The following is a 115,343-nucleotide window of genomic DNA, read 5'->3' as shown; positions in this document are numbered from 1 at the left end:
AGTAGAAGTATCAATGTAAAACTGTCTGAAGTAGAGCTCTCGGCGCGTGAGCAACAACCTCTAAAATGCCATAGAACGGTAAGCAAGGCTCTTAGAGCCTATGCACAGAGTGTAAGTTCGGCAGATAAGGGAGGCGTCAGGATTATTGATTAAACCAATGTTTCAGTTAATTATGGCTGCAAACCGTGGGAATATATGGGTGAACAAGTGTAAATATGAATTAAAACAATGGAGCCCCGGTACTAAAGCACTGTGCGTCTTTTTTATGTAAGAGATGAGGGGAAAGAAGTTTATGAGCAAGGAAATGATTACTGGATCGGAAGCACTCATGCGTTCGCTTGAGGCAGAAGGTGTAAAAACAATATTCGGTTACCCGGGTGGAGCCATTATGCCGGTCTTCGATTCTATTTATACATATACGAAAGGAGAAACAAAAAAGTTTGACCACATACTCGTGCGTCATGAGCAGGCGGCAGCTCATGCGGCCGAAGGTTATGCAAGAGTAAGCGGCAAGGTGGGCGTGTGTATCGTTACCAGCGGTCCGGGAGCAACGAATACGCTAACGGGTGTTGCCGATGCCATGATGGACTCTACACCCATTGTAGTGATTGCAGGACAGGTAGCTGTTGGGGCTCTTGGCTCTGATGCCTTTCAGGAAGTCGATCTTGTGGGTGTTTCGCAGCCGATATGCAAGTGGAGTTACCAAATCCAGCGGCCCGAAGATGTGGCGTGGGCAGTGAGTAGAGCATTCTATATTGCTCGGAGTGGTCGCCCCGGACCGGTGGTTCTCGACTTTCCAAAGAATGCTCAAATTCATAAATGCGAATGGAAACCGGTGCATGTAGATCATGTACGTTCGTATATTCCATATCCTATATTAAATGCAGATGCCGTAAAAGAGGCAGCTGAAATTATCAATGGTGCTGAACGTCCGTTTGCTCTTATTGGACAAGGTGTAGAACTCGGGGGGGCTCAAAACGAACTTGTTGAGTTTCTTGAAAAAGCTGATATCCCTGCAGCACGTACGCTTATGGGGTTGTCGGCATTACCTACCGGGCATCCACTCAATATGGGCATTTTGGGAATGCATGGCAACTATGGGCCGAACAAGCAAACACAAGCTTGCGATGTGCTTATTGCTATTGGCATGAGATTTAGCGATAGGGTTACCGGATTGCCTTCTACTTATGCCAAACAGGCCAAGATAATTCATTTAGATATCGATAAGGTTGAGATTGATAAGAACATCAGAACCGACGTTGCTGTAGTGGCAGATTGTAAACAATCGCTACCTTTGATTACAAGATTGCTCAAAAAAAGTATGCATAGGGAATGGATAGAAAGTTTCAAACCATATGATAATGAAGAAAATGTGAAAGTCATTCGGCCTAGCATACATCCGACAAAAGGCCCGTTGCTTATGGGAGAAGTTGTAAATGCCGTAGCCGAAGCTACGCAGGGCGATGCTGTATTGGTAAATGATGTAGGGCAGAACCAGATGTTCTCTTGTCGTTATTTCAAGTTTAACAAACAGCGTTCCATCGTTACAAGCGGCGGATTAGGCACAATGGGCTTCGGTTTACCGGCAGCAGTTGGTGCCACTTTCGGTGCTCCGGACCGCACCATCTGTCTTTTCATCGGTGATGGTGGACTGCAAATGAGCATTCAGGAGCTCGGTACGATTATGGAACAGCAGGCTCCGGTGAAGATGATACTTCTGAATAACAATTATTTAGGCAATGTAAGGCAGTGGCAGGATATGTTTTGGAACGGTCGTCGATCGTTTACAAAAATGCTAAATCCTCGTTACGAAGATATCTGCAAAGGATATGCCATACCGTATGATGTGGCCGTAGATCGTGAAGAATTACAGATAAAAATAGGAAAGATGCTTGCTACCGATGGCCCTTATCTGCTGGAATGTGCAGTGAAAGAAGAAGACAATGTGCTTCCGATGACTCCTCCCGGGCACAGTGTGGACGAAATGCTGCTTGAAATAAATATTTGAGAAATGGAAAAGAGGTTTTATACATTGTTGGTCTATTCTGAGAATGTGGCGGGTATCTTAAATCAGATCACGGCCGTATTCACCCGTAGGCAGATGAACATAGAGAGCTTAAATGTATCGGCATCGAGTATAAAAGGTATTCATAAATATACGATTACCGTATGGTGTGCTCCTGAAGAGATAATTAAGATAACGAAACAGATAGAGAAAAAGATTGATGTTGTAAAGGCAGATTATTATACGGATGATGAAATATTCATTCATGAGGTAGGACTTTACAAGATTTCTACTCCGATATTGCTCAATAATCCGGAGGTTTCGCGCACGATACGTAAGCATGATGCCCGCATGATGGAGGTTAATCCCACTTATAGTACCGTGCTTTTGGCCGGATTAACGGAAGATGTAACCGACTTATATCGCTGTTTGGATTCTTTCGGATGCCTGCTCCAATATACACGTTCGGGACGCATTGCAGTGACACGGAGTTTTGAAGAGCCGATCAGTGAATATTTAAACGAACAAAACCAGCGCAATGAATCAGTTGTTGAGTAAGGTAGGAAGGTACGAATTTTTGGCAGAACCCTTTCATTGTGATATTACCTATCGCCTGTTTATCGGCCATTTAGGTAATCACATGCTAAATGCAGCGGACTTTCACTCTAATGATCGCGGGTATGGAATGAGCTATTTGAACCCTATCCATAAAACGTGGGTACTGTCGCGTTTAGCTATAGAGATGGAAGAGATGCCCATGGCTTACGACAAGTTCTTTGTAGAAACATGGATAGAAGATGCTATGAAGTATTTTACCGGTAGAAACTTCTCTATTCTGGGGACTGACGAACGAGTTTATGGATACGGTAGAAGCGTATGGGCAATGATAGATACCGAAACAAGGCAGCCTACTGACATTCTCTCTGTACGCGATGGATTGATAAAAGAATATATCGAAACAGAGAAAGACTGCCCTATTCGGAAGTCTTCGAGGGTGAAAATAAGCGAACACACACCCTTGATAAGAACGATAAGTACCGGCTATAGTGACGTAGACATCAACGGGCACATCAACAGTGTGAAATATATCGAGCATATACTTGATTTGTGGGACATCGACTGGTATCGAGAGTATCGGCCGCAGCGTTTTGAAATAGCTTATGTGGCTGAAGCTCATTGTAGTGACAGATTATGTTTCTACCGCGAGCAGGAGCAGCAAAATGAATATAACATTCGCATCACAAAACTCGTGCAGGATGAGGAGAAAGAAGAAGTAGAAGTTTGCAGAAGCAAGATTAAATTCATAAGGAATTGAAATTCGAGAGAAGATTTTACTTATAATATCGAATATTTATCTTATTGATAGAATGGCTTGAAAATGATAACCGCGGCAAACTGTTTGTCGCATAAAAATAAATGATATGGCAGAATTAAATTTCGGTGGCGTAATAGAAACAGTAGTCACAAGTAAAGAATTTTCGTTGGAAAAGGCTCGTGAAGTTCTGAAAAACGAGACGATTGCAGTAATCGGATATGGTATACAAGGGCCGGGACAGGCGTGTAACTTGCGCGATAACGGCTTCAATGTAATTGTAGGACAGCGCGAGGGCAAAACCTATGACAAGGCTATAGCCGACGGCTGGGTGCCGGGAAAGACTCTTTTTTCTATAGAAGAAGCTGCAGAGAAAGGGACAATTGTCTGCATGTTGCTTTCCGATGCGGGGCAGATAGCCGTGTGGCCCAAGATAAAGAAGCATCTTACAGCAGGCAAATCTCTTTATTACTCCCATGGTTTTGCCATCAATTGGAACGATCGTACGGGCGTTGTTCCGCCGAATGATATTGATGTTATAATGGTTGCACCGAAAGGTTCGGGCACTTCTTTACGCACAATGTTTAAAGAAGGACGTGGTCTGAATTGCTCTTATGCCGTTTATCAGGATGCCAGCGGCAAGGCAGAAGAAAAGACTATCGCATTTGGTATAGGCATCGGTGCCGGTTATTTATTCAAGACAACTTTCCAAAGAGAGGCTACATCCGACTTAACTGGTGAGCGTGGCTCTCTTATGGGGGCTATCGAAGGCTTATTCGAGGCTCAATATGACGTGTTGCGTGAACATGGACACTCTCCGTCGGAGGCATTTAACGAAACTGTAGAGGAACTTACGCAGAGTTTGATGCCGTTGTTTGGCGAGAAAGGAATGGATTGGATGTATGCTAACTGCTCTACCACAGCCCAACGGGGGGCACTTGATTGGGCACCACGCTTCCGCGATGCCATAAAACCAGTGATGGAATGGCTCTATCTTTCTGTAAAGACAGGGAATGAAGCGCAGGTTTCTATCGACTCTAATTCGAAGGTCGACTACCGCGAAGGATTGAATAAAGAGCTTGAGGCTATGCGTAATAAGGAGATGTGGCGTGCCGGAGAAACCGTTCGCAAACTTCGTCCGGAGAATAATTAAATAGCCTTTAAGATAATCGCAAACGGAATGTATCGGTAAAAACGGTGCATTCCGTTTCTTTTTTATGCATGATATTTTAGTTTTCCATTAAGAGAAAACTGCCTTCCATTGTTATTTCTTCTTCGCTAATGAGTTCTGCCAATGCGCCGTGCAGTTGGCGTTCGGGGATGTTAAGTTGATGCAGTTCTGTGATATGATGTTTCTTTCCATCGTGAAGGAATGCAGTGATAATGGCTTTTGCAGGTTCTATTCGGTCTTCTGACAGTTGGTTCGTGTAGTGCTCGAGGCACACATCGCATAGCATACAATCTCCGGATTTCTCTTCTCCGAAGTATCGTATGAGTTGCCGGCTGCGGCATACATCATCGTTTTCTGCATAATGTATCATCGATTGAATGCGCAACACATATTGTTCTTTCCGCATTTCGTACACCTCTTTCGGTATGATAATTTTGTTCATCTCCTCGCGCCGTTGAGTATAGGTGATATAAGGAGTCTTGCGTTGTGGTATGAAATGGAGTATTCGGCGTTGGCTTAATCCTTTTAATAGCAGGTAAACTTGCTGTTGACTAAGCCCTGTTTGTTGCGCAATAAGTCCTTCGTCTATATATACATAATCGGTGAAGAGCCCGCCGTAGTTTCTTAGAAGTGCGGTAATCACGAGTTCTTCGTGGGCTGTTGTACTCTCCAATTTGTATAATTCGTTTCTGTTAAGCATGAACATCAGCCTTGCACTCGCATCCGGATCTGTTTCGTAATCTAAATAGCCTGCGCGTTCGAGAATTTTAAGTGCAGAGTCTGTCTGAATTGGAAAGTGCTTGTAAGTTCGACAGAACTTATCTATATCGAAGCTAAATATATGGCCTGATCCGCTTCCCAAGCCTACCTGATAAAAATAGGCAAGGTGTTCGTAAATCTGCTTTATAAATTCTTTCTCCGGAAAAGTATCGGTTATACGCTTATGGAGCTTCCTTTGGTCGCTGTTGTTATATAGTAAAACGGCGTAAGATCTATTGCCATCTCGGCCTGCACGGCCCGCTTCTTGGAAGTAGGCCTCCAAAGAATCGGGGCAATCGAAGTGCACTACGAGTCTTACTTCGGGCTTGTCGATGCCCATTCCGAAAGCATTAGTGGCAACAATCACACGTATTCGATCTTGTTGCCAGTCTTTTTGTCGCTCATCTTTTTGTGAATATTCCAGACCGGCATGATAGAACGTGGACGGAATTTGGTGCTTGTTAAGCATTTCGGAAATCTCTTTAGAGCGTTTACGGCTTCTGACGTAAACGATAGCACTGCCTTGTACCGAGCTTAATATGTGTATGAGCTCGCCGTATTTGTCGGTTGTATTTCTTACAACGTATGCGAGGTTTTTGCGTTCGAAGCTCATCCGAAACACGTTCCTATGTTCGAAATTCAATTTATCCTGAATGTCTTCGACCACTTGAGGGGTTGCTGTTGCCGTAAGTGCAAGTATCGGAACATGGGGAAGGAGCCTTCTTATATCGGCCACATGCAGATAGGAAGGGCGGAAATCGTATCCCCATTGACTGATGCAGTGGGCCTCGTCTACGGTTATGAAGCTCACCTTCATGCGCCGTAGCTTATTTTGGAACAAATCGGAACCTATCCTTTCCGGAGATACATAGAGCAATTTGATACCCCCGAATATACAGTTTTCGAGTGCTACAACGATCTCTTTACGCGACATACCCGCATGGATGGCAGTGGCGCTGATACCTTTATCGCGCAGATGTTGCACCTGATCTTTCATCAAGGCAATCAAGGGAGTAATCACAATGCACACGCCTTCTTTGGCAAGAGCAGGTACTTGGAAGGTGATAGACTTACCTCCACCGGTGGGCATAAGCCCGAGTGTGTCGTGTCCGGAGCCTATACTTTCAATGATTTCACGCTGAATACCTCGGAAATCACGATACCCCCAATATTGTTGCAATATCGACAAGTAGCAATCTTGCGCCATCTTTCCTCCTTTATTCCGCGTCTTCGTCTTCGGTAGGGCGTATGTCTTCTATCTGAAGTTGTACGGCATTGCGCTTAAAGATGTTATTCTCGATGGTATAGGCAATATCGAAACTGCGTTTAGATTTAATGTATCGTGCCGATGCACTTTGCCCGAAAGCAATGCCATTGACAACATTACTCGATTTAGAATCTACGAGTTCCAGTTTTATATGTTCTTGTATTCTCCCTACCACCTTACTCGTACCATAGTCGTAAACGTCGGTCGTGCAGAATATGGGTTTGGTATTGCACGGTCCGAACGGCGAAAATTTCTTTAATTCATTATGCAGTCGTTTGGTTATATCCTTAAAATCGATCTGCGCATCGATATTTAGATTTGCTTCAATCTGTTCGGGTTGGATGTGTTCTTCTACGTACTTTTGGAACCGTTTTCTAAATTCGGGAACGTCGTTCCATCGCAGCGTGAGGCCCGTTGCATAGGTATGTCCTCCGAAGTTGATCAATATATCTCTGCAACTCTTAATGGCTGCATACAAATCAAAGCCCGTTACGCTGCGCGCAGAACCCGTGGCAAAGTCGCCGTCACGTGTGAGTACCACTGTCGGACGGAAGTATATTTCGGTCAATCTTGATGCTACAATGCCGATAACTCCCTTTTTCCAGTTCTCATCATATAGCACAATAGACGAGTGATGCTTCTGACTTTCGAGCTTGGCCACTATCTGATTTGCCTCTTCTGTCATCTGCTTGTCTATATCCTTGCGCTGTTCGTTGTATTCATTAATATGCTTTGCTTGTGTCAGTGCACTCGAGAAATCTTTCTCTACCAACAGGTCAACGCTTTCTTTCCCATTCTCCATGCGGCCGGAAGCATTGATACGCGGCCCGATTTTGAAGACGATATCGCTCATGGATATATCGCGTCCGTTGAGTCCGCATATATCGATGATGGCTTTCAGGCCTATGCTTGGGTTCTGATTGAGTTGTTTCAGTCCGTGAAAAGCCAGTATACGGTTCTCGTCTGTTACCGGAACAATATCGGCAGCAATACTTACTGCACAGAAATCGAGTAGGGGAATGAGCCTTGAAAACGGTATTCCGTTATTCTTCGCAAATGCCTGCATCAGCTTGAAACCTACCCCGCAACCGCAGAGATGCTTAAAAGGATAGCTGTCGTCGGGGCGTTTCGGGTTTAATATTGCCACGGCACAGGGCATCACTTCATCGGGAACATGATGATCGCAGATAATGAAATCTATGCCAAGGCTTTTGGCATAAGCAATTTCTTCGATTGCCTTAATGCCGCAATCGAGAATAACAATTAGTTTTACTCCTGTATCCTTCGCATAATCTATTCCCTTTTTGCTCACTCCATACCCCTCATCATAGCGGTCCGGAATGTAGTAATCGACGTTCGAATAGAACTGTTGAAGGAACTTATACACTAATGCTACGGCCGTACAACCGTCAACATCGTAGTCTCCATACACCAGTATACGCTCCTTACGCCCCATGGCATCGTTCAGTCTGTCTACGGCAATATCCATATCTTTCATTAGAAATGGATTGATAAGGTCTGCCAGTTGTGGACGGAAGAAACGCTTGGCAGCCGATTCAGTAGTGATACCTCGCCGAATTAAAAGCAATGCCAATATCTGATTGATGTTCAGTTTTTCGCCAAGTTCTTTAGCTGCCTGTTCTTCTTGTGGTGTAGGTGGTTCGTAATTCCATTTGAAATGCATTTATATAGTTTTTATTTTCTTATTATTATGAAACCGCAATAAAGGGCGGAAATACGGAACGAATATCGTACATAAAATGTTCCGCGTGTAAAGTTACAAATAAAAAACAACAAATCTATTCTATTTATTGTAATTTTTTAAATTGCCCTTTTAACGCAAAAAGATATAGCTTTTAATTGTCATAGGGGTATGTTCTAACAATGATAAAGGGTATCTTTTTCGTATATACTTGGTAGTATTTTTATTATGAGGACATTAAACTTTTTGCTATCAGAGGCTGGTTTTCATAGATTTTCCTATCGCTTCGTGAACGATAAAGCCATGGGCGGGTGAAATTTTTCTCGATAAAAAGCGTAGTTGTGCGTATCGTATTGTGGTTTCGAGAGAACCGTTTTAATACATAAGGAGCAAAAAGTATTGATGTAATGACTATCGTATAACCGCTAAAACTCGTCTTTCCGACTTGCCATTCAATACTTTTTGCTCCTTATTTTCTTTCTCTTGAAAATGAGAATTTTAGATACCTATCTTCTTGCGAATGTCTTTCGGAACGGCATTCTTATTGACGATAAAATCCATAGTCTTATAGGCGATGAATGCTTTTGTCATATACCAAATGCCTTTATAGTCGCCTGTTTCGCCCCAAGAGTTCTTTACCATGTAATATTCTCTGTCGTTCTGATCCTTGGCGATGCCATAGATTTGCATGCCATGATCGTCGGTTGTCTCCCAATTGTCGTATGCCTCTTGTCGCATCTTTTGCGTAGGAACGATTTCAGGAACACTGATTCCCAGCGAATCTAATTTGCTTTTCTTCGATACTTTCGACATTTTAAGCCAACGATCGGCATCGGTTCCTGTAAGATCGCGTGCCTTTTTCAGGTCGTATGCTATACCGAGACCGCTTCTTGTGAACCCTTCTTCAGAGACATCTCCGCCCCATGCGACGGTATAACCGTTCATAATAGCGTTATCAATGATCTTACAAAGATCATCAATAGGTACATTCCAGCTTAACGGCCAGCGCCAATTGTCCTGCACTTCTACGGCAAATGCTGTCCAAAACGGATGGTGTGTGTAGCTTGTGAAGCTCACATAATCCTTCATATCGAGCCCTAAACTTGCAGCAAACGATTTCGGTGTGTAAGTTTTACCTTCGTAGGTAAAGCTTTCGGGGCACTTCCCGAGATACGCGTCAAGTATGCCTTGGAGGCCAGTCTTCCATGCCGGAGTGAGTTTGGTCTGCTTTCCTTTGGCAATAGCCTCGACGTATGGCGTCAGCACAGCGAAGAATTCGTTGAAGTTGGCAAGCGAATCACCGTATAAAGTTCCCGGGAGTGGCATTGCTGTTTCGGGCACCATGCCATAATGTTCCCAACAATAAATGGGATCGTATGCACTGCCTCCCTGTGCAAAACTTACGTCACCGTGCATACGGATGGCCATCGTGGCACGATCCATATAAGTTTTATTGGCAACAAACATTTCGGATAAGTCGTAAGTCTTGCCGCTCTTCTTGAGTATTTCACTCTCTAAGAAGCTCAGTGTAGAGTATGCCCAACACGTTCCGCTGCGGTTCTGATCCTTGATACTTGTTATAGGATTTTGCTTTACTACCGTGAATATCGGTTTATTGTCTTTCTTTTCTTCTTTCTTGTCTTGTGCGCCTACGCTCGCTGCAAACACTGCAAGAAGCGCGAAAATTACGATTTTTCTCATAAAATCAAATATGTTATTCTTTGTTTAAATCATTATTAATTCTTACTCATAAACTCTTCTATCTCTGCCGGATGGTATGGAATGCGGTCTTTGCCTATAAACCTACAGCCGTCTTTTGTAATGAGCAAGTCGTCTTCAATACGTATGCCGCCGAAATCTTTATAGGTTTCAAGAAGGTCGAAATTAATAAATTCCTTGTAATGTCCACTCGCTTTCCAGTCGTCTATGAGTGCGGGAATGAAGTAAATCCCCGGCTCATCCGTCACTACGAAGCCTTCTTGCAGGCGTCGTCCTAACCGCAGAGCGTTGGTGCCGAACTGATCTGACGGCTGTATTTCCTCATCGTAACCCACATAACGCTGGTCAAGGGCTTCCATATCGTGTACATCCATGCCCATCATGTGACCGAGTCCGTGGGGCAAGAACATAGCATGCGCACCCGCTTTCACGGCCTCTTCCGTGTCACCTTTCATCAGTCCGAGTTCTTTAAGCCTATCTGTCATCAGCCTACAAACGGACATGTGTACGTCGTACCACTTAATTCCGGGCTTGGCAATTTGCAATGCGTGGTCATGACAAGCCTCTACTATGCTGTATATCTCAAGTTGTCGTTGTGAGAATTTGCCGTTTACAGGATAGGTTCTTGTGTTGTCTGAGCAATAATTATTGATGGTTTCAGCGCCTGCATCGCACAAAGCAAGGCGACCGGATTGCAAAACAGTCATCGTAGGATTGCCATGCATGATCTCTCCATGTTGCGAAAAGATGGTCGGGAAGCTAACCATAGCGCCGTAAGAATTAGCTATGCCGTCGATTTGCCCGCCGATGAATTTCTCCGTAACGCCCGGCTTAGTGAGTCGCATAGCCGTGGTATGCATCTTGTAACCGATTACTGCGGCACGTTCCAGTTCTTCTATTTCCTGCTGTTCCTTGCATGAACGCATCTTGATAACCGCCATAATCAGTTCCATAGAGGCCGACTCTTTCTGCTGAACGGGATGGATACCCAACAAATCCAGTATTTGTAACTTGATGTCATAGCGATAGGGAGGCAGAAAATGTATCTTCCGATGCTGGCGTAGTGCCTCGTTGCAGATGGTCTTCAGTGTTTTCATCGGTTCCGAATGGGCCACACCGACCTGCTCTGCAAGGTCTTTTACGCTGTCGACCGAGCCATACCACACGATATCTTCTATATCAATATCGTTACCGACAAGCGTTTCAGTATCGTTATCCACATCGATAACGCCCACAAGACCGTCTCTGTTTTGCCCGAAATAATATAGGAATGAGGAGTCTTGACGGAAAGGATAATAACCGTTGTTTGGGAAATTGCAAGGCGATTCGTTATTTCCAAACAATATGATAAGGCCGTTTTTCACGAGCTTCTTCAGCTCCGAACGGCGACGGATATAGGTTTCTTTGTCAAACATAGCCGTATATATTTATTTAAATTATTATTCGCAAAGTTAATAAAATTACTTGGAAATGTGTAACTTTGTCGTGAATTTAAACAGTTTTTATGCTAATTGACAGGAATACGGGATTGGTATTAGAGGGCGGAGGCATGCGTGGCGTGTTCACAAGTGGCGTGCTCGACGGCTTTATGAAGCACGATTTGTATTTTCCATACGTGGTGGCTGTGTCGGCCGGAGCCTGCAACGGCATGTCGTACATCAGCCGTCAACCGCGCAGGGCACGGCTGTCTAACATCGATTTCTTGGCCCGTTACGACTATATAGGTCTGCGCCATTTGGTTACGCAAGGGTGTATATTCGACCAGAAACTGTTATATGACAAGTTCCCAAACGAGTTTATTCCTTTCGATTTCGATACTTTCTTCCGCTATTCCGATAACTTCGAAATGGTAACGACCAATTGTCTTACCGGTCGTACCATGTACCTTACAGAGAGCGAAAACAAGCAAAGAGCGCTCGATATTGTACGGGCTTCGAGCAGTCTGCCCTATGTAAGCAAGACCGTTTTTGTAGATGGAATACCCATGCTCGATGGAGGTATTGTGGATTCTATACCCGTGTTGCGGGCACAGGAACGTGGGTATAAGAAGAATGTACTTGTGCTTACGCGCAACAAAGGGTATCGGAGTATGGATAAAGACCGTAAGATACCTTATTTTGTTTATAAGAATTATCCTCGTTTGCGGGTGGCTTTAAGCCGACGCATTGCCGCTTATAACGAACAACTCGAACTGGTTGATCGCCTTGAAGAGCGCGGAGAAATCGTTTGTATACGTCCGCAACGGCCGATGGAGGTAGGGCGTATCGAGAAAGATACTGCGAAACTCGAGCGGCTTTACGAGGAAGGATTTGCATTAGGGGAGGCCTTTTGCAAGCAATTGGGTAAGTAATATTGCGTATAAAACAGTAAGACTGACGACACACATTATTTATATAGGTGTGCCGTCAGTCTTGTTTTTATAGTTTTTGCAGTAGCTTTACTGCAAACAGAAAGGCCTAAATCTCTTGATCGTTAGTCGGTTCTTCTGCGTTATCTTTCACTTCTTCGGCCGGTTCGCTTGCCGGTTCTTCTACTTCTGCAGCCGTTGTTTCGGGCGCAGTTGCAACCTCTTCTTCTTCTTTTGCCAATACATATTTGGGCGATTCGCCATATTTATTGGGCTCAGGTTTGCTGTCTAAGCAGCAGAAAATGAGTATTGCGACGAACGTAACAAGGTTTACAAGCCCGATAAGTATCAATCCGGGATCGGTAAATACCTTCATTGCGGCTTGCGGATTGGCATTAACGGAAGCCAAAGTGTCTGTAAGACCGCTGAAATACATATAGAGTGTGGAGGCAAAAGTGGCTGCCCAGCTTACGATTACCCACCATTTGCTCTTGCCGGTATCTTGAAGTCGGCGCACTGTAACGCCATAAACGTAGAACCAACATGCAGCAGTAATGAGAGAGGCCAGTACATCCGGCAGAAACGCAGAAAGCGCCTTGCTGATTAAGAAGACGCAGATGAGGAACGAAAGCATGGTCCACCAGTACTCCGAACGGCGCGAACGTCCGTTGAAATCGGTCAGTCTACTTGCAACAAGTTGGTTTGCTTCGGTAAATCCTAATTGGGGTTTTGCGATTAATTTTTCCATAATATATAAATTAATTAGTAAATGTTTTACTCATGTTTCGTCGATTTTCGGCTCTTGTTCATTTCTTTTTCAGCAGATCGGGGCGCAGCCTTTTGGTACGTTCATAGCTCTGTTCCATCTCCCAATCCTTTATCTTGGCCTCGTTTCCGCTAAGCAGAATGTCGGGAACCCGCCAACCTTTATAGTCTGCAGGGCGTGTGTAGATGGGTGCAGACAGCATGTTGTCTTGGAAAGAATCGCTAAGTGCGCTCTGTTCATCGCTGATAACGCCCGGCAAAAGGCGCACTATAGCATCGGCCATTGCTGCGGCTGCCAGCTCTCCACCCGTAAGAACGAAGTCTCCGATAGATATTTCACGTGTGATAAGATGGTCTCTTATGCGTTGGTCTATGCCCTTGTAATGCCCGCAAAGGAAGATCAGATTGCCTTTCATCGACAGTTCGTTGGCCATACTTTGGTCGAATTGCTCCCCGTCGGGTGTGGTAAAAATCACTTCATCGTAATCTCTTTCGGCTTTAAGTGCCGCAATGCAGCGGTCTATAGGTTCGCACTGCATCACCATTCCGGCAAATCCACCGTAGGGATAATCGTCTACTCGTCGCCATTTATCGAGCGTATAATCGCGCAAGTTATGCAGATAAATTTCTGCAAGTCCTTTCTTTTGAGCGCGTGCGAGGATAGATTCGTTGACGAACCCTGCAAGCATATCAGGCAAAACCGTAATAATATCTATTCTCATTTGATTACAAAAATACAAAATAAAGGTTGATGTTTGTCGATTAAATATTTAAAGAATGTGAAATATGGCAGGCGCCTGATAAAAATATACAATTCTGACGACTCTGATAGCTGGTATTTCTATCCATCATAGGGCTATACTCTTTCTGCCATAGGTGGCCTGTCTATGCCGGGCAGGGGCATGATGCGTCGCCGCTAAGATTGGCGGCCGTGAACGGCGGGCGGTGCGTGCGTTCTTAATAAAGTTGGTGATTTGTGATAGAACATGGCCCGTAAATCTTAACAATTTCGTACCTTTGTACACGTAATAATCAATTGCTACAAGTTTAATTTTTTATGAAAACAAAACTCATTCTTACTTTTCTTACGGCCGTGAGCATGTCGGTAAGTGCACAAAACATTCAGTTGCATTACGATTTAGGCCATTCCTTGAACAGCGATCTTACCAACAGACCGTCGGTAACAACCACATTCGAGATGTTTAAACCCGACAAATGGGGCAATACTTATACCTTTACAGACATTGATTATCAACGAGACGGCGTGGCAGGAGCTTATTGGGAGATTGCCAGAGAGTTCAATTTATCGCGCAATAAGCAATGGGCAGCGCACATAGAATATAATGGCGGGCTCTCTTCTGATGAGGACAATTGGAACGCAACGCGCTTTCAGCATGCCGTACTTGTCGGAGGTGCGTGGAATTGGCATAGCGCCGACTTCTCGAAAACCTTCTCCGTGCAGGCGATGTACAAATATTATTTCAAGAACAGGCACTACAACGCACGCCCCTTTAGCGGCTTTCAGCTGACCGAGGTGTGGGGTGTAACGTTCGCAAACAAGCTGTGTACCTTCAGCGGGTTTTGCGATTTGTGGTACGATCCTAACGTTAATGGTAAGCTAATCGTTATCAGCGAGCCGCAATTTTGGTTCAACTTAAACGTGTTGAAGGGCATGCAAGGGGTAAATCTCAGCCTTGGTTCCGAGGTTGAACTGTCTAACAACTTCGTTTGGAACAGCCGTGGAGAGCACAATCGCTTCTATGCTATCCCCACTGTTGCGGCTAAGTGGACGTTCTAAACAGCCGTTCTACTGCGGAGAGTTAAAGGAGGTGGCGCAATAAAAGGCCGTCTCCTTATCGTAAAAAGACCACCTCCTTACAGTAAGGAGGCTATCTCCAACTCGTCAACCTCCGTGGTTCATCGTGTCAACCTCCGTGCTTCATCTTGTCAACCTCCGTGGTTCATCTTGTCAACCTCCGTGGTTCACAGTGTCAATTTCCGTGGTTCACAGTGTCAACCTCTGTGGTTCATCGTGTCAACCTCCGTGGTTCTTGCCGTAAAGAAGCCGTCTCCTTACAAATTACAAGTCGGCTTTTACGCGGTTAAAGGAGTTGAAGAGCGGCGTTATATTGCACGAACAGAAACGATAGTCGGCAATACATACGGCCTTAACTCCTTTAATCTCTTCAATTCCTTTAGTCTCTTAAAATAACTATTCTATCATTTTAAGGAAATCGTCTTCGCTTACAATGGGCACTCCGAGGCGTTCCGCCTTCTCTAATTTAGACGGTCCCATGTTGTCGCCCGCAAGAACAAAGCTCGTTTTCCCCGATATGCTTCCCACGTTTTTGCCGCCGTTTTGCTCGATAAGTGCCTTGTATTCGTCGCGACTGTGGTGCGTAAACACGCCGCTGATTACGATGCTTTTGCCGGTAAGTTTATCGGATGAGCCTGCTTGTTGCTCTTCCGAGAGCGCCATTTGCAGCCCGTAATTGCGCAAACGTGCCACGATTTCTTTGTTTATGGGGTTGCTGAAGTAAGCGATAACGCTCTTGGCAATAACCTCGCCCACACCTTCTACCTCTGTCAGGTCTTGCAGCGAAGCCTCCATCAGGGCATCTATATTCTTGAAATGTCGCGCTATAAGCCGCGCAGAGGTCTCTCCTACAAAGCGTATCCCTAAGGCAAAGACCACACGTTCGAAAGGTACTTGCTTAGAAGATGCTATGCCTCGCACGATTTTAAGTGCCGACTTCTCGCGGTTTCCGGCTCCATTGATGTCTTGAACGGTAATGTTGTAAAGGTCGGCAGCGTTGTGTATCAGTCCTCTGCGGTAGTAATCGTCTACCGTTTCGGGGCCTATAGAGTCGATGTTCATGGCTTTTCGGGCTATGAAGTGCTCTATGCGTCCCTTGATTTGGGGCGGACAAGCCGTGTCGTTCGGGCAATAATAGGCCGCTTCGCCCTCGTAACGTGCCAGCGGGGTGCCGCATTCGGGGCAATGAGTAATAAAGGATATCGGCTTTGCATCGGCCGGCCGTTTGTCTAAGGCCACGCCTACAATCTTGGGAATTATCTCTCCTCCTTTCTCTACATATACGTAGTCGCCCACGTGGAGGTCGAAACTTTTAATGAAATCTGCATTGTTCAGCGTTGCTCTTTTTACGGTTGTGCCCGCGAGTTTTACCGGTTCCATGTTGGCAACCGGTGTAACTGCGCCCGTTCTTCCTACCTGATAAGTTACTTCAACGAGCTTTGTACAGGCTCGTTCTGCCTTGAATTTATACGCAATAGCCCAACGTGGGCTCTTTGCAGTGTAGCCCAAAGCCCGCTGTTGGCGCAGTGAATTTACTTTAAGCACTATGCCGTCTGTGGCTATGGGCAGGTTTTTGCGCTCCGTGTCCCAATGTTTGATGAAGTCGTAGATTTGCTGTAACGATTTTACTTTGCGCATTCCCGCGCTGATTTTGAACCCCCAATGCTTGGCTTTCATCATGTTTTCGTAATGTCCGTCGGTAGGGAGTTGCTCTCCGAGCATATAATAAAGGTAGGAATCGAGATGGCGCGACGCCACAAGACGCGAGTTCAGGCTCTTCAAGGTGCCGCTTGCAGCGTTGCGAGGATTAGCGAACAACGGCTCTTCGTTGGCCTCGCGTTCGGCATTGAGCTGCTCGAAAACTTTCCAAGGCATCAGTATTTCGCCGCGCATCTCGAACTCGTGCGGGTAATCGTTGCCCGAGAGAACGAGCGGAATGGCACGTATTGTCTTCACATTTTCGGTAACATCGTCGCCGTGAATGCCGTCGCCGCGGGTGACGCCCTGCACGAGTTGTCCGTCTACATACGTCAGGGAAATAGACAGCCCGTCGTATTTAAGTTCGCAACACACCTCGAATTCCTCGCCCATAAGTCCACGCGCCACCTGTTCGAACCACTCCTCAACGTCTTGTTCGTTATAGGTGTTGGCCAAAGACAGCATGGGATATTTGTGTGCAACCTGCTTGAATTCGCTGTTCAGGTCGGAACCGACGCGCTTGGTCGGCGAGTTCGGATCGTCCATTTCGGGGTACTTGGCTTCCAAGTCCTGCAATTCGTGCATCATAAAGTCGAAGGCTTGGTCGCTTATTGTCGGTGCATTCAGCACGTAGTATTTATAGTTATGCTCGTGAAGCTGTTGCCTCAGTTCCGAAATACGTTGTTTCTCGTCCATAAAAAATAAGTGTGTGTGTAAAGAATACCGTACGCAAAAATAGGCAATTCTTTCTGAACGTGCAAATTATTTGCATGCTTTATGGGCGACAGATGTACGGTGTAAAGGCGGAAAACAGTACTTCTGTTTTTGATATATGGATAATATTTTGTACGTTTGCAGGCAAAACAAGGAATATGCAGATTATTGTTTCGAGCGAAATAGAACGCGTTTGCCCATCTTTTGTGGGGGCTTGCGTAGAGGCAGACGTAGTGAATACGCCCTTTTCGGAAGGGCTGTGGGGCGAGATAAAGGCAATGGAAACGCACTTCAGGCGCACGCTTACCACCGAAACATTGAAAGATATCGGCGGTATAGCTGCCACACGGCGGGTGTATAAGGCCTGCGGAAAGGATCCGTCGCGCTATCGTCCGGCGTCCGAAGCACTCATCCGTCGGATGCTTCAGGGCAAAGAACTGTATCAAATCAATACGCTTGTCGACCTTATCAATCTCGCCAGCATTGCCTATGGGTACAGCATAGGCGGCTTCGATGCCGATAAATTCGCGGGTGATACGCTGACATTGGGCATCGGAAAGGAAGGAGAACCCTACGAAGGCATAGGGCGCGGCATGATCAACATAGCCGGATTGCCGGTTTATCGCGATGCACAAGGTGGGGTGGGAACGCCCACGAGCGATAACGAACGTACCAAAATAGAGTTGCAGACCGCTCGCCTTGCGGTGCTCATCAACGGGTACGACGGTAACGAAACGAACGTGAGGGCCAACGCCGAGTTCATTTTAAGTTTGTTGCGCAAATACTGCAACAGCACCGAAGGCCGTTACCATATATACAAATAGGTGTAAATTCGCTGCTTGTTTGCAACAGGAAATACGCACAAGCGGTGTTTTTACAGCACTTTCTCTATCAGCATACGGTCGGCATCCGTCCATTTCAAGGTGCCTAGTTCTCCTTTTACGAGCCATTTATAGTTCAGGTGTTCAAGCAATTTGAATGCTTCGTCGCCACCTTTACATAGGTATGCCGTAAGTGTAACCGTGAAGTCGGGGTATTCATAGTCTACGCTACCGAGCTTGCGCCCCACGAATATGTCCCAATCCATTTCCTCCTTAATCTCACGCACAAGGGCTTCATGGTCGCTCTCTCCGTCTTTTACTTTCCCTCCGGGGAACTCCCATCGCTCCGAGATGTAATCGTAATGCGACCTACAACGCTGCATACAGAGGTATTTCCCGTCTTTTATCATCACTGCAGCTACTACTTTAGAATGCTTTTTTGCCATAATTCCGGTAATTGTATTTGTGGCTAATTTACGAAAATATGTTGAATATTCCTCCTGCAATAGCCGTTTTTTTGTAAATTTGTACCCAAAACGATTGAATACATGGGAATTGTAATAGGAATAGATGTAGGTATCAGCACCACCAAAATAGTAGGTATCAACGAAGAGAGGGGCGTTATGTCGCCCATACGTATCAAGGCAACCGATCCTGTAACCTCTCTTTACGGTGCTTTCGGCAAGTATTTGTACGACAATAACATAAGTCTGGCCGACGTAGAGCAGGTAATGATTACCGGTGTAGGTTCGGCCTATATCGATTCGCCCATCTACGGACTGCCTACAAAGAAGGCGGAAGAGTTTATTGCAGATGGGCTCGGGGCACGTTATGAAACCGAACTCGACCGCATGATCGTGGTAAGTATGGGCACCGGAACCAGTCTTGTGCAGTGCTGTGGCGACGATATACGCCATATTGGTGGCGTAGGTATCGGCGGCGGAACGCTTATGGGCCTCTCGCGCATTATGCTGAAATCGGACGATATCAAGCAGGTTGCCACGCTTGCCATGCAGGGAGAAATCAAGAACGTGGATGTTCTGATCGGCGATATCAGCCCGAATGCGTTACCCGGATTGCCCAAGAATGCCACCGCGAGCCTATTCGGAAATGCGAAAACCAATGCCACTCGCGAAGATATAGCATTGGGTATCATCACCACGGTATTGCAAACAATAGGCAGTTGTACCATACTTTCATCTCTTGGCAGTGGCATCAAGGAGTATGTTCTGATAGGAAATCTTACGCTGTTGCCGCAGTGTAAGGATGTTTTTCATGCCATGGAAAAGCTTTATCATGTACATTTCATCATCCCGAAGTATAGCGAGTTTTGCACTGCAATAGGCGCCGCGCTGTATTATATCGATAAAAAACGAAGGTAAGAGATTGCGGATAGCAACCTCCCCCCGCCCCTCTGAAGGGAAGAGGGGCTGCTTCCCCCGCCTTTGGCGAGGCAGAGGGAGGTTCTCATTCGTAGCTTCTGTGCATTATCCCAAGAAGTGGCTTTCGCCAACAAAGAACAATACAACGTAGCCGATAATCATACTTATGACGCCTACAATAAGGCCCGCTTTAAGCATATCGTTCTGTTTAATGAGGCCGGTAGAGTAGGCTATGGCATTCGGAGGTGTGGAAATGGGCAGACACATGGCCGATGAAGCAGCTAAAGCAATGCCAATCAAGATGGTTGAAGTGCCGCCGATAGCGTTGAGACTGTTTCCCATACCTGTGCAAACTACGGCAAGTATTGGTACCAACAATGCTGCCGTAGCCGTATTGGAGATAAAGTTGCTGAGGAAATAGCATATAAATCCCGATATGATAAGTATGGCAATCGGCGACCAAGAGCCGAACGGAATGCTCTCGATAGCACGGTCTGCCAGTCCTGAACCGTTCATTCCCAAGCCCAAGGCAAAACCTCCGGCCACCATCCAGATAACACTCCAGTTGATTGCCTGCAGGTCTTTCGCCGTAATAACGCCCGTTATGGCAAAGATACCCATCGGGATCATGGCAACCGTATTAGAGTCTATGCCAGTGATTTTGCTTGGGATAAGCCACAGAAGTATAGTAAGTATGAAAGTTCCGCTTACCACCCACATGCGCCATCCGTGGTGAATTTCGCCTTCGATCTCGAGGTGTATCGTCTTTTGAGTGAACGGGAAAAACCTTAGAATGAGCCTCCACGAGATGAAAAGCAATAATATAACGAGCGGAAACATAAAAGCCATCCACTCTCCGAAGTCTATTCCCATGTTCAATCCTGCCGGATCGTTGAGCGCTTGCAGGGCAATTGCGTTGGGTGGAGTGCCTATCGGTGTGGCCATACCGCCAAGGTTAGCCGCGATAGGAATACTCATTGTAAGTGCCGTGCGGCCCTTTCCGTTGGCCGGAAGTGCCGCAAAAACGGGGGTAAGAAAGGTAAGCATCATGGCTGCTGTGGCGGTATTGCTTACAAACATGGAGAATATGCCGGTGATAAGCAGGAAACCAAGGAGCACGTTTTCGCTCTTTTGGCCGAACGGACGTATCAAATTCTTGGCCAACAACACATCTAATCCCGACTTAGTTGCCGCGATTGCAAGGATAAAACCGCCTAAAAATAGCATGATAACCGGATTGGCAAAGGTTGCCATAATGTCCTTACTGCTTAATAATTTGCCGAATATATCGTCCTCGTCTCCCTTGAAAAACGAGATACTATTATTGGAGACCGTGAGACACATCACCGTGATAATGGCCAAAGAAGTGGCCCATGCCGGTATCGCCTCGGTAAGCCATGTAAGCGTGGCGAATACAAAAATGGCGATAATTCGTTGTTGTACAACTGTCAGACCATCGATATCGAACACACTGGTAGGCAGGTTCCATACGATAGCTGTTACGATGATGATGCACACAAGCTCGATAAGTTTCTTCATTTCGAAATGGTTAGTCAATACATTTCCTCTTTCTTCAGTCATAGTATTCAATGTATGTTAAAAGTTATTAGTTAATAGATCAATGCTGGCAAAGGTAAATTAAAAAAGAATAACGGGCAAAAAGTTTTGACATTTTTTTGGGTAAAAGGATGCATCTCGATAGAATATGTGAAATAAAACCTCGTTTTTTGCCATACATTGTTGCTAAAAAGTATTATCTTTGCATAGACAATCGGTTCATAAACGCAATTGATTAAAAAGGGAAACAGGTGAAACTCCTGTACAGTCCCGCTGCTGTAAGCGATCCTTTTCTATGAATATGAACACGTAGCCACTGGCAATTTGTCGGGAAGGCGTTCATGTTTGGGTTGCAAGTCAGAAGACCTGCCGTTGTTTTTTGGTGTGCTTGGCTGTTTCGAGGAAGGCGGCGAAGTCTTAATTCTAAATGGTTTATGGGCAGACGTCGGTGTCTGTCTCGTTCGTGAAATGCGGGTACGATTATTATATCCGGTGCTGTTGATGGCGGTGTTTCCCCTTTCGGGGGCGGCACAAGCCCTGCATGAGACCGATACGGCGGGCACTCGTGCGACGGTGCTCGATAATGTAGAGGTGGTGGCACGCAATATTCCGAGCAACATGTTGTCGGGGAGTCCGGTGCAGGCAATGACTCATGCTGACATGCAGCGCATGGGTGTGACCGATATAAGCGATGCCTTGAAGCATTTCTCGGGCATTCAAGTGCGAGATTATGGCGGTGTAGGTGGGTTGAAGACCGTGAGTATCCGCGGTTTGGGTGCCCAGCATACGGGCGTGAGCTACGATGGAGTGCAGATAGGCGATGCGCAATCTGGCCAAGTAGATATCTCTCGTTTCACGTTGGATAACGTTTCGTTGCTCTATCTCACCATAGGTCAGCAAGACGATATATTCCTCAGCGCCCGACAGTATGCCTCTGCGGGAACGATCAACATAGAGACCATGCGGCCCGAATGGGATGGAAAGGCGAGCGAGGCGAACGCTCACTTGAAGACAGGCAGTTATGGTATGGTTAATCCGTCGCTGCTCTATGCCCGACGTTTGGGGAAGAAGCTCACGTTGAGTGCCTATCTAAGCTACTTGCATGCCGATGGTGCGTACAAATTCCATATGATGAATGGCAATAAGAGTATCGACGAGAAGCGGAACAACAGCGATATAGCTACGTGGCGTGGTGAGTTTAACCTCGCTTGGCATATCACCGATCGCCAGCGTTTGGTGATGAAAGCCTATTTGTTCGACTCTAAACGAGGGCTGCCGGGCGGTGTTATCTACGACAACACGTACTCCGCAGAGCGTCTGACCGACCGTAATTACTTCGTACAGATGGCTTATGAGAACGATATCTCGGCCAAACTGAAGCTGAAAACGGCCGTCAAATACAATTACTCATGGCAAAGAGACTTCGATATCCCTGCAAGCGGACCGACAGAAGACCGCTTCCGACAGAACGAGGTCTATGCTACGACCACGGTAATGGCGCAGCCTGTCAGACACGTAAGCGTGTCGTTAGCAGAAGACTTCCAGCATAATTACCTGTCGACTACGCTTTCCAATTGTCCTTATCCCACGCGTAACAGTTCTTTCACCGCACTTGCAGCCCGTTATAAGCTGCAGAATTTCACGGCTACGGCTTCGCTTCTTTATACCCACATCTGCGAAACAGTTAAGACAGGCGATGCAAGTAAGGGCTTTCATCGGCTAAGTCCGGCGTTCAGCATGCTGTGGCAACCGTTCAAAGAGAACCTTCGGTTACGGCTGTCTTATAAAGATATTTTCCGCACGCCCACGCTCAACGACCTTTATTATCTGCTGATAGGCAACACGAACCTGCGCCCCGAGAAGACCAGACAGTGGAATATCGGAGCTACATGGAACCGTAGACTGTCGACAACCATCAGTTATGTGGCGCTTACGGTAGACGGGTATCTCGGCAATGTTACCGATAAGATAGTAGCTGTTCCTACCATGTTTATCTGGAAGATGATGAATGTAGGAACGGTGCATACCCTTGGCGTAGACGTTACGGCGAGCACCAATCTGCAATGGACGGCCGATTGGAGCACGAACATCGTATTTACATATAATTATATGCGTGCGGAAGACAAGACTACACCCAACGGATCTACCTACAATCACCAAATTGCATACACGCCGAAGAATGCAGGTAGCGCCGCCGTGATGCTGCGCTGTCCGCAGGAAATAGACCTTTCGTATAACTTATTATACACGGGAACGCGCTATACAACGGGCTATAACAGCCGCGATCATCATATGCCTGCGTTCCTCGACCACAGCATCTCCGTGGGCAAGATGTTCAGGATAGGGCGCACGGAACTGACGGTTCGGGCATCTGCGCTGAACCTTTACGGCCGGAATTACGAGATCATACGCTTCTATCCCATGCCCGGTCGCAATTACAGGGTGTCTATACATTACAAATTTTAATTCTAAATAATAATAACAGATGAAACAGAAACTATTTAAACTCGCACTGCTTTTCACGGCAGTTTTGGCCTTTTCGGCTTGTAGCAACGATGATAATTCGCCGATAATAGAGCCGCCTTATTACGGTTACCACTATGCCTATGTGGTGAATAACGGCAATTGGAACAAGAACGACGGCACTGTAGCCTCATTAGACAGTGTGAACAAGACTTGGACAGTGAACGACCTCTACAAGCAGGCCAACGGTTCGGGCATCGGAGATGCACAGGATTTGGTGCTTGTAGACGGCAAGATCTTCGTTACGAGCACCACCTCATCGAAGATAGAAGTGCTCGATAAAGACGGTAAACTGCTCTCGAGAGTCGCTATGCCTAATAAATCGCCCCGCTATATCGCCCAATACGGCGGCAATGTGTACTTTACGGCTTACAGCGGTTATGTGTATAAGATGAACGTAAACAGCTATCAGCTTACCGACAGCGTACAAGTAGGCGACCATCCCGAGGCATTGGCCGTTGCCGCCGGCAAGATTTATGTGGCCATCTCGGGCTATGGAAAAGGAAAATCGCTGGCAGTCGTAGACATTAAAACCTTCAAAAAGACCAAAGAGATAGAGACTGCACTCAACCCATACAACCAGATGATTGCAACTGCAGACGGCAGCAAGGTTTACTTTGTGGCATGCCTTGACCACTCAGACCATCTGTTGCAGTGCGTCGATACCAAGACCGATGCCGTGAAGACGGTAGAACATGCTTCGTCGATTGCGCAGGATAAGAACGTTAACAGCCTTGTTTGTATCTATGCACCCTATGGTAAGAACGGGAACGTACCGGCCAAGAAGTATTTCCGTTTCAATATGGAAAACAACTCGACAACCGAAATTAAAGGCCTTGCAGACGTGCCCAATCCCGGACAGGTGAGCGTAGATTGGAAGACAGGCAATATCTATGTGGTAAACAACGACTATAGCGGACCGTGCCAATTGTATGTGTTCGACAGCACCGGAAAGCAGCTCCGTAAGCTCACTTCGGGCGCCGGAACGATGCAAGTGGTGTTTGCTAAGGAATAAATTTGTATCGATATGATGAAAAAGATCATATTGTTTTTCGTTATATCGGCGGCAGTATCGCTTTCTTATTGTACCGTCAACGGCAGCGTTGCAGGCAGGGTAGAGGGCGATACCGTTTCGTTTAAGTACGCTCGGCATATCACCGTAGTGAAATACAAAGGCTACTCGGTGGTTTCGCTGGTTGATCCTTGGAAGCAAGGAAAGGTGTTGCACGCCTATGTGTTGGTGCCCCGAGAGGCGCCGTTGCCCCCGTCTTTGCCCGAAGGAACCGTGGTGCGCACGCCTTTAACGCGCAGTGTGGTGTTCACGACTGCCCACTGCCAACTGCTCGAATACCTCGGCAAGGCTCGGCAAATCAAAGGTGTGGCCGATCTGAAATATATACTTATCCCCGATATACAGCAGCGGGTGCGACAGAAGAAGATAGCGGATTGCGGCGAAAGCATGTCGCCCGTCATCGAAAGGATCATCGACTTGAAGCCCGACGGCATCATCCTATCGCCGTTCGAGAATAGTGGTGGTTACGGTAGATTGGAAAACATCGGCGTTCCCCTTATAGAAGCGGCCGATTACATGGAAACTTCGGCACTCGGGAGAGCCGAGTGGATGAGGTTTTACGGCATGCTCTACGGCTGCGAAACGAGGGCCGATTCGCTCTTCCGAGTGGTAGACAGTACTTATACGGCACTGAAGCGGGCGGCCGGCAAGTTGCCTGTAGGGCGCTCGATACTTACGGAACGCAAGACCGGAAGCGTGTGGTATTGCCCCGCGGGCGGCAGTACGATAGGGCAGATGATACGGGATGCGAACGGAAGGTATGCCTTTTCGCACGACCGCCGCAGCGGAAGTCTGGCGTTATCTTTCGAGCTGGTGCTCGATAAAGCGGGCGACAGTGATGTGTGGGCATTCAAGTTTAATGGCGAAAAGCCTATGAGTAAGGCCGATCTGTTGGCCGAATTTCAGGGATATAACGAGCTCCGTGCCTTCAAGACGGGTAATATATACCAGTGCAATGCCTCGAAGAGACCTTATTTCGAGGAGGTTCCGTTCCGTCCGGATTACCTTCTGCGCGACATGATCCTGCTGCTTCATCCCGATAGAAAGCAGTTCGGCAGTCTTAGGTATTACGAACGTTACTGACAGGGGGTATATCTAAGGCGGCTACACTCCCTGTTTAATGCCATTAGACAGGGGGTGTGGGGATGATGGATTAGTGATTAGTGAGGAGTGATTATTGGTTGTTATTTATAAGGAGACGGTCTTTGTATCATAAGGAGATGGTCTTTGTATCATAAGGAGGTGGTCTTTGTATCGTAAGGAGACGGTCTTTTTATCGTAAAGAGATGGTCTTTGTACTGTGAATTTGGTTTGTTTAAATTTCTTCATGATGGTATTCGTATCTCCGACTCCCTATTTTTGAGGGTTGTGGAGGATTTGAACAAGCTAAATTCATGTAAATTCTGTTTCTTGTTTCTCATGGGTATATCTTCTCTCTTTCAGAGGGGTAGAGGTGGGGTTTGTGTTAGATATGCATTTTATTCTAACCTGAAAGGATATACGATAACCACTTCCGTGAAGTCTGCTTTTGTAAGATGGGCCTTTACGTTGGCACCGATGGTCAGTCCGCGCAAGGCAGGTATGGTGTAATGGATGCCTATGCGTTCGTAGTAAGGCTTTTCTATGATTTCGGCATTCTGCCCCATGTGTCGGTACAGATACCATCCCAATGCCATTGCCATAGACCAGTTATGGTAATAAACCTGATGCTTTGCGGCTATTCCGACCGACCACGGACTGTGCTTCGTGCGGTATCCGTCGGCCTTGTCCAGCGCCTCTACCCGCGCCGCATACGAACCGTAGAACAAGTCGATGCCCATGCCGCTTGCCCATCTTCGGGCATAACGGCGCATTATATCGACTTGTACCGAATACGCATTGTAGAAATGAAAGCGACCGGTGCGGTAGTCAGCCGAGTCGGGTGGTGTGCCGTATTGCGTTTTCAGCCAGTCCTCGTTCAGCACTTTGCCCCCTATACCGAGCGCAACCGCGGCATACCAGTAAGGAATAAACGACTTCTGTGAGGCATGTTTGGCGAAACGTTCGCCGTATTCTGCCGTTGGAAAGTACTCGATGCCTACGGTCGGGCCCCAAATGTTTGCCCCCTTGTTGGGACGGTTCAGCGCTCCGTTGCTGTGATGGTAGTAGTCTATGCCTGCTCGCAGCCCCCAACGGCCGGACAAACGGTAATGGGCATGGATGCCGGCCCCGAAGTATATGAGGAACCGACTGCCTATCAGTTCGTTGTCTACGTTGTTGTAAGGATCGTACTTCTTATGTGCATAGCTCATGCCAGCCGCGAGCGTGTAGTCTGCCGACCATCTGTGCCGGCGCAAGAAGGTGCGGTTGAAGGCGGCATACAGACTGACGATGTTTCCTAAGCGCGAGTCGTAATCTACCGTTTTTGCCTGTCCTAAGGGGAAATCCGGCCCTCTGTGCATGGTTACATTGTTGATGCTGTAGCGCAATCCGAGGCTGATAACGGGATAATCGTAGTCTTCTGCAAAGGCATCGCTGTCTGTCGGAAGAGTATGGAAGTTCAGTTGAGCGGCGATAGAGAAAGATTGTTTCTTTTGTTGATACATCCTCTGATACATATCCATGCTGATGATGCGGCCCGCATGGGTGTCTGCCGAGAAGCCGATACGCCGGACAGAGTCGCGGCAGACGGCCGATGCGGGCATTGCACTGCCCGTACACAGCAGGCACAGAGATAGTATTTTCGGGATGTTTCGCATGCAAATAGCGGTGATAAAAACGCACGAGGGCAGCATAAAACATGCTGCCCTCGTGCGGAAAACGGGTTAGTTAGCGGCTTCGAATTCCTTGAGGAAGCGCATATCATTCTCTGAGAACATGCGCAAGTCGCTCACTCTGTATTTCAAATTCGTTATGCGTTCTACGCCCATACCGAAGGCATAGCCCGTGTACACCTTGCTGTCGATGCCGCAAGCCTCTAATACATTCGGATCTACCATGCCGCATCCAAGTATCTCAACCCAACCGGTGTGCTTGCAAAAACCGCACCCCTCGCCGCCGCAGATGAAGCATGAAATATCCATCTCTGCACTGGGTTCCGTAAATGGAAAGTAGCTCGGACGCAGACGTATCTTCGTTTCGGCGCCGAACATCTCGCGTGCAAAGGTGAGAAGCACCTGCTTCAGGTCGGTAAACGATACGTTCTTGTCAATGTAGAGGCCCTCTACCTGATGGAAAAAGCAATGGGCACGCGCCGATATGGCCTCGTTGCGATAGACGCGGCCCGGGCATATAATGCGGATGGGCGGTTGGTGCGTTTCCATATAATGGGCCTGATCGCCCGACGTATGCGAGCGCAGAAGCACGTTCTTCGTAACATCATTGGCGCTTTGTTCGATAAAGAACGTGTCTTGCATATCGCGTGCAGGATGATCGGCAGCAAAGTTCAGCTTCGTAAAAACGTGCAAATCGTCGTCTATTTCGGGCCCGTCAGCCAGCGTAAATCCCATTCTTCGGAAGATATCTATAATCTCGTTCTTCACTATAGTGAGCGGATGACGCGTGCCGAGCGGTATGGGATAAGCCGTGCGGGTAAGGTCTATGTCGTCTTTTTGGCTTTCTACGGTTTCTGTTTGTTGCTTCAACTCGTTGATCTTGTCGATGGCAAGTTGCTTAAGCTCGTTGATTTTCACGCCTACCGTCTTCTTCTGATCGGCCGCCACGTGGCGGAAATCGGCCATAAGCGCATTGATTTCGCCCTTTTTACTAAGGTATTTCAGCCTTAATTGCTCTATTTCGTCTGCATTGGAAGCCGTAAGCGTGCTTACTTCTTTGAGCAGAGATTCTATCTTTTCTAATAACATAACGTGTTTGAAATTTCGAATTTACCTGCAAAGATAGTGCAAATAAGAGACAATACAAAATAAAACGATGTTTTTATTCCGTACATCTGTCTGCGCTGTGCGGTACTTCTATCGGTCTTGCATGGCATGCCTGCAGGGGGTACAGAGTACATGTATCTGCAGCATCTGTATTTTATGTGTTCTGCAGATGTAAAAAGTTATCCGAAAATTTTGGTACTTTATCGAAATAATGTTGTAATTTTGCAAAGAAAATACGGGGCCCTTATCGAGGGCAGAAAATAAGAGTATGATGAGAAAAGGACTTTTCTTCGTTTTGTTGTTGGCGGCTATTGCTGCCATAAGTTTTTCTACATCCGGCTGTACCGATAAGAAACCGGCGGCCGACACCTTGTCTGTAGACACGACGGCAACCGATACTACCGCCGTCGACACGATGGAAAATCTCATTTCGGAAACACCTATGCCAAAGGCAGCCGATGAACTTTTCGACGATTTCATATTCAACTTCGCAGCCAATAAGAAGCTCCAGATGCAACGTATCTTATTTCCATTGAAGGTAACACAGGGAAAGAGCACGAGTACCATTCAGAAGAAGCAGTGGAAAAGGGAATATTTTTTTATGCATCAGGACTTTTATACGCTTATTTTCGATAACGTGAAGCAGATGAATGTGGTGAAAGATACGACGATAGACCATGTGATTATCGAAAAGATTTACTTCGACCAAAAAAACGTGAAGCAGTATCTGTTCGACCGAATTAACGGGCGATGGATGCTTACCTCTATCAATTATAAGCCGATGTTCCAGAACCTGAATGCCTCGTTCCTGAAGTTTTACCACCATTTTGTTACCGACTCGGCGTTTCAGGTGCAAAGCATAAACAATCCGCTTACATTTATCGGTCCCGATCCCGATGACGATTTCAGCACGATGACAGGCTCTGTTGCACCGGAACAGTGGTCGTCTTTTGCTCCCGAACTGCCCAAAGGGCTGATATACAATATACTTTACGGGCAGAAATACACCGAGAGCAATATGAAAATATTCGTTATCAGAGGCATTGCCAACGGGCTTGAAACGGAGCTTACCTTTAAGCGTATGGGCGGAAAATGGAAGCTGGTAAAATTGCGTACATAAGATGAAAGACGTACGGAATTACGATCTGTTGCGCCACAACACGTTCGGTATCGCTGCCAAATGCAGCAGGTTTGTGGAATTTTCAACGGTAGAAGAGTTACAAGATGTGCTCCGCAGGCTTACCGATGACGATATGCCGCTGCTCTTGTTGGGCGGCGGAAGTAATTTGTTGCTTACGGGCGATTATCACGGCACGGTGCTCCATTCTGCCATTATGGGGCACGAGGCAGTCGAAAAGGGCGATGACGTCATGCTTAAATGCGGTTCGGGCGAGACGTGGGACGATATTGTAGCACTCTGTGTTGCCCGAGGTTGGTACGGTACAGAGAACCTCTCGTTCATTCCGGGAGAGGTTGGAGCGTCGGCAGTTCAGAATATTGGCGCCTATGGAGCCGAGGTTAAAGACATTATAACATCTGTTGAAGCCGTGGAGATAGCAACTCAACGGCCGGTAAGCTTTACCAACGCGCAGTGCGAATATGCCTACCGGCAGAGCAAATTCAAGGGTGAATGGCGCGACAAATATGTGATTACCTATGTTACTTATCGGTTGTCTAAGACTTTCAAGCCCCGTCTTGACTACGGAAACATACGCTCTTGCCTTGCTGAACAGCAAATTGCCAGTCCTACACCGCAGCAGTTGCGCGATACGATCATACGTATACGGCGCGAAAAACTGCCCGATCCTGCCCTTGAGGGCAATGCCGGCAGTTTCTTTATGAACCCTATCGTAGGTAAAGACAAGTTCGACGAGATTGCCGGACATTATCCCGAAGTGCCTCATTATACGGTAGATGCAGAGCATGAGAAGATACCTGCCGGCTGGATGATAGACAAATGTGGCTGGAAAGGGCGCTCCTTAGGAGCTGCAGGTGTGCACGATAAGCAGGCTCTTGTGCTCGTAAACCGTGGCGGGGCCACGGGTGAAGACATCGTAAAGCTCTGCCATAAGATACAAAAGGATGTATACGACCGCTTCGGTATAGCAATTCATCCCGAAGTAAACATTAGATAGACTCAACTTAGGGGATATGAAATTTACATTTCTCGGTACGGGTACGTCGGGCGGTGTGCCCTCTTTAGGCTGCGCGTGTGCGGTATGCAGGAGCACCGATAGGCACGACAAGCGACTGCGTTCGGCGGCACTGATCGAAACGGATACCACACGTATCTTAATCGATAGCGGGCCCGATATACGACAGCAGCTCATGCCTTTGCCGTTTAAAAAGATAGATGGTGTGCTGCTTACCCATATTCATTACGACCATGTGGCAGGTATCGACGACTTGCGCCCGTTTTGCGTGTTCGGCGACATTAATATCTATGCCGACGAAAGTACGGTAAAAGCGTTGAAACAAACCATGCCTTATTGCTTTACAGAGAAACTTTACCCGGGTGTTCCGTTGCTCCGACTTCATCAGATAGTACCTCATCTTAGACGAAAGATTGGAGATATAGAATTTACTCCGGTACAAGTGATGCACGATCGGTTGCCTATATTGGGCTATCGTTTTGGGAATTTCGCCTATATCACCGATATGAAGACCATCGAGGCTACGGAATATAAATATTTGCGCGGGGTAAATACACTTGTTGTAAACGCGCTGCGATGGGAGAAACCCCACCACTCGCACATGCTGGTAGACGAGGCTGTGGAGTTTTCGCGTAGGGTAGGGGCGCGACAAACCTATTTCATACACATGAATCATCAGATAGGTTTCCACGATGAAGCCAACCGCCGATTGCCCGAGGGCTTCTGTTTAGCGTACGACGGGTTACAGATAAATGTGTGAATTTGCAGCCTCTATATTGCACAATATCAATGAATTGTGCCTAAAAATAGTTGGTTTCGGTTAAATAAAGTTATATACTATTGAATTATATCCAAAAACCTTGCAATCATAAATATTATTTGTAATTTTGCAATGTGTTTTTCATAGTATTAGATTTAAGGTTAACAAGGTTGGAGTACAGCGGTACTCCTTTTTTATTGGTTATAAGCCTATGCCTCGTAATGTTTTCATGTTGATGTCGTAAGGGCGGAAAGAACGATCGCAGTTTCTTATTTCCGTATCGGTAATTGCGGTGATAAAACACAGCGTGGTATGCTGATTTTGTTCGATAGTTTTCACTTCTTTATAGGGTATACGGTATTCCTGTCCGGCATAAGTATAGCGGAAATATTTGTATATCCGGCAATTTTCCTGCAGTATCGCGGCATAAGAACTCTTCGAAAGATAAAACCTATTCTTTTAAGAAAGGGGGAAAGGCAGACGTAGAGACAAGAAAAAAGAAAGATACCCGTAAGATATCTTTCTTTTGTAATTTGAATGAAAGGGTGCCAGAAGTGCTTTACCGCCGCCTTCTGCCGAACAGACGGTCGATGTTGAACCTGCGGTAAAGCTTCCAACCCAGCAATGCACCGTCGATAACGCTTGCCCCTGTGGACAGCAGGCCCGCAATGCGTTTGGAAGGTGTTGCCCCCCAAATGTCGTCGGATTTGCGGAACAGATCGCTCCAAAGGCTTTTTATCTGCTCTTCATCTTTCTGAATGTCGCTTCGTAATGTATCTTTTCGCATCCTTAATTCTTCGAGCGAGTTGACTGTATATGGGGTGTGCGATGACGAATGGTCGTTTATCATTTTTTTATTTATCCAATAAAATACTTGCAAGGAACTTGACTACCGGCCGTTCCAACCACTGTTTGTGGAAAAGAATGAACAGTATAAGTAGCGCGAAATAGCAACCTGCCACGATTGCGAATGCCAATGATGTGCCTACGGAGGGAGCTAAAGCGTACACGGCAGCAAAAGATATGTAGATAAGGGCCAATATAAGGAGCAGCGACAGCACGAGCGTAAGAGCGATGGCCGTTATCAGGCGCACCACTTTTTCTATTACATCGAGCTTTGCAAACTCCGTTTGAAGCCCGATGTAATGCTTGAGCACCTCTGCAAGTTGCCCTATTGTTTCTATGTTTTTATCGTTAGAAAACATGCCGATATCTTATTCTACCGTATCTGTAGCTGCATCTTTGATGTCGTCTACCAAGTCATCTACTTGCTTTCTTGATAGTTTGATGTCGTGTTTTTTGCAGAAGTCGTCTACCGCATCGGCAATTTTATTACGTGTGTCAGCACCTTTTTCGGGTGCAACAAGCAAACCTAAAGCAGCTCCGGCGATAGCTCCGCCGATGAAAGCTCCGATATAACCTAATGTTTTCATAAATGTGATATTTAAAAAATTATACGTTCTATATACATTATATATACGGGACAAATATAACAAAAGATTTGTTATTCGTGACAAGAAGTGCTGCCATTTTTTGTTAAAATATGCGTATTTCCTTGATTTAACAAACTTTATGTGCGGTTTTTCAGTGTCTTTGTGAGATATTTTGTAATTTCGCCAAGGAAGTAAACAAATGGTTTAATCTATAAATAACTGAGTAGAATATGAAAAAAAGTATTGTTTTATGTGCAGGATTGTGCATGGTATTGACTTTCACCGGTTGTAAATCAAGCGAAAGTGCTTATCGTAAAATGTATGAAAAGGCACAGGCTCAGGAGAACGCACACGCACAGGAACAGCCTCAAACCGAAGCTCCAGTCGTTGCTCCGCTGACAGAAAAGCCGGCTACACAGACTACCGTTGTCGACAATTTAGATAATGTTTCTGTTCGTTCAGAGAATGTTCAGCTCGTTAATGGTTCCGGATTGCAGGACTTCAGTGTAGTTGTAGGCTCTTTCTCGTTGAAGGCTAATGCCGAAGGACTCCAGAGTACGTTGAAGTCGGAAGGCTATGATGCGCAGATTGCCTATAATCCCGGTAACAATATGTACCGTGTGATTTCCGCTACTTTTGCATCTAAAGCCGATGCAGTAACGTCTCGTAACCAGTTCCGCAGTAAGTATCCCGATGCTTGGTTGCTATTCAAAAAGTAAGTATCGAAAGGAAATATCAGGCAGGAATGCCGCATTTGTCTGACATGTTAGTGCGGCAGACGCCTGCCGGTACTATATGACACGTATACTTTCTATAGATTACGGGCGGAAGCGTACGGGGGTAGCAGTCACCGATCCATTGCAGTTAATTGCGGGTGGATTGGCGACTGTTGCTACATCAGAGCTACTCAACTATCTTATGCAGTATGTGCAACATGAGGAGGTGGAGCGTATAGTGATAGGAAAGCCCATGCAGACCAACGGACAACCGAGCGAGAACCTGCAACGGGTAGAGCAGTTTGTGAACAGGTGGCGTAAGGCAATGCCGCAAATACCTATTGAATACTACGACGAGAGGTTTACTTCGGTGATAGCACAACGGGTTGTTATCGATAGCGGACTAAAAAAGAAAGCGCGGCAAAACAAGGCGCTGGTAGATGAAATCAGTGCAACGATCATTCTTGAAGACTGGATGGCTTCAAGAAAATGATTAGTATTACTATGGTTGGAAGAGAGAAATGTCGACAATAACTGCATTCTCTATGATTTTGAAATAATATTTTAATAACGAATGATATTACCTATTTATATATATGGACAACCGGTGTTGCGCAAGGTGGCGAAAGATATAACGCCGGATTATCCGGACTTGGAAGAACTTATTAAAGATATGTTTGAGACGCTAACGGCGTCGGATGGCGTGGGATTAGCTGCCCCTCAAATTGGGAAAAGTATCAGAGTTGCTGTGATAGACCTTGATGTGTTGAGCGGCGACTTGCCCGAATATAAGGATTTCAGGAAGGCATACATTAACCCGCACATCATAGAAATCGACGATAGTAGCAAGAAAGAAACCATGGAGGAGGGTTGCCTGTCTATTCCGGGAATTCATGAAAACGTTACAAGACCGTCGCGTATCCATGTGCAGTATATGGATACAGCCTTTGTACAGCATGATGAATGGGTGGATGGATATTTGGCTCGTGTGATGCAACATGAGTTCGATCATCTGGATGGAACTATGTTTGTGGATCGTTTATCTCCTTTCCGCAAACAGATGGTCAATAGTAAACTCAAGGCTTTGATACAAGGCAAGTATCGTTGTTCTTACCGTACGAAGCCGATACACAAATAGAATTATTCCCGAAATATGTATCGAAAGCTCATCGTTTGGGTATTTTTATGTCTGTCATTGAATGTATATGGGCAGTTCAATACCGACAGATTACTCACGAGTGGACAGATTGCACTTCACTATGAGGACTATGTTCTTTCGATTCAATACTTCAATCAAGTTATTTCTTTGAAACCTTTTCTGTATCAACCTTGGCAGTATAGAGGTATTGCCAAGTTCTATCTCGACGATTATGTGGGGGCAGAAGCTGATGCAACCGAGGCAATTAAATTAAATCCGTATATCCACGGACTCTACGATTTGCGGGCTATTTCGCGCATACGTCAGGAGAAATACGAGGATGCCATTGCAGATTATACTCAAGCCATACGTATTGATCCGCAGATACAGAACTATTGGTTCAACCGTGCCATCTGTATGTTGAATACGAAAGAATACGATCGAGCGTTGCTGCAGACGGATACCATCGTTTCTAAATGGGCGAAATTTGCCAATGCTTATACTTTGAAAGCAGAGATATATCTGCAAAAGAAAGATACTACGCAGGCTGCCAAATGGCTCGATAAGAGTTTGGAACTCGATCCGTATGACGGTAATTCGTGGACTACGCGCGCTTATATCAGTCTTTCGAGGCATAAGTGGCGCGACGCAGATCAGGAACTTTCCAAAGCTATACACCTGAAACCGAATACGGTGAACAACTATGTGAACCGTGCACTTGCACGATTGAATTATAATAATCTGCGCGGAGCGATGGCCGATTATGACAAGGCATTGGAGTTGGACGACAGGAATTTCCTTGCTCATTATAACCGCGGACTGCTTCGCATGCAGCTTGGAGATGATAATCGTGCCATCTCCGATTTCGATTATGTTATCAAATTAGAGCCTAAGAACTTTTTAGCAATATTCAATCGAGCACTGCTGAACGACCGTACAGGTAATTTGCAGGCGGCTATCCGCGACTATTCACTTGTAATAGACCAATTCCCTAACTTCTGGACAGGGCTTTCTCATCGTGCCAGCTGTTATCGCCGATTGGGACAGGTGGCAAAAGCCGAGCTCGATGAGTTTCGCATTCTTAAGGCCCAAATGGATAAACGGCTTGGCGTACAGCAACGGTGGAGCAAGAGTAAATTGCACCAAATGCGCAAACGAAGCGAGATAGATCCCGAGAAATACAATGAAATTGTTGTCGAAGATGAGAACAAAGTAGAACACGAATATAAGAGCGAATATCGCGGACAGATACAAAATAGAGCCGTAGACGTGGCGTTTATGCCTATGTATGAGCTTTCTTATTTGCCTTATAAGAATGGTGTAAAGGCGTATCAAGCCTATGAACGCGAGGTAGAGGCCTTTAATACCCAAGCTAAACCGGCCCACCACGTGTATGTAACGTGCAATGCCAGTCAGTTGAGCGAACGGCAATCGAAGGCTTATTTTGCCATGATCGACTCTCTTTCGGCACATATCATGGCAGTGCACCATATTGACGACACTCGTAATTTGCTGTTCGAGAGAGCCGTAGCCTACGGACTATTGCAGAATTACGATGCTGCAATCAGCGATCTCACCGTATATTTACAGATCGACAGCACCTCTTCGATGGGGTATTGGCAACGTGCAGTATGCCAAACAATGATGAATAATTTCGATGCTTCCAAGGGAGTGGATACACAACTGAAAGTGGCAAAAGCAATGGAAGACTTCAACAAAGCCATTGAACTCAATTCCCGAAACGCGTACATATACTACGATCGTGGCAATTTGCATGCTATGAAAAAAGAATATACCCAAGCTGCAGACGACTATACCATGGCTCTTAAATACGATCCGCGACTAGCCGAAGCCTATTATAACCGCGGCTTGGTACGAATATTCAGTAACAACAGGGCCGAAGGGATTGCCGATTTAAGCAAATCGGGAGAGCTCGGACTTTATGATGCCTACAGTGTTATCAAGCGTTATTCGGTTAATAAGAGCAAATAAGATATAGTACATCTAATGCTATTTTTAAATGAAAACATTGCTTGTTCTCGAAAGAAAGCATTACTTTTGTGCCCGATAAAAGATTAAATACTAATTTGTTATGGTAAAAATCACATTTCCGGATGGCTCTGTACGTGAGTACGAACAGGGCGTGACGGGGTTACAAATCGCCGAGAGTATATCACCTGCTCTCGCTCGCAACGTTGTATCTTGCGGTGTTAATGGTGAGACAGTAGAGCTGAACCGTCCGATCAACGAAGACGCAACCATTGCTCTTTATAAGTTTGAGGACGAAGAAGGCAAGCATACCTTTTGGCATACTTCTGCCCATTTATTGGCCGAGGCGCTACAAGAGCTATATCCGGGCATACAATTTGGCTTTGGACCGGCCATAGAGAACGGGTTCTTCTATGATGTTATGCCCAAGAAAGGCGACGTGATATCAGAGAGCGACTTTCCAAAGATAGAGGCTAAGATGATGGAACTTGCTAAAAAAGATGAACAGGTGGTTCGTAAATCTTTGTCTAAAGCGGATGCTTTGAAGGAATTTAAGGCCGACGGACAGGAATATAAGTGCGAACATATCGATCAAGACCTCGAAGACGGCACGATTACAACATATACACAAGGCGCGTTTACCGACCTTTGTCGCGGTCCGCACCTGATGTCTACCGGTCTTATCAAGGCCGTTAAGATAACCAGTGTGGCCGGTGCATTCTGGCGAGGTGATGCAAAACGTGAGCAATTGACACGCATCTACGGCATCACTTTCCCCAAGAAGAAGATGCTTGACGAGTATCTCGTGATGCTCGAAGAGGCCAAGAAGCGCGACCATCGCAAGATAGGAAAAGAGATGGAACTGTTTACTTTCTCCGAAAGAGTAGGCAAAGGATTGCCTATCTGGTTGCCGAAAGGAACGGAATTACGCCTGCGTTTGCAGGATATGCTGCGCAAGATACAGAAACGTTTCGGCTATCAAGAAGTAATAACTCCACATATCGGTTCCAAGAATTTGTACGTAACATCGGGCCATTATGCACATTACGGCAAAGATAGTTTCCAACCCATCCACACGCCGGAAGAAGATGAAGAGTACATGCTAAAGCCGATGAACTGCCCTCACCATTGCGAAGTGTTTGCATGGAAGCCGCGTTCTTACAAAGATCTGCCGTTGCGTATCGCCGAATTCGGTACGGTGTATCGCTACGAAAAGAGCGGAGAGTTGCACGGACTCACCCGTGTACGTTCGTTCACCCAAGACGATGCGCATATTTTCTGCCGTCCCGATCAGGTGAAGAGCGAGTTCCTGCGTGTGATGGATATCATACAGACCGTGTTCAAGATATTCAACTTCGATAACTTCGAAGCACAGATATCGCTCCGCGATCCTAAGGATCGTGAGAAATATATCGGCGCCGATGAGGTTTGGGAAGAAAGCGAACAGGCGATAAAAGAAGCATGTGCCGAGAAAGGACTCGATGCAAAGATAGCTTACGGAGAGGCTGCATTCTATGGACCGAAGCTCGATTTCATGGTAAAAGATGCCATCGGTCGCCGTTGGCAGTTGGGAACAATTCAGGTAGATTATAATCTTCCGCAGCGTTTCAAGTTGGAATATACCGACGAGGATAACGTGAAGAAGACGCCTGTAATGATACACCGTGCTCCGTTCGGCAGTCTTGAACGTTTCACAGCCGTACTTATCGAGCACACCGCAGGTCATTTCCCGTTGTGGCTCACGCCCGACCAAGTGGCCATACTGCCCATTTCTGAAAAGTATAACGACTATGCCAAGAAAGTGTCTAAATACTTTGATGCACAGGGAGTACGTGCAACAATCGATGATAGAAACGAAAAAATCGGCCGGAAAATCCGTGATAATGAATTGATGCGTGTGCCCTACATGGTGATCGTAGGCGAAAAAGAAACTGCCGACGGCCTTGTTTCGATGCGGAAACAAGGAGGAGGCGAACAGGCTACCATGACTATGGAAGAATTTGCCAAGCGCATTAATGGCGAGGTTGCCGAGATGCTTAAGGTAACCGACATACATCCGAAAGACTGATACATCTTGCATTGTACAGGGGCAGAGGGGTAAAACAGCCGTTCTGCCCCTGCTTTGTTTATAACCACAGGTGCCACTGTATTTTCCGTATATTTAGAGTTGTATAAAAATAGAAGTGCAATCTTTGCTTGATAGAAATGACCTCTATCAAACAAAGACCATAAGTGTTGCGAGAATAGATAATACTTTTGTCGGGAACTGTCGATAAAGGTGTAGATGGCATAGAGATGAAACGTAAACAGAAAGTGCTGAACATCACACGTTCATGTAGTATAGCTGTCTTTCGAAAGTTTAATAAAATAATATTAAAAGTTTTGCTAATTGGTGGAAAAAACGTAACTTTGCAGCCGTTTAGCAGAATAAACACAATTAAAATAGTTGAATGAAGAATGACAAAATGAATAATCAGTACCGCGTGAATGAGCAAATTCGCGTAAGGGAAGTACGTATTGTAGGTGACGACGGCTCTACTGTAATGCCAACACGGCAAGCCTTGGATATGGCACGTCAGCAAGGTGTTGATCTTGTAGAGATATCTCCTAATGCCCAGCCACCCGTTTGTCGTCTCATCGACTATTCCAAGTTTCTTTACCAACAGAAGAAGCGTCAGAAAGAAATGAAGGCCAAACAGGTAAAGGTGGAAGTAAAAGAAATACGCTTCGGACCGCAGACCGATGAGCATGATTACCAGTTCAAGTTGAAACATGCTAAGGAATTTCTTAACGAAGGGAATAAGGTTAGGGCATACGTCTTCTTCCGTGGGCGCTCCATTTTGTTCAAAGAACAGGGCGAAGTTCTACTGCTTCGTTTCGCAAACGACCTCGAAGAGCTGGGGAAGGTAGAGCAAATGCCGAAGCTCGAAGGCAAAAAGATGTTTCTTTATCTTGCACCGAAAAAGGTCGGGGTGGCAAAGAAAAGTCAGCAGAAAATGGATCGCGAGAAACATGAAGCCGAGGCCAAAGAGCAGAAAGGTGCCAAAGCAGAAGACGAGACTGCAGCAGTTAATCCCAATGCAGGTCTGTTTGCCAACGCCAAAAATGGCGAAGACGCGCTGAAGAAACTCAGTCAAGAGTAAACGAAATGAAAGAATGTGCGTAACGTCTTGGTATATACGTTGCCACAGAAGTAAATAAATAACAATTTAAAATTAACAAAAAATGCCAAAAGTAAAGACAAATTCCGGTGCGAAGAAGAGATTCCGTTTTACCGGTACTGGTAAGATTAAACGTAATCATGCTTACCATAGTCATATTCTGACTAAGAAAACAAAGAAGCAGAAGAGGAATTTAGTTCATCAAACTCTTGTTGATCGAAGCAACATGAAACAGGTACGCGACCTGCTTCGCCTGCGTTAATTCATTTTTAGTCGAACAATTAAAGGAAAAGAAACTATGCCAAGATCAGTAAATCATGTTGCTTCAAAAGCAAAAAGAAAAAGAATTCTGAAGCTCACCAAGGGTTACTATGGAGCGAGAAAGAATGTTTGGACAGTAGCAAAGAATACTTGGGAGAAAGGTCTGACTTATGCTTATCGCGACCGTCGTAATAAGAAACGTACTTTCCGTGCATTGTGGATACAGCGTATCAATGCTGCCGCACGTCTTCAGGATATGAGTTATTCGCAGTTGATGGGAGCTCTTCATAAGGCTGGCATTGAGATCAATCGCAAGGTTCTTGCAGATTTAGCTGTTAATAACCCAGAAGCTTTCAAGGCTATTGTTGATAAAGTGAAGTAAAATCGTTTAAATCAATAATACAAAGAGATGTATCAAGCTGATGCTTGGTACATCTCTTTTTTGTTTTATCTCGATGGTGTGAGTATGCTTCTTAAATGCCATAAACACACGTTAAAAAACTCTTTTTATCGCTATTTTTATGTTTAAACAATCCTAATCCGGTGGTATGGCCGTTATTTTTTCCGTATCTTTGGCAATGATAGCGTAAATCGAATGTAATCAAACATGTTTGATATTATTGGGATGATGCCTATCTTATGCAAAAATAGTGTAAGCAGAGCGCAAAAGAAATTGCTTGGAATTACTGATATGTAATTTGTTTTAGGCAATACAATATTCGAGTATGAAAGGTTTAAAAATAAGAAAATACGGCTTTGTACTTTTATTTATTTTCTGTTGTCTGCCGTTAATGGCGCAACAGATCGATAAAGGTGATTTTAAAACTGTAAGCGATTTGGCTCCTAACGGTTATCGTTTTTGGATATATACGCCGGCTGATTATGAGCAAGGGGGACATCCTCTTCCACTTGTCATCTTCCTTCATGGTGCCAGTCTTTGTGGAAATAATCTGCAAAAGGTAAGGCGTTACGGCGTATTGGATGCCATCGACAGAGGGAAAATAATCCCCACGTTGGTGGTAGCACCGCAAAATACGGGTGGTGCATGGAATGCACATAAGATCAATGACTTATTGGAATGGACGAAAAATCATTATGCTGTAGACACTACCCGTGTGTATGTTCTGGGCATGAGTTTGGGAGGTTACGGCACAATGGACTTCGTTGGAACCTATCCTGATAAGGTTGCAGCAGCCATGGCTCTATGCGGCGGTTGCTCTTTAAGCGATGTCGGCGGACTCGGAAAGGTGCCTTTGTGGATTATGCACGGTACGGGCGACCGCGCCGTATCGGTGAAACAATCGCAGAATGTGGTTAGTAAATTACAGCAAATGGGGCTCGACAAACTGTTACGCTACGACTGGCTGAAAGGCGCATCTCATGGGTTTTTAGCCCGATTGTTTTACTTGCAGAAAACCTACGATTGGCTCTTTTCGCATTCATTGCAGGACAGTCCCCGAACAATAGATAAGCATTTCGACATCACTTCGGCAGATATTCAGCAGACGTATCAAGAGCTTCGCGTCGTTCCTTCTATGTACGACAACGATTAGAATGCCATATCTCTACAATTTCATCGTCAAACTTATTCGCCTGCGCTGCATATCTACCGCCAAAACCTTTACCTGCACATGCTCGTGCAGATGTACCACGGTAGCCGGATCGCTTACGAATTTGTTCGCCAGTTGCGATATATGTACGAGTCCGTCTTGATGAACGCCGATGTCGACAAAGGCACCGAACTTGGTAATATTAGTCACAATGCCGGGCAAGAGCATCCCTTCGTGCAGGTCGTCTATGGTCTTTACGTTCGGATCGAACTCGAACAATTCGATTTCTGCACGCGGATCACGCCCGGGTTTTTCCAGTTCTTTCATGATATCATTGAGCGTCGGAAGCCCCACTTCCTTAGTTACATACCTGTTCAAATCTATGCCTTTCTGCTTTGTTTTATCTTTTATCAGCTCGTCTACGCTGCATCCGCAATCGTCGGCCATCCGCTCTACGATGCCGTAACTCTCCGGATGAACCGCACTGTTGTCCAATGGATTTTCGGCATTCGGAATGCGGAGGAAGCCTGCACATTGCTCATAAGCCACGGGCCCTAATCGGGGAACCATTTTCAATTGCGTGCGCGAGACAAACGCACCGTTCTGTTTTCTGTATTCCACGATATTCTTGGCAAGCGTAGGACCGAGTCCGCTCACGTATGTAAGCAGGTGCTGACTGGCCGTATTCAGGTTTACACCCACCGAGTTCACGCAACTTGCCACCGTTATATCAAGGCTCTTTTTCAGTTTCGCTTGGTCTACGTCGTGTTGATATTGCCCTACACCGATGCTTTTTGGATCGATTTTCACGAGTTCAGCAAGCGGATCCATCAATCGTCTGCCTATTGAAACTGCGCCACGCACGGTAACATCTTCATTCGGAAACTCCTCGCGTGCCGTCTTCGAGGCCGAATAAACGGAAGCGCCGTCTTCGCTTACCACAAATACATGTATGCCCTCTTTCCGGTAATGAGCCTCCCGAAGAATGTCAGAGGTTTCTCTGCTCGCCGTTCCGTTGCCCACTGCAATGGCCTCGATGTCGTATTCGTCGACGATTTCCGCAAAGTGTCGCATGGCTGCTTTCCTGTTTCCTTTGGGCGGAAAAGGGTAGGCAACGTCGTTATAAAGTAGGTTTCCCTGCGCATCGAGGCATACCACCTTGCATCCGGTGCGTATTCCGGGATCGACACCCATCACGCGTTTCTGTCCTAAAGGGGCTGCCAACAGCAGCTGACGAAGGTTTTCGGCAAACACACCGATAGCTTCTTCGTCGGCTTTTTGCTTATATAAGGCGGCTATTTCGGTCTCTATAGAGGGTTCGAGCAGCCGTTTATAAGCATCCTCTGCCGCTTCTTTCACCAATAGAGCGCAATCTCCGTACCCTCTGACGAACTGTCGCTGCAGTTGAGAAACGGCTCTTTCGTTGTCAACCGAGATATTAATGCGCAGAATACCCTCGTTCTCGCCGCGACGCATGGCCAGCAGACGATTGCCGGAGCAACGGCGCAACGGTTCCGAAAAGTCGAAATAATCGCGATATTTAGCTGCTTCGTCGGTATCTTTTTGGGTTTTAACAACCTTAGACGTAATTACCGCTCCGTGCAGAAAGGCATTACGCAGGCGTTGTCGGGCCTGTTCGTTCTCGCAGATATTCTCTGCAATGATGTCTTTCGCACCGTCTATGGCTGCCGAAACGCTGTCTACACCCTCTTTAACGAACCTCTGTGCCGCCTGCATCACGTTTCGTTCGCGTTGCTGCATAATGATATCGGCCAAAGGTGCCAATCCCAATTCGCGTGCCACCTGTGCCCGTGTGCGACGTTTGGGCTTGTAAGGCAGATAGATGTCTTCCAATTCGGTGCTGTCCCAACAGTCGTCTATGCGTTTTTGCAGTTCCGGCGTCATCTTTTCCTGCTCCTCTATAGTGTTGCAGATGGTCTGTTTACGTTTTACGAGTTCGTTCAGCCGGTCGTTCCACTCGCTGATAAGTCCGATCTGCACTTCGTTCAACCCTCCGGTACGTTCTTTCCGATAGCGTGCAATAAAGGGTATAGTGCATCCTTCATCAAGAAGTTGCAGTACATTTTCTACTACCGAGTCGGCCAAATGCAACTTGCTAACAATGATCTTTGTAAAAATATTCATCTTTTTCCGTGGTTTCTGTCTTGTTTAAGTATTATTAAACGGAAATAAGGAGGTATGCTTCGGTTTGCCGATACACCGCCTATCCTTTGCAAAGATACTGTTTTTATGGTAAGAACAGGCAGAAAGTGAAACTTTTGTAACGTGAATAAAATATAAACAAACGCCGGGTGATGCAGAAACAAAAGCGGTTTATGACCGGAAAACGAGGGCAGGTTATGCGAATATAAGTTAATATTTTAAATACCCATACCGTAGACATTTAATTTATAAATATTATTTCTTACATTTGCAACGTATATAGTTATTTTTATTGTACCCATTGTACAAAATACTTATAATGCACAGACGGTAAACGGTAATTGGCAAAATCGTCATGATAGGAAGAAACACAACCATAAAACAACGCTTGGCATGGATGTTATTGACAACATTTATGCTTATGCTGCTGTTGAAAGGTATTCACTATCATGGCGACGTTTATTCGAGCAAAAAGGCTGCGGTAGAGCATTGCGACAGTATTAATGCGGTGAAAAGCACGTGCTCTATTTGCGAATTTACATTACATGAGTCGGTGGAGCCTCATAGCTATTCTTACGCTCCCGTACTCCTGTTTTCGATCTATACCATACCCGAACCGACTTTTGTTGCAGCTTATCGTCCTTTTATTCCGATAAGCGCCCATTCTCCTCCATGCAAGGCATGAAGTCCATGTTTGCAGCGTGTGCATGAAAAACAGTACATGTATCAGCCATATCACATATTTCTATGACCGATATATGTTCTGTCTGTCGGCGTTACACGGGCTATGTATGGATTATGTTGTCTCGGTCTGTACGGGATTGAGGCAGATAACTTTATTCTGAAGAAATCAATTTAATTTTAATATATGTGTTACAATATTCATGTGCGCAGTATCGCCATGATGATCGTTACAATATTGTCTGTGCTGTACAGTCGTGCAGAGGTGTGCGTAGCGGTAGCGGATAACAGTGTAAAACGTATCGTTGTTATCGATGCCGATACGCAACTACCGTTGGCAGGAGCACGGATCATCATCGGCAGACAGGAGTGGCTGACCTCGAAAGACGGCTATGCAGAAGTGCCCTCAGCGGCTCTTGTCGGAAAGATATGCATGGTAAAAAACGTGGGCTACGAGCCTGTAAGCGTAGATATAAGAACGCTTGTGTCGGCAGAAACGCCGTTTACCGTACGTATGATGCCCTCGATCAACAGTCTCGAAGAGGTTGTAGTCTCGGGAAAATATGGAGAAAATTCCCCTGTACGGCAGTCTGTGGCCCTTGGCAGTAACGAAATACAGCGCAATGGAGGCGTTTCGTTGGCAAAAATGCTCGAAAGTGTGTCGGGTGTGAGCACCATCAGCAATGGGGCTACGATATCTAAACCCGTCATACAAGGTATGCATAGCAGTCGCATTTTGCTTCTTGACAACGGTATACGGTTGGAAGGACAGGGTTGGGGAGCCGATCATGCGCCGGAAATAGACCAAACTGGCTTCGGTAAAGCCGAAGTTGTGAAGGGTGCAGAGAGCGTTCGTTACGGTTCGGGAGCATTAGGAGGCGTAGTATTGCTCAATCCGGCGCCGTTACCTTATGGTTCCGACCGTTGGAGTTTATCGGGTTATGCCGGTATGGGGTATGCTACGAATGGCAGAGGCAAGGATGTTTCGGCTACCGTAGAGACGGGTAAAGGGGCTTGGGCCGTTCGTCTGCATGGATTGTGGCGATATTCCGGCGATTATTCCACGGCCCGTTATCTGCTCAATAACACCGGACAGCGCGAGAACAGCTGGTCTCTATTTACGGGATATAGGGCAAAGAAGTTCGATGCTTCTGTCTTCGCGAGCTGGTATCATACCAAAAGTGGCATATTCTTCGGTTCTCATGTGGGCGGATTAGAAGACCTCTTGGCAAGATTCCGTACGGGTAGACCGGTGGAAGAGTCCGTTATGTCCTACACAAGCGATATACGTGTGCCTTATCAACAGGCCGATCATCTGCTGTTGAAGGGCGAACTGGCTTGGCATCTTGCCCGAAATAGCCATCTTATATTGGATGTTGCATATCAACATAACCACCGTCAGGAGTACGAAAACCGGCGTAGCGAAATCTATGATTATGTACCCGTAATGGATATACACCTGCGCAGTTTCTCTCTCGATCTGCGTTGGCGTAAGCCGTGGAAGCCTGTAGGATGGGAAACACAGTGCGGTTTTTCGACCATCTATCAGCGTAATATAAATCAGGAGGGCACGGCTTCTACGCCTTTTATTCCCAATTATACCACCCTTGCATCGGGTGTTTACCTTATTCAGAAAGCAGTCTTGGGCGGCATACAAGCCGAAATAGGACTGCGATACGACTTTCGTAATACCGATGCGAGCGGTTACGATTGGCGTCGCGAGCTCTATGGAGGTACCAAACGGTATAGCAATTTTACCGGTAGCATGGCCTTCTATAGGCAGTTCGACAGGCACTTTGCCGCAAGAATAAATATGGGATTGGCATGGAGGGCACCCGATGTGAACGAGCTTTATAGCAATGGTCTGCATCATGGCAGTTCATGGTCGTTGGGCAACAGGGACCTGAAATCGGAGCGAGGCTATAAGTTCGTCGCAGGGGCAGAGTACAAAGAGGCATGGTTGTCGGTAGAGCCGAGCCTCTTCTATCAGTATATCGGCAATTATATATACGACAGTCCCGACAAATCTTTGGGTGAGGGAGGCATCCATGTTCATTGGAATGGCGTCTATCCTATATTTGCCTTCCGGCAAGACAACTGTCACTTTTATGGCGCAGACCTGAATGCTCGTGCCGTATTACCTAAAGGGTTCGCGCTCAAGGGGAAAGGAGAATGGACGAGAGCACGCAATGCTACGTTGCATACATGGCTGCCCCTTATTCCGTCGGACAGGTACACGTTTGCGGCAGAATGGCAATGTAAGTGGGGCAGAAAGCGACAATGGAAGGCTGAAGCAAGGGTTGAAAACCTGTTTGTATGCAAACAAACGCGCTTTGACAGGGAAAAGGAGCTCGTTGATGATACGCCCCCGGCCTATTATCTGCTCAATACGTATGCGGAAATTGCTTGCCGTATCGGCAGTGACCGTACGGTCAGAGTCATGTTTTCTACCGAAAATCTTCTCAATAACGAGTACAAGGAGTACACCGATCGGTTCAGATATTACGCTCATGCCCCCGGGCGAAGCGTATCTGTCAGGACAGTAATTAATTTTTAAACAATATATTATGAACAGAAAACTATTTGTATGGACGGCGCTGACGTTTGCTGCTGTCTTGTTGTTTGCCTCGTGCGATAAGAATGCACTTGAGGCCCCGAAGCCGAAGGTGGAGGATGAAATCAAAGGACACGATGAGTGGAATAAGATTAAACTGGTGATGCGAATGGGCAAAATGAGTGCCGATAATAAGTTTGTAGAGGCCTACGACGAGTCGTATCAGAACGTAATACCCGTGAAACAGGTTATAGAAATAGGCCGTGCAGCGGGTGGTACGGGCAGTGTTCAGATACAAAGTGCGCTCAAAGAGTTCCAAGTTATCAAGGGCAGCAATGTTTATTATACGCTCGAGATGTTGTATTACGATCGCAAAGGCAGGCTGATGAACGAACAATTTTGTACTTATCCGGCCAAAAAGGAGTTACAGATGCTGCCCATACATCAGCACTTTTTTACGATCAGCGATAAGGATTTTTCGGGAAAGGAGGCCTATCCGACTACGCTCGATGGCAAAGAAATAGATGAATTCGGTAAGTCTGGCAGCACAAGACCGTCGTTTCAGCAGCTACAGAAGCTAACGAAAACGGTATTCAATTACTCTTATCGCGATACAGATCCTGTGGATAAAACGATAGGAGATACCTATCAGGATGAGAAGACAGGCAAGAGCCGCACCGTGGATCGGATAAGGAAAGGCCGTTCGTTGGATGCCTCGGTACCTTACGACCGTGTAGGATTGAAGGGATATTTCCGGTTTGTGCGTGCCGACATACGCTTCCAGATGCGCATAGACCTCGTTCATGTACTGCCGGGGGATAAGTATATCGGTCGTGGAGAGGGTGGATTGCTCGATTTCGATGAGCGTCATCCGGCATGGAGCGTTAGCGATGTGATACTTAAACTGCCTTTCCGTGTGGTGGCCGATGCCGATAATAACATCGACGTTTACGTAAAGGAATTGGCCAAGGCGCTTGGTAAAGACGAAAAAGATGTGGCGGCAATACTTAAAAGTAGCGATATAAAAGTACAGAAGGGCTTCCGAATATAAGTACGGCAACCTGTTCTTATGTACAATTTGTTCATAGTAAAATAAAAACAAACCTAAAATAATTGTCAATTATGTATAGAATTTTAAACAAATCGATATGGGCGGGCATGGTGTTTATCCTTATGTTTGCCGTATTTACGGCTTGCTCTTCCGACGATAACAACACCCCCGCACCCGAGCCGCAGCCTAAACCTAAAGTAGAAGGCGATATAGACTGGGCCACTTGCGAAGTACTTTTCAAGGAAGGACATCTGCATGGCGCAAAGTTTCACGGTAATCCCATGTCTTCTAAAATGACCTTCCCGAGAGAGCAACACTGTGTGTTGAAGAAGAATGCCGACGGCACCATCGCCCTGATATCGGGTAAGGGAATGGAAGGGCGCAAATACTTTGTGGCGCTCGGAGGGTATTACTATGCCCTGCGTCTGGTATTTAAAAATGCTGCCGGAAAGGTGTTGAACGACGAAATAAGCAGCAAAGAAAATGCGTCGCATTATCAGATTTTCTACACCGTATCCGACCTTGATGACAGCGGTAAACCGTATGTACCGAAGAATATACGTACGGGGAATGCTCTTAAGGGCGATTGGGATAAGAAAGATTTTGCCGCAAGAGCAGCGATGAATTCAGACTTTTTCGACTATAGATACCGCGATACCAATCCCGACAGCTTACAGATATCCACGCAAATACCCGGAGGCAGCGCAGACGATGTGGTTAGCCTCCTGCGTATAGGGCGCGTTACAGACGGCACGCAACCGCAGGATTACATCGGTTTCAAGGGCTATTTCAACTTCTATTTGCAACCTAAAGATGAAGAAGTGCAGGAACTTCCGAGCTATTTCATGGCCATGCGACTGCTCTATGCCAAAGACACGAAGTACTTAGCTACGGCCGATCCCGACGACGAAGACGATGCCTATAAAAATATTAAGCGGCCTCTACCTTATTATTCTGCACCGACCGAGTGGAAAGAAGTGCTGCGCTTCAATCTTCCGATACGTGTTATTGCAGAACAAAACGACTCGTTCCGCGATCCTGAACGCTTCTATGAAGACCTTAAAAGGGAGTTCAAAAAGAGCATAGAGGAACTGAAGAAAGAGTATGATGAGCTTATTCCCGACGACAATAGCAGCTTTTATATGTAATTACAACCTTTAGATAAGGAAAACAGACGATACCAATGCCATGCAATTAGCTTAAATTGCGTGGCATTTTTCGGCTATCTATCCTAATATAGTTCCCAATAAGAACAAAAAAATGGGGTAGTTTCTCATAATTTACAATAAAAAAAGTATTTTCTTAAAAGAATTGTTTACCTTTACAGCCTGTTACGATTATTTGTGACAGAACATAAGAGTTTTAACGAGGCGTTATGCTTATCTTGTGGTTTGAAAACTTAGGAAACTTTCAAAGAAATACAGAGAATGCATACGGATCGCCACGCATAAAGGCGTGGGCTGTAGGCCGTATTCTGTATTTCAGGTATTCCTAAGACCTTCAAGCTACGAATGTGGGCATTGCAGTTCCACGCTTCATGTGTAATAAAAGGGCCTTTTACGGGGAACAGACGGGGCATATAAGGGGATTATGCGTATGGTGTATAAGGAATAGACACGGTTTTTAATGAAATTCATGCTATTTTATAGAATAGAGAGTTGTAATTCTTTAAAAGCAAACTATTTATATTTTATTGAAGTTTCGCAGATGTTCAGCTTCTTAGAATGTAAGATGTAGTACTGTTAAGATGTAAAGACATTGGTTATAGGTACTAAAAACGAATTGAATGAATAGTTTAGATTCATAGGTCTAACTCGCAGTTTTTCCGTAGTTTAACGGACTGAAAATTTGTGTAAACTTGATAGATAGACTTACAATTTTATTTATATTTTGCAGTAGTAGGTAACAACTGCAGTCAAAAGAGAATTAAAAAAAGAAATGAAAAGAATTATATTGTTGTGCTTTGCCATGCTGAGTATAGGGTATGCCATGGCAACACTCGAAACCAATGTGGCAGCAGATGGCTCTGTAACACTTACGTTGAAGGCCGCCGGAGATTTGGCCAATGGCTTCAACGGATTACAGGAAAGCGTTAAAAATGCTAAGAAAATCACTGTTGTTACGGCTGCCGGCGTATCTATGAGCAGTGCGGATATGACGGCTTTGTGTGGTGGTTACGACGGGGCAAAGTTCCCTTTGATGGAGAAACTCGACTTGGAAAATGCCGATGTTTCTAACGACGACGACCTTAAATGGGTAAGTGTAAACACGCATCTGAAGTCGATTACTTTTCCTAAAACCACGGAGAATATACCGGACAGGTGCTTGAAATATGTTGGAAGTGGAACTGTTGAAGAAGTTATTATTCCCGATAATCCAGACCGTTCGTTTACTATCGGCACGCAAGCCTTTGCCATTTCTACGTTAAAGCGGGTGGTATTGGGCAGCGTATCGAGCGGAACAATATCGTTACAGGCTTTCTCGAATTGCACTGCACTGGCCAAAGTAGACTTTCATACGGGGTGGACAAAAATCGATAATCAGGCGTTTTTCGGTTGTACGGCACTGAAAGACGTCGTGCTGCCCGAAGGAATTACAGAAATAGGGTATGGCGCTTTTTCGGGTTCTGCCATAGAAGCGATACATTTGCCCGGCACTCTGAAGACCATACGTGCAACGGCTTTTCTCTGCAGTAACCTGAAATCGATAACTATACCCGCAGGTGTAGAGCTGATAGAGGCGCAGGCTTTCCAGAATTGTTATAACCTGTCGGATGTGTATGTGTTGGGCGCGAATACGAAAGCACAGGAACAAGCGTTCCCTCCGTCTAACACCTATAATTACACTTACAACGGTACAGGAGCCGGAGAGGTTGTAACTAAAGATGCATTTACTTGCAACGACGGCAATATGCGCACCCGAACAGTGTTGTACTATCCTAAGGATGCTTACGACAACTATGTTAATCAGAATACGAAAACATTGGGCACAGCGGGGAACACAACACGTTATGTGACCGATAAAGACGGCAACAAATGGCCCGTTGCCGATGGAGGAAAGTACAATAATGGTACAGGTGATTACGCCGGATGGAACAACTTTATGCTCGTATCGGGGCTGAAAAAGGAGGAAACTTGGGAGGATGATAAGCGTATAGACGATAAATGGTACACGCTGTGCCTGCCGTTCGACATGACCGAGACGCAGCTCAAGAGCGCGTATGGCAGTACTGTAGAAGTGGTGGAATTTTCGGATGTTGAGGTTACTACGAATGCCGATCACGACAAAATGATAACATTGAAATTCAAAGCTCCCGTTACTTCCACCCGTGCTCACCATCCCTATATGATCCACCCGGGAATGCATGCAGGCACGGCAACAGGTGTAAAGACCACTATCACCGGCATTGAAAAACAGGAGGAGAAACAAGAAAGTCTTGAAAACCAAAAGGTCGTCGTTACCAAAGATGGCGTTACCTACACGTTTATAGGCAATTATGAAAAAACGAAGCATCTTCCTGCACCGTCTTATTACTATTATTCAGGGAAAGACGTATCGCAGTTTGCCAACGCATTTTATAAGTGGACTGCTGCCAACTCGGGTACATGGGCATCGTACACCGCATGCGTAGTTCTCGATAAGGATAATGGTGCGAACGCCAAACCTATGTTTTCGTTCTTCTCCAAGGAGGATAATAGCCCGACAGGCATAAATTCTGTTTCTGCCGTAAAGGGCATCGCAGACCGCCCACTTGCCGCCAATAAGGTGTACAACATGAACGGACAGGTGGTATGCAGCGGTAATGTGGACCTGAAAAACCTGCCCAAAGGCATCTATATAGTGAATGGTAAGAAGTATGTTGTACGCTAAATAAGAAAAATAAACAATGAAAAATAGGTATATAAAACCTGCTTGTGAAGTTGTAGGTATGGAAACCTCGCGCCTTTGCAGCGGCAGCGGAACGCATGCAGGCGCCAGTATCGGCGGACAAGGAAGCCCTAATGAGCAAGATCAGGGACATATAGAAACCGGCGGCCCCGGTGTATCGGGTGCCAAAGGAACTTGGTTAGATGAGGAATGGTAGAGTAACATAAAATTCTTCCCCTAAAGTGAAACGATAGAAAGGGCTGCAAGGTTTCGATAACGCTTGCAGCCCGTCTTTTTGATGTTCCGTATGTTTATTCGGCATAGAGATGTTGTGTAAAGTGCGTATTTCTTATGTGTAATCGCGATAAAATATATTGCTGTAATTCACGAGCGTATCGCGAATTTTTCGTAACTTTGTCGCCTTATTCTTTAATTGTTAATATGAACAATATCAAAAAGATAGTCCTCACGGGAGGACCATGTGCAGGTAAGACCACTGCACTCGTAAAAGTGATAGAACACTTCTCGAGTCTGGGTTTCAAAGTGTTTACCATTCCCGAAGTTCCCACGCTGTTCAGTCAGTCGGGCATGGACTATCTAACCACGAACAAAGGCTTCTTTTATGAAGGCGAAAAGGCAACGCTCGAAATACAGATGGCATTGGAAGACAAGTTCATGCGCATGGCTTCGGAATGTAAGGAGCCGACAATCATCGTTTGCGACCGCGGGGCAATGGATATTTCTACATACATGAAGCCCGAGATGTGGCGCGAGATGACGGCGGCAATCGGCACTTCTACCGCCGAACTTCGCGACCATCGTTACGACGCGGTGCTCCATCTGGTGTCGGCAGCCGATGGGGCCGAGCAGTTTTATACCACCGACAACAACAAGCACCGCAGCGAAGGACTGGAGCTGGCACGGCAGTTGGATAAGAAAGTAATTGCGGCTTGGACGGGACATCCGTACCTGCGGGTAATCAATAACCATGAAGATTTCAGCAATAAAGTTTACCGTGTGTTGAAAGAGATATCGAGTGTACTCGGCCTGCCGCAGCCTATCGAAGAGGAGCGCAAGTACATCGTGGAGCTTCAGGGCGTCGTTCCAGATTGCATAGAGAGCGACATCACGCAGACTTATCTGGTGGCCGAACCCGGCAGTGAGATACGTCTGCGCCGCCGCAGATGGCAGGGTAAGTATGTTAATGTGCTCACCACGAAGAAACGCATATCGGCTACAGAGCAGATACAGACCGAACGCCAGATCAATAACAACCTCTATTCGTCGCTTTTGCAGCAAGCCGATCCGTACCGACATACTATCCGTAAGGTGCGCAGGAGCTTCATTTGGAAAGGACAGTACTTCGAACTCGACGATTATCTTGCCCCTGTAAGCCATTTAATGATACTCGAAACCAAAGGCGTTGTAGAAGACGAAGCCGTGAAGTTCCCGCCTTTTGTGAAAGTAATCGAAGATATTACGGGCAATTCAGAGTATTACAATTATAATCTCGCACTCCGGACAAACTCGTAATTTGCTTCTATGAAGCCGGTTAATCGGAATATAAACCAAGGTAACACATAATGAAAAAGTTATTTATACCGATACTGTTGCTTGCCATGTTGTGTGCTTTTGCATGCCGTCCACGTACGGATAACGGCAAACAGAATATGGCATAAGCCCATGAAATCGTGATAGATACCATTGCTGCAGACGATTCTTTGCCCGATGATGTAATAGAGGGAGCAGGCTGTGTTTACTATCGTACAAAAGGGAGATTTCTGAACGAGGAACCTCAAACAGATGTTATTTTCAACGTAGGATATCCTTATGCGGCCATGAAGATCGATGGAGAATTGCAGATAATGAAGCTGATAGGTTGCTCAGTGCGCTTGGTAACGGCGATAGTTGGTTCTTTTGAGGAGAATACATGTGCTATCTGTCTTGAATAGATGCCGCATTTGTGGGCGATAGACCGAAATTATAATCGATATATAGCAAAATACCATGGCGGAATCGTGATAAAAACAGCTGGCCTGTGTTTGATTTCCGTGCGAAATGTTGTATCTTTGCAAATAGTTTTGTTGTGCTTCTCGGGGGCGGAAAGAGCCGGCTGTACATGGGGCAATTGCCGTGCAGAGCAACGTATTGCAAGGGAGATTTAAAGTAAAGACGATAGAAACGAATGATTTCAGTAGAAGGTTTGAAAGTAGAATTCGGCGTGAAACCGCTGTTTCATGATGTGAGTTTCGTGGTGAACGACCGCGACCGAATTGCCTTGGTAGGTAAGAACGGTGCGGGGAAATCTACTTTGCTCAAGATATTATGCGGCATGCAAAAGCCCACGGCGGGCGTTGTTGCCGTGCCTGCCGATACCACTATAGGCTATCTGCCGCAGGTAATGAAGCTGGCGGACGATACCACCGTGCTCGAAGAAACGCGCAAAGCCTTCTCTGGGAATACCGAATTGAAAGCACGTATAGACCGCATGGAGCGCGAACTTGCCGAACGTACCGATTACGAGAGCGAGGAGTATCTTGCTTTGGTGGAGCGGTTTACGCAGGAACACGAACGTTACATGATGAACGGAGCCGAGGGCTACGAGGCCGAAATGGAGCGCACGCTGACGGGATTGGGCTTTTTGCGGACGGATTTCGACCGCCCTACGTCCGAATTTTCGGGCGGGTGGCGCATGCGTATCGAACTTGCGAAGATACTGTTGCAACGCCCCGACGTGCTTCTGCTCGATGAACCGACCAATCATCTCGACATCGAAAGCATCCAATGGCTCGAACAATTCCTTGCTCAATCGGCCAAAGCGGTGGTCTTGGTAAGCCACGACAAGGCTTTCATCAACCATGTTACCAACCGTACAATAGAGATCACCTGCGGTCACATCGAAGATTATCGCGTGAAATACGATGAATATCTTACGCTGAGAGCCGAGCGGCGTGAGCAGCAATTGCGGGCTTATGAGAACCAACAGAAGGAAATTGCCGACATGAAAGACTTCATCGAGCGTTTCCGGTACAAACCTACAAAGGCAGTACAGGTACAGAGCCGCATCAAGCAGTTGGCCAAGATCGTGCCTTTGGAGGTAGATGAAGTAGACAATAAGGCCATGCATCTGAAGTTTCCTCCATGCTTGCGTGCCGGCGATTTTCCTATTATTGCAGAAGATCTCGGTAAGGTTTATCCTGCTACCTCTCTCCAACTCTCCTCTGAAAAGGTAGACCGAGAAGGAATAAAAGAAAGTGCAACGACACCGACTTCTGCTCCCTTGCAGGGAAAGGTTGAAGGGGGACATCTTGTCTTTTCGGGTGTAAACATGACAATCCGGCGTGGCGAGAAGGTTGCCTTTGTGGGAAAAAACGGAGAAGGTAAGTCGACTCTCGTCAAATGTATCATGGGAGAAATCCCTTATACGGGCACGCTGAAGATCGGACATAACGTGCAAATCGGTTATTTTGCACAAAACCAAGCCCAGCTGTTGGACGAAAATCTGACGATACGCGATACCATCGACCGCGTGGCAACGGGCGACATGAGGCTGAAAATCAATGACCTGTTGGGCGCATTCATGTTCGGTGGCGAGATTGCAGACAAAAAAGTGAAGGTGTTGAGCGGCGGAGAACGATCTCGACTGGCCATGATAAGGCTGCTGCTCGAACCGGTTAACCTGCTTATCCTCGACGAACCGACTAACCATTTGGACATCCAGTCGAAAGATATACTGAAAGAAGCGATCAAAGCCTTTGACGGTACCGCCATCATTGTGAGTCATGACCGTGAGTTTCTGGACGGTCTTGTAACGAAAGTCTACGAATTCGGTGGCGGAAAAGTGCGCGAACATCTTGGCGGCATCTATGATTTTCTTAGAACAGCCACTCTCGTTGTCTCCGATGGAAAGGGAGAACTGCACGCTAACTCCATCGATGCAGCGCTGCAACAAAAAACGTCTGCCCCCAATATTGCTTCCTTTTCAATGGGAGAAGGGCGGAAAGAGACTCCCTCGACCGGTAATCTTTCTTACGCCGAGCATAAGGAACGGCAGAAGAAGTTGCGCAGAGCACAGAAAGCAGTTGATGAGAGCGAAGCCAAGATTGCGAGTATGGAAAAGCGAATTAAGGAGCTGGATGCTCTGCTGATGCTGCCTGCCAACGCCTCGAACATGGAACTCGTAACCGAATATACCGTAACCCGAAAGGCGTTGGACAGCGAAAACGAACGCTGGATGGAGCTCTCGGAGCAACTTGAGGCAATGAAAGTTTAAATCACACATATAAAAAATTAAGAAATATGAACATGAAACAAATTTTACCGGCCATGATGATGATGGCCGCTCCCACCATGGGATTGGCGCAAGATAAGCCGGGTATTCGTCTGTCGAACCTCGACAGAACAGTCCGTCCGGGCGACGATTTCTATGAATTTGCAACGGGAGGATGGCAGAAAAGTCACCCGCTTCCGCCCGCTTACTCGCGCTTCGGCAGCTTCGATCAGTTGCAAGAAGATAACAACAAGCGTATCAATACCATCCTTGGCGACCTGCTTAAAAAGCAATACAAGGCCGGTACGACGGAGCGAAAATTAAGCGATTTCTACAAATTGGCTATGGATTCGGTACGCCGCAACAACGATGGAGTGGCGCCGGTGAAGCCGTTGCTCGACGAAATGGAGGCTGCCCGAACCTTGGATGCGTTGCGCCAATTGCAACTAAAGTATGCGTATTTCGGCTACGGAGTGCCCATGGGCTGCTTCTTCGGGGCCGATGAAAAGAATTCATCCATGAACATTCTGAACATTTATCAGGGTGGTTTGACGCTCGGTTTGAAAGAATATTACCTCGATAACGACGCTGCTACGGTCGCCATCCGTGAGGCTTACCGCGGACATATTGCCAAGATGTTCCGCCTATTCGGCTTTACAGAGGCGCAAGCCGATGCAAAACGCGACGCTGTTTTGCGCTTTGAGACCGCTGTTGCATTAATTTCGAAGAGTCGCACCGAACTCCGAGATCCGCAAGCCAACTACAATAAGATGACTCTACAGGAGTTCAAGGAAAACTACCCCAACATTCCGTTGGAAGCAATGATGCATGCCGAGGGCGTGAAATCGGCTTATATTCAAGATATGGTGGTAGGCCAACCCTCGTTCATGGCGGGTATCGACAAACTTACATCGGTGCTCACGGCCGATGATTTGCGTGCCTTGATGGAGTGGGACGCCATTATGTCGGCGGTAGGCTATCTAAGCGACGACGTTCAGGCGGCCAACTTCGAGTTCTTCGGCAAGGTGATGAGAGGGCGACAAGAGGACTATCCGCGCTGGAAACGCGTAACATCACAGGTCGATAACCAGTTCGGAGAGGCCTTGGGCAAGATGTATTGTGCACGTTATTTCCCCGAATCGAGCAAAAAACGCATGCAGCAATTGGTGAAAAATCTGCAGGTTTCGCTCGGTCAACGTATTGATGCGCAGACATGGATGAGCGATACTACGAAGCTGGCTGCGCACGAGAAGCTCGCCACGTTCTACGTAAAGATAGGCTATCCCGACAAATGGGAAGACATGAGTGCGCTGACGATCGATCCTACAAAGTCGTATTACGAGAACGTACAGGCATGCAGATTGTTCTGGGACAAGCGGAATATCGAGAAGCATGCAGGTAAACCGGTGGACAAGGACGAATGGGGAATGACGCCGCAGACGGTGAATGCCTACTATAACCCCACGACCAACGAGATTTGTTTCCCTGCAGGTATTCTGCAATATCCATTCTTCGACGCGCAAGCCGACGATGCATTCAACTATGGCGCTATCGGTGTAGTGATCGGACACGAGATGACTCACGGCTTTGATGACCAAGGACGGCAATACGATAAGACGGGAAATATGCGCGACTGGTGGACGGTTACCGATGCTGCTAACTTCAAGGAGCGTGCCGATATGTATGCTGCGTTCTTCTCGAACATCAATGTGCTGCCCGATTTGAAGGCAAACGGTCGCCTTACGCTCGGCGAGAACCTTGCCGACCACGGCGGTCTGGAGGTGAGCTTCCATGCTTATCGCAACGCTACCAAGCAGAAACCACTCAAAGTGAAAGACGGTTTTACGGCCGATCAGCGGTTCTTCCTCGCCTATGCAGCGGTGTGGGGACAAAACATAACGGAGAAAGAAATACGCTCGCGTGTGAAGAGCGATCCTCACTCTTTGGGTGAGTGGCGCGTGAACGGTGCCCTCCCGCACATCGAAGCATGGTACAAGGCATTCGACGTGAAGCCGGGCGACAAGCTCTACTTGCCCGAGAACGAACGCTTGAAACTATGGTAAGTCGTTAGCGGAAAGATAGTTTTTTATACTTAGAACATCAAAAGGGCGTGAACGCTCGGTAGCGGAAAAGGAACCGTACACCGAATGTTCGCGCTCTTTTCTTATTGCCTTACTCATCCATTTTTTCTGATGACCGATAAAAATGAGGTGGATTATTTTCTTCTTTCTGTCGAATTGTCTATGTTATTTCAACATTGAAAAAATACAAATTATTATAAAAAATAATAATTGATATGGCTTTTAATTTTAAAATGCTTGTATTTTTTTATGTAAAAATCTATATTTGTAACCAGTTATCCTGAATAATCAAACGACCGATTAATGAAAACTTTTGATTAGACTTAGATTAATTAACAAAAAATACTTAACTAAATAAAAATATCATGAATGAAAAATTGAAGAAGGATTTGTGCATTAAAAAAGGCCATTTCTTGACATCTATGAGACTTTTAGCCTTGTTCTTGTTTTCAGGAGTGAGTCTTTTTCTTAATGCGAACAGCAACAGGAAAGAGCGAGGAGTCTTATCCTATGTGGTTGAACAGCCAGATGTAAGAATATATGAACAAGGGAAAAACGCCGATATTCTTCGTCAGGTGCAGAATGAAACTCGTATGTTAACGGGTATTATTACGGATAAAATAACGGGGGGAGAACCGCTTGTCGGAGTAACTATTCAAGTAAAAGGAAAGCCCAATTTAGGTTGTATTACCGATGTAAACGGGCGTTATAAACTTACAGGAATTATTTCTGATGACGATATAACCATCTCCTATATAGGTTACACAACAAGAACATTGAGAATAGGTAATGTGGGTGAGTTGGATATCCAACTGACTCCGGCAGATGCCCAGATGGGTGAGGTGGTGGTAATAGGTGCAGGTACGCAACGCAAAATATCTGTAACGGGCTCCATCTCTACCGTTTCGGGAAATGATTTGCGTACGCCGAGTTCTTCGCTTACCAATAACCTTGCCGGCAAGTTGGCCGGTGTAATCGCCAAAACAAACAGCGGCGAGCCCGGCTCAGTGGGCGAATTCTATATTCGCGGCGTATCAACCTTTGGCGGACGTACACGGCCTCTCATTCTTTTAGATGATGTAGAAATCTTTCCCGGCGACCTTGATCGCATTCCGCCAGAGACCATTAAGAGCTTTACCATTTTGAAAGACGCTTCGGCTACGGCCATTTATGGTGCGCGTGGTGCTAATGGCGTAATGATTATAACAACGAAGACGGGCGAGAAAAATACCAAAACTGCCATTAACGTAACGCTGGAAGCCTCGTATTTGCATCCGGTGAACCGTGTGAAGTTTGTAGACGGACCAACTTATATGCGTATGTATAACGAGGCATTAATTACTCGCCATCCGAGTGCAACCCCGAGATATTCCGAAGATGCGATTGAAAATACAATCAAAGGAGTAAATCCTTATGTGTATCCGAATGTGAATTGGTACGACCAACTGTTTAAAAGTGGATGTTTCAATCAGCGGGCAAATCTCAATGTGTCGGGCGGTGGAAACAGAATTGCTTATTACATGAGCTTGCAGTCGAACCATAACACGGGATTGCTGAATACGCGAAACGGCTACGCGTTCAATAATAACTATAATAACTGGGAGTATATTTTTCAGAATAACCTGACCTATGATCTCACGAATACCACGAAAGTTGGTCTTCGAATGAATACGCAAATAGGTAATACAAAAGGACCTAATATTGCATCGCGAGACCTTTTGTGGGATACATTTCAAAACGATCCTGTAACATTCCCTGTAATGTTCCCCGCACAAGAGGGCGATAAACATATTCGTTTCGGTAATGCCGTGATGAGCGATAGTCGTTTGTTTGTGAACCCCTATGCTAAAATGTTGAGCACTTATCGGGAATTAAATTACGCAACATTCAACACCTCGCTGAACGTTACCCAAGAGTTGGATTTTATAACCAAGGGATTAAACGTTACTGCATTGGTGAATTGGAAACAATATGCAAGCTCCAACTATTCACGCTCCATCACACCTTATTATTACAGAGTGGTAGACGGCAGCTGGCAAGCGAGTGATCCCAATGCGTTTGAAACGGAACTTTTAAGGAGTGGTACCGACTTTATATCACAGTCGGATATCACAAAACACAATGATGATACGTTCTATTTTGATGCTCGCTTGAACTATAGCCGGCGTTTCGGCGGACATACTGTTGGCGGCATGCTGATGTACATGATGCGCGAATACCGCGAAGAAGTGTATCCAAGTAGGAACCAAGGCCTCTCTGGTAGATTTACCTACGATTACAACAATACCTATTTGGCCGAAATAAACTTTGGGTATAACGGAACCGAACGCTTGGCTAAAGGGCAACGTTTCGAGTTCTTTCCGGCAGCATCGATCGGTTGGGTGGTTAGTAACGAGAAGTTCTGGAAGCCCGTTTCAAAATATATTGATTTTCTGAAACTCCGTTGTAGCTATGGTCTTGTAGGAAACGATGATACTGGAGAGGATGCAGGGGCAGCCCATTTCCTCTATATAAACGAGGTGAATGTAGGAGGCGGGAGTGGTTATACTACCGGCCCGTACAACGGTTCTCCGTATAATATTACTAAACATGGTCCTGGTGTTGCTCGTTATGCAGTGGAGGACGCTCATTGGGAGCGTGTTAAAGAGTTTGATCTTGGACTTGATCTGCGTTTGTTTAATCAATTAGACATTGTTTTCGATTATTTCCATCATAAAACCGATCGTATCTTAATGCGTCGTGGTTCCTTTCCTACGATCTTAGGTTATTGGTCGGCCATTCCTTTCAGTAATGTTGGTAAAGTAGACAATAAGGGTTTCGAATTAGCTGTAGTATGGAATACGAATATCAATAAGGAATTGCATGTGGAAGTACGAGGTAACTTAACCTATAATCAAAACAAATATGTGTATGTAGACGATCCGGATTATCCTTACGTATGGCAAACGAGAACAGGCAAACCATTAAGTCATTGTATCGGATATATTGCCGAAGGATTGTTTAAATCGGAAGAAGAAATAAGATTGCATGCCGATCAGTCGGGCTTGGGCAGCACGCCCATGGTGGGTGATATTAAGTATCGTGATGTGAATGGAGACGGAAAGATTACCACAGAAGATCAAGTGATGATTTCGGAATATGGAAGTTTGCCACGCATGCAGTATGGAATAGGTGTAAACCTTACATGGAAAAAGCTGGACTTCGGCGTGTTCTTCAACGGCTCTGCCAAGACTAAGAAGATTTTGCAAGGCTTCCAGCCTTTCCATGCTAATAACAGCAGTCAACGTACTGTTATGCAATGGGTGGCCGATAGCTATTGGGCAGAAAACAATCCTGATGCAAATGCGGGCTTCCCCCGTCTCGGACTTTCCGAGAGCGACGATGCTAATAACCAACCGAATAGTACGTTTTGGTTGCGCGACTTCAGCTTCTTGCGCTGGAAGACTCTAGAGATAGGCTATTCGTTCCGTTATTGTCGCCTTTACTTCAGTGGCGATAATCTTGCTGTGTTCAGTCCTTTCAAGTATTGGGATCCGGAGATTTGGTGGAATTCCTATCCACTTCAGCGAACGTTCAACATAGGTGTACAAATTAAAATTTAATGAATTATGTTTAGTTTGAATAAGATAAAGAAAACGTTGGGGGTATTATTGTTGTCGGTCTTTGTGCTGACTTCATGTAATTATTTGGATATTGTGCCGCCGCAAGCTCCCGATTTTGATGATACAATGAAAGACAGAGATGCCACATTAGGCTTCCTGTATTCTTGCTATACGGGCATTCCAGCTATTTATTTAGATTGGTTCTGTCAGTATTTCGGGGCAGCCGACGAGTATGTGGAGCCGCAATTGTATGGGCATCGAGAGCAGTTTGTTTCTTACAACCAGATGACGCCGTCGAACCATACGGAGTTTGGGCCGTGGACAAACTGTTATAACAATTTAGGTCAGTGCCACCTATTCATGAAATATATAGACGTGCTGCACCCCGATAATGTGTCGGAAGCGGATAAAATTCGTTGGAAAGCAGAGATTAAATTCTTGGAGGCTTTCTATCATATGCAGCTGTTGAATGCTTACGGGCCTATTCCTTTGGTAGATCATTATATTCCGCAGAACACGGCCAAGACCGATTTTCCCGGGCGTAGTCATTATGATGTATGTGTGGATTCTATTTGCAAATGGTATGATGACGCAGCTGAACATCTGCCTCCCACGGTGTCTGTAGAAGAATTGGGACGTGCTACTTCTACGGCATGCAAAGCGCTTAAAGCCCGCGTGCTGTTATATGCAGCATCGCCATTATGGAATGGTTCGTTTCCTTATCCTAATTGGGAGAACACGGTTTATGAAACTCCCGGGCGGGGAAAGGAGCTGGTTAGCCGCACTGCTGCCCCCGCCAAATGGCAAAAGGCTTTGGAAGCATGCAACGAGGCTATTGACCTTGCGGTGAACGAAGGCAAAAGAGAATTGTTCGATGTAGCGGCTTCAGAGGTCTTAAGAAATAACGATCAGCTTTCGTTGCCTGATTATAACGGTGCTGATGAAACCTTCAGAAAGAAAGTCATGTTGATGCGTTACCTCATGACAACTACCGAAACGGAAGGCAACAAGGAGACGATATTTGGTGTAATTACCACAGAAGTGAACTCAATGCTGATAAGTATTCCTCACGGAGTTACGCTGAACGGAAGTGGAAACCCCATTGGTGGATGGGCAGGTATGTCGCCCACACTTTACACGATGTCGCACTTTTTTACCGCGGATGGCAAGTTGCCCGAACGCGATGGTAATTTTTACCCGAAAGCAGACTGGCTGCAATCTGCGGGATTGAGCAATGCGAATATTATTAAGCTACACGATAAGCGAGAACCTCGTTTCTATGCATGGATGTCTTTCGACGGCGATGTGTACGGAGAGGTTATTTCGAACGGAGATCCTTTAACTGTTAATATGCTCAGTGCTGCTAGACTTGGTCAGGGATATAATCCCTCTCGATATCAACGTGATAATAACCAGACGGGATTCATCAACAGGAAGTTTATTCAACCCAACGTCAAATTTAGGCAAGATGGTGGAAACAACATACGTATGGTGCCATTCCCCATCATTCGTTTGGCGGAACTTTACTTAGATCGTGCAGAATGCTATGCCAATGTAGGGAATGTTCAGAAAGCGTTGGATGATTTGAACGTGGTGCGTGAGCGTGCAGGCGTTCCTTTGCTGACAACTGCCGACATCACCACCGATCACACTTTGATGGACATGGTGCGCGAAGAGAGGTTCGTAGAGTTGTGGGGCGAAGCCCATCGCTATTACGATTTACGACGCTGGATGCTGGCACCCGATTATCTGAAGGCTGGCCGCTTCGAGGGATTGAATGCGCTCGAGAAAGTGAATCCGTCGTTTACGGAGTTCAATCAAATTAAGCGTATTGATCAGCCTTTCCAGTGGAACGATCGTATGTACATGCTCCCAATTGCTGCCAGCGAGGTTTACAACGATCCTAATCTAAGGCAGTCGCCAGGCTATTAACCATAAAATAAATTTACGATGATGAAAAAGTTAATATATTATATTCTTCTGTTGTTTATGTGCATGGGCGTGGCCACATCGTGCCGTAACAGCGACTACGATTTACAAAACTTGGTACCCGACGCCTATCACAAGGTAGCTTATGTGAAAAATTACGGACAGCATAACCTATCGTTGTTTACCACGCAAGCAACGGCCACCGACACGTTGATTGTGCTAAAGGGTGGAAGTGAACCGAATACAAGCGCAACGTATCACATGAGAGTGCTTTCGCAAGAAGAGCTGGACAGTGTATACAGCGGTGTGCAAGGAGCAGATTATAAGCTGATACCACAATCGGCGTTTACTTTCGAGAGTGGCGAGGATATTTCTTTTGCTGCGGGTGAAGCGGGAAAGTATTTTCCGGTGAGCTTCAAGCCCATGGAAATTTTCCAACTAATAGAGGCCAACCCGAGTAGCAGGTTTGTGTTACCATTACAGTTAGTGAGCACAACCGATAGCGTGAACGCCGATATGTGCAGCGTGTTGTATTTACTGGACGTGCGCAGCCCTATGATTTCTTTCGCCGAGAAACAGATCGACGAAATGATGATATATAAATCGCTCGACGTGGTACTGCCTATGAAGATACAGAATTGTGATGCCAACAAATGGAATATCACCTGTACGATCGACGTGACGGACAACGCGCAGGCGGTGGCCGATTATAATTCTTTTCATGGCACGAGCTACGAATTGTTACCTTCGAATGCCTACAGTGTGGAGAACCTTTCGTTTGCAACGGGCGCGCTTACTGCCGAAGCCACGCTCAAAATCAATCGTGCGTATCTGGTGAGCGATCACAGTTATCTGCTTCCGTTGAAGATCGGTTCTTCTTCTATGGGTGATCAAATGCAGATCGACGGTACTTACACGTATGTGATGATAGGCAACCCCCGTTTTGCAACGCGCGAGGTGGATCGTTCCGACTGGCAGGTAGTGTTCTGCAACAACGATAACGCCATAGGCGGATCGGAGGATAATGCAGGCATTGGTGCTATTTTCGATAATAACAACGGAACATTCTGGCACACGGGATGGCAGATTCCCGACGCCTCCTCGTTCTCGCACGGCGGTGTTTCGGGCGATGATTACGATTATAGTCACTCGCGTAATTACCATGCTTTTAAAGGGCATCGTGATGCTGACAAAACTGTATTTGTGATTGATATGCGCAAGGCGCGTCACATTATTGCTGTGGGAATTACGCAGCGATCGAACTTCTCGGATTTCCATACGGGCGACGTGATGCTTTCGGCCGACGAGCAGTTCCTTTTCAAGCCTGTGGCCGACGGCGGAAATTTGAGCGACTATCATCAGGTAGCACTCAACAATTGGCAGAAGTTACTAACGGTGGATGCACCCCACGACGGCGAACCACACTGGTTCGACGCAACACAAACGGTGATTAATGCCGGTGGCGTGAAGGGAAGATTCGTAAAGATGATGGTGCGAAGTTCTTACCGTGGCCAAAATGTTAGTTTGGTGGAGTTCCGGCTCAGAGAGCTGCTGGCTATAGATGGCGTGGCAGTGGAATAGATGATAGGGACGTCTGTCAATCAGTATTTCTTCTCTGCTGTGCAGTGATACTGGTATAAGGCATTCGACATGAAGTCGGGCGACAAGCTTTATCTGCCCGAAAGCGAGCGTTTACAACTATGGTAAGTTGTTAGCGGAAAGACATATTTTTATACTTAGAACATCAAATGGGCGTGAACACTCGGTAGCGGAAGAGGAACCGCATACCGAGTGTCCACGTCTTTTTATTATTGCCTTACTCGTCCCTTTCATTTCATCAATCGCCGAAGAAACACCATGTTATGCAGACAGGCGGCCTGCCTAAGCACGATAGAGGCAATGGTTATACCGCTTAGAAGCATAGCCTTATTAACTGTCACTTTATACCTGATGGAGATTTTTACTCGAATTAGAAACCGATAGTCATTAAAATTATGAAAAAACGAGTTCTCTCTATATTCGCCTCTTCTATTTTTTGCTATATTTGCAAACATAAACAACATGGGCGCTATTGCCCGAAATATAAAAATATAACTTATGAAAACAGCTCAAGAAATATTGAATGATCCGTTCTGCAACAAGGGAACAGCATTCACATTGGAAGAAAGAAAGGCACTGAACCTTACAGGGGCGTTGCCGTCTGTAGTACAAACACTTGAAGAACAAACAGTGCAGACCTACAAAGAATACCAGAGAAAAGCTACCGATTTGGAGAAACGTGTCTATCTGATGACGCTGTTTAACACCAACCGCATTCTTTTCTACGCCTTGATGTCGCGGCATGTGGCCGAGTTTATGCCTATCGTTTATGATCCTACAGTGGCAGATGCCATCAGACAATACGATGAATTGTTCATGAAACCGCAGGATGCAGCGTTCTTATCTATTGATTCTCCCGACGATATAGAACAATCCTTGAAGAATGCGGCGGGTGGTAGAGACATACGACTCATTGTGGTGACCGATGCCGAAGAGATATTGGGTATCGGCGACTGGGGTGTCGGAGGAGTGGCAATCTCTATTGGTAAACTGATGGTTTACACGGCTGCTGCAGGCATCAACCCTAATCAAGTACTGCCGATGGTACTGGATGTGGGTACCGATAACCCTAAGTTGCTCGCTGATCCGTTATATCTTGGCAACAGGCATCCTCGCGTGCGTGGCGAAAAATATTATGATTTCGTGGATAAATTCGTTACTACGGCCGAGCAACTCTTTCCGCGCTTGTACCTTCACTGGGAAGATTTCGGGCGTTCCAATGCCGCAACGATTTTGGAAAAGTATCAAGATCGTATCACAACATTCAACGACGACATACAGGGTACGGGCATCGTGGCGCTTGCAGGTATTCTCGGTGCCCTGAATATTTCGAAAGAGAAATTCGTTGATCAGCGCGTAATGGTCTTCGGAGCCGGTACGGCCGGTGTGGGTATTGCTACGCAGATATACGAGGAGTTTCTGCAACAAGGGCTTTCAAAAGACGATGCCTGCAGTCGTATCTACTTGGTGGACAAGCAGGGAATGCTGTTTGACGATACCGTAGGACTGACCGATGGGCAGAAACGTTTTACTCGCCATCACGCGGAGTTTGCCGATGCAACGGCGTTCACCGATCTTTATAGTTCTGTTAAGGCTGTGCATCCTTCCATCCTCATCGGTACATCGACCACGCCACACATGTTCAGCGAGCAGGTTGTCAAGGAAATGGCGTCGGCTGTGAACCGCCCTGTAATCTTCCCGTTATCCAATCCTACTGAACTGGCAGAGGCCACTGCGGAAGATCTTATCCGTTGGACAGACGGTCGAGCGCTTGTTGCTACGGGCATACCCAGTGCTCCTGTTGTGTATAATGGTGTAACTTACGACATCGGACAGGCCAACAATGCCTTGATGTACCCGGGATTGGGACTCGGTGTAATAGCCTCTACGGCCAAGGTGGTCAATCAGGCGTTGCTGTCGGCTGCCGCACATGCCCTCGGTGGAATGGTCGACACCTCGAAATCTGGTGCTGCTGTATTACCTCCGGTGGACAAACTGACGGAATTCTCCGAGCATATCGCCGTGGTTGTAACGGAGAATGCTATCAAACAGGGCATAACAAAGGAAAAGATAACAGATGCCCGAAAAGCTGTAGAAAATATCAAATGGCAGCCTAAGTATTCTTGACAAACAGGCACGTTTGGTGTCTGCATCATTTCAATTCACTGTGGAGAAAGCGTTTGTTTTCTCCATAACAGATTTGTTATTCTATGGTGAAAGGCAGGTTGCATGGCTTTCTCTGCTTCCCGTTCGTTTGGAGTGTCGCCGATTTGTAATCTGTTTTTGCAGCTCCGTAACCCCTTCTTTCCCTACTTAATTGTCTCGTTGCTTACTATAATTCGGATTTATATTGTATCTTTGCAGTTGAGGCGTGGCGTGCGAACCTGCGTCACGAATTCAGAATGAAAACAGATTGATGAACGAATGCCATTAAGATTACCCGATAAACTGCCGGCAGTAGACCTGCTGAAAAAGGAAAATATCTTTGTTATGGACGAAAGTCGTGCCCACAGGCAGGAGATCCGTCCATTGAAGATTGTGGTGCTGAATCTGATGCCGTTGAAGATTACGACAGAAACAGATTTGGTACGGTTGCTTTCCAACACGCCTTTGCAGCTCGAAGTCAACTTCATGAAGCTGCGTAGTCATACTCCCAAGAACACTCCGGTGGAACACATGATGATGTTCTATAAAGATTTCGACGAGTTGGCAAAGCAGAATTGGGACGGTATGATTATCACCGGTGCGCCCGTGGAGCAAATGCCGTTCGAAGAAGTAGAGTACTGGGGCGAGCTTAGCAAGATATTCTCTTGGGCGCGCAACCATGTTACGAGTACGCTGTATATCTGTTGGGCGGCGCAAGCCGGACTGTATTATCATTACGGTATACCCAAATATCCCTTGAAAAAGAAAATGTTTGGCATCTTCCGGCAATATCCTTTGATGCCCGAGCTACCCATCTTCCGCGGTTTCGACGACGTTTTTTCCATGCCGCAGAGCCGCCATACGGAAGTTCACCGCGAGGATATCGTGGCGAACAACCACCTCACGCTCATCAGCGATTCGCCGGATAGCGGTGTCGGAATGGTGATGGCGCGCGGTGGGAGAGAATTTTTTATTACCGGACATCTGGAATATGCCTCCGATACGCTCGACAAGGAGTATAAACGCGATACAGGGAAACGGGGCGATGTAGAAATGCCTGTGAACTATTATCGCGACGATGATGTGCGCAACGAGCCCTTGGTAACGTGGCGGGCCCATGCCAATTTGCTCTTCAGCAATTGGGTGAATTACTACGTTTATCAGGAAACACCCTACGATATCAATGATATCAGATGAGGTATTTGCAAATAATAATGATTTTCGTTTATGCGTAAACTCGAGCTGTTGGCGCCGGCCAAAGACCTTGCATGCGGCATTGCAGCCATCGATCATGGCGCTGATGCCGTGTATATCGGTGCAGATCGCTTCGGTGCGAGGGCTGCCGCAGGCAATTCCGTGGTAGATATAGAGGTGCTGTGCAGCTATGCCCATCGGTTCGGAGCAAAGGTTTACGTCACTATCAATACCATTATTTACGAAGAAGAGCTTGCCGTCACCCGCGATATGATATGCCGTTTGGCAGCATCGGGCGCAGATGCACTGCTCGTACAGGATATGGCGGTAGTGGAGATAATGACTACATTGCGGCGCGAGAATGCCGATATGAAGTTGCCGGCACTGCATGCTTCCACGCAAACCGATAACAGAACGGCCGAGAAGGTGGCATGGCTGAGGTCGACAGGCTTCGAACGTGCCGTGCTTGCCCGTGAGCTTTCGGCCGCCGAGATTGCCGAAATCCACGGTCGGGTGCCCGGTATGGAGCTGGAAGTATTTGTGCATGGCGCCCTTTGTGTGAGCTATTCGGGTGTTTGTTACGCCTCTCAATATTGCTTCCGTCGGTCGGCCAACAGAGGAGAGTGCGCACAGTTCTGCCGCATGAAGTTCGACCTAATGGACTCGGATGGCAGGGAAATCGAACATCAGCGGTATTTGCTGTCGCTAAAGGATATGAACCGGATTGACGATCTCGAACTGCTTGCCGATGCCGGAGCGTGCTCTTTCAAGATAGAGGGCAGGCTGAAAGAGGCGGATTATGTAAAGAATGTGGTCTCGGCATACAGTAAACGACTGAACGAAGTCATAGCAAGACGTCCGCAAGATTATCGACGCGCTTCGCTGGGAAAGGTAGAATATGCCTTCGAGCCCGATCTGAAAAAGACTTTCAACCGTGGTTATACCGATTATTTTCTACATGGGCGACGGCCCGACATCTACTCTCCCGACACGCCGAAGGCACTTGGCGAATATGTCGGATGCGTGAAAGAATTGCGCAACAACAGCTTCAATGTGGCGGGAACTGCCGTGTTCAGTAATGGCGACGGGCTTTGCTTCATTAACAATGAGCACGAACTGGAAGGCTTCCGCGTGAACAGAGTAGAGGGTAACCGGCTGTTCCCGTTGAAAATGCCGGCACACCTGCGCCCGAGATTTGCACTGTATCGAAACAACGATGAGGCTTTCGGAAAAATTCTCTCGCAGCGGACAGCCGTGCGAAAGATACCGATTAGCATCGCATTCGGCACTACGGAAAACGGCTTCAATCTGTCTGTTACGGGTGAAGGCATTGTGCCTGTGACCAAGATATTGGCGATGGAAAAGCAGAAAGCCCTGAAACCGCAGCGCGAAAACATACTCAATCAGCTCGGAAAACTCGGCAATACGCCCTACGAGGCGCAGCAGATAGAGATACGAGAGGAGGCAGACAGATACTTTGTACCGTCGAGCAAACTCGCCGAATTGCGCCGTGCAGCGATGGAAAGTATTGTACCCGCGGCCGATCGGCAGCCCTCGCAAGTCTTTTCTTCGGCCGTTTCACCAGTAAAATATTGGCAACCCGAATACGAACAACACCCCTACCTTTTCAATGTTTCCAACCGTCTGGCCGGCCGATTTTACGCAGATCGCGGCATTAGAGACATTGCCTCGGCGTTCGAAACATCGCATCTTCACGGCACGTCAGGTGCATCTCGCCGGCCCGACCTGCTCATGCAATGTCGTCATTGTCTGCGTTTCAGCTTGGGATATTGCGTGAAATACGGCGGAAAAAAGCCCTTCTGGCGCGAACCCTTGTATCTCAGATTGGCAGATGGGCGACGTTTTCGCCTGCAATTCAACTGTAAAGAATGTCAAATGAACCTATATGCAGAAAACTAAGAAGTTTACCGTAAGCCTGTCGGCACTTTGGGTTGTATCGGCGCTTTTGTTGCTTTCGTCGTGTTATCATAAGAAAACGGCTAAGTCGGATGCGCTGGTTCAGTACAGCGAACGGCAGCTCGATTCGCTTTCTTTCCAAAGTACGCACCACTATACCAATAACTATAACTTTATTGTGAAGAGCGACTCCTTGGTGTTGTTGAAGCAACAACCCGAAGAAATGATATCGGGTTTGATGACCGACTCGCTGGTTCTTCGCCGACACGAGCACGTGGTAGTAGCCGATATTCGTATGATTTCTACCGATAGCATCGACTCCGTGTGGGTACAGTTAGCCAGCGATCAGCACACATTCGGGTGGATACACGAGACCGAAATGCTGCCCAAAGTGGTACCCGACGATCCTATATCGCAGTTCATCTCTACGTTTTCCGATGTTCATTTGCTCATCTTCTTGGTCGTTATCAGCATCATAGCCGTAACTTATTGGATACGTAAGTTGCTGAGGCAGCGGGCGCGTATCGTGCATTTCCGCGATATAGACTCGTTCTATCCCACGTTGCTGTGCCTTCTCGTGGCCTCCTCGGCGGCACTCTATGCCTCTATACAGATGTTCGCCCCCGATGTTTGGCGGCATTTCTACTACCATCCCACGCTCAATCCCTTCGGTGTACCCGCCATACTGTCGGTATTTCTCCTTTCCGTATGGGCTATGCTGATAGTGGGCATTGCTGCTGTAGACGACGTGCGCCATAGGTTACCGTTCGGTGAGGCTGTGCAATATCTGAGCGGACTGGTGGCTGTATGCGCCGCAGACTATATTATTTTCAGTATTTCCACCTTATACTATATAGGCTATATCCTGCTTGCCGTTTACTTTATGTTTGCTATTCATAGGTACGTGGAGTATGGTCGTGCCCGATATGTGTGCGGAAATTGCGGTGCAACGCTCTCGCATAAAGGCCGTTGTCCGCATTGTGGAGCCGTTAATTCCTGACATGATCCTTCTTTCGTTTGCATTTGTGTAAGGAACAGAAGTGTGCTCTAACGCAGATAGAAGCATGGCCTGAGTGCGATGTACGGCCGTTCTATTCTTATCGTATCGCCTGTTTATAAAGCCAATAAGGTGTGATAGAGTATTAAAACTTTATGTAAAATGGGCGTAGTATGATGTTTTTTGATTACTTTTGCAACAATATACTTTTTATAAACGTCATATCTGCATGAGAAAGATATTGAAAAGCCTCTTCTATATAGTGCTTTTGACAATCATAACAGTAAGTTTTAGCAGTTGTGGAAACAGGCAGAAAAAAGATTTCAACTTAATGCTCGTCAGCTTGGCGGATAAAGATCAGACCATCGACCGTAACGATTGGCAGTCGATTGAATACTATCTTGACGCCAACAAGGCCCAACTTAAAGAATTTTACCACGACGGACAACTCGACATAGAGGCTGTGAAAAGCTATATAACCGAACTGTTCGAGCACAGACGTCCGGCTAAAAAGATCTCGTTCGTGGGTATAGGAGGGCGCGAATATCTTGCCGTTAACTTCTATCTTGAACGCTCCGGTTCGATGATTGCCTACGATTCGCCGGCGGGAGACGGTTCTTTTAAAGCGGCTATCGTGTCGATGCTCAACAGTTTACCGAACAATAACGAAGACAATAAGATATATATTGTAAACAGCAGCATCAATGCCTATCCGCAAGGGTTCCGTAAGTTTATTGCAGATAGCGATATATTCGAGGCTACAAAAGGTATAGGCGATGCCGGATATACCGATTTTGGAGCTATCTTCGGCAATATTCTCAACAAGACCGGCAATGATGAATTGAGCATCTTGGTTACCGATATGATTTACTCGACCAAGGATATGGCAGGCGTTAATCCGCAGAAAGTATTTGCCGAGGCACAGGGAATGACCAACGCAGTGTTCAAGGATGAGGTTAAAAACCGGGCTATGCTCATCGTGAAAATGCGGGGTTCGTACAACGGACTTTACTATCCTTACAACTCTCCTTCGAAAGGGTATCGGTACGATGGGTATCGCCCGTACTACATTGTTGTGGTTGGAAGCAACGACAATATAGCCCGTTTGACCAAAGACAAGAATTATATGTCATTCGCGCGTTTTGCTTCTATGCGCGGATACGAAAACATGTATCTCTTCGAGACCGACGATGTGTACAAGCCTTATTGCTCTCTACTTCTGAAACATGGTAGTATTCGCGGCAGATTTCGCCCCGAACGTGGACAGAACACCCAAATACATGCCATTGAAGATGTAGAACCCGACCGTAACAGCGGAGACATTCGTTTGGCTTTAGCTGTAGATTTGTCGGGTATGCTTATTGATGATCAGTATCTTACGGATAAGGCCAATTACCGCATAGATGCCGATGACAAGATAGAAATCAAGGAGATACGTCGCATCGGTAAAGGTGATGTAACGCCGGCAGAAAAGAAATATATCGGCAGTGCTACGCATCTGTTCATCTTGTCGGCCGACCGGATAACGCACGAGCAGGATGTAAATATCAGGCTACTTAACCGTATGCCGCAGTGGATTACCGCATCGTCGAGCGACGATGATACCCATGTCGATAGCCGTACTACTTTCGGGTTGAAGTATTTGCTGAATGGTATTTACAGCAGTTATGAGAAATATTCCGACGGCGAACCTTATTATTTCCGGCTGCAGTTGAAGTTTAAAAATTAAGCAATGGGCCAACCTAAAAGAAATTAATCTTACGAAATGAAAAGAAATACTTTATTGCTGATAACGGGAATTGTACTTACAGTCTTGTTTATCATATTTTCCACTACGGTTTTAGAGGCCATGTATTACGAAGATGAGTTCTCTGTAGACATGTATAACCAAAATCTTTATTTTATCGTAGCGGTTATTTCGGCGGTAGAGGCATGGGCTTTTGCCGGAATATACTATTATGTAATCAACAGTGTGAGTTTCTCCCGATGGTATCATTGGCTGTTGGTGCTGGCGATTGCGGCGGTATCCGTTCCGATAGAAATTTATGTATATCTGAATGGAGTGTTCGATACGGAAGGCGTATCTTATTCTTCTCAGCTCTTAAGTTTTAGCGTGGTAGTAATGGTGGTAGAGGCTCTGCTCTTCGTATTGGCGAGCTATTCCGTGCGTTGGTGGTCGTCTAACTGCAGGCATACCCCTATTCCGGAATAATAACAGGCGCTTTGCGTCGACGTCTGCATGCAGACATAAAGATATTGAAAAAGAATGATGAGACTATTCTTATTTTTAGTTGGCGGTACTGGCAGCCGTGTTATGCGTCCGCTCATTATGCAGTTTGCTGCCGGAATTCATCCGGTCGACGATAACGGGAACCCCATATCCTTGGAGGTGATCCCCATTATTGTAGATCCGCACAAGGCAAACGAAGACCTGAAACGTACCGATAACCTGCTGCGCTGGTATAAGCAGCTTCGTAAATCTCTATATGGCGAGAGTGCTGACGTGGCAAAGGGTTTCTTCTCTGTCAAGATTTCATCGTTGAGTGATATTCTGCCTAACGGCAGTAACCTGAGTGATACGTTCCTTTTCAATATGGGAGCAGTGGAGTCGAAGAAGTTTCAGGATTTCATTGCCTATTCCACATTGGATACAGGAAATCAGGCTCTATGCTCGATGATGTTCTCCGACGATCAGCTTAACACCAAGATGGATATCGGCTTTGTGGGCTCTCCGAATATTGGTTCGGTGGCGTTGAACGAGTTTAAAGATTCCGAAGAGTTCAGGCAGTTCTCCAACGTATTTCAAAAGAACGATCGTATTTTCGTGGTTAGTTCTATCTTCGGCGGCACGGGGGCGGCAGGTTATCCCATTATAGTTAAGAACATTCGCAATGCCGGAAATAATGCCCAAATAAACAATCGCGGTAATTTGCGTGATGCACGGATAGGGGCTTTGACGGTTTTGCCGTATTTCAATGTGCAACAGGATGAGAACAGTCCTATCTCGCATGCCGATTTTATCTCGAAAACAAAGTCGGCCTTGTTCTATTATCACGATAACCTGACGGGGCTGAAACGAAATGGAGTAGACATACCCATGTCGAAGATCAATGCTTGTTATTACTTGGGAGACGAAATTCCCTCTAATCCGTATTTCAATGATCCCGGTGGTAACGGGCAGCGCAATGATGCCCATGTGGTGGAGTTTGTGGGTGCATTGGCCGTACTCGATTTTCTTTCCATGCCCGATGAGCAGCTGCAAACTATCGATGGTAACGCGATAAATCCGGTATTCAAGGAATACGGGCTCGCCAGTGATAAGACAACGCTGTCGTTGAAAGACTTCGGAGTGTCTACACGTGCACTGATCAATAAGCAGTTTATTAAGTTCCATCTTGCCTATATGTATATTACAAATCAACTGAAAGCAGATATCGGCAGAGGTTATACGGAAGACAAACCCGAAATAAAGAACAGTTTTCTATCCACAAGTTTTTATTCTACGCTGACAAGCGACTTCTTTGTAGGGTATCGTTTGTGGCTAAAAGAGTTGAAAGGCAATCAACGTAGCTTTCAACCTTTTAATCTGAATACGGATAAACTGAGCGATGCACTTACCGATATTGCACCGAAAAGCGGTCTTTTTAAGTCGGTAATCGATTATAAAAGCGTACTTTCAGCGTTGAATAAAGCCTCGCAGCAAGCCGTAAAAACGCAGCAGTATGGTACCGATAAAGTGGCGCTGAAACTTTTAGATCTGCTTGATGAGACGCTCGACAAGTTGGTAGACGAGAAATACGATTTGTTTTCATAACCGGTAAAAGCAAGAACAAACAAACATGTCAAAGATATTATCATACAATAAAAAGACAACCGGTGAGGGTTGGATACCTTTGAATAACCAGTATCATGCTGATGAAATCGACATGATTGATGATCCTAACGGTGGTCTTTCGCAACATCCGCGTACTGCAATCCCATCCCCGTTCGCTCAGATGGACTTGGTAAAGAATGCATTCAAGCGTCTTTCCATGCATACAAGTCTGAATGGCGAGGCTATGGATGAGAAACTCGTTGCCAATGCACTCGATGTGGCACAGCTGTTTTTCAATTATACCGAGCTTCGCAACCGGTTGCATATTGTGGAATGGAACCGTGCGACAGCGCTCGATGGGCTGAAAAACTCTTCTCAACATAAGCTGTTGGGCGAGACAATAGAGATGTTTCTTGAACAAGATAAGGAGGCTTTTAACTTCGACCGTATGGATCGTTTGTACTTTTTGGTACTTGGAAATCAGGTCATCGGCAGCACTTCTCCCGTTACATTGTTCATGTCGACACCCAATGCGATGCCCCATGTATTCGATATTCCTGTAGAGCAGAACGTGAAATTGTTCGACCTATGGCGGCCGCTTTATATGCGTAACGAACGTTTTATTAAGTACATTTACGCTTTGTTTACGGCTTATCCCGACTTGAAGAAACTCTGTAGCGAGGTTAATGCTTACCTCATTGCCAATATGAAGTTGCTTTCGGCAGACATGCAGAATGAGATTTTGAAAGAAATAGGTAATCCCTTGGTGTACGATGTTGCCAATGTAGAGAAGGCACGTTCGTATCTTGATACTAATTTCGATCGTCTGGATGAGGGCGTTCAGGCACTTGGAGTTCCTTTCTATTGTGCACGTGCCGAAGATATACAGGCTGCCATTGCACGGAGCGACTTTATGATAGTAACTTCGCGTGCGACAGACGAACGGCTTCCGTTGGTATTGCAGAACCATTTGAATGCCACGTCTATCGATCCATTCAAGTATATTACCGGCGCTTGGGATGATACCACGGCCATACAACCGGAGGATTATGTATTGGAACCCGATAAACGTATTCTCCCTGCAACTACGCATCAGTACCCTTGGTTGACCGATGACGACTTCTTCCAACCATCGTTGATCAAGCTCGATTATACGTTAGACCGCGATTGTTTCTTCGATGGAAACCTTTCTATCGGTAGTAGAGAGACAGACGATTGCGACTTTGTGCTCCCGTTGAAGCCCATTTATTTCAAATACTTTGATGTAAAAGACCTGTATGGAACAATAGGCGGCCGTCCGAGGTTCGAACTCCAGCACTGCAAGAACGGACAAACGGAAACCGTAACAGCCATACTTCGTATTCCTGTACAGAAGCAGAACGGATATATTACCCTCAAGCGAATTTATGTAGCGGCAAACAGTGTCGATACAACTTACGATATGAAGAACAATCGGGGGTATTTTATTACTGTGCCGTTTGCATTGAGTATTTTCCCGTTTGTACGTACGCAGGGCCTGAAACAATACAATGTGCAGCTGATAGACCGTGCACTCGGCATGCTTGAAAACCACCATTTATCTTTGTCTTTCTATAAGAATGGCTATCGAAACAAGGTGCCCGATGCCGATATTCTTATGCGTAACCGGTCGTTGAAGTCAGAAAAACGTGTAGGATCGAGCTATTATTGCTTGCATAGCGATTTTGATTATATCGGCATAACGCTATCTGATGGCAACGAAAACCTTACTGCCGAGGGTGTTATTTGTCCGCGGTGGCCGGATTATATACCCGGGCACGAGGCATTTACATTTGCTGTCGACTTCGGTACCACCAATACGCATGTGGAAACTATGTGCGGAGCAAACATGCCGGAACCCCTTAAGATAACTTCTGCATCGCGCGACCGTTTGCTCGCCACATTATATAATGGAGAGAGTATCCTATACGATGTTATTCTTAAACAGGAGTTCTTGCCTAAGAATATAGGCGAAGATTACGGTTTCCCACAACGTACAGTGCTTTCGGAATGCGAGCGTTTAGATGCCGAGAATGCCGATTATATCGTGGCGCTCGGCGATGCAAACATCCCGTTCATATACGAGAAAGAGTCTATTGGTTACGGAAATCGCATCGTTCCGAACCTGAAATGGTCTACAGAGATGGCAAACAGCAAGCGTGTGAAGGCATATCTTACCGAATTGGCGTTGCTCATGCGTACCAAAGTATTGCTGGAGAATGGCGATATATCTAAGACTCGTCTCGTTTGGTTCTATCCGCTGGCCATGAAAGTCGGCAATATACGCAAGATGGGCGACATGTGGGCAAAGACTTTCCGCGAGGTCTTCGGAGTGCGCGATACCGAGACGAACCTTATACAAATGCCCGAGAGCGTAGCTCCCTATTATTTCTATAAGAGTTCGAGTACGTTCCGCGGGGCAGCGTCTACCGTGGCAAGCATCGATATAGGAGGCGGTTCGAGCGACGTGGTGGTATTTGAATCGAACGCACATCAGCCGGTTATGCTCACTTCTTTTCGGTTTGCCGCCAACGTACTCTTTGGCGACGGTTTTTCAGACGTACCTCATGGCGACACAAACCCCATGCTTATGAAGTACGTAGATTACTTCAAGCGCCTTTTCGACGGCGATGACGACCGTTATGGCGAACTTAACGGCATCCTCGATGATATAACTGCCAAACGTAAAAGTGAGGATATCAACACGTTCCTCTTCTCTGTAATAACCAATAAGGTAGTATCCGGCAACGATGTCTTCTCGTATAACATGCGCTTGAACGAGGATGAACAGCGGAAGATCATATTCATATATTTCTATGTTGCACTGATTTATTACGTTGCACGTATGATGAAGCACCGACAAATCGACAAACCGCGCAGCATTATGTTTAGCGGAACAGGCTCGAAAATACTCGATATCGTAGGTAGCAATCGCGACTTAGACCAGTTGACGCAGACTGTATTCGAGCGAGTTTACGGAGAAACTTACGATACAGATGGCCTTTCGGTGATCATGGAGAAGCGCGAACCCAAGCAAATTACATGTCGTGGCGCCCTTATGCAGGTGAGAGATCATGCCGGATGCGAACAGGTAAGCGAGCTAAATCGACTGATGGACAACTTCGACAGTTCTCTCAAGTATAATTATTCCATGATAGATAAGGAATGCCTGACTTATGCAGACATGGAAGATGGCGATATACGCAGCCGAATTGTAGGAGAGGTGAGGGCTTTTAACGATTTCTTCGTACAACTCTGCGACGATATTCGAGTAGTAGACCGCTTTCTTGTAGACAACAGGTCGTTGCAACAGTTCCGCGAATATGTAAACAAAGACTTGGAACACCATCTGCTTCATGGCTGGAACTTTGTAAACAAGAACCAAGAGGATAGGAATGCAACCGACACGATTGAAGACACTGTGTTCTTTTACCCGATAATCGGGAGCATCAGAGATAACCTGATAGAGCACCTTTAATGCCTTGACAGAAAGAGTGATAAACTAAAATTTGCAGAAGAAACATGGGGAATATATTTTCGGGTTTGCTCGGTAAACAGGGCTCTTCGGAGCAACAACCGGATGTGGTGGGGCAGTCTGCCGGAGATACAGGCGCCGCCGACCTTTTCTCTCAGTTGAATGAACGGATAACATCTTTAGAGAATAGAATAAATAGGTTGGAGGAAGAATTGCGACAACTCTCGAAACGTGAACGACAGAGTGCCGGTGTATCGCAGGTAGACAGTAAGGATAACGAACTTGCAATGCCTGTTTACGGGCAACAGAGGCAACTCTTTCTTGCTGCACCCACTACAGATGGCGTTTTCAGTCATGCCTCCTCGGTGGAACAGATTGGGAAAAGCATCTATCAACTTACTACAATGGATGGGGTAAACGGCAGTTTTATCTTGCTTGATACGCCGGATGCCATTGCTACAGCTATGATCAGCGTGTCGCAGTTTATAAAACCAGTGTGTAAAGTTGGTGGAAATGTGAGCGGTTATCCGCGCCACATCATCACCGAGGAAGAGGGTACAGCCGTGAAGGACGGTGAGCATTGGAAGATGATGCGTAAGGCACAAGTAAGGTTCGAATAGTGCCTATCGCTCTTTTTGCATACAACAAGATATGAAAAGAAAAGAAACTGATGGAGATAAAATGTCCTAAATGTAGATTTAGATACGATACGAAAGCGCCATCGGGGATGAGTGAAATTGCCTGTGTTTGTCCTCGTTGCGGTACTCCTTTCACTTATATCTTACCCAAGGATGAGGCTTTGTCGGCAAAATATACGGAAGATGTCTCTGCAATGCTTCACGAAGAAGAACCTTTAAAAGATGGGCAAGAGCCGGTGGCAACGGCCGTTACGGCACATAAAGGTAACGAAATTTATGATGAGATTACCGGCTACAACGCCGATGTGCGTAGCGATTACCGCAACGAGAGTGCCAAAGAGTGGCAGCATGTTGCGCCTCCACCCTTGCTGCATGTGCCGTCTGGTCATAATCGGGGCTGCTTGAAAGGTTTCTTGTTGGTCTTGGTATTGATGGTGTTTGCTATCATTCTGGCTTTTAACACCTGCAAATCTTCTGGCAGTATAGACGAAATTCAGACCGAACATGTGGTGCAGAGTTCTTCTGTAGGTTCTCCGGAACGGGATGAAAGCATGCGGGTAGAGGAAGATTCTGCCGGATCATCCGACGGATATGAGGAGGTGCATCCCGAACCGATACCCGATTGGATACAAGGAAGATGGATTTACGATACCTCTTACGGTAGGATAGTACTGACGATAAAAGGTAAATATATTTCGGAAACACTCGATGGAAAGACGAGCAATGGCACCTTTTATTATCAGCAAGGCAAGTTGCATTGCGATTTTAAAGATAGTACCGAGACCGTTTATCTGGTAGACGAAGCGGCCAAACAGATAGATGCGGGCGATGGAATGTATATGACGAAGCAGAAATAAAAACAGGGGAGCGGTTATCGTTCCCCTGCTTTTATGATGCGTATCTGCCATCTGTGGCATGTTTGTTTTTATTCGTATCTGATGGCTTCTATAGGATCGAGCTGCGCTGCTTTCTTTGCCGGATACCATCCGAAGAACACTCCGGTGAAAGTACATACGGCAAAACTCATCGCTATACTCCAACTCTGTATGTATATAGGCCAGTGGGCCAACAGTTTTATAGCATACGAAGCGCCTATGCCGAGAGCCACTCCGATAACGCCGCCCGTAACGCTTAGCAGGATCGCTTCTATCAGAAATTGGTTCAATATGTCTATTCCTCTTGCGCCGACACTCATTCTCAGACCGATTTCACGGGTACGTTCGGTAACGCTCACATACATGATGTTCATGATGCCTATGCCGCCCACGATGAGCGAAATGCCCGCTACGCAGCCCAATAATATAGTGAGCATGTTGGTAGTAGAATTCATCATGCTCGACAGTTCCTCTTGTGAGCGTATGTTGAAATCGTCGTCATCGGCTTCCGTTGTATCGGTTGCGTCTTTCAGCTTATGGTTCCGACGCAAGATGGCGGATATTTGATCGGTGGCTTTATCCGTAACTCCCTCCGTTATGGCAGAGCATTGTATGCCTCCCAAGTATGTTTGTGCCAATATACGTTTCATTACTGCCGTATACGGAGCCAGTGCCAAGTCGTCTTGATCCATACCCATAGAGTTGTAACCCTTTTTCTTCAATACGCCTATCACGCGGAAAGGAATGGAGTTGAAACGTACCACCTTGCCGATAGGATCGCTGCCATCGGGAAACAGGTTCTTAACAATCGTCTGTCCGAGGATACATACTTTGGCGCTGGATTTGATTTCAGCGTCGGTAAACATATCTCCATCTTCTACTGTAAGCTGCCTTATCTCAAGATAGTCTTGATTGACACCGTAGATAGACGACGGAGTATTGTTGTTACCGTATATGAATTGGCCGCTACTATTTACCACCGGACTGATGGCCTTGATATATGTACACTCGTTTTTGATATCCTCGTAGTCTTTCATCTTGAGTGTTTCCATCGACGAGGCATCTTGTCTTACACCGCCACGCATATCGGCTCCGGGACTTATCATAATCATATTGGAGCCCATTTCGGCAATATTTGCCTGTATACTTCGTTTGGTTCCTTGCCCTATGGCTAGCATGGTAATCACCGAGGCAATACCGATAATGATGCCCAATGCCGTGAGAAACGACCGCATTTTATTAGCTGCGATGGCTCTTAAGGCTATTTTTAAGAGGTTTATATAATTCATATATTGTTGCTGTAATTAACTATTCGTCGGAATTTGTAGGCAATGCGGCAAGTCCGTCTGCCGCCGACAAGATGTCTTGATTATACTCGTCGCTGATCACTTGCCCATCTCTAAGCTGAATGTTTCGGCTCGAATAGTGCGCAATGTCGGGATTGTGTGTTACGAAAATGATTGTCCTACCCTCGGCATGCAGCTTTTGAAAGAGCACAAGGATTTCGAAACTCGTCCTTGTATCGAGGTTCCCAGTGGCTTCATCGGCCAGTATAACGGCAGGATTGTTAACTAATGCCCGCGCTATAGCTACGCGCTGCATCTGTCCGCCGGACATCTGATTGGATTTGTGATACAGTCTGTCGCCCAAGCCAACGGCTTTCAGCGCTTCCACAGCACGGTCGAACCGCTCTTTGGCGCTTACTTCAGCGTTATACATCAGCGGGAGTTCCACGTTTTCTACGCTTGTCGTCTTGGGCAAGAGGTTATAGTTTTGGAAGATAAAACCTATCTTCCGGTTCCTTAGAACGGCACGCTGCGACTTCGACATCGTGCGTACAGACACGCCGTCCAAGTAGTATTCGCCGCTCGAAGGGGTATCCAAGCAGCCCAACTGGTTCAATAGAGTAGACTTACCCGAACCGGATTTCCCCATTATAGTTACGAACTCACCTTCGTATATCTTGAACGACACGTCACGGAGAGCATGTACAGTTTCGTCGCCTACGAGGAAATCGCGCTTTACATGTTGCAGTTCTATGACAACTTTCTTATCCATATTTATTCTTTTTGTTTCGGCTGTGCAGGGTAGGGTTACGTTTTACCTTACTTTTTCCTGCCCCTTGGGCCCGGTGCAAATGGACTACTTTCTTGATTGTTGCTTGTTTCTTGTTCGTTGTTCGAGCCCACTTTGATGGCTGTTATCACTTCCTTACCTTGCGAAATGCCGCTCAAAATCTGCGTATGCGTGCCGTCTGTCATACCGATGTTCACGGCATGTGCTTTCAATGTATTGTTGTTTTCGAGCGTCCACACCTTGTTCTTAGCCTCCGTGTCTACAATCTTCTTGTTGCCCACAGTCTCCTTGGTGGGCGTAAAGCGCAGCGCTTTCGACGGTACGCTCAATACCCCTTTGCGCTCGGCCGTGTAGATAGTGACGTTAGCCGTAAGTCCCGGCTTCAGTTTAAGGTCTGTATTGGGCGCACTGATCACCACCTCGTAGGTTACAACGTTATTTGTAGTCGTGGCTTCCTGCCTTACTTGCTTCACTACACCCTCGAACTTGTCGTCCGGATAGGCATCTACAGTGAAGGTAACTCGCTCTCCGTCGGCCACATCGCCGATGTCTGCCTCGTCTATATCTGCCACCACCTGCATGTTGGTCAGGTCTTTGGCGATGGTAAACAGTTCGGGCGTGCTGAAACTTGCCGCTACCGTCTGCCCCTCTTCTACGCTTTTAGACAGCACGATGCCATCGATCGGCGAGGTTATAGTGGCATATCCCAAGTTCGTTTGTGCCTTCCTGACCGTCTCTTGTGCCGATGCTACCTGTTCTTTAGCCTGCTTGTAGGTCAGCTGGGCATTCTCGTAATCGTCGGCGCTCACCAAACCTTTCTTGTACAGAGTGGCATATCTTTTAAAGTTCTCGGCCTGATAATTCAGCGTACTCTGTGCACTTGTCAGATTTGCTTGGGCTGTTTTCAGCTCACTAATGAGGTTTGTCTTGTCGAGTTCGGCAATAACTTGACCTTTCTTCACCACACTATTGTAGTCTACATATAACTTGTTAACGATGCCCGACACCTGTGTACCTACGGTAACCGATGTAACCGGCTCTATCGTACCCGTGGCCGTGATGCTGTTTTGTATGTTTGCAGGCGCCACCTTTGCTGTATCGAAAGCAATTTCTTCTTTCTTCTCGTTGCCCGAGAGCAGCCATGCAGCCACTGCCGCTATGAGCACTATGCCCGCTGCTATCCATACTTTGCTAACCTTCTTCATCTGTCTGTTATTCTTTCGTTATCATTTTTTTCGTTTGGTTATTTGACCGTATAATCATCGGAAAGTTTATTTGCGGGCGTTTATCTTAACATAAATTTGGAATACATCTGTCTTCCGTCTTTGTTTTATGCTTAACTTTGTGCAGACAAGTGCACTCAATGAACAGCAGAAACAGCCAAATACTTCGTTTGGCATTGCCCTCTATCGTATCGAACATTACCGTTCCGTTGCTCGGGCTGGTAGATCTTACGATCGTCGGTCATATGGGCGATGTGGCTTATATCGGCGCTATCGCCGTGGGATCGATGATTTTTAACGTCGTTTACTGGATATTCGGTTTCCTTCGCATGGGCACCAGCGGCATGACATCGCAGGCACTCGGCGCACGTAATCTGGCAGAAGTCATGCGGATGCTTGTGCGTTCATTGGCGATAGGCGGAGCAATAGCGTTGCTGCTCATTGTGTTTCAGTGGCCTATACGATGGGTTATGCTCTCGATTATGCACCCTTCGGCACAGGTAACTCCCCATGCAGTCACCTATTTTAATATATGTATCTACGGCGCACCCGCCATGCTCGGGCTTTATGGCCTTACGGGATGGTTCATAGGCATGCAGAATACCCGCATTCCGATGATGGTCTCCATTTTACAGAACGTGGTGAATATCGTGGCAAGTCTATCGTTTGTCTTTTTTCTTCATTGGAAAATCGAGGGCGTGGCCGTAGGAACACTCGTTGCACAGTGGGCAGGTTTCCTCGTTGCATTGGCCTGCTGGGTGCGGTATTACTCACGATTGAACCGCTACGACTGGCACTCGTCGCTCTTCGACCGTAAGGCGATGAGCCGTTTCTTTACCGTCAATCGCGACATTTTTCTGCGTACACTCTTCTTAGTTGGCGTGAATTTCTTCTTTATATCGGCCGGAGCGCGGCAGGGAGACGTCATTCTGTCGGTAAATACTCTGCTGATGACGCTCTTTACCCTGTTCTCTTACGTGATGGATGGCTTTGCTTATGCGGGCGAAGCCCTTAGCGGTAAGTACTACGGAGCCCGCAACCGTGAGGCGTTCACCGGACTTGTGCGAGCCTTGTTTCGTTGGGGTGCCGCCATGGCAGCGGCTTTTACGTTGGTTTATGCGGTGGGCGGAAACGCTTTCCTTAGCCTGCTTACCAACGAAACGCTTGTGGTAGAGGCGGCCGAACCTTACTTTTATTGGGCGGTATCGATACCCGTTGCGGGCGTTGCGGCATTTATCTTCGATGGCATTTTCATCGGAATTACCGCTACGCGCGGCATGCTCGTCTCGTCTGTAGCGGCCGCCTTGGCGTTCTTTGCGATAGACCTGTTGCTGCAACCCGTCATGGGCAATCATGCTCTGTGGCTTGCTTTCATTGTTTATTTGGCCATGCGAGGTGCCGTGCAATGGCGGATTTTCGGCCGACAGAGATGGGAGGAGGAACCTTCCCCTGCCCCTCCAAAGGAGGGGAGTGCCTTGCAGAAGCCGGATAAACTATCCATCTAATTGCCTTAAATGGGTAATATAAGCACGTTACAAAACTCTTCTATGGTGCTTAGATGGCCTGTCTAAGCGTGAAGTTTCTATGTGCTATCTTTCGCGCTCGTTCCAAATGGCGTTGAAATCGGCCTCGGTAATCAGTGCTTCTTCTATAGGTTCCTCTTCATAACAGTCGTAAATAAGCATTTCGAAGTCGTACGATATGCTCCTTTCGTCGTGTCTTTCATCGTAAAATTCGGTAGATGTTGCACTGCGAAGAATGGCGCGTGTTACGCTTTCATGATTGTATTCAGCATAATAGGTTTTATCGTTGAAGCATTCTTTGATATACTTCTTTCCGGTAAATGATGTGCTGACGAGGTTCGAGAGTACGTCTCTAATCTCTCTTAACAGCTTGTCTGTAGCCTCTTTTCGGGCAAGTTGAACACTGATGGTTAACGATCCGAAAGGCACATCGCTAACGATTGTCGGTTGCAGAGGTACTGAAAGTCGGCCGAAACTGTCGCGTATTTCTGCGATTTTCATCTCGCATTCTTCTTGAAGATGTTCCACGTAGGGATTGAGATTATAGAGAAAATGAATGTTGAAAATATTCTTATTATGCGTTATTTCCAACAACCAGTAATTGTCTTTATATGCAGATAGCGACGTAGGGGAGTAATAAAATTCTTCAAAACCGCCTTCTGTAACAAGAATATCGGTAAAACGTCGCCACTTTCGCCGGATTTTAATTTGCTTGAGACCATAGCATATCTGTTGTAGAATAATGAAAGATATGATTAGGATAGCAAGAAATAGAAAACTATACCTTACGTCCGGACTGACGATAAAGTAAAAGATGATAAGCAATGCGCCAAGTATTACTACTATAGTTAGCCAACAGTCTAATCGTTTCATAAGCATGTGTTTTGCACAAAGATAAGAAATATTCGGAAAGTGTGCAACATTTTGCGGCATAAAATAAAACATGCGTTTTATTTTGGAGTGCGGTCTTTTTCAGCTATCTTTGCGGTATGGAAATAGTATTCTTGGTTGTTGGCGTCGTTATAGGCGGCATAGTAACCTATTTTGTGTTGAATGCGAGGCAGAAAGACGCGGCTGCCAAGCTGATGTTAACTACACAACAGCTGGCGCAGGAGCAGTCGGCAAATAGGCAGTTACGGGCCGATATGGATGGTGCAGTGGCCGAAAAGCGCGATTTGCAGGAGCAACTTACGCAGTTGAAGATAGACCTTGAGCGCGCCAACACGCAGTTGCAGGCCGAGCAGGAGCATAATTCGAAAGAAGCAGAGATGCGGAAAGAGCAGTTCGAACAGCAGCTAAAAACCGTTCAGGAGCAGTTCTCGAACCTTGCAACCCGTGTGCTCGATCAGACGGCAGATAAGCTGAAACACTCTAATTCGGAGTCGATGGAGAGTATCACCCGCCCGTTAAAGCAGAACATAGAGCAACTTCATCAGGTTATCCAGACCACTAATAGCGAAACAACCAAGCATACAGCATCGTTATCTCAGCAACTTAAGGAGATGGCAGAGCAGACGCAAAAGATCGATGCTACCGCTACAAGGCTGACAAACGTTATACGCGGCGGTAACAAGGCGCAGGGGAATTGGGGGGAGAGACGCCTCGCAGAGTTATTAGAAAGCCAAGGACTGCGCCAAGGAATAGACTATGACATGCAACAAACCATCACTGATGACAAGGGAAATGCCGTTCTGAACGACGAAAGCGGTAGGCGTATGATCCCCGACGTGATACTTCATTATCCGAACAACGAAGATGTAATCGTTGATTCCAAAGTATCTATCGATGCTTATTATAATTATGTGAACACCGAGGACGAGGGTTTAAAGCGGAAATATGCCGAAGATTTGGTGCGCAGCATACGCACTCAAGCCTTCGGTTTGGCCAAGAAAGACTATAGCAAGTACGTTCAAAAGCCGCGAAAAGCTATCGATTTCGTCATTATGTATGTGCCTTTCGAGGGCGCTTTGCAGCTGGCGTTGGCCACAGAACCCAAGATTTGGGGCGAAGCATTCGACAGACAAGTGCTGATAACGAGCCAGCAAAACCTCATAGCTATACTGAAGATGATCCAGATAGCATGGCGGCAGTACGCCCAGACGGAAAATCAGAAGAAAGTGTTCGGTATGGCTGAAGAGCTTCTGAAGCGTGTAGGAGACTTCATAAAACGCTTTGATAAAGTGAAAAAGGATATAGAGAACCTGCACAGAGATTACGACGATGCCTACAGTAAAGCCTATACAGGTCGCCAAAGCATTGTGCAGAAGGCCAACGAACTGAAGCAACTCGGCGTAAAGGAGAGCGCCAATCAGCCCATACCTGATACGGAACCCAACCTTTTGGAAGATGAAGAAGATTAAACTATTGTTCGTTTGTTTGGGTAATATATGCCGAAGTCCGGCGGCAGAGGGCGTAATGAAGCATATCGTACACCAAGCCGGCGCCGACGAAATGTTTTATATAGACTCGGCAGGCATAGGCGATTGGCACGTCGGACAGTTGCCCGATGCCCGTATGCGCAGGCATGGAGCGGCGCGAGGTTATGATTTCGGCAGTCGTGCACGGCAGTTCAAGCGCGACGACTTTAAGCGTTTCGACTGCATATTGGTAATGGATCACGACAATTTTCGTATGGTCAATGCCATGACAAACGACGAAGAAGACCGCCGAAAGGTGCATCTGCTGACGGAATATCTTACGGAACACCACGACGCAGCCACTGTTCCCGATCCTTATTACGGCGGAAGCGCCGACTTCGACTATGCTTTAGATTTAATCGAAGATGCCTGCCGCGGTTTATATCATAAATTAACGATTTCTGTATAGAGCCAGCTTATCGGCGGCAAAATCTGTGGACAGATAGGACAATGGAAGCCTAAATTGCCAAAATATCTATGCACTGATATCGGTAGAGCAGATAAATAAGTCTCGTATTAGATACATCTGTTTGTTATAGACAGTATATCTGATGTGAGATTTCTCCGTATTCTGTGTTCTCAGGAGCACCGGTCGCAGCTTTTTCATTTATCGTCTTGTATAGACAAATGCAGCTGTCGGGCCTTAAAAACAAATGAATTTATTTTGCATTTTATTCTACTTGCAGTAACTTTGCATTGTTATGAATAGAAAAGAACGCTATGTTTACATTTTGAATTACTTCCGTAAAAAGATGCCGAACGTGTCGACAGAGCTACATTTCGGGAGCGCTTTTCAGTTGCTTGTATCAACGTTACTCAGTGCACAGTGTACGGATAAGCGTATCAATCAGATTACTCCGGCGTTATTCCGGCGCTATCCGACGCCGCAGAAAATGGCTAAAGCAGAGGTAGAAGATATACTTGAGTATATTAAAACGGTGAGCTATCCGAACGCGAAGTCGAAACACCTTGTGGAGATGGCACGGATGATCGTTGATGACTTCGGGGGTATCGTTCCTGAAACGATGGAAGAGTTGACGAAGTTGCCCGGAGTAGGGCGTAAGACTGCCAATGTATTGCAGGCAGTTTGGTTTGGTAAGGCCACTATGGCTGTAGATACGCACGTGTATCGTGTGAGTCATCGACTGGGATTGGTACCGAAAACGGCCAATACACCCTATAAAGTGGAGCGTGAACTGTTGCGGAATATTCCGAAAGAAGACGTGCCCGACGCACACCATTGGTTGCTGTTGCACGGCCGTTATGTATGTTTAAGCCGGATACCCAAGTGCCCTGAGTGTCCGTTTGATAGCTTCTGTCCGAAATTGTTGGAGAACTCGAAATTAGAATAACATGGATGCAAAAAGAATAATCCGATTTTTGAAAGACGTATCGGCTAATAACAATCGTGAATGGTTTCTGGCACATAAAGATGAGTATCTTGCCTGTAAGGAGGATTACGAAGCCGGTGTAGCGAAAGCAATCGCGGCAATTACGGAGTTCGATCCTACCGTTTCGCACATTACACCTAAGGATGCGTGTTTCCGATTTTATAGAGATACGAGATTTTCACAGGATAAATCTCCTTACAAGAACCACATGGGAGCCTATATTTGTGCACATGGCAAGAAGTCGCTGCATGCGGGATATTACCTGCATATAGAGCCGGGACGATGCATAGTTTCCGCTGGTTCTTATTGGTTGCCTACTAATATATTGACTTCGTGTCGTAATGAAATCATGGGTAATATCGATGAATGGCGCAAATGTGTGGAGAATGGAAAATTCGTAAAGTATTTCGGTTATGCCAACGAGGGGGAGTGGAACGATGAATATATGTCCCCAAAAGGGTTCGGACTGACACATCTTAAGACGGCTCCGAAAGACTTCCCGCGCGATTATGAGTTCTTGGAATACCTGAAAATGAAGGATTATGCCTGCTGGAATACGGTGGGAGACGATTTCTTCAATGGCGATAAATGGCTGGTACGAATGGCGGATATGTTTAAAGTAGCTAAGCCGATGATGGATTTTATGAACAGTGTGATTGATGATTATGAATGAAAATAGACGGTAATATTCAGTTGTTTCCGCTGTTGCGCGTGGCGCTTGTATTGATTGCCGGTATTGCAATAGGCAGTTATGTGGGCGACGGTCTGCCAATGCATGTTTGGTTCGTGGCTCTAATCGCCTCGCTCTTGATGGCGTTGATAGGTTATAAAAGGCGGCAATTGCAGAGTGTGATGCTATTATTGTCGACATTCCTATTGGGTGCATGGATGCTGTCTGTCCGCGAAACCGAATATCGGAAAAACGTTTATGGAGATTGTACTTATAAGGCAGTAGTAATAAGTCGCCCCGTTGTTAGGGGAAAAGTGTTGCAATGTGATCTGCTTATAGCATCGGGACCTATGAAGAATAAGAAAGTTAAAGCCTCGATCTTGCGGGATACCATAGACAAAAGATACCTTCGACTGGCACAGGGTGACGGGATTATTGCCCGTTCTGTTTTGGAAAGACCGAAGAACTATTATACTCATTCGCACTTCGATTATGCTTTATGGCTCCGTATTCACGGTTACGAAGCGAAGACTTTTGTTTATTACACGAATTGGCAAAAGGCAGAAGTAGGGTTGGGCGATCTGTCGAGAATGGAGCGTATCCGACTGAAGGCACGACAGTTTCGCGACCGATTGATGGCACATTTCCGTGCTTATGGACAGACTGAACAAGATTATGCCGTCGTGGCAGCGATGACGCTGGGGGATAAAAGCATGCTTTCAAAGGCCATGAAAGAAGAATATTCTTTAGCCGGAGCATCCCATTTGCTTGCACTTTCGGGGCTTCATCTCGGCATCATTTACTTCATGCTTACACTTCTGTGCTTGGGGAACAGACGTTTTGTACTTGTTCAAGTATTCATTCTTACGGTTATTTGGACGTATGTGGTTATGGTAGGAATGGCACCGAGCGTGCTGCGTTCTGCCATAATGCTGACTGTTTATGCCTTTGTAACCTTGCTAAATCGTAAACGTATGTCGGTTAATGTTTTAGCCTTGGCGGCTATCGTTATGCTGATAGCTGATCCGCTCGTACTGTGGGATGTGGGTTTTCAGTTGTCGTTCATGGCCGTGATGGGTATTCTGGTATTCTATTTTCCGCTTTATCATCTTGTTAAAGACCAGATACTTTTTACTTCGAAAGCCGTTCGTTGGCTTTGGGGAATGGTTGTGGTCTCCATATCCGCACAGCTCGGTACAGCTCCATTGGTGATGTATTATTTCGGAAACGTCTCTTTTTATTTTCTTCTTACCAATCTTTTTGCCGTTCCGCTTGCCACCATTATTCTATATTGCGTGTTTATATCGGTGCTGACGGCACCTTTCCCTGCACTTCAAAGCGTTGTAATTGCCCTGTTGTCTGCAGTGGCGGGCGTATTAAATCGCGGTATCGCCGTGATAGCATCGCTTCCCGGATCGCATATAAGCAATGTAAACGTCAATTTCTATCAAGTTGTACTTATGTATTTGTTGATAGGGTGCCTTTATGGTTTAGGCTTCTATTGCAGAAAAATGGTAAGAAGTGCTCCTAAATACTGAAGTATTCTTCCAGTTCTTTCTCCGCACATCTGTTGTTGTTCGGTAGGTCTTTGATAATGCGACCGTGCTCCAATAATGCGATGCGCGTACTTATTTCTACGGTATGCTGTAGATTATGACTGCTCACAATGACGGTTGCTCCCGTTTTTTGGTTATAATCGAGCAAAATTTTCTTTAGGACATTCTGGCTTGAAGGATCGAGAAAATTGAAAGATTCGTCGAGAATAATCAATTTGGGGTGCGTGAACATAGCTGATATAATACCTATTTTCTGCTTGTTGCCGGCAGAAAAATCACGGATAAGTTTCTTTTGTCCGAGAATTTCATTGCCCATGAAAGTCTTGAATTCTTCGAGTTGAGTTTCGATAGGGGCGCCATTCTGATTGTTCACTGTGCTAATGAACTCAATATACTCCTCTGCTGTAAGGAAATCAATTAGAAATCCTTCGTCGATATAAGCACCGGTAAATTGTTTCCAGACTTCGGTTTTCGAGGGCTCTATTTCCCCTTCAATCTCTTCGTCCGATATTAATATCCTGCCAGAATCGGCATTCACGAGGTCGAGTAGCAAGCGGAAAAGGGTGGTTTTCCCTGCACCATTGTTACCTACAAGGCCGAGAATTTCGCCTTGTTCGATTAAAAAATCGGGGATATTGACAGCAGTCTTATCCCCGAATTTCTTTATTAATTGTTTAAATTTGATTTGCATATCTTTATCTGATGTTCCTGCCATGGCAGTTCTTGAACTTCTTTCCCGAACCGCAAGGGCACGGATCATTAGGACGCGGCATCTTTTCTTTAATGATAGGAGCCTGCGGTTGGCGTGCTGTTTCGCGTGTATCTTGATGCGCAGCGGCCGCTTGATGAGGATCATTCAGCTCTTGTTTCATCTCATTATAGCGTTGGCTTCGCTCTTCGGGGGCTGCCTCGCGCACTTCGTCTTGCTGCATTTCGGGAATTTGTCCACGCATTAAGATGCTTGCCGTGCGGTTGTTCATATCATCGATCATAGTATCCCAGAGCTTAGCACTCTCGAGTTTGAAGATCAAAAGCGGATCTTTCTGTTCATAAGAGGCATTCTGCACGCTGTGACGCAGTTCATCAAGCTGGCGTAGGTGCTCTTTCCAATCGTCGTCGATGATATGAAGAAGAGTGACTTTCTCAAACTGTTTCACCACATCTTTAGCCTCAGAATCGTACGCTTGCTTCAGGTTACAAGGGATGTTGTATACACGTTTGCCATCTGTAATGGGCACCATAATCCGTTCATACATCTGTCCTTGATTTTCTTCTACCTGCTTTATGATCGGCCATGCCACGCTCTGTATGCGGTCTGTCTTACGTTTGAATGCGGCCATAGCATCTTGGAACGATCGTTCTTCCAAGTCGTTTCTCTTGTTATTGGCAAAATCTTCTTCGGTAAAAGGTACCTCCATGGCAAGAACTTTTAGGAACTGTTCCTTGATACCCTCGTAATCGTTGGTCTCGATGATATTCACTACACGGTCCCAAATTACGTTCGTAATATCCATACCTATACGTTCTCCCATGAGTGCATGGCGACGCTTCTCGTAGATAACAGTACGTTGTTTGTTCATAACATCATCGTATTCGAGCAGATGTTTACGGATACCGAAGTTGTTTTCCTCTACTTTTTTCTGGGCACGTTCTATACTTTTCGAAATCATAGGGCTCTCAATGCGCTCCCCGTCCTTAAATCCGAGACGGTCCATAACACTGGCTATGCGCTCGGAAGCGAATAAACGCATGAGTTTGTCTTCCAAAGAAACATAGAAAACAGAACTTCCCGGATCGCCTTGACGGCCGGCGCGACCGCGCAGCTGGCGGTCTACACGACGGCTTTCATGTCGCTCTGTGCCGATGATAGCCAATCCTCCGGCGGCTTTCACCTCGGATGTAAGCTTGATATCCGTACCACGACCGGCCATATTAGTGGCTATGGTAACGGCACCGAGCAGGCGTTCTTCTTGTTTTACAAGTTGTTCTGCCTGTTTCAATGCTCTATCCATATCGTGCTTGTCTATCTTTTTTTCCTCAATAAGGAGTTCTGCCTGATGCTCTGCTGCCGTATCTTTGTCGATGAAGCCTCTGCCGTCTGTACTTACCCAAGCCTGCCCCTTATTGGACCGACCGGCCTCTGCAACGATATCTGCCTCCTTTTGATGGAGCTTTGCGTTCAACACCTGATGCGGTATTCTACGCATTTGAAGCATCTTGCTCAGCAATTCCGAGATTTCTACTGATGTGGTTCCGACCAGACAGGGACGCCCGTTAAAGCGCATATCCATAATTTCTTCGATTACGGCATTGTATTTCTCGCGTGCTGTTTTATACACTCGATCGTCCATATCCTTACGTATAACAGGGCGATTTGTCGGTATTTCTACGACATCCAGCTTGTATATGTCCCAAAACTCGCCTGCCTCGGTGCTTGCAGTACCCGTCATACCGGCGAGCTTATGGTACATTCGGAAGTAATTCTGCAAGGTAATGGTGGCGAAGGTCTGTGTGGCAGCTTCGACTTTTACATGCTCTTTCGCCTCGATAGCTTGGTGCAAACCATCGCTCCAGCGGCGTCCTTCCATGATACGTCCCGTCTGTTCGTCTACAATCTTTACCTCCCCGTCTATCACGACATACTCATCGTCTTTGTTAAACATGGTATACGCCTTGAGCAGTTGCTGCAAAGTATGCACACGTTCGCTCTGTACACCATAGTGAGCCAATAGCTCATCTTTCTTATCGAGGCGGTCCTGATCGCTAATATTGGTTTGTGTTTCGAGATTAGAAAGCTCGGATGCTATATCCGGAAGTACGAACAAATTGCGGTCGTTTACCTGATTTGCCAGCCATTCTGTGCCTTTATCGGTGAGATCGGCAGAGTTTAATTTCTCGTCGACCACAAAGTATAACGGTTCTACAGCCTTGGGCATCTCGCGGTTATTGTTCTGCATGTAATACTCTTCCGTCTTGAGCATGCCTGCTTTGATGCCCTCTTCGGAGAGATATTTGATAAGCGGTTTGTTCTTAGGCAGGCACTTATAAGAGCGATAAAGTGCAAGAAAACCCTCGTCCGCCAGTTTCTGATCCTTGTTTTGCAGCCCTTCCGTAATCTTTTGTTTGGCTTCGGCAAGGTATTGGGTGGCCAGTTTACGCTGAACATCTACCAGTCGTTCTACTAATGGTTGATATTCTTCGAACATCTGATCATCGCCTTTCGGCACCGGTCCGGCAATGATGAGCGGCGTACGGGCATCGTCTACGAGCACCGAGTCAACCTCGTCTACGATGGCATAATTATGGGAACGCTGCACAAGATCGGCAGGAGAAATGGCCATATTGTCGCGAAGATAGTCGAATCCGAACTCATTGTTGGTACCGAAAGTGATGTCTGCAAGATAAGCATTGCGACGCTCCGCCGAGTTCGGGCGGTGCTTGTCGATACAGTCTACCGAGAGTCCGTTGAACTCATAAAGCGGCCCCATCCATTCCGAGTCGCGCTTGGCAAGGTAATCGTTCACGGTTACAACGTGCACGCCATTGCCCGTCAATGCGTTCAGGAATACCGGCAGAGTGGCCACGAGCGTCTTTCCCTCACCGGTAGCCATTTCGGCTATCTTGCCTTGATGCAGGGCAATACCGCCGAAGAGCTGTACATCGTAGTGTATCATTTCCCATTTCAGGTCGTTTCCTCCGGCCGTCCAATGGTTATGATAGATGGCTTTATCACCGTCGATGGTAATAAAATCTTTCTTCGGATCGGCAGCCAGTTCGCGGTCGAAATCGGTTGCGGTAACAACAGTTTCTTCGTTTTCGGCAAATCGGCGGGCTGTATCTTTCACGATACTGAATGCCACGGGCATAATATCATTAAGGGCTTTCTCGTATATATCGAGCACTTCTTTCTCGAGTTTGTCTATCTGATTGAAGATGTTCTCGCGTTCATCGATGGGTGTATCTTCGATATTCTCTTTCAGTTTTGCAATCTGCTCCTTTTGTTCCTTAGCTGCATCTTGCACATATCTCTGTATTTCTTTGGTTTTTGCACGCAATTCATCGTTGCTAAGTGCCTTTATCTCCGGATAGATGGCATTTACACTTTCGACGAGCGGCTGAATGAGACGCATATCGCGTGCAGATTTGTCTCCGAAAAGAGACTTTAATAGCTTGTTAAAATTCATTTTATCGTATTGTTTTTATTTTCCTATATATAATTAATGTGCAAATTTACGAATAATAATCGGTAATTTGCCATTTATGGAATAATTATTTGCCGATGATTTTGCAGAGACAGATTGCTGCCGCATCGGCGGTGAAGCAGGGATAGGCGTATGTTGTGGAAATGACAGATGTGCTATCTGTTTCAGTCAGATATATAGTATGATGGACTTATACTACGGATATATCCGACATAAACCACCTATCTGCTTTCTGCATGCCGTTATTGCAACGGTGCAGCTTTGCAGGCATTCGGTGCCCGTATTTGTATGGCTTTGGCAATGGTAGGCGCAATTCGGTCTACCGTAACAGGGGTATTGATGCGTTGTGGCTTTATTCCGCTTCCGTAAAAAATAATGGGAAAGGGGATAAATGCCGCACGCGATGTGTACGATTCGTGGTTGTCTTCGTTTAAAAGCTGCCATCCGGGCGAAACTTCTATGATAAGATCGCCACTGATAGATGGGTTGTAAGGACTCTCTTGTACGGCTCTGACGCCCGAGACCTGTACAAGAAATTCTTTTGAACGCGAAATAATGTCGGAGAACGAGATGCGCTTGTCTTCGATAAGTTTCCGGTTCAAGTAAATTTGGTTGTGGAAACAGGTCTCTACATAGCGCCCCTGCCCGTAGATAGCGCCCAAATACATATTGAGCAGATTGGCCGTGCGGTTGATATAGAATGTTCCCGTGGGGATACGATATTTGGCAAAGTCTACCTTCGGATCGTCGGTGTAGCCCGTACTTGTGAGTACAAAAAGCACATGTTGTGCACCAACACTCTGTTCTATATGGCTGAGTAGCGAGGATAGAGTATGATCGAGTCCACGATAGACACTCTCCATAGCGATGCGCCATTGTGCCGAATTGTCAGTTGCTTTGGCCGAGAGTGTGATGGAGATGTAATCTGTATTCTCGTCGCGCCCCATGGCATTCCCATTAATACAGCTGATGGCAATGTCGCTAACGGCATCGTTAGTAAGAGTCTTTGCCTTAGATGGTTTCACATTAACGCTACGGTAAGAGTTCAACCATTTCTGTCCGTTTTGCGAATAGTATTGAGATGTTACCCAATCTCCGCTCTTTTCATCTATCCAAAAGGCCCCGTCAGCTGCGTGACCTGCTGACAATACGGCAGCATCACGGTCGGCTGCAATTCCATATACGATAGCTGCACCGTTGGTAGAGATTTTGAGTTCGTCGGCAATTGTCGACGTAGACATGTTTTGCGGAGAAGTTTTGTATTTGCTGTCATCTACGCAGAACAGTGGTCGCAATGTATTGCGGTCGAGCCATTGCGTACCGATGATATTATTGTAATAGGGAGTGGTACCCGTAGAAATGGCAGCTATGGCCGATGAACGGTCTACCGGAGCGAACGGATAGCTTGCTGCTTCGTACACAGTACCTTGCTGTAGTAGTTTTTTAAAGCCGTTTGGCGAATATAAAGTGGCGAAATGTTCTATATAATCGGTGCGCAGTTGATCGATACTGATGTTGACCACGAGGCGTGGAGCGACTTGCAGCGATTGTGCATAGGCTTCCGTGCTCGTCAATGTTGCCAAGATAAGCGCCGATATATATTTATTCATTTCGTTGTTTTATAGAATTTTTTGCAGCTGTAATACAGCCACGTGATACGTATAAGCAAAGATAGTGCCACAATAAACATACCTTCTGCGTAGCTCTGCCAATAACCTAATACAAAGAAAAGCAAAAGTAATGCTCCCCAGAATGGCAAATAAGTATGGATTTGTTTATTTCTAAGTCTTTTAACCGTAGGATATGCGAAAAATAACGATAACGGACAGAGTGCCAATATTTGGAAATTGAGGTTCACAGTGGGATGTTTGGAGAAGATCATTAGGAAAAGTATTAGGCCTGCAAGGCCATCTAATGTCATTACCAAGGCATCGAACCCCCACCATATACGCTTAGTACCTCGTTCGATGGCGCAAACTATCAATACAATCAATAAGAAAATCAGTGCGCATGTTCTCGGCATGGGTAACGAAGAGTGCACAATTCCATCGGGATCAGGTTCGTTGAGGATGTGGAATGTGGAGTCTACCAAAGCCCTGCGATGCCCGTGTGTGTCGATCACAATGGCATGGGCAAAGTCTTGCATAAGGCTGTCGGGTAGAAATTGTCGGGCGTTGTAGCTCGTTTTAGCATCTGCCTTAACGCCGAGAAGCAGATCGTTTCCGAAACTTGCCCACGGGTGCGAGGCAGTCCATTGACGGATCATGCTGCGATAGGTTGCCGGTGTCTGTGTATCGACAGCATAGACTACGCTGCCTTGAATATGATCCGTAATCATATCTCTTGCGCGAGTGGTGCAGTTATCGTAGAAATAATTGTATCTGTAAACCCTATTCTCGGGGCGATAGTTCTCATCGATGGCTTGTGTAATGGCCCACTTTTCTTCGCGTGTAAGGTTCAGTTTCTGTTCTGTGATCCATCGTCCGGCCGCCTGATATTCGTCGACAAAGGCATTAAAAGGTATGATGCCCATTTCGTAGTCGGTGAGTCCGAAGACAAAGCGCAATATGAAGAATTTCTGTTTAAATGAGAAAATGCCGTAGTTGATAGCCAAGTCTTGGTCTCTACCTTTATCATGATACCTTATTGCCGTATGGCCATAAAGGGAATAAACCTCCTCTCCGGGCCCGCAGGTGAGCAGTCCTATCTCTACAGAGTCCATGCTTTGTAACAAAGCATTGTCGGTTTGAGCATCCGTATAGACCGTTGTTAATAACATAAAAATAACACTCCATGCGTACCTTAAAATATAATTAAAACGTTTCACGATGCAAAAATAGCTTATATTTTGCAGTTATCGTGCCCTTATTTCGAATTTTTTCGATATTTTTGCAACCAAAAATAAGAATTATAGAGGAAAATGAAAAAAATAATATGCGCTGCTTTCATGGCTGCAATATCTACGACAGCGCTTGCTCAGAGTGGTACCAATTCGCCTTATAGTGCGTATGGTTTGGGAGAACTTACTGAACAGTCGAGCGGTTTCAATCGAGGAATGAATGGTTTAGGACTGGGTTTTCGTGAACATAATCAGGTAAATTATCTGAATCCGGCTTCGTATTCTGCACTCGATTCTCTGAGTTTTATTTTCGATACAGGTTTGTCTTTACAGTTGACAAACTTCAGTGAAAATGGCAAAAAAGTAAATGCCAATAATGCCGATTTCGAGTATGTAGTTGCGGGATTTCGTGCTGCACGTCATGTAGGTGTTAGCTTTGGTATCATTCCTTTTACTAATGTAGGTTATAACTATGCCAATACGCAATATGTAGGAGGCAGTGCGGCAGCCTCGTCTACTACCTATACCAATACTTATGCAGGAGATGGCGGTCTTCATCAAGTATATTTAGGTGCAGGGTGGGAACCTTTTAAGGGCTTTTCTGTCGGTGTGAATGCCTCTTATCTGTGGGGGACTATAAACAGATCCGTAATAAATAGCTACAGCGATGCTAATGTAAATACGCTGTCGAAATACTATAATTCTTCTACCAGAAGTTATAAAGTAAACTTCGGTATGCAGTATACTGCGCAGGTATCGAAGAAAGATGCCGTGACTTTGGGAGTCACCTATGATTTAGGGCACAAACTTAATGCCGATCCGGAGTGTAGGGTTATTTCAAGGAATACGCAGACCGGAGTTGCCGATACTGCCGTATATAAGATAGAAAATGGCTTGGAATTGCCTTCTACTTATTCTGCCGGCATCATGTGGGATCATCATTCGAAATGGAAGATCGGACTGGATTACTCTTTTCAAAAGTGGTCATCGGTGAAATATCCGATGTATAATGTGGTAAATGATGTACCGCAATATGCTCTTCAGACCGACTTGTTCAAGGATCGCCATAAGATGACTTTTGGGGGAGAGTATTGCCAAGATATGAATAGTCGCAGTTTCTTGAAACGTATACGTTATCGTGCGGGAGTTTCGTACGCTACACCTTATTTAAAAATAAACGGGCAAGATGGGCCGAAAGAACTGAGTGTAAGTGCAGGTTTCGGCATTCCTATCGTAAATGGCTATAACAACCGTTCCATTCTGAATATATCGGCGCAGTGGGTAAATAGAGAAGCAACGGGATTGATCAAGGAAAATACATTCAGAATCAATATCGGACTTACTTTCAACGAGCGTTGGTTTGCGAAGTGGAAAGTGGAATAAAAGAAATATTCTATTGTAGAGACTTTGAGGTATTCTGTATTTTTATTTATGATTCTTTTTCTGCTTTTTGCTTCTTGTGAGGAACAGAAAGAACACATTGCACCGGCGATACGCGAGCGAGACTCTGTGGCTATGATGATAAGTTATGGGGTAAATACCTTGATATCCGACTCTGGCGTGATAAAATATAGGATTGTAACCGAGAAATGGGAGGTAAACGAAAACTTGCATCCGCAGCGATGGATATTCGATAAGGGGCTTTTTTTGGAACAATTCGATGAGAAATTTCATGTGCAGTCGTATATACAATGTGACACGGCTTACTATTTCAATGAGAGACGTCTATGGGAATTACGTAGTAGAGTACATATTTTGACGAAAGATGGACTTCGGTTTACCAGTGAACAACTGTTTTGGGATGAACGAAACCATGAACTATATTCGTATGTCTATTCTCATCTCGTTACCCCTGAACGTACGTTGGAAGGGAGCTACTTCAGAAGTGATGAAAAAATGACAAAGTATTTTGTCTCGAATAGTCGTGGATCTTTCGAAAAGAACGACTTTAGTGGAGAGGGAGATACGCTAACCTCTGCTCCCGATACGACAAAAGCGAAATTAAGGTTGCAAGCTCCTCCGCAGCGTAAGATCGGAAATTAGACTAAGCTTAAATTATATATATTCATTTAAAATACATTTATCGGTTTGGATATAGATATACCTCTTATAATAAGTATCATCGTTATGATGGTCTTGTCGGGCTTCTTTTCCGGAATGGAAATTGCGTTTGTCTCGAGTAATAGGATGCTTGCAGAGATGGACAAAGAAAAGAACGGACTCTCTCAAAAACTGCTCTCTCTCTTTTATCATCATCCTAATGGCTTTGTAAGTACCATGTTGGTAGGTAATAATATTGTGTTGGTTATATACGGCATCTTGATAGCTCGCTTGTTTGACAATACGATATTCCGTGGAATGGATGCTGCATTTACCGTGCCTGCCGATACCATTCTTTCTACGTTTATCGTACTTTTTACGGGAGAGTTCTTGCCCAAAACGCTTTTTAAGAGTAATCCCAACCGTCTGCTTAGTTTGTTTTCAGTACCGGCTTATCTATTTTATATCATTTTGTGGCCGATCAGTCGTTTGTCGACTTTCCTGTCCAAATGTCTTTTACGGATGGGTGGTATAAAGATGGATAAGGAAACCGATGATGAAGGTTTCTCCAAAGTAGATTTAGATTATCTTGTAAATTCGAGCATTGATAATGCGCGAAGTGATGAAGAGATAGAAGATGAAGTGAAAATATTTCAGAACGCATTGGAGTTTCCTGATACAAAGGTGCGCGACTGTATGATACCACGAACGGAAATCAATGCAGTAGATATCAATGAATGTACTATAGACGAACTTAAGCAGAAGTTTATAGAAAGCGGAAATAGTAAACTGATTGTGTATAATGAAGATATAGATCACGTTATAGGTTATATACACAGTTCGGAACTGTTTCGTAATCCTGATCGTTGGAAAGAAAATGTGTGTACGATGCCTTTCGTGCCTGAAACGATGGCAGCACAAAAGTTAATGAAGATATTGCTCCAGCAGAAAAAGAGTCTCGGAGTAGTAATTGATGAGTTTGGAGGAACAAGCGGTATCGTTTCGCTTGAGGATATTGTGGAAGAGATATTCGGAGAAATAGAAGATGAGCACGACAGTACGAAGTATGTGGCGAAAAAACTCGATGATGGTAACTATCTTTTATCCGCACGTTTGGAAATTGATAAGGTGAATGAAATGTTTGGATTGGATTTGCCTGAGAGTGATGAATATATGACTGTTGGCGGTCTTATTTTGCACGAATATCAAAGTTTTCCGAAATTGAACGAAATCATCAGGATAGACAAGTTTGAATTTAAGATAATAAAAAATACTATGACAAAAATAGAACTTGTGAAATTAACTGTGATAGACTGATGTGTTGTAATAAATGGAGTTAAAGGCAATTTTTATATTAAAAGTTCTGTAGTTTGATAATATTTTAGTATTTTTGTACGCATTTAATGCGGAAAGCACAAAAATAATTTATGTGGAGTGATTGATAAGTGTATATATTTTTGTGCTTCATGGCATGACAAAAAGAATAATAAATAATAACTTAAAATGGCAGCATTAGGAAAAATCAGAGGAAAAGGTACGATCCTGATTACTGTATTGGGTATTGCACTTTTTGCATTTATTGTAGAAGAAGGCGTCCGCACTTGCGAATCGAGACAAAACGAGCAACGTCAACAGATTGGTCAAGTGTTAGGCAAAAACATTGATGTTCAAGAATTTCAGAAGCTTGTTGACGAATATACCGAGGTTATCAAAATGCAACAAGGACAGAATAATCTGAATGATGAACAATTGAACCAAGTAAAAGATATGGTCTGGAATACGTATGTTCAGACTAAGATAATTGAGAAAGAGGCCGAAAAGCTTGGTCTTACCGTAACAGATGGAGAATTGCAGAATATATTAAACCAAGGAACGAACCCCATGCTTCTCCAAACACCGTTTGTAAACCAGCAGACCGGTCGTTTTGATGCAAATGCCTTGAAAAAGTTCCTTGCCGATTATAGAAGTCAGCAGGCTACCAATTCGCAACTTGCAGAACAATATCATACGATTTATAAGTATTGGTCGTTTGTAGAGAAAACGCTTCGTCAGCAGATACTTTCTCAGAAATATCAGAGTTTGTTTGCCCATTGTTTGCTATCTAATCCTGTAGAAGCCAAGATGGCATTTAAGGATGAAAACGAAGAAAGCCGGATAGAACTTGCTGCGTTCCCGTATTCGAGTATAGCCGATGATAAGGTGCAGGTGACAGATGCAGACTTAAAGGCCAAGTACAATGAGCTGAAGGCTCGTTTTAGGCAGTATGTGGAGAGCCGAGATATAAAGTATGTGGATATTGAGGTTATGCCTTCTTCGCAAGATCGTGCAGCTCTTCAAAAAGATTTTACCGGTTATGCGAAAGATCTTGCTGTTGCTACCGATCCTTCAGATGTAGTAAAAAAGAGTACGTCGGTAATCAACTATCTTGGTATTCCTGTGGCTAAGACGGCTTTTCCTGCAGATATTGCTGCACATCTTGACTCAATGTCGGTAGGACAGACTTACGGGCCAGTTGAAAATAAACAAGATAATACGTTGAATTTAATAAAGTTGGTGGCTAAGCAACAGTTGCCGGATTCTATTCAATATCGTATGATCCAAGTTGGTGGTGCTACCGTTGATGCTGCTCATAAGACAGCAGATTCCATTTATATTGCATTGAAAGGCGGGGCTGATTTCGAGGCTATTGCTAAAAGATATGGGCAGACTGGTGAAAAAACATGGATAACTACGGCACAGTATCAGAATGCACCTTCGATGGATAAAGATACCAAGACTTATATCAGCATGTTGAACACGGCTGCAGTGAATGCCATCGAGAATATTCCAGTCGTACAGGGAAATATTATTCTTCAGGTAGTTGACCGCAAGAGCATGATACCTAAATATACTGCGGCTGTGATTAAGAAGAATATTGAGTTTTCGCGTGATACCTATTCTGCTGCTTATAATAAATTCAGTTCTTTTGCAAGTACCAACCAGACGGCTGATGATATTGTGAAGAATGCGCAGAAAAACGGTTACAAGGTGCAGGAAGCAAAAGATTTGACTACGGCGGTTCATTATATTGCCGGTATTCGTGGAACGCGTGAAGCTGTGAAATGGGTGTTCGATGCAGACGAAAATGATGTGTCTCAAATGTTCGAATGTGGAGACAATAATCATTTGCTCATTATGGTTCTCGATAAGATACATCCGGCCGGCTATCGTTCTTTGAATGATCCACAGGTAAAGGAGATAGTAAAAACAGAGGTGTTGAAAGATAAGAAAGCAGAGCAGCTTATGAACAAATTGAATGGTGTAAATTCTTTAGCATTGGCCAAAGCCAAGGGTGGTAAGGTTTCTCCTATAGATCAGGTTACTTTCTCTGCACCGGTATTCGTTTTGGCTACCGGAGCAAGTGAGCCCGCATTAAGTGGTGCTGTTGCAGCTACAGCGAAGGGTAAGTTTAGTGCAAAACCCGTGAAAGGTAATGCAGGAGTCTATCTTTTCCAAGTAGTTAACAAGACAGACCGCAAGGCTAAGTTCGATGACAAGGCTGAGGAGCAGAAACTTCGCCAAAAGGCATTGCAATATGCAAGTAATTTCATGAACGAATTATATATTAACGCTAAGGTAGTTGATAATCGTTACCTTTTCTTCTAAAGAGATTTTTAAAGAAATAGAATGCCCGATATCTGCATCAGATATCGGGTATTTTTTATTTGAACTTTTATCATTGTTTTTACAGATAATATTCCAGTTCGATCTAAAAGAACGAAATAATAAGAATATATGTTTTTATTACCATCTGTAATTATAAATTTAAGTTTCTAAAAATTAAAAAGATATGTATCTATTTAATATGTGTTTCTTTAAAATAAAAACGCAAGTATTGATGTAAAACAATACCTGCGTTTTTCTTATGGTTAATTAAGTTAAAAGAATTTAGTCTTGCTAATGTTTGATTCATGTATTTACTAATTAATGAAAAAATCGATAATAATTAATATTCATCGTTTTCATCGGAGACATCTTCCGCCTCCATATTCAAGTCTTCCGGTTCTGTATCGAAAGTTGTGCGATAGCTTTCTTCGGTCAGCTTATCTTCATCAAAAGTATCATCATCTTCATCTTCTGTATCATTCTCCGTTATTTTGTTCAATTCTTCTTCGCCTTCATTTTCAGGTATATTGGAGTCTTGCTCCTTTTCCTCTCCTTCAGATTCGAATTTCATTCGAGGTTTTTCAAACTCAGGTTTTTCTTTGGCAAAGATTGCTTCTACCCATGAACCCTTGGGTATCTCCAGAACTTCGAAACCATCGTTTAGTTTTTTCTCATACGTTCCTCCCGATTTGTGAAGACGGTCTTTTGGAAGTGTAGTCGTACTTATGTCGAAACCGCTCGTAATAATATCCTGAATATTTTGCGAAAGCGACTCCCAACCGCCGCCGAAATTACGTTCCAACACTTCGATAAGCTTGGTCGCAGAGATATGGCGTATATTCTCGTAGGTAAGATCGGTTACGCGCATGATGGGACGTTTCTTGATTGCCCAACGGACTTTTGCAGAGTCATCAATGCGTACCAGTCCGGTCTTGAACCCTCGTTCCTCGTATTTGGCAACCACTTCGGGTTTGTCTATTTTTATTTCTTCGATATCGAATGCGCTACGAATGATATCTACATAATGACGCATGTTGCCTTTAAGGTCGGCGTCTTTTTCTGCTGCCTCCCACATACGGAAGATGTCGTTTTCCTGAATATCCCATACATTGCTCTTAGTCAATGTCTTTAGAGTTAAAACTTTTTGCTGTTTCATATCTTTTTAAATGCTTAATTCAAAACTGTTGCAATTGGTAAGCGGTGTTAAATTGTTTTTTAAATAGTGTTGTTTCGTTGTTTCTTGTTCGTTTTTCTATATTTTTATGCTGCAAATGTAAGTACTTAATTCTTAATTCGCAAACTTTTTGCAAGAAAAAATAAATGAAATAAAAAAACAATATATGCTATCTATCAATCATCAATCTTTTATGTATCTTTGCAACATGAGTGAACCATTAGCAGAGAGAATGCGTCCTCGCACGCTTGACGAGTATGTGGGGCAACAGCATTTAGTAGGAGAGGGGGCGGTACTTCGCAAGATGATCGATGCCGGCCGTGTATCTTCGTTTATCTTATGGGGACCGCCGGGGGTAGGGAAAACCACGCTTGCACAGATTATTGCAAATAAATTGGAAACCCCATTTTATACCCTTAGCGCCGTAACGAGTGGCGTAAAAGACGTTCGAGATGCCATCGAACGTGCCAAAAGCAACAAATTCTTCAATACGGCTTCACCTATTCTGTTTATAGATGAGATACATCGTTTCAGCAAGTCGCAGCAAGATTCTCTTCTCGGTGCCGTAGAGCGGGGCGTTGTAACGCTGATCGGTGCCACGACCGAAAATCCTTCGTTCGAGGTAATACGACCTTTGCTTTCGCGTTGCCAGCTCTATGTATTGAAATCTCTTGAAAAGGAAGACTTGCTGCATCTTCTTGAAAGGGCTGTTACACAGGATATAGAATTGCGGGAAAAGCATATTCTATTAAAGGAAACCGGAGCAATACTTCGGTATAGCGGCGGCGATGCCCGTAAATTGCTGAACATCTTGGAACTTGTTGTAGAGTCTGCGAATAGTGAAACTATCGAAATTACCGACGAGATGGTGGCAAACCGTCTTCAGCAGAACCCGCTCGCATACGATAAAGACGGTGAAATGCACTACGATATTATTTCTGCTTTCATCAAGAGTATCCGTGGTAGCGATCCGGATGCAGCACTTTATTGGATGGCTCGGATGATCGAAGGTGGGGAAGATCCGCAATTCATAGCAAGAAGACTTGTTATCAGTGCCGCCGAAGATATAGGCTTGGCAAATCCTAATGCCTTGTTGCTTGCCAATGCAGCTTTTGATGTTGTAATGAAGATAGGGTGGCCCGAAGGGCGTATTCCGCTTGCTGAAGCGGCAGTTTATTTGGCAACCAGTCCTAAAAGTAATTCTGCTTATTTGGGAATAGATACGGCCCTCAGCATTGTAAAAGAAACGGGTAATCAGCCTGTGCCTTTACATTTGCGTAACGCACCGACACAACTTATGAAGCAGTTGGGCTATCATGACGGCTATAAATATAGTCATGATTTTCCCGATCACTTCGTGGTACAGCAATATATGCCTGATGATTTGCAAGATACCAGAATATGGCATCCGCAGCATTCGCCGTCGGAAGAGAAATTATTTCAACAGATGCGTCGGTGTTGGGGTGACAGGTTTAATGAATAATGTTAAAGGAAAAAGGAATTTTATCAGATGAAAATTGTAATATTGGATGGTCATTGTGCAAATCCCGGCGACCTCTCGTGGGAAGCATTGGAAGAGTTTGGGGAACTTACGGTTTATGACCGCACATCGAAAGCGAATATCGCGGAACGTGCCAGAGAAGCGGATATTATACTTACCAATAAGGTGACGTTGCGGTCGGATGTATTGGATAAACTGCCGAAACTGAAATATATAGGAGTACTTGCAACGGGTTATAATATTATAGATACCGATGCGGCCAAGAAGCGTGGTATCATTGTTTGTAATATTCCGGCATACAGTACAAACAGTGTGGCGCAGATGGTCTTTGCACATATTCTTACTATCACGAACAGGGTAGAGCATTATACTGCGCAGATACGTGAAGGAAGATGGAGCCGCAACCCCGATTTCTGTTATTGGGATATGCCGTTTCATGAGCTTGCAGGAAAAACAATCGGTATTGTCGGACTTGGTGATATCGGTTGTAGAGTAGCCCGTATAGCTCATGAGTTCGGGATGGATGTGTATGCTTTTACGAGCAAGAATGCTTCCGATCTTCCCGAATGCATTCGGAAGACAACGATGGAGGGGCTACTTGCCGTGAGTGATGTTCTTACATTGCATTGTCCGCTTACCGAATCTACGCGCGAAATGATAAATAAAGACAGTCTGAAGCAGATGAAACGCGGTGCTATTCTCATTAATACCGCTCGCGGTCCGCTTGTGAACGAGCAGGACGTGGCCGATGCACTCCGTTCGGGATACTTGGCAGCCTATGGGGCCGATGTAATGTGTGCAGAACCCCCATCAAAGGATAACCCTTTGTTCGGAGTACCCAACGCTTATCTTACGCCTCATGTGGCATGGGCGACCATTGAGGCACGCCGAAGATTAGTGAATATTGCAGTGGCTAATGTGAGAGCTTTTGTAGACGGAGTACCACAAAACGTTGTCAATAAATAGATGTTCTACGAAGATATCCAAATCGTTCATACCGTACAGCAGGTAATAGAGTTCGTGGGAACTTTTGCTTTTGCCATATCTGGAATACGTCATGCTGCGGCAAAGCATTTCGATTGGTTCGGTGGATTTGTGTGTGGTTTTGCTGTTGCGATAGGTGGCGGTACTATTCGTGATGTGATGTTGGGCGTAACACCTTTTTGGATGACTTCTTCTATTTATATCATCTGTACGGTTCTTGCACAGATATTCGTTATTGTGTTTTCTCGTTCTTTAAAGCGTCTCGATAACGCATGGTTTGCTTTCGACACGTTGGGGTTAGCATTGTTTACCATTGCCGGACTACAGAAAACGCTTGCATGTGGGCACCCTTTTTGGGTGGCTATCGTTATGGGATGTATTACCGGGGCGGCCGGAGGCGTTATCCGCGACGTGCTTCTTAACAACGAGCCCGTTATCTTTCATAAAGAGATATATGCCATGGCGAGCATTCTCGGCGGTCTTGTTTATTGGTTACTCATGTATGCAGGGTTCAGCGTAGGGATTGTGGCCGTTGTCACTTTTGTTATTATCTGTCTTGTACGCTTTTTGGCTGTAAAGTATCATATCGCACTTCCTATTTTGCATGGAGAAGAGCAGGAATAGACTATAGAAATAGTAAGTTTCAGGATTATTAAAATTATATATTATGAAGTGTAATGTACTAAAACTATCGATGAGTGTGGCAGCTTTGTTTCTTATGAGTTGCTCTGTTGCAAAGGATAACAAAACCGAAAAGAATATGAATTTAAACGGAAATATGAAGTTCGAAAAGCCAACAGACGAGGAGTTAAGGAAAAAACTTACCCCTTTGCAGTACGAGGTAACCCAGCATGCGGCTACCGAACGCCCTTATGATAACGAATACGATGGCGAGTTTCGCTCAGGTATCTATGTGGATATCGTGAGCGGAGAGCCACTGTTTATTAGTTCTGACAAGTACGACAGTGGCTGCGGATGGCCTGCTTTTTCGCGGCCGATTGACGATTCTTTGCTTGTTGAAATTACCGATCGTTCTCATGGTATGGTTCGTACAGAGGTAAGAAGCAAGCGTTCCGGTTCGCATCTTGGCCATGTTTTTAACGACGGTCCTGCTAAAACGGGCGGCATGCGTTATTGTATCAACAGTGCTTCGCTACGTTTTATTCCCGAATATAAGATGGAGTCAGAGGGTTACGGTAAGTATCTTAAATTGCTGAAAAAGAAGTAGTGTGTTTGCTGAATAAGATATTTAATAAACACACACCATCGTTTTATCCGTCTTATATCGTATATATAAGGCGGATAGAGCATTTGTGCAACTATAATATTTATAACGTAAACTTGTTTTATTCGGAGCAGTTTTTGTAATTCTCGGTTATGATCGATTGGAAGACAAGGCGCTTTTGGCAATTCTATCATTCGTAATATTTTTTGTTATCCGCTGTACTCGTGTTATTCGAATATAAAGTTCGTGAGAATAATAAATTGCTGATACGGTTATAAGATTGTTCATTTTTCAAGCAGTAACGGAAAGAATAGGAACGGGAGTATTGATATACAAGAAGGGAATTTCCTCATGAGAAATTCCCTTCTTGTTGAGGTACCTGGCAGAGTCGAACTGCCCTACACGGTTTTGCAGACCGTTACCTAACCGATCGGCCAAGGTACCATGGTGCTTAATGCGTGTGCAAAGATAAGATAAAATATTGTGCCAACCAAATTTTTATTTACTTTTTATGGTAGCAACTCGGTTTTCTCTTGCCTTTACCTTGTTGTAAAAGAAGTTGATCGTGTATGGCACAGCCCTTGCATCCGTAGCATTTGTCGTCGGCATGGCGTATGGCTTGGTAGATGCGATAGCCGGCATAACCGATGGAAAGGCATAAAACAAATCCTATTATAATATACTGTACCATTTATTCTGAATAAGAGCGATAAGAACAAGCAAAGAGAATTGGGGTAACTTCCCAATTCTCTTCTTGTTATGAGTGTCTCTTTAATATGCGAAAAGAGGGTAATCTTTCATCGTTTCGTTTACTTTTTGGCGTACATGGGCAATCGACCGGTCGTTTTCAGGATCGTTGAGAACCTCTTCTATCAGTTCGGCAATAAGTTTCATCATATTCTCTTTTGCACCACGAGTGGTCATGGCTGCTGTACCAAGACGGATGCCACTTGTCTGGAATGCGGAGCGGGTGTCGAAAGGAACCATATTTTTATTTACCGTAATGTCTGCTGCAACAAGGGCGTTTTCTGCCACTTTACCTGTGAGATCGGGATATTTTGTGCGAAGGTCTACGAGCATAGAATGATTGTCTGTGCCTCCGCTAACGATGGTGAAACCGCGATCTGTAAGTTCTTGTGCAAGGACAGAGGCGTTGAGTTTCACCTGTGTTGCGTATTCTTTCCAAGAGGGTTGCAGGTTTTCATAGAAACCTACGGCCTTTGCAGCTATGACATGTTCCAATGGACCGCCCTGTGTACCGGGGAAAACAGCACTGTTGATCAGTTGACTCATCATCTTGAGTTCGCCTTTTTTGGTCGTAAGTCCCCAAGGATTTGCAAAGTCTTGCCCCATTAGGATGATGCCTCCGCGTGGCCCGCGTAGTGTCTTATGCGTAGTAGAAGTTACGATATGGGCATATTTAACCGGATTTTCGAGCAGTCCGGCTGCAATCAATCCGGCCGGATGAGCCATATCTATCATCAGGAGCGCTCCTACTTCGTCGGCGATATGTCTCATACGTTTGTAATCCCATTCGCGGCTGTAAGCCGAACCTCCGCCGATAATAAGCTTGGGTTTGTGTTCGTGAGCCAGTTTTTCCATTTCGTCATAATCTATACGGCCGGTTTCTTTGTTGAGGTTGTAACCTATGGGATTGTAAAGAATGCCGGATGTGTTGACGCGGCTTCCGTGAGATAAGTGACCTCCGTGATCAAGATTTAAGCCTAAAAAAGTGTCGCCGGGCTTCAGGATAGCAAGCAATACAGCGGCATTTGCCTGTGCACCGGAATGGGGCTGTACGTTGGCGAACTCGGCACCGAATAGTTTCTTAACCCGCTCGAGTGCCAATTCTTCAACTTGGTCTACCACTTGACATCCGCCGTAATAACGCTTTCTGGGAAGCCCTTCTGCATACTTATTTGTGAGATAACTGCCCATTGCTTGCATTACTTCATTGCTTACGAAGTTTTCAGACGCAATCAATTCCATGCCTTTTAGTTGGCGCTGGTGTTCTTTTTCGATAAAATCGAAAATCTCTTGATCTCTTTGCATGATTATAAATGTTATTTGTTATATTACTTAGTGCATATTATAGTATTCTGGAAGGGGGGGGACTTAGCATAAGTCTACCTTACTTATATCTTGCTCGGTGTCGCAATAGTGGCATTTAAGAATGCCTTTGTCTTTGTCGACGATGTTAAAAACAGTATCCATAGGTTCGTTGTTTGTAATGCATTTGGGGTTGTTGCATTTTACAATACCGCGAAGTTCATTGGGAGTTTCGACCGTCTTTTTTTCCACAACTTCATAATCTTTAATGATGTTGAGCACAATTTTTGGGGCAACAACAGAGAGGCGGCTGATCTCTTCGTTGGTAAAGAATTTGTCGGAAACTTTAATAATTCCTTTCTTTCCAACCTTTCTGGATATGAAGTTGTTGCCTATGGTAACGGGAGTATCGAGGTATTGTAAACTCAGTAAGTTTACTACCTGATAAGTTTTTTCGGCAGGAATATGATCAATGACCGTACCGTTCTCGATGGCAGCAACCAAACGTTCTTTCTTGTCCATGTTCGATTAATGAATAATAGTTTTGTCTTGTTTGATGTCTTCTAATGTAATTCCGAGACAGTAACAGAAAATGGCTTCTCGCGCATAGAGGCCGTTTTGTGCCTGTTGTATGTAGTAGGCATGTGGATTATCGTCTACATCGTAGGCGATTTCGTTAACACGTGGAAGCGGATGAAGGATGCGCATATTGGGTTTGGCGGCATGCAGCATTTCATTTTTCAAGATATATACGTTTTTGACGTGTTCATATTCCATCAGGTCGGAGAAGCGTTCTTTCTGCACACGAGTCATATATAGAATGTCTGCATCGGCTATTACTTTATCATTGAAAGCAGTGTGCTCTTGATATTTTATGCCGTGTTCCTTGCAATATATCTTATATTCGGTAGGCATAGCCAGCTCTTTGGGTGCAATAAAATGGAAAGTCGGGTTGAAATGGCGCATGGCGGTGATTAAAGAATGTACCGTGCGTCCATATTTCAGGTCGCCTATAAGATAGATGTTAAGATCATCGAGAGTGCCTTGAGTTTTATAAATAGAATAGAGATCGAGTAGGCATTGAGAAGGATGCATGTGAGCTCCGTCGCCGGCATTGATAATCGGTTGGGGGGATACTTCACTTGCATATTGGGCTGCTCCTTCGATATAATGACGCATAGCAATGATATCCGCATAGTTACTAACCATGAGAATAGTATCTTTCAGCGTTTCGCCTTTGGTGACACTTGAGGCTTTTGCATCGGAAAAGCCTATGACCTTGGCACCAAGCCGATTGGCTGCAGTTTCGAAACTAAGACGTGTGCGGGTGGATGGTTCGAAGAAAAGGGTGGCTACCACTTTACCTTTAAGTAGTTCTCTGTTAGGATATTTCTCAAACTCTTGTGCCATCTCTATCAGATACATGATTTCTTCTTTAGAGAGAGCGGCAATGGTCACAAAATCATGTTTTCCCATTTATATCTTGTTGAATGTTACGATTTCGTGTGCTAAGATAGTCATAATTTTTTGTTTATATGCTTTATTTCAAAAGAATATTGTATTTTTGCACCAAATATTTTTTAGCAACTCGGAATGAGAAAGGCGTTTATACATATTCTTTGGGGAGTATTTATTGTAGCATTGCTTGCCGGAGTATTGTCGTTTACTGCGATATGGTTCGGCTGGATTGGCTATATGCCGCCTATCGAAGATTTGCAAAATCCGATCAACAGATTTGCTACGCAAGTGTATTCCGCTGATGGAAAAGTATTGGGAACTTGGAATATCAACAAAGAAAATCGTATTGTCATACCGTATTCTAAGATTTCTCCGCATCTTGTCCATGCATTGGTTGCTACAGAAGATGAACGTTTTTATGAACATTCGGGAATAGATTTCATTGCGTTAGGCAGGGCTATCGTAAAGAGAGGTTTATTGGGACAAGCCAGTGCTGGTGGTGGATCGACCATAACGCAGCAATTGGCAAAGCAATTATATTCGGAGAGCGCGAAGACTACATTGGAAAGAATTCTTCAAAAGCCAATCGAATGGGTGATAGCTGTAAAGCTTGAGCGGAATTATACAAAAGAAGAAATTATCGCTTTGTATTTGAATTACTTCGACTTCCTTCATAATGCAGTAGGAATTAAGACGGCGGCTAATACCTATTTTAATAAGGAACCGGCGGACTTGACTGTAGAAGAATCTGCTACATTGATAGGACTTTGCAAAAATCCCTCTCTTTTTAACCCTGTAAGATATCCTGAACGTTGTACAGAGAGGCGCAATGTGGTTCTCATGCAAATGCAAAAAGCCGGATATTTATCTCGTGCAGAATACAATGAATATAGCGATAAACCTCTTGTGCTGGACTTTCATCGTACAGATCATAAGGATGGCAGTGCTACTTATTTCCGCGAGTTCTTAAGACAGTACATGATGGCCACAATTCCAGAAAAGGCTAATTATCCTTCATGGAATAAAAATCAATATGTGCTCGATTCTATTGCATGGGTATCAGATCCTCTCTATGGTTGGTGTAATAAGAATTTTAAGAAAGATGGCAGCCCTTATAATGTCTATACAGACGGTCTGAAGGTCTTTACAACTATAGATTCCCGTATGCAGAAATATGCAGAAGAAGCTGTTTATGGGCATGTGGCAAAGTTTCTGCAACCGGCATTTTCGAGAGAAAATCGCAGAAAAGTAAATGCTCCGTTTACAAATTTATTGTCTTCGGCAGAGGTAAATTCTATTATGTCTCGTGCTGTGCGACAAAGCGATCGCTATAAAAATTTGAAAGCATCAGGTGCGACAGACGCCGAAATAAAAAAATCATTTCATACTCCTGTGGATATGACAGTCTTTACATATCATGGAGATATTGACACAACGATGACGCCGATAGATTCTATACGTTATTATAAATCGTTTTTACGTGCAGGATTTATGAGTATGGACCCTAAGACGGGATATGTGAAAGCCTACGTTGGGGGACTTGATTACTCTCATTTTATGTATGATATGGTAACGGGAGGGAGACGACAGGTTGGTTCTACTATCAAGCCATTTTTGTATTCTTTGGCAATGGAAAATGGTTTTTCTCCTTGCGATAAGGCCCCGAATGTACAACATACGTACATGGTGGCCGGCCATCCTTGGACACCACGTAATGCAAGTCATAGCAGGTATGGGCAGATGGTTACGTTAAAATGGGGACTTGCACAATCTAATAACTGGATATCGGCATACCTCATGAGTAAATTAAATCCGCAGCAATTTGTGAGCTTGTTGCATGATTACGGAATTAACAATCCTGATATATATCCTTCTATGTCTCTTTGTCTTGGACCTTGTGAGGTTTCTGTTGCAGAAATGGTAAGTGCATATACTGTTTTTGCAAATCACGGCATTCGTACAGCTCCTATTTATGTTTCTCGCATAGAGGATAATGAGGGCAATGTTATAGCTTCATTTCAACCAAGAATGAATGAGGTTATTAGTGACGAAAGTGCGAATAAAATGCTTGTTTTGCTACAGGCTGTCGTTGATGGGGGTACTGCTGGTAGATTAAGATATAAATATAATATAGAAGGAGAGATAGGTGGTAAGACTGGAACAACAAATAGAAATTCTGATGCTTGGTTTATGGGAATTACCCCGGAATTGGTAAGTGGCTGTTGGGTTGGTGGCGAAGACCGAGATATACATTTTGATTCGATGCAAATGGGGCAGGGAGCTACAATGGCACTTCCTATTTGGGCGTATTATATGAAAAAGGTGTATAGAGATCATGCTTTAGGATATAATTTTCATGCATCTTTTGGTTTACCTAAAGATTATGATCCATGTTTAAAAGGTGAAGATCCTGAGAACGATTTTGGGATAGAGGAAGTATATGAATAAAAGTATAGCTTTACACGATTTATAGGTAATATTTATATTCGTTTTTCGTTTTTAATATTCTTTTTTTTCTTTCATTTTTCATTTTCTTGTTCAAATATTTGGTGTTTTTATATTTTTGTATTACTTTTGCCGTCGCTTTCCTCTGATGAGGGATTATATTTGCAAGAGTTCTTTGACTAATTTACATAGGAGACAGAAGAAGTAGTACGAAATTCTATCCGTTGTTCTATCCATTTATTTTTTATTTGGATATGTTCGGCGTTTTAGGTTAGGAATGACATTCGGCTTTGTCATTTATATTCTTTTTAGGTTATAATTGTCGTATGCATTTCGTTTGTGTTTCAATTTTTCTAACGTATGATCGTTCTGATACAGACATTTTAGGTATTTCGTGATATCCT

General features: G+C 45.4%; 91 protein-coding genes, 1 tRNA gene and 1 riboswitch (1 of these 93 running past the window's edge). Of the genes, 62 read left to right on the top strand and 30 right to left on the bottom strand.

The annotated features are described in order from the left end of the window. The 5 genes from ilvD to ilvC form a co-directional block, all read left to right on the top strand. On the top strand, window positions 1–153 hold the final stretch of the coding sequence (ilvD, locus tag BN3912_RS02855; RefSeq protein WP_023984488.1) for a dihydroxy-acid dehydratase. The gene continues 1,650 nt to the left of window position 1, outside the view; only the last 153 of its 1,803 coding nucleotides appear in the window; its start codon lies off the left edge, out of view; it ends in the stop codon at window positions 151–153. A 139-nt stretch (window positions 154–292) separates the two neighbouring features. Then, a complete protein-coding gene (gene ilvB, locus BN3912_RS02850; protein WP_023984489.1) occupies window positions 293–2,008 on the top strand; it encodes a biosynthetic-type acetolactate synthase large subunit in 1,716 nt (571 codons plus the stop codon). 3 nt (window positions 2,009–2,011) lie between these two features. Then, window positions 2,012–2,563 (top strand): acetolactate synthase small subunit, encoded by a 552-nt coding sequence (gene ilvN, locus BN3912_RS02845; protein WP_023984490.1) that lies wholly within the window; start codon window positions 2,012–2,014, stop codon window positions 2,561–2,563. After that, window positions 2,544–3,320, top strand: coding sequence for an acyl-[acyl-carrier-protein] thioesterase (locus BN3912_RS02840; protein ID WP_023984491.1), 777 nt, complete (start codon window positions 2,544–2,546; stop codon window positions 3,318–3,320). Before ilvN ends, BN3912_RS02840 begins: the two co-directional genes overlap by 20 nt. Before the next feature lie 106 nt (window positions 3,321–3,426). Continuing rightward, on the top strand, window positions 3,427–4,470 hold the full coding sequence (ilvC, locus tag BN3912_RS02835) for a ketol-acid reductoisomerase (protein WP_023984492.1): 1,044 nt from the start codon (window positions 3,427–3,429) through the stop codon (window positions 4,468–4,470). A 76-nt stretch (window positions 4,471–4,546) separates the two neighbouring features. Here ilvC and BN3912_RS02830 read toward each other — a convergent pair whose 3' ends face one another. The 4 genes from BN3912_RS02830 to BN3912_RS02815 all read right to left on the bottom strand — a co-directional run bounded on the left by BN3912_RS02830 (window position 4,547) and on the right by BN3912_RS02815 (window position 11,350). Next, a complete protein-coding gene (locus BN3912_RS02830) occupies window positions 4,547–6,454 on the bottom strand; it encodes a RecQ family ATP-dependent DNA helicase (RefSeq protein ID WP_023984493.1) in 1,908 nt (635 codons plus the stop codon). Window positions 6,455–6,464: 10 nt separating this feature from the next. Continuing rightward, the gene (gene recJ, locus BN3912_RS02825; RefSeq protein ID WP_023984494.1) at window positions 6,465–8,198 is read right to left on the bottom strand and encodes a single-stranded-DNA-specific exonuclease RecJ; all 1,734 of its coding nucleotides are present in this window, start codon (window positions 8,196–8,198) and stop codon (window positions 6,465–6,467) included. A gap of 516 nt (window positions 8,199–8,714) precedes the next feature. Continuing rightward, a complete protein-coding gene (locus tag BN3912_RS02820) occupies window positions 8,715–9,917 on the bottom strand; it encodes a C1 family peptidase (RefSeq protein ID WP_023984495.1) in 1,203 nt (400 codons plus the stop codon). A gap of 35 nt (window positions 9,918–9,952) precedes the next feature. Next, the gene (locus BN3912_RS02815) at window positions 9,953–11,350 is read right to left on the bottom strand and encodes an aminopeptidase P family protein (RefSeq protein WP_023984496.1); all 1,398 of its coding nucleotides are present in this window, start codon (window positions 11,348–11,350) and stop codon (window positions 9,953–9,955) included. 89 nt (window positions 11,351–11,439) lie between these two features. On the opposite strand from BN3912_RS02815, the gene BN3912_RS02810 reads away from it, so the two are divergent. Then, window positions 11,440–12,285 (top strand): patatin-like phospholipase family protein, encoded by an 846-nt coding sequence (locus BN3912_RS02810; protein WP_023984497.1) that lies wholly within the window; start codon window positions 11,440–11,442, stop codon window positions 12,283–12,285. Window positions 12,286–12,391: 106 nt separating this feature from the next. Here the strand turns inward: BN3912_RS02810 and BN3912_RS02805 are convergent, their stop codons facing one another. Together BN3912_RS02805 and trmD are read right to left on the bottom strand one after the other, a co-directional pair. Further along, window positions 12,392–13,030 carry a DUF805 domain-containing protein gene (locus tag BN3912_RS02805; RefSeq protein ID WP_023984498.1) on the bottom strand — a complete coding sequence of 213 codons (639 nt, stop codon included), beginning with the start codon at window positions 13,028–13,030 and terminating at the stop codon, window positions 12,392–12,394. Between the two features lie 58 nt (window positions 13,031–13,088). After that, window positions 13,089–13,769 carry a tRNA (guanosine(37)-N1)-methyltransferase TrmD gene (gene trmD, locus BN3912_RS02800; RefSeq protein WP_023984499.1) on the bottom strand — a complete coding sequence of 227 codons (681 nt, stop codon included), beginning with the start codon at window positions 13,767–13,769 and terminating at the stop codon, window positions 13,089–13,091. 335 nt (window positions 13,770–14,104) lie between these two features. Here trmD and BN3912_RS02795 point away from each other — a divergent pair, with 335 nt between their 5' ends. Next, window positions 14,105–14,845, top strand: coding sequence for a nucleoside-specific channel-forming Tsx family protein (locus BN3912_RS02795; protein ID WP_023984500.1), 741 nt, complete (start codon window positions 14,105–14,107; stop codon window positions 14,843–14,845). Window positions 14,846–15,259: 414 nt separating this feature from the next. On the opposite strand, the gene ligA is transcribed toward BN3912_RS02795, so the two are convergent. Next, on the bottom strand, window positions 15,260–17,257 hold the full coding sequence (gene ligA, locus BN3912_RS02790; RefSeq protein ID WP_023984501.1) for an NAD-dependent DNA ligase LigA: 1,998 nt from the start codon (window positions 17,255–17,257) through the stop codon (window positions 15,260–15,262). 176 nt (window positions 17,258–17,433) lie between these two features. On the opposite strand from ligA, the gene BN3912_RS02785 reads away from it, so the two are divergent. After that, entirely contained in the window at window positions 17,434–18,099 is a 666-nt protein-coding gene (locus BN3912_RS02785; protein ID WP_016665576.1) for a B3/B4 domain-containing protein, read from the top strand. 50 nt (window positions 18,100–18,149) lie between these two features. On the opposite strand, the gene BN3912_RS02780 is transcribed toward BN3912_RS02785, so the two are convergent. After that, on the bottom strand, window positions 18,150–18,542 hold the full coding sequence (locus BN3912_RS02780; RefSeq protein ID WP_036859670.1) for a (deoxy)nucleoside triphosphate pyrophosphohydrolase: 393 nt from the start codon (window positions 18,540–18,542) through the stop codon (window positions 18,150–18,152). 102 nt (window positions 18,543–18,644) lie between these two features. Between BN3912_RS02780 and coaW the strand changes: the two genes are divergently transcribed. After that, the gene (gene coaW / locus BN3912_RS02775) at window positions 18,645–19,478 is read left to right on the top strand and encodes a type II pantothenate kinase (protein WP_023984502.1); all 834 of its coding nucleotides are present in this window, start codon (window positions 18,645–18,647) and stop codon (window positions 19,476–19,478) included. 105 nt (window positions 19,479–19,583) lie between these two features. Here coaW and BN3912_RS02770 read toward each other — a convergent pair whose 3' ends face one another. Then, window positions 19,584–21,059: an SLC13 family permease gene (locus BN3912_RS02770; protein ID WP_023984503.1), complete on the bottom strand. Its 1,476-nt coding sequence runs from the start codon at window positions 21,057–21,059 to the stop codon at window positions 19,584–19,586. 173 nt (window positions 21,060–21,232) lie between these two features. Next, window positions 21,233–21,423, top strand: a riboswitch (cobalamin riboswitch). A gap of 113 nt (window positions 21,424–21,536) precedes the next feature. Here BN3912_RS02770 and BN3912_RS02765 point away from each other — a divergent pair. The 3 genes from BN3912_RS02765 to BN3912_RS02755 are packed head-to-tail and all read left to right on the top strand — an operon-like array spanning window position 21,537 to window position 25,713. After that, on the top strand, window positions 21,537–23,501 hold the full coding sequence (locus tag BN3912_RS02765) for a TonB-dependent receptor plug domain-containing protein (RefSeq protein ID WP_023984504.1): 1,965 nt from the start codon (window positions 21,537–21,539) through the stop codon (window positions 23,499–23,501). A gap of 19 nt (window positions 23,502–23,520) precedes the next feature. Next, the gene (locus BN3912_RS02760) at window positions 23,521–24,573 is read left to right on the top strand and encodes a hypothetical protein (protein ID WP_004368230.1); all 1,053 of its coding nucleotides are present in this window, start codon (window positions 23,521–23,523) and stop codon (window positions 24,571–24,573) included. A 12-nt stretch (window positions 24,574–24,585) separates the two neighbouring features. Continuing rightward, on the top strand, window positions 24,586–25,713 hold the full coding sequence (locus tag BN3912_RS02755; RefSeq protein WP_023984505.1) for an ABC transporter substrate-binding protein: 1,128 nt from the start codon (window positions 24,586–24,588) through the stop codon (window positions 25,711–25,713). A 395-nt stretch (window positions 25,714–26,108) separates the two neighbouring features. Here the strand turns inward: BN3912_RS02755 and BN3912_RS02750 are convergent, their stop codons facing one another. Both BN3912_RS02750 and pheS read right to left on the bottom strand, forming a co-directional pair. Then, window positions 26,109–27,368 (bottom strand): acyloxyacyl hydrolase, encoded by a 1,260-nt coding sequence (locus BN3912_RS02750; RefSeq protein WP_230204621.1) that lies wholly within the window; start codon window positions 27,366–27,368, stop codon window positions 26,109–26,111. Window positions 27,369–27,434: 66 nt separating this feature from the next. Continuing rightward, window positions 27,435–28,472: a phenylalanine--tRNA ligase subunit alpha gene (gene pheS, locus BN3912_RS02745; protein ID WP_023984507.1), complete on the bottom strand. Its 1,038-nt coding sequence runs from the start codon at window positions 28,470–28,472 to the stop codon at window positions 27,435–27,437. A 289-nt stretch (window positions 28,473–28,761) separates the two neighbouring features. On the opposite strand from pheS, the gene BN3912_RS02740 reads away from it, so the two are divergent. The 3 genes from BN3912_RS02740 to BN3912_RS02730 are packed head-to-tail and all read left to right on the top strand — an operon-like array spanning window position 28,762 to window position 31,403. Then, a complete protein-coding gene (locus BN3912_RS02740; protein ID WP_016665579.1) occupies window positions 28,762–29,610 on the top strand; it encodes a DUF4348 domain-containing protein in 849 nt (282 codons plus the stop codon). 1 nt (window position 29,611) lies between these two features. Then, the gene (murB, locus tag BN3912_RS02735; RefSeq protein WP_023984508.1) at window positions 29,612–30,625 is read left to right on the top strand and encodes a UDP-N-acetylmuramate dehydrogenase; all 1,014 of its coding nucleotides are present in this window, start codon (window positions 29,612–29,614) and stop codon (window positions 30,623–30,625) included. Window positions 30,626–30,641: 16 nt separating this feature from the next. Continuing rightward, entirely contained in the window at window positions 30,642–31,403 is a 762-nt protein-coding gene (locus BN3912_RS02730) for an MBL fold metallo-hydrolase (RefSeq protein WP_004368239.1), read from the top strand. A gap of 201 nt (window positions 31,404–31,604) precedes the next feature. On the opposite strand, the gene BN3912_RS12290 is transcribed toward BN3912_RS02730, so the two are convergent. The 4 genes from BN3912_RS12290 to BN3912_RS02715 all read right to left on the bottom strand — a co-directional run bounded on the left by BN3912_RS12290 (window position 31,605) and on the right by BN3912_RS02715 (window position 32,836). Next, complete coding sequence (locus tag BN3912_RS12290) at window positions 31,605–31,742, bottom strand: hypothetical protein (RefSeq protein ID WP_195906763.1); 138 nt, start codon at window positions 31,740–31,742, stop codon at window positions 31,605–31,607. A 220-nt stretch (window positions 31,743–31,962) separates the two neighbouring features. Continuing rightward, complete coding sequence (locus tag BN3912_RS02725; protein WP_016665580.1) at window positions 31,963–32,253, bottom strand: hypothetical protein; 291 nt, start codon at window positions 32,251–32,253, stop codon at window positions 31,963–31,965. Between the two features lie 4 nt (window positions 32,254–32,257). Further along, window positions 32,258–32,608 carry a phage holin family protein gene (locus BN3912_RS02720; protein WP_004368243.1) on the bottom strand — a complete coding sequence of 117 codons (351 nt, stop codon included), beginning with the start codon at window positions 32,606–32,608 and terminating at the stop codon, window positions 32,258–32,260. A 9-nt stretch (window positions 32,609–32,617) separates the two neighbouring features. Then, window positions 32,618–32,836, bottom strand: a complete 219-nt coding sequence (locus BN3912_RS02715) for a YtxH domain-containing protein (RefSeq protein WP_004368244.1) — start codon at window positions 32,834–32,836, stop codon at window positions 32,618–32,620. A gap of 230 nt (window positions 32,837–33,066) precedes the next feature. On the opposite strand from BN3912_RS02715, the gene BN3912_RS02710 reads away from it, so the two are divergent. The 9 genes from BN3912_RS02710 (at window position 33,067) to BN3912_RS02675 (ending at window position 41,654) form a co-directional block, all read left to right on the top strand. Beyond that, window positions 33,067–33,555, top strand: a complete 489-nt coding sequence (locus BN3912_RS02710) for an SPOR domain-containing protein (protein WP_004368245.1) — start codon at window positions 33,067–33,069, stop codon at window positions 33,553–33,555. Between the two features lie 76 nt (window positions 33,556–33,631). Continuing rightward, a complete protein-coding gene (gene ruvX / locus BN3912_RS02705) occupies window positions 33,632–34,045 on the top strand; it encodes a Holliday junction resolvase RuvX (protein WP_023984510.1) in 414 nt (137 codons plus the stop codon). A gap of 81 nt (window positions 34,046–34,126) precedes the next feature. Beyond that, window positions 34,127–34,690: a peptide deformylase gene (def, locus tag BN3912_RS02700; RefSeq protein WP_023984511.1), complete on the top strand. Its 564-nt coding sequence runs from the start codon at window positions 34,127–34,129 to the stop codon at window positions 34,688–34,690. A gap of 15 nt (window positions 34,691–34,705) precedes the next feature. Further along, window positions 34,706–36,682: a tetratricopeptide repeat protein gene (locus tag BN3912_RS02695; protein ID WP_023984512.1), complete on the top strand. Its 1,977-nt coding sequence runs from the start codon at window positions 34,706–34,708 to the stop codon at window positions 36,680–36,682. Between the two features lie 100 nt (window positions 36,683–36,782). Continuing rightward, the gene (thrS, locus tag BN3912_RS02690; RefSeq protein WP_023984513.1) at window positions 36,783–38,747 is read left to right on the top strand and encodes a threonine--tRNA ligase; all 1,965 of its coding nucleotides are present in this window, start codon (window positions 36,783–36,785) and stop codon (window positions 38,745–38,747) included. Between the two features lie 382 nt (window positions 38,748–39,129). After that, entirely contained in the window at window positions 39,130–39,822 is a 693-nt protein-coding gene (infC, locus tag BN3912_RS02685; RefSeq protein ID WP_023984514.1) for a translation initiation factor IF-3, read from the top strand. Window positions 39,823–39,904: 82 nt separating this feature from the next. After that, window positions 39,905–40,102: a 50S ribosomal protein L35 gene (gene rpmI, locus BN3912_RS11865; protein ID WP_004368252.1), complete on the top strand. Its 198-nt coding sequence runs from the start codon at window positions 39,905–39,907 to the stop codon at window positions 40,100–40,102. A 36-nt stretch (window positions 40,103–40,138) separates the two neighbouring features. Further along, a complete protein-coding gene (gene rplT, locus BN3912_RS02680; RefSeq protein ID WP_004368253.1) occupies window positions 40,139–40,483 on the top strand; it encodes a 50S ribosomal protein L20 in 345 nt (114 codons plus the stop codon). A 343-nt stretch (window positions 40,484–40,826) separates the two neighbouring features. Next, entirely contained in the window at window positions 40,827–41,654 is an 828-nt protein-coding gene (locus tag BN3912_RS02675) for a carboxylesterase family protein (protein WP_004368255.1), read from the top strand. Between the two features lie 12 nt (window positions 41,655–41,666). Here the strand turns inward: BN3912_RS02675 and BN3912_RS02670 are convergent, their stop codons facing one another. Next, window positions 41,667–43,796 carry a Tex family protein gene (locus tag BN3912_RS02670; RefSeq protein ID WP_023984515.1) on the bottom strand — a complete coding sequence of 710 codons (2,130 nt, stop codon included), beginning with the start codon at window positions 43,794–43,796 and terminating at the stop codon, window positions 41,667–41,669. A gap of 373 nt (window positions 43,797–44,169) precedes the next feature. On the opposite strand from BN3912_RS02670, the gene BN3912_RS02665 reads away from it, so the two are divergent. The 23 genes from BN3912_RS02665 (at window position 44,170) to BN3912_RS02545 (ending at window position 80,503) form a co-directional block, all read left to right on the top strand. Further along, entirely contained in the window at window positions 44,170–44,499 is a 330-nt protein-coding gene (locus BN3912_RS02665) for a hypothetical protein (RefSeq protein WP_036859678.1), read from the top strand. Window positions 44,500–44,682: 183 nt separating this feature from the next. Next, entirely contained in the window at window positions 44,683–47,052 is a 2,370-nt protein-coding gene (locus BN3912_RS02660) for a TonB-dependent receptor (protein WP_023984517.1), read from the top strand. Window positions 47,053–47,062: 10 nt separating this feature from the next. After that, window positions 47,063–48,100: a hypothetical protein gene (locus BN3912_RS02655; RefSeq protein WP_023984518.1), complete on the top strand. Its 1,038-nt coding sequence runs from the start codon at window positions 47,063–47,065 to the stop codon at window positions 48,098–48,100. A 71-nt stretch (window positions 48,101–48,171) separates the two neighbouring features. Continuing rightward, on the top strand, window positions 48,172–49,248 hold the full coding sequence (locus BN3912_RS02650; protein ID WP_023984519.1) for a hypothetical protein: 1,077 nt from the start codon (window positions 48,172–48,174) through the stop codon (window positions 49,246–49,248). 790 nt (window positions 49,249–50,038) lie between these two features. Next, a complete protein-coding gene (locus BN3912_RS02645; RefSeq protein WP_023984520.1) occupies window positions 50,039–51,970 on the top strand; it encodes a leucine-rich repeat protein in 1,932 nt (643 codons plus the stop codon). A 16-nt stretch (window positions 51,971–51,986) separates the two neighbouring features. Next, entirely contained in the window at window positions 51,987–52,184 is a 198-nt protein-coding gene (locus BN3912_RS02640; RefSeq protein WP_023984521.1) for a hypothetical protein, read from the top strand. Between the two features lie 224 nt (window positions 52,185–52,408). Beyond that, a complete protein-coding gene (locus tag BN3912_RS02635) occupies window positions 52,409–53,500 on the top strand; it encodes an AAA family ATPase (RefSeq protein ID WP_036859681.1) in 1,092 nt (363 codons plus the stop codon). 158 nt (window positions 53,501–53,658) lie between these two features. Continuing rightward, window positions 53,659–53,919 (top strand): hypothetical protein, encoded by a 261-nt coding sequence (locus BN3912_RS12380; RefSeq protein WP_023984523.1) that lies wholly within the window; start codon window positions 53,659–53,661, stop codon window positions 53,917–53,919. Between the two features lie 233 nt (window positions 53,920–54,152). After that, window positions 54,153–56,240: a ribosomal protection-like ABC-F family protein gene (gene abc-f / locus BN3912_RS02620; RefSeq protein WP_023984524.1), complete on the top strand. Its 2,088-nt coding sequence runs from the start codon at window positions 54,153–54,155 to the stop codon at window positions 56,238–56,240. A 26-nt stretch (window positions 56,241–56,266) separates the two neighbouring features. Beyond that, window positions 56,267–58,300 (top strand): M13 family metallopeptidase, encoded by a 2,034-nt coding sequence (locus tag BN3912_RS02615; protein WP_023984525.1) that lies wholly within the window; start codon window positions 56,267–56,269, stop codon window positions 58,298–58,300. Between the two features lie 383 nt (window positions 58,301–58,683). Then, entirely contained in the window at window positions 58,684–61,920 is a 3,237-nt protein-coding gene (locus BN3912_RS02610) for a SusC/RagA family TonB-linked outer membrane protein (RefSeq protein WP_064972257.1), read from the top strand. 6 nt (window positions 61,921–61,926) lie between these two features. Beyond that, a complete protein-coding gene (locus tag BN3912_RS02605) occupies window positions 61,927–63,852 on the top strand; it encodes a RagB/SusD family nutrient uptake outer membrane protein (protein WP_023984528.1) in 1,926 nt (641 codons plus the stop codon). Between the two features lie 18 nt (window positions 63,853–63,870). Continuing rightward, complete coding sequence (locus BN3912_RS02600; RefSeq protein ID WP_023984529.1) at window positions 63,871–65,430, top strand: DUF1735 domain-containing protein; 1,560 nt, start codon at window positions 63,871–63,873, stop codon at window positions 65,428–65,430. A gap of 516 nt (window positions 65,431–65,946) precedes the next feature. Continuing rightward, window positions 65,947–67,575 (top strand): malolactic enzyme, encoded by a 1,629-nt coding sequence (locus tag BN3912_RS02590; RefSeq protein ID WP_023984530.1) that lies wholly within the window; start codon window positions 65,947–65,949, stop codon window positions 67,573–67,575. A 297-nt stretch (window positions 67,576–67,872) separates the two neighbouring features. Beyond that, window positions 67,873–68,790, top strand: a complete 918-nt coding sequence (gene metA / locus BN3912_RS02585) for a homoserine O-acetyltransferase MetA (protein WP_023984531.1) — start codon at window positions 67,873–67,875, stop codon at window positions 68,788–68,790. A 30-nt stretch (window positions 68,791–68,820) separates the two neighbouring features. Then, complete coding sequence (locus BN3912_RS02580) at window positions 68,821–70,707, top strand: peptidase U32 family protein (RefSeq protein ID WP_023984532.1); 1,887 nt, start codon at window positions 68,821–68,823, stop codon at window positions 70,705–70,707. Next, window positions 70,694–71,704: a hypothetical protein gene (locus tag BN3912_RS02575; RefSeq protein ID WP_023984533.1), complete on the top strand. Its 1,011-nt coding sequence runs from the start codon at window positions 70,694–70,696 to the stop codon at window positions 71,702–71,704. The genes BN3912_RS02580 and BN3912_RS02575 overlap by 14 nt, the downstream gene beginning before the upstream one ends. Window positions 71,705–71,930: 226 nt before the next feature. Continuing rightward, window positions 71,931–73,430, top strand: coding sequence for a hypothetical protein (locus BN3912_RS02570; protein ID WP_023984534.1), 1,500 nt, complete (start codon window positions 71,931–71,933; stop codon window positions 73,428–73,430). 36 nt (window positions 73,431–73,466) lie between these two features. Then, a complete protein-coding gene (locus BN3912_RS02565; RefSeq protein WP_004368292.1) occupies window positions 73,467–73,913 on the top strand; it encodes a hypothetical protein in 447 nt (148 codons plus the stop codon). A 57-nt stretch (window positions 73,914–73,970) separates the two neighbouring features. After that, window positions 73,971–75,515 (top strand): hypothetical protein, encoded by a 1,545-nt coding sequence (locus BN3912_RS02560; protein WP_230204627.1) that lies wholly within the window; start codon window positions 73,971–73,973, stop codon window positions 75,513–75,515. Between the two features lie 25 nt (window positions 75,516–75,540). Then, on the top strand, window positions 75,541–79,011 hold the full coding sequence (locus tag BN3912_RS02555) for a hypothetical protein (RefSeq protein ID WP_023984536.1): 3,471 nt from the start codon (window positions 75,541–75,543) through the stop codon (window positions 79,009–79,011). A gap of 44 nt (window positions 79,012–79,055) precedes the next feature. Then, window positions 79,056–79,628 (top strand): hypothetical protein, encoded by a 573-nt coding sequence (locus BN3912_RS02550; RefSeq protein WP_023984537.1) that lies wholly within the window; start codon window positions 79,056–79,058, stop codon window positions 79,626–79,628. A gap of 50 nt (window positions 79,629–79,678) precedes the next feature. Further along, window positions 79,679–80,503 carry a zinc ribbon domain-containing protein gene (locus tag BN3912_RS02545; RefSeq protein WP_023984538.1) on the top strand — a complete coding sequence of 275 codons (825 nt, stop codon included), beginning with the start codon at window positions 79,679–79,681 and terminating at the stop codon, window positions 80,501–80,503. 68 nt (window positions 80,504–80,571) lie between these two features. Here BN3912_RS02545 and BN3912_RS02540 read toward each other — a convergent pair whose 3' ends face one another. From BN3912_RS02540 to BN3912_RS02530, 3 genes are read right to left on the bottom strand one after another with little or no spacing between them, the layout of a single operon-like run. Then, entirely contained in the window at window positions 80,572–81,810 is a 1,239-nt protein-coding gene (locus BN3912_RS02540; protein ID WP_023984539.1) for an ABC transporter permease, read from the bottom strand. 19 nt (window positions 81,811–81,829) lie between these two features. Then, window positions 81,830–82,579 (bottom strand): ABC transporter ATP-binding protein, encoded by a 750-nt coding sequence (locus tag BN3912_RS02535; RefSeq protein ID WP_023984540.1) that lies wholly within the window; start codon window positions 82,577–82,579, stop codon window positions 81,830–81,832. Window positions 82,580–82,626: 47 nt separating this feature from the next. Next, window positions 82,627–83,802 (bottom strand): efflux RND transporter periplasmic adaptor subunit, encoded by a 1,176-nt coding sequence (locus tag BN3912_RS02530; RefSeq protein ID WP_023984541.1) that lies wholly within the window; start codon window positions 83,800–83,802, stop codon window positions 82,627–82,629. A gap of 158 nt (window positions 83,803–83,960) precedes the next feature. Between BN3912_RS02530 and BN3912_RS02525 the strand changes: the two genes are divergently transcribed. After that, entirely contained in the window at window positions 83,961–85,325 is a 1,365-nt protein-coding gene (locus BN3912_RS02525) for an MATE family efflux transporter (protein ID WP_004368300.1), read from the top strand. Between the two features lie 84 nt (window positions 85,326–85,409). Here BN3912_RS02525 and BN3912_RS02520 read toward each other — a convergent pair whose 3' ends face one another. Beyond that, entirely contained in the window at window positions 85,410–86,216 is an 807-nt protein-coding gene (locus tag BN3912_RS02520; RefSeq protein WP_143150401.1) for a hypothetical protein, read from the bottom strand. A gap of 116 nt (window positions 86,217–86,332) precedes the next feature. Here BN3912_RS02520 and rmuC point away from each other — a divergent pair, with 116 nt between their 5' ends. The 5 genes from rmuC (at window position 86,333) to BN3912_RS02495 (ending at window position 91,359) form a co-directional block, all read left to right on the top strand. Continuing rightward, complete coding sequence (rmuC, locus tag BN3912_RS02515) at window positions 86,333–87,703, top strand: DNA recombination protein RmuC (protein ID WP_004368302.1); 1,371 nt, start codon at window positions 86,333–86,335, stop codon at window positions 87,701–87,703. Further along, window positions 87,690–88,169, top strand: coding sequence for a low molecular weight protein-tyrosine-phosphatase (locus tag BN3912_RS02510; protein WP_036859691.1), 480 nt, complete (start codon window positions 87,690–87,692; stop codon window positions 88,167–88,169). Before rmuC ends, BN3912_RS02510 begins: the two co-directional genes overlap by 14 nt. 292 nt (window positions 88,170–88,461) lie before the next feature. Beyond that, the gene (gene nth / locus BN3912_RS02505; protein ID WP_023984544.1) at window positions 88,462–89,112 is read left to right on the top strand and encodes an endonuclease III; all 651 of its coding nucleotides are present in this window, start codon (window positions 88,462–88,464) and stop codon (window positions 89,110–89,112) included. A gap of 1 nt (window position 89,113) precedes the next feature. Next, on the top strand, window positions 89,114–89,824 hold the full coding sequence (locus tag BN3912_RS02500) for a DUF2461 domain-containing protein (RefSeq protein ID WP_036859693.1): 711 nt from the start codon (window positions 89,114–89,116) through the stop codon (window positions 89,822–89,824). Continuing rightward, window positions 89,821–91,359, top strand: a complete 1,539-nt coding sequence (locus tag BN3912_RS02495; protein ID WP_023984546.1) for a ComEC/Rec2 family competence protein — start codon at window positions 89,821–89,823, stop codon at window positions 91,357–91,359. Before BN3912_RS02500 ends, BN3912_RS02495 begins: the two co-directional genes overlap by 4 nt. Here BN3912_RS02495 and BN3912_RS02490 read toward each other — a convergent pair. The 4 genes from BN3912_RS02490 to BN3912_RS02475 all read right to left on the bottom strand — a co-directional run bounded on the left by BN3912_RS02490 (window position 91,349) and on the right by BN3912_RS02475 (window position 98,358). Beyond that, on the bottom strand, window positions 91,349–92,068 hold the full coding sequence (locus BN3912_RS02490) for an ABC transporter ATP-binding protein (RefSeq protein ID WP_023984547.1): 720 nt from the start codon (window positions 92,066–92,068) through the stop codon (window positions 91,349–91,351). The genes BN3912_RS02495 and BN3912_RS02490 overlap by 11 nt on opposite strands. Window positions 92,069–92,072: 4 nt before the next feature. Continuing rightward, a complete protein-coding gene (locus BN3912_RS02485) occupies window positions 92,073–95,561 on the bottom strand; it encodes a preprotein translocase subunit SecA (protein ID WP_023984548.1) in 3,489 nt (1,162 codons plus the stop codon). Window positions 95,562–95,821: 260 nt separating this feature from the next. Continuing rightward, a complete protein-coding gene (locus BN3912_RS02480) occupies window positions 95,822–97,189 on the bottom strand; it encodes an alkaline phosphatase family protein (RefSeq protein ID WP_023984549.1) in 1,368 nt (455 codons plus the stop codon). After that, the gene (locus BN3912_RS02475) at window positions 97,186–98,358 is read right to left on the bottom strand and encodes an Lnb N-terminal periplasmic domain-containing protein (protein WP_081710376.1); all 1,173 of its coding nucleotides are present in this window, start codon (window positions 98,356–98,358) and stop codon (window positions 97,186–97,188) included. The genes BN3912_RS02480 and BN3912_RS02475 overlap by 4 nt, the downstream gene beginning before the upstream one ends. Window positions 98,359–98,499: 141 nt before the next feature. On the opposite strand from BN3912_RS02475, the gene BN3912_RS02470 reads away from it, so the two are divergent. The 4 genes from BN3912_RS02470 to BN3912_RS02455 all read left to right on the top strand — a co-directional run bounded on the left by BN3912_RS02470 (window position 98,500) and on the right by BN3912_RS02455 (window position 104,103). Continuing rightward, window positions 98,500–99,801, top strand: a complete 1,302-nt coding sequence (locus BN3912_RS02470; RefSeq protein WP_036859698.1) for a BamG family beta-barrel-assembly machinery protein — start codon at window positions 98,500–98,502, stop codon at window positions 99,799–99,801. Window positions 99,802–99,849: 48 nt separating this feature from the next. Then, window positions 99,850–100,461: an LptA/OstA family protein gene (locus tag BN3912_RS02465; RefSeq protein ID WP_023984552.1), complete on the top strand. Its 612-nt coding sequence runs from the start codon at window positions 99,850–99,852 to the stop codon at window positions 100,459–100,461. Window positions 100,462–100,545: 84 nt separating this feature from the next. Continuing rightward, entirely contained in the window at window positions 100,546–101,775 is a 1,230-nt protein-coding gene (locus BN3912_RS02460) for a hemolysin family protein (protein WP_023984553.1), read from the top strand. 186 nt (window positions 101,776–101,961) lie between these two features. Then, window positions 101,962–104,103, top strand: coding sequence for a peptidylprolyl isomerase (locus BN3912_RS02455; protein ID WP_023984554.1), 2,142 nt, complete (start codon window positions 101,962–101,964; stop codon window positions 104,101–104,103). Between the two features lie 340 nt (window positions 104,104–104,443). On the opposite strand, the gene BN3912_RS02450 is transcribed toward BN3912_RS02455, so the two are convergent. Further along, window positions 104,444–105,259 (bottom strand): hypothetical protein, encoded by an 816-nt coding sequence (locus tag BN3912_RS02450; RefSeq protein WP_023984556.1) that lies wholly within the window; start codon window positions 105,257–105,259, stop codon window positions 104,444–104,446. Window positions 105,260–105,485: 226 nt separating this feature from the next. Between BN3912_RS02450 and BN3912_RS02445 the strand changes: the two genes are divergently transcribed. Genes BN3912_RS02445 through msrB form a run of 4 tightly spaced genes read left to right on the top strand, consistent with a single transcriptional unit; the run spans window position 105,486 to window position 108,990 of the window. Further along, window positions 105,486–106,760, top strand: a complete 1,275-nt coding sequence (locus tag BN3912_RS02445) for a replication-associated recombination protein A (protein WP_036859702.1) — start codon at window positions 105,486–105,488, stop codon at window positions 106,758–106,760. A gap of 27 nt (window positions 106,761–106,787) precedes the next feature. Then, window positions 106,788–107,744 carry a D-2-hydroxyacid dehydrogenase gene (locus BN3912_RS02440; protein ID WP_023984558.1) on the top strand — a complete coding sequence of 319 codons (957 nt, stop codon included), beginning with the start codon at window positions 106,788–106,790 and terminating at the stop codon, window positions 107,742–107,744. Beyond that, entirely contained in the window at window positions 107,745–108,386 is a 642-nt protein-coding gene (locus tag BN3912_RS02435; protein WP_023984559.1) for a trimeric intracellular cation channel family protein, read from the top strand. Window positions 108,387–108,429: 43 nt separating this feature from the next. After that, on the top strand, window positions 108,430–108,990 hold the full coding sequence (gene msrB / locus BN3912_RS02430; RefSeq protein ID WP_023984560.1) for a peptide-methionine (R)-S-oxide reductase MsrB: 561 nt from the start codon (window positions 108,430–108,432) through the stop codon (window positions 108,988–108,990). Between the two features lie 370 nt (window positions 108,991–109,360). Here msrB and BN3912_RS12150 read toward each other — a convergent pair. From BN3912_RS12150 to pyrB, 5 genes are all read right to left on the bottom strand, one after another. Next, a tRNA-Cys gene (locus BN3912_RS12150) sits at window positions 109,361–109,431 on the bottom strand. A gap of 58 nt (window positions 109,432–109,489) precedes the next feature. Beyond that, window positions 109,490–109,678, bottom strand: a complete 189-nt coding sequence (locus tag BN3912_RS02425) for a hypothetical protein (RefSeq protein ID WP_036859705.1) — start codon at window positions 109,676–109,678, stop codon at window positions 109,490–109,492. Window positions 109,679–109,758: 80 nt separating this feature from the next. After that, window positions 109,759–111,039, bottom strand: a complete 1,281-nt coding sequence (gene glyA / locus BN3912_RS02420) for a serine hydroxymethyltransferase (RefSeq protein WP_023984561.1) — start codon at window positions 111,037–111,039, stop codon at window positions 109,759–109,761. Between the two features lie 63 nt (window positions 111,040–111,102). Continuing rightward, a complete protein-coding gene (locus tag BN3912_RS02415; RefSeq protein ID WP_023984562.1) occupies window positions 111,103–111,558 on the bottom strand; it encodes an aspartate carbamoyltransferase regulatory subunit in 456 nt (151 codons plus the stop codon). A gap of 6 nt (window positions 111,559–111,564) precedes the next feature. After that, window positions 111,565–112,512, bottom strand: coding sequence for an aspartate carbamoyltransferase (gene pyrB, locus BN3912_RS02410; RefSeq protein WP_023984563.1), 948 nt, complete (start codon window positions 112,510–112,512; stop codon window positions 111,565–111,567). Between the two features lie 117 nt (window positions 112,513–112,629). On the opposite strand from pyrB, the gene BN3912_RS02405 reads away from it, so the two are divergent. Beyond that, window positions 112,630–114,942 carry a transglycosylase domain-containing protein gene (locus BN3912_RS02405; RefSeq protein ID WP_023984564.1) on the top strand — a complete coding sequence of 771 codons (2,313 nt, stop codon included), beginning with the start codon at window positions 112,630–112,632 and terminating at the stop codon, window positions 114,940–114,942. Window positions 114,943–115,343 lie beyond the last annotated feature (401 nt).

It is taken from the genome of Prevotella phocaeensis (assembly GCF_900065875.1).
GTDB classification, from domain to species: domain Bacteria; phylum Bacteroidota; class Bacteroidia; order Bacteroidales; family Bacteroidaceae; genus Prevotella; species Prevotella phocaeensis.
The sequence above is the reverse complement of the archived record's forward strand: the minus strand, read 5'-3'. Positions and strand labels throughout refer to the sequence as shown.

Coding starts and splice junctions, on each gene's coding strand:
- ilvB (WP_023984489.1), top strand. CDS start 293: ATGAGCAAGGAAATGATTACTGGATCGGAAGCACTCATGCGTTCGCTT.
- ilvN (WP_023984490.1), top strand. CDS start 2,012: ATGGAAAAGAGGTTTTATACATTGTTGGTCTATTCTGAGAATGTGGCG.
- BN3912_RS02840 (WP_023984491.1), top strand. CDS start 2,544: ATGAATCAGTTGTTGAGTAAGGTAGGAAGGTACGAATTTTTGGCAGAA.
- ilvC (WP_023984492.1), top strand. CDS start 3,427: ATGGCAGAATTAAATTTCGGTGGCGTAATAGAAACAGTAGTCACAAGT.
- BN3912_RS02830 (WP_023984493.1), bottom strand. CDS start 6,454: ATGGCGCAAGATTGCTACTTGTCGATATTGCAACAATATTGGGGGTAT.
- recJ (WP_023984494.1), bottom strand. CDS start 8,198: ATGCATTTCAAATGGAATTACGAACCACCTACACCACAAGAAGAACAG.
- BN3912_RS02820 (WP_023984495.1), bottom strand. CDS start 9,917: ATGAGAAAAATCGTAATTTTCGCGCTTCTTGCAGTGTTTGCAGCGAGC.
- BN3912_RS02815 (WP_023984496.1), bottom strand. CDS start 11,350: ATGTTTGACAAAGAAACCTATATCCGTCGCCGTTCGGAGCTGAAGAAG.
- BN3912_RS02810 (WP_023984497.1), top strand. CDS start 11,440: ATGCTAATTGACAGGAATACGGGATTGGTATTAGAGGGCGGAGGCATG.
- BN3912_RS02805 (WP_023984498.1), bottom strand. CDS start 13,030: ATGGAAAAATTAATCGCAAAACCCCAATTAGGATTTACCGAAGCAAAC.
- trmD (WP_023984499.1), bottom strand. CDS start 13,769: ATGAGAATAGATATTATTACGGTTTTGCCTGATATGCTTGCAGGGTTC.
- BN3912_RS02795 (WP_023984500.1), top strand. CDS start 14,105: ATGAAAACAAAACTCATTCTTACTTTTCTTACGGCCGTGAGCATGTCG.
- ligA (WP_023984501.1), bottom strand. CDS start 17,257: ATGGACGAGAAACAACGTATTTCGGAACTGAGGCAACAGCTTCACGAG.
- BN3912_RS02785 (WP_016665576.1), top strand. CDS start 17,434: ATGCAGATTATTGTTTCGAGCGAAATAGAACGCGTTTGCCCATCTTTT.
- BN3912_RS02780 (WP_036859670.1), bottom strand. CDS start 18,542: ATGGCAAAAAAGCATTCTAAAGTAGTAGCTGCAGTGATGATAAAAGAC.
- coaW (WP_023984502.1), top strand. CDS start 18,645: ATGGGAATTGTAATAGGAATAGATGTAGGTATCAGCACCACCAAAATA.
- BN3912_RS02770 (WP_023984503.1), bottom strand. CDS start 21,059: ATGACTGAAGAAAGAGGAAATGTATTGACTAACCATTTCGAAATGAAG.
- BN3912_RS02765 (WP_023984504.1), top strand. CDS start 21,537: ATGGCGGTGTTTCCCCTTTCGGGGGCGGCACAAGCCCTGCATGAGACC.
- BN3912_RS02760 (WP_004368230.1), top strand. CDS start 23,521: ATGAAACAGAAACTATTTAAACTCGCACTGCTTTTCACGGCAGTTTTG.
- BN3912_RS02755 (WP_023984505.1), top strand. CDS start 24,586: ATGATGAAAAAGATCATATTGTTTTTCGTTATATCGGCGGCAGTATCG.
- BN3912_RS02750 (WP_230204621.1), bottom strand. CDS start 27,368: ATGCGAAACATCCCGAAAATACTATCTCTGTGCCTGCTGTGTACGGGC.
- pheS (WP_023984507.1), bottom strand. CDS start 28,472: ATGTTATTAGAAAAGATAGAATCTCTGCTCAAAGAAGTAAGCACGCTT.
- BN3912_RS02740 (WP_016665579.1), top strand. CDS start 28,762: ATGAGAAAAGGACTTTTCTTCGTTTTGTTGTTGGCGGCTATTGCTGCC.
- murB (WP_023984508.1), top strand. CDS start 29,612: ATGAAAGACGTACGGAATTACGATCTGTTGCGCCACAACACGTTCGGT.
- BN3912_RS02730 (WP_004368239.1), top strand. CDS start 30,642: ATGAAATTTACATTTCTCGGTACGGGTACGTCGGGCGGTGTGCCCTCT.
- BN3912_RS02725 (WP_016665580.1), bottom strand. CDS start 32,253: ATGATAAACGACCATTCGTCATCGCACACCCCATATACAGTCAACTCG.
- BN3912_RS02720 (WP_004368243.1), bottom strand. CDS start 32,608: ATGTTTTCTAACGATAAAAACATAGAAACAATAGGGCAACTTGCAGAG.
- BN3912_RS02715 (WP_004368244.1), bottom strand. CDS start 32,836: ATGAAAACATTAGGTTATATCGGAGCTTTCATCGGCGGAGCTATCGCC.
- BN3912_RS02710 (WP_004368245.1), top strand. CDS start 33,067: ATGAAAAAAAGTATTGTTTTATGTGCAGGATTGTGCATGGTATTGACT.
- ruvX (WP_023984510.1), top strand. CDS start 33,632: ATGACACGTATACTTTCTATAGATTACGGGCGGAAGCGTACGGGGGTA.
- def (WP_023984511.1), top strand. CDS start 34,127: ATGATATTACCTATTTATATATATGGACAACCGGTGTTGCGCAAGGTG.
- BN3912_RS02695 (WP_023984512.1), top strand. CDS start 34,706: ATGTATCGAAAGCTCATCGTTTGGGTATTTTTATGTCTGTCATTGAAT.
- thrS (WP_023984513.1), top strand. CDS start 36,783: ATGGTAAAAATCACATTTCCGGATGGCTCTGTACGTGAGTACGAACAG.
- infC (WP_023984514.1), top strand. CDS start 39,130: ATGAAGAATGACAAAATGAATAATCAGTACCGCGTGAATGAGCAAATT.
- rpmI (WP_004368252.1), top strand. CDS start 39,905: ATGCCAAAAGTAAAGACAAATTCCGGTGCGAAGAAGAGATTCCGTTTT.
- rplT (WP_004368253.1), top strand. CDS start 40,139: ATGCCAAGATCAGTAAATCATGTTGCTTCAAAAGCAAAAAGAAAAAGA.
- BN3912_RS02675 (WP_004368255.1), top strand. CDS start 40,827: ATGAAAGGTTTAAAAATAAGAAAATACGGCTTTGTACTTTTATTTATT.
- BN3912_RS02670 (WP_023984515.1), bottom strand. CDS start 43,796: ATGAATATTTTTACAAAGATCATTGTTAGCAAGTTGCATTTGGCCGAC.
- BN3912_RS02665 (WP_036859678.1), top strand. CDS start 44,170: ATGATAGGAAGAAACACAACCATAAAACAACGCTTGGCATGGATGTTA.
- BN3912_RS02660 (WP_023984517.1), top strand. CDS start 44,683: ATGTGTTACAATATTCATGTGCGCAGTATCGCCATGATGATCGTTACA.
- BN3912_RS02655 (WP_023984518.1), top strand. CDS start 47,063: ATGAACAGAAAACTATTTGTATGGACGGCGCTGACGTTTGCTGCTGTC.
- BN3912_RS02650 (WP_023984519.1), top strand. CDS start 48,172: ATGTATAGAATTTTAAACAAATCGATATGGGCGGGCATGGTGTTTATC.
- BN3912_RS02645 (WP_023984520.1), top strand. CDS start 50,039: ATGAAAAGAATTATATTGTTGTGCTTTGCCATGCTGAGTATAGGGTAT.
- BN3912_RS02640 (WP_023984521.1), top strand. CDS start 51,987: ATGAAAAATAGGTATATAAAACCTGCTTGTGAAGTTGTAGGTATGGAA.
- BN3912_RS02635 (WP_036859681.1), top strand. CDS start 52,409: ATGAACAATATCAAAAAGATAGTCCTCACGGGAGGACCATGTGCAGGT.
- abc-f (WP_023984524.1), top strand. CDS start 54,153: ATGATTTCAGTAGAAGGTTTGAAAGTAGAATTCGGCGTGAAACCGCTG.
- BN3912_RS02615 (WP_023984525.1), top strand. CDS start 56,267: ATGAACATGAAACAAATTTTACCGGCCATGATGATGATGGCCGCTCCC.
- BN3912_RS02610 (WP_064972257.1), top strand. CDS start 58,684: ATGAATGAAAAATTGAAGAAGGATTTGTGCATTAAAAAAGGCCATTTC.
- BN3912_RS02605 (WP_023984528.1), top strand. CDS start 61,927: ATGTTTAGTTTGAATAAGATAAAGAAAACGTTGGGGGTATTATTGTTG.
- BN3912_RS02600 (WP_023984529.1), top strand. CDS start 63,871: ATGATGAAAAAGTTAATATATTATATTCTTCTGTTGTTTATGTGCATG.
- BN3912_RS02590 (WP_023984530.1), top strand. CDS start 65,947: ATGAAAACAGCTCAAGAAATATTGAATGATCCGTTCTGCAACAAGGGA.
- metA (WP_023984531.1), top strand. CDS start 67,873: ATGCCATTAAGATTACCCGATAAACTGCCGGCAGTAGACCTGCTGAAA.
- BN3912_RS02580 (WP_023984532.1), top strand. CDS start 68,821: ATGCGTAAACTCGAGCTGTTGGCGCCGGCCAAAGACCTTGCATGCGGC.
- BN3912_RS02575 (WP_023984533.1), top strand. CDS start 70,694: ATGCAGAAAACTAAGAAGTTTACCGTAAGCCTGTCGGCACTTTGGGTT.
- BN3912_RS02570 (WP_023984534.1), top strand. CDS start 71,931: ATGAGAAAGATATTGAAAAGCCTCTTCTATATAGTGCTTTTGACAATC.
- BN3912_RS02565 (WP_004368292.1), top strand. CDS start 73,467: ATGAAAAGAAATACTTTATTGCTGATAACGGGAATTGTACTTACAGTC.
- BN3912_RS02560 (WP_230204627.1), top strand. CDS start 73,971: ATGAGACTATTCTTATTTTTAGTTGGCGGTACTGGCAGCCGTGTTATG.
- BN3912_RS02555 (WP_023984536.1), top strand. CDS start 75,541: ATGTCAAAGATATTATCATACAATAAAAAGACAACCGGTGAGGGTTGG.
- BN3912_RS02550 (WP_023984537.1), top strand. CDS start 79,056: ATGGGGAATATATTTTCGGGTTTGCTCGGTAAACAGGGCTCTTCGGAG.
- BN3912_RS02545 (WP_023984538.1), top strand. CDS start 79,679: ATGGAGATAAAATGTCCTAAATGTAGATTTAGATACGATACGAAAGCG.
- BN3912_RS02540 (WP_023984539.1), bottom strand. CDS start 81,810: ATGAATTATATAAACCTCTTAAAAATAGCCTTAAGAGCCATCGCAGCT.
- BN3912_RS02535 (WP_023984540.1), bottom strand. CDS start 82,579: ATGGATAAGAAAGTTGTCATAGAACTGCAACATGTAAAGCGCGATTTC.
- BN3912_RS02530 (WP_023984541.1), bottom strand. CDS start 83,802: ATGAAGAAGGTTAGCAAAGTATGGATAGCAGCGGGCATAGTGCTCATA.
- BN3912_RS02525 (WP_004368300.1), top strand. CDS start 83,961: ATGAACAGCAGAAACAGCCAAATACTTCGTTTGGCATTGCCCTCTATC.
- BN3912_RS02520 (WP_143150401.1), bottom strand. CDS start 86,216: ATGAAACGATTAGACTGTTGGCTAACTATAGTAGTAATACTTGGCGCA.
- rmuC (WP_004368302.1), top strand. CDS start 86,333: ATGGAAATAGTATTCTTGGTTGTTGGCGTCGTTATAGGCGGCATAGTA.
- BN3912_RS02510 (WP_036859691.1), top strand. CDS start 87,690: ATGAAGAAGATTAAACTATTGTTCGTTTGTTTGGGTAATATATGCCGA.
- nth (WP_023984544.1), top strand. CDS start 88,462: ATGAATAGAAAAGAACGCTATGTTTACATTTTGAATTACTTCCGTAAA.
- BN3912_RS02500 (WP_036859693.1), top strand. CDS start 89,114: ATGGATGCAAAAAGAATAATCCGATTTTTGAAAGACGTATCGGCTAAT.
- BN3912_RS02495 (WP_023984546.1), top strand. CDS start 89,821: ATGAAAATAGACGGTAATATTCAGTTGTTTCCGCTGTTGCGCGTGGCG.
- BN3912_RS02490 (WP_023984547.1), bottom strand. CDS start 92,068: ATGCAAATCAAATTTAAACAATTAATAAAGAAATTCGGGGATAAGACT.
- BN3912_RS02485 (WP_023984548.1), bottom strand. CDS start 95,561: ATGAATTTTAACAAGCTATTAAAGTCTCTTTTCGGAGACAAATCTGCA.
- BN3912_RS02480 (WP_023984549.1), bottom strand. CDS start 97,189: ATGAATAAATATATATCGGCGCTTATCTTGGCAACATTGACGAGCACG.
- BN3912_RS02475 (WP_081710376.1), bottom strand. CDS start 98,358: ATGTTATTAACAACGGTCTATACGGATGCTCAAACCGACAATGCTTTG.
- BN3912_RS02470 (WP_036859698.1), top strand. CDS start 98,500: ATGAAAAAAATAATATGCGCTGCTTTCATGGCTGCAATATCTACGACA.
- BN3912_RS02465 (WP_023984552.1), top strand. CDS start 99,850: ATGATTCTTTTTCTGCTTTTTGCTTCTTGTGAGGAACAGAAAGAACAC.
- BN3912_RS02460 (WP_023984553.1), top strand. CDS start 100,546: ATGATGGTCTTGTCGGGCTTCTTTTCCGGAATGGAAATTGCGTTTGTC.
- BN3912_RS02455 (WP_023984554.1), top strand. CDS start 101,962: ATGGCAGCATTAGGAAAAATCAGAGGAAAAGGTACGATCCTGATTACT.
- BN3912_RS02450 (WP_023984556.1), bottom strand. CDS start 105,259: ATGAAACAGCAAAAAGTTTTAACTCTAAAGACATTGACTAAGAGCAAT.
- BN3912_RS02445 (WP_036859702.1), top strand. CDS start 105,486: ATGAGTGAACCATTAGCAGAGAGAATGCGTCCTCGCACGCTTGACGAG.
- BN3912_RS02440 (WP_023984558.1), top strand. CDS start 106,788: ATGAAAATTGTAATATTGGATGGTCATTGTGCAAATCCCGGCGACCTC.
- BN3912_RS02435 (WP_023984559.1), top strand. CDS start 107,745: ATGTTCTACGAAGATATCCAAATCGTTCATACCGTACAGCAGGTAATA.
- msrB (WP_023984560.1), top strand. CDS start 108,430: ATGAAGTGTAATGTACTAAAACTATCGATGAGTGTGGCAGCTTTGTTT.
- BN3912_RS02425 (WP_036859705.1), bottom strand. CDS start 109,678: ATGGTACAGTATATTATAATAGGATTTGTTTTATGCCTTTCCATCGGT.
- glyA (WP_023984561.1), bottom strand. CDS start 111,039: ATGCAAAGAGATCAAGAGATTTTCGATTTTATCGAAAAAGAACACCAG.
- BN3912_RS02415 (WP_023984562.1), bottom strand. CDS start 111,558: ATGGACAAGAAAGAACGTTTGGTTGCTGCCATCGAGAACGGTACGGTC.
- pyrB (WP_023984563.1), bottom strand. CDS start 112,512: ATGGGAAAACATGATTTTGTGACCATTGCCGCTCTCTCTAAAGAAGAA.
- BN3912_RS02405 (WP_023984564.1), top strand. CDS start 112,630: ATGAGAAAGGCGTTTATACATATTCTTTGGGGAGTATTTATTGTAGCA.